The organism is Streptomyces sp. NPDC091279 (genome assembly GCF_044757465.1).
Taxonomy (GTDB): domain Bacteria; phylum Actinomycetota; class Actinomycetes; order Streptomycetales; family Streptomycetaceae; genus Streptomyces.
Window position 1 is genome coordinate 339,094 of sequence record NZ_JBIVVA010000008.1, and the last position, 115,343, is coordinate 454,436.

General features: G+C 71.8%; 87 protein-coding genes, 1 pseudogene and 1 riboswitch (2 of these 89 only partly in view). Of the genes and pseudogenes, 53 read left to right on the forward strand and 35 right to left on the reverse strand.

From position 1 onward, the window contains the following. Window positions 1–380 carry the 3' end of a class II aldolase/adducin family protein gene (locus ACIQOU_RS22170; protein WP_401538504.1) on the forward strand. The gene continues 415 nt to the left of window position 1, outside the view, so the window shows 380 of its 795 coding nt (coding positions 416–795); its start codon lies off the left edge, out of view; the stop codon is at window positions 378–380. Between the two features lie 124 nt (window positions 381–504). Here ACIQOU_RS22170 and ACIQOU_RS22175 read toward each other — a convergent pair whose 3' ends face one another. Then, the gene (locus ACIQOU_RS22175; protein WP_401538505.1) at window positions 505–1,389 is read right to left on the reverse strand and encodes a DUF4429 domain-containing protein; all 885 of its coding nucleotides are present in this window, start codon (window positions 1,387–1,389) and stop codon (window positions 505–507) included. A 732-nt stretch (window positions 1,390–2,121) separates the two neighbouring features. Here ACIQOU_RS22175 and ACIQOU_RS22180 point away from each other — a divergent pair. Further along, window positions 2,122–2,649 carry a DoxX family protein gene (locus ACIQOU_RS22180; protein WP_401538506.1) on the forward strand — a complete coding sequence of 176 codons (528 nt, stop codon included), beginning with the start codon at window positions 2,122–2,124 and terminating at the stop codon, window positions 2,647–2,649. A 264-nt stretch (window positions 2,650–2,913) separates the two neighbouring features. On the opposite strand, the gene ACIQOU_RS22185 is transcribed toward ACIQOU_RS22180, so the two are convergent. Then, window positions 2,914–4,332 (reverse strand): PspC domain-containing protein, encoded by a 1,419-nt coding sequence (locus ACIQOU_RS22185; protein WP_401538507.1) that lies wholly within the window; start codon window positions 4,330–4,332, stop codon window positions 2,914–2,916. A gap of 179 nt (window positions 4,333–4,511) precedes the next feature. Between ACIQOU_RS22185 and ACIQOU_RS22190 the strand changes: the two genes are divergently transcribed. Next, a complete protein-coding gene (locus tag ACIQOU_RS22190; protein ID WP_401538508.1) occupies window positions 4,512–5,801 on the forward strand; it encodes a PspC domain-containing protein in 1,290 nt (429 codons plus the stop codon). Then, entirely contained in the window at window positions 5,798–6,553 is a 756-nt protein-coding gene (locus ACIQOU_RS22195) for a LuxR C-terminal-related transcriptional regulator (protein WP_401538509.1), read from the forward strand. The genes ACIQOU_RS22190 and ACIQOU_RS22195 overlap by 4 nt, the downstream gene beginning before the upstream one ends. A gap of 40 nt (window positions 6,554–6,593) precedes the next feature. Here ACIQOU_RS22195 and ACIQOU_RS22200 read toward each other — a convergent pair whose 3' ends face one another. Beyond that, complete coding sequence (locus ACIQOU_RS22200) at window positions 6,594–7,658, reverse strand: NlpC/P60 family protein (RefSeq protein WP_401538510.1); 1,065 nt, start codon at window positions 7,656–7,658, stop codon at window positions 6,594–6,596. A gap of 412 nt (window positions 7,659–8,070) precedes the next feature. Between ACIQOU_RS22200 and ACIQOU_RS22205 the strand changes: the two genes are divergently transcribed. Next, entirely contained in the window at window positions 8,071–8,424 is a 354-nt protein-coding gene (locus tag ACIQOU_RS22205) for a hypothetical protein (RefSeq protein ID WP_401538511.1), read from the forward strand. Here ACIQOU_RS22205 and ACIQOU_RS22210 read toward each other — a convergent pair. Both ACIQOU_RS22210 and ACIQOU_RS22215 read right to left on the reverse strand, forming a co-directional pair. Then, on the reverse strand, window positions 8,402–9,409 hold the full coding sequence (locus ACIQOU_RS22210) for a tellurite resistance/C4-dicarboxylate transporter family protein (protein ID WP_401538512.1): 1,008 nt from the start codon (window positions 9,407–9,409) through the stop codon (window positions 8,402–8,404). The two genes, ACIQOU_RS22205 and ACIQOU_RS22210, sit on opposite strands and share 23 nt — an antisense overlap. A gap of 188 nt (window positions 9,410–9,597) precedes the next feature. Next, window positions 9,598–10,773 carry an NlpC/P60 family protein gene (locus ACIQOU_RS22215; RefSeq protein WP_401538513.1) on the reverse strand — a complete coding sequence of 392 codons (1,176 nt, stop codon included), beginning with the start codon at window positions 10,771–10,773 and terminating at the stop codon, window positions 9,598–9,600. A gap of 8 nt (window positions 10,774–10,781) precedes the next feature. After that, window positions 10,782–10,938: riboswitch (cyclic di-AMP (ydaO/yuaA leader) on the reverse strand. Window positions 10,939–11,210: 272 nt separating this feature from the next. Here ACIQOU_RS22215 and pcrA point away from each other — a divergent pair. Further along, complete coding sequence (gene pcrA / locus ACIQOU_RS22220; RefSeq protein WP_401538514.1) at window positions 11,211–13,715, forward strand: DNA helicase PcrA; 2,505 nt, start codon at window positions 11,211–11,213, stop codon at window positions 13,713–13,715. 64 nt (window positions 13,716–13,779) lie between these two features. On the opposite strand, the gene ACIQOU_RS22225 is transcribed toward pcrA, so the two are convergent. Continuing rightward, entirely contained in the window at window positions 13,780–15,330 is a 1,551-nt protein-coding gene (locus tag ACIQOU_RS22225) for a M23 family metallopeptidase (protein WP_401538515.1), read from the reverse strand. 407 nt (window positions 15,331–15,737) lie between these two features. After that, window positions 15,738–16,610 (reverse strand): esterase/lipase family protein, encoded by an 873-nt coding sequence (locus ACIQOU_RS22230; RefSeq protein ID WP_401538516.1) that lies wholly within the window; start codon window positions 16,608–16,610, stop codon window positions 15,738–15,740. Between the two features lie 435 nt (window positions 16,611–17,045). On the opposite strand from ACIQOU_RS22230, the gene ACIQOU_RS22235 reads away from it, so the two are divergent. Continuing rightward, window positions 17,046–17,462: a cobalamin B12-binding domain-containing protein gene (locus ACIQOU_RS22235; RefSeq protein WP_401538517.1), complete on the forward strand. Its 417-nt coding sequence runs from the start codon at window positions 17,046–17,048 to the stop codon at window positions 17,460–17,462. An 89-nt stretch (window positions 17,463–17,551) separates the two neighbouring features. Here the strand turns inward: ACIQOU_RS22235 and ACIQOU_RS22240 are convergent, their stop codons facing one another. Both ACIQOU_RS22240 and ACIQOU_RS22245 read right to left on the reverse strand, forming a co-directional pair. Beyond that, the gene (locus tag ACIQOU_RS22240) at window positions 17,552–19,282 is read right to left on the reverse strand and encodes a DUF5691 domain-containing protein (RefSeq protein ID WP_401538518.1); all 1,731 of its coding nucleotides are present in this window, start codon (window positions 19,280–19,282) and stop codon (window positions 17,552–17,554) included. Between the two features lie 367 nt (window positions 19,283–19,649). Then, window positions 19,650–21,005 (reverse strand): SWIM zinc finger family protein, encoded by a 1,356-nt coding sequence (locus ACIQOU_RS22245; protein WP_401538519.1) that lies wholly within the window; start codon window positions 21,003–21,005, stop codon window positions 19,650–19,652. Window positions 21,006–21,136: 131 nt separating this feature from the next. Between ACIQOU_RS22245 and ACIQOU_RS22250 the strand changes: the two genes are divergently transcribed. The 7 genes from ACIQOU_RS22250 to sucD all read left to right on the forward strand — a co-directional run bounded on the left by ACIQOU_RS22250 (window position 21,137) and on the right by sucD (window position 33,643). Beyond that, on the forward strand, window positions 21,137–22,303 hold the full coding sequence (locus tag ACIQOU_RS22250) for an AAA family ATPase (protein WP_401538520.1): 1,167 nt from the start codon (window positions 21,137–21,139) through the stop codon (window positions 22,301–22,303). 148 nt (window positions 22,304–22,451) lie between these two features. Beyond that, a complete protein-coding gene (locus tag ACIQOU_RS22255; protein WP_401538521.1) occupies window positions 22,452–24,965 on the forward strand; it encodes a DUF5682 family protein in 2,514 nt (837 codons plus the stop codon). A 1,936-nt stretch (window positions 24,966–26,901) separates the two neighbouring features. Next, entirely contained in the window at window positions 26,902–28,014 is a 1,113-nt protein-coding gene (locus ACIQOU_RS22260) for a VWA domain-containing protein (protein ID WP_401538522.1), read from the forward strand. Between the two features lie 495 nt (window positions 28,015–28,509). Next, window positions 28,510–30,306, forward strand: a complete 1,797-nt coding sequence (locus ACIQOU_RS22265; RefSeq protein WP_401538523.1) for a hypothetical protein — start codon at window positions 28,510–28,512, stop codon at window positions 30,304–30,306. A 222-nt stretch (window positions 30,307–30,528) separates the two neighbouring features. Next, entirely contained in the window at window positions 30,529–30,816 is a 288-nt protein-coding gene (locus tag ACIQOU_RS22270; protein WP_401538524.1) for a hypothetical protein, read from the forward strand. Window positions 30,817–31,548: 732 nt separating this feature from the next. Continuing rightward, entirely contained in the window at window positions 31,549–32,730 is a 1,182-nt protein-coding gene (gene sucC / locus ACIQOU_RS22275; RefSeq protein WP_401538525.1) for an ADP-forming succinate--CoA ligase subunit beta, read from the forward strand. 28 nt (window positions 32,731–32,758) lie between these two features. Continuing rightward, on the forward strand, window positions 32,759–33,643 hold the full coding sequence (gene sucD / locus ACIQOU_RS22280; protein ID WP_401538526.1) for a succinate--CoA ligase subunit alpha: 885 nt from the start codon (window positions 32,759–32,761) through the stop codon (window positions 33,641–33,643). Between the two features lie 100 nt (window positions 33,644–33,743). On the opposite strand, the gene ACIQOU_RS22285 is transcribed toward sucD, so the two are convergent. Continuing rightward, complete coding sequence (locus ACIQOU_RS22285; RefSeq protein WP_401538527.1) at window positions 33,744–34,715, reverse strand: RNA polymerase sigma factor; 972 nt, start codon at window positions 34,713–34,715, stop codon at window positions 33,744–33,746. Between the two features lie 155 nt (window positions 34,716–34,870). Here ACIQOU_RS22285 and ACIQOU_RS22290 point away from each other — a divergent pair, with 155 nt between their 5' ends. Further along, window positions 34,871–36,550: a DUF6350 family protein gene (locus ACIQOU_RS22290; protein ID WP_401538606.1), complete on the forward strand. Its 1,680-nt coding sequence runs from the start codon at window positions 34,871–34,873 to the stop codon at window positions 36,548–36,550. Between the two features lie 25 nt (window positions 36,551–36,575). On the opposite strand, the gene ACIQOU_RS22295 is transcribed toward ACIQOU_RS22290, so the two are convergent. Continuing rightward, a complete protein-coding gene (locus tag ACIQOU_RS22295) occupies window positions 36,576–37,394 on the reverse strand; it encodes a hypothetical protein (RefSeq protein ID WP_401538528.1) in 819 nt (272 codons plus the stop codon). A gap of 279 nt (window positions 37,395–37,673) precedes the next feature. On the opposite strand from ACIQOU_RS22295, the gene purN reads away from it, so the two are divergent. After that, complete coding sequence (gene purN / locus ACIQOU_RS22300) at window positions 37,674–38,303, forward strand: phosphoribosylglycinamide formyltransferase (RefSeq protein ID WP_401538529.1); 630 nt, start codon at window positions 37,674–37,676, stop codon at window positions 38,301–38,303. Window positions 38,304–38,335: 32 nt separating this feature from the next. Then, window positions 38,336–39,874: a bifunctional phosphoribosylaminoimidazolecarboxamide formyltransferase/IMP cyclohydrolase gene (gene purH, locus ACIQOU_RS22305; RefSeq protein WP_401538607.1), complete on the forward strand. Its 1,539-nt coding sequence runs from the start codon at window positions 38,336–38,338 to the stop codon at window positions 39,872–39,874. A 54-nt stretch (window positions 39,875–39,928) separates the two neighbouring features. On the opposite strand, the gene ACIQOU_RS22310 is transcribed toward purH, so the two are convergent. Next, window positions 39,929–40,333, reverse strand: coding sequence for an ATP-binding protein (locus ACIQOU_RS22310; protein ID WP_401538530.1), 405 nt, complete (start codon window positions 40,331–40,333; stop codon window positions 39,929–39,931). 179 nt (window positions 40,334–40,512) lie between these two features. Between ACIQOU_RS22310 and ACIQOU_RS22315 the strand changes: the two genes are divergently transcribed. Both ACIQOU_RS22315 and ACIQOU_RS22320 read left to right on the forward strand, forming a co-directional pair. Continuing rightward, complete coding sequence (locus tag ACIQOU_RS22315; protein WP_401538531.1) at window positions 40,513–40,962, forward strand: hypothetical protein; 450 nt, start codon at window positions 40,513–40,515, stop codon at window positions 40,960–40,962. Window positions 40,963–40,996: 34 nt separating this feature from the next. Further along, a complete protein-coding gene (locus ACIQOU_RS22320) occupies window positions 40,997–41,626 on the forward strand; it encodes a hypothetical protein (protein WP_401538532.1) in 630 nt (209 codons plus the stop codon). Here ACIQOU_RS22320 and ACIQOU_RS22325 read toward each other — a convergent pair. Next, window positions 41,623–42,195: a hypothetical protein gene (locus tag ACIQOU_RS22325; protein ID WP_401538533.1), complete on the reverse strand. Its 573-nt coding sequence runs from the start codon at window positions 42,193–42,195 to the stop codon at window positions 41,623–41,625. The genes ACIQOU_RS22320 and ACIQOU_RS22325 overlap by 4 nt on opposite strands. 149 nt (window positions 42,196–42,344) lie before the next feature. After that, a complete protein-coding gene (locus ACIQOU_RS22330) occupies window positions 42,345–42,659 on the reverse strand; it encodes an ArsR/SmtB family transcription factor (protein WP_401538534.1) in 315 nt (104 codons plus the stop codon). A gap of 168 nt (window positions 42,660–42,827) precedes the next feature. Between ACIQOU_RS22330 and ACIQOU_RS22335 the strand changes: the two genes are divergently transcribed. After that, the gene (locus ACIQOU_RS22335; RefSeq protein WP_401538535.1) at window positions 42,828–43,679 is read left to right on the forward strand and encodes an ergot alkaloid biosynthesis protein; all 852 of its coding nucleotides are present in this window, start codon (window positions 42,828–42,830) and stop codon (window positions 43,677–43,679) included. Window positions 43,680–43,734: 55 nt separating this feature from the next. Here ACIQOU_RS22335 and ACIQOU_RS22340 read toward each other — a convergent pair whose 3' ends face one another. From ACIQOU_RS22340 to ACIQOU_RS22355, 4 genes are all read right to left on the reverse strand, one after another. Further along, complete coding sequence (locus ACIQOU_RS22340; protein WP_401538536.1) at window positions 43,735–44,379, reverse strand: hypothetical protein; 645 nt, start codon at window positions 44,377–44,379, stop codon at window positions 43,735–43,737. After that, complete coding sequence (locus ACIQOU_RS22345) at window positions 44,369–44,827, reverse strand: hypothetical protein (protein ID WP_401538537.1); 459 nt, start codon at window positions 44,825–44,827, stop codon at window positions 44,369–44,371. Before ACIQOU_RS22345 ends, ACIQOU_RS22340 begins: the two co-directional genes overlap by 11 nt. A gap of 11 nt (window positions 44,828–44,838) precedes the next feature. Continuing rightward, complete coding sequence (locus ACIQOU_RS22350) at window positions 44,839–47,244, reverse strand: glycoside hydrolase domain-containing protein (protein ID WP_401538538.1); 2,406 nt, start codon at window positions 47,242–47,244, stop codon at window positions 44,839–44,841. A 147-nt stretch (window positions 47,245–47,391) separates the two neighbouring features. Continuing rightward, the gene (locus ACIQOU_RS22355; protein ID WP_401538539.1) at window positions 47,392–47,937 is read right to left on the reverse strand and encodes a hypothetical protein; all 546 of its coding nucleotides are present in this window, start codon (window positions 47,935–47,937) and stop codon (window positions 47,392–47,394) included. A 1,254-nt stretch (window positions 47,938–49,191) separates the two neighbouring features. Between ACIQOU_RS22355 and ACIQOU_RS22360 the strand changes: the two genes are divergently transcribed. Next, on the forward strand, window positions 49,192–50,865 hold the full coding sequence (locus tag ACIQOU_RS22360; RefSeq protein WP_401538540.1) for a hypothetical protein: 1,674 nt from the start codon (window positions 49,192–49,194) through the stop codon (window positions 50,863–50,865). Between the two features lie 1,038 nt (window positions 50,866–51,903). Here the strand turns inward: ACIQOU_RS22360 and ACIQOU_RS22365 are convergent. After that, a complete protein-coding gene (locus tag ACIQOU_RS22365; RefSeq protein WP_401538541.1) occupies window positions 51,904–52,632 on the reverse strand; it encodes an RDD family protein in 729 nt (242 codons plus the stop codon). Window positions 52,633–52,883: 251 nt separating this feature from the next. Here ACIQOU_RS22365 and ACIQOU_RS22370 point away from each other — a divergent pair, with 251 nt between their 5' ends. From ACIQOU_RS22370 to ACIQOU_RS22430, 13 genes are all read left to right on the forward strand, one after another. Then, window positions 52,884–53,738 (forward strand): bifunctional methylenetetrahydrofolate dehydrogenase/methenyltetrahydrofolate cyclohydrolase, encoded by an 855-nt coding sequence (locus ACIQOU_RS22370; protein WP_401538542.1) that lies wholly within the window; start codon window positions 52,884–52,886, stop codon window positions 53,736–53,738. Then, window positions 53,728–54,387, forward strand: a complete 660-nt coding sequence (locus ACIQOU_RS22375; RefSeq protein ID WP_401538543.1) for a DUF3017 domain-containing protein — start codon at window positions 53,728–53,730, stop codon at window positions 54,385–54,387. Before ACIQOU_RS22370 ends, ACIQOU_RS22375 begins: the two co-directional genes overlap by 11 nt. A gap of 407 nt (window positions 54,388–54,794) precedes the next feature. Beyond that, window positions 54,795–55,262 carry a helix-turn-helix domain-containing protein gene (locus ACIQOU_RS22380; protein ID WP_401538544.1) on the forward strand — a complete coding sequence of 156 codons (468 nt, stop codon included), beginning with the start codon at window positions 54,795–54,797 and terminating at the stop codon, window positions 55,260–55,262. Between the two features lie 130 nt (window positions 55,263–55,392). Further along, window positions 55,393–57,114, forward strand: a complete 1,722-nt coding sequence (locus tag ACIQOU_RS22385) for a DUF2690 domain-containing protein (protein ID WP_401538545.1) — start codon at window positions 55,393–55,395, stop codon at window positions 57,112–57,114. A 344-nt stretch (window positions 57,115–57,458) separates the two neighbouring features. Further along, on the forward strand, window positions 57,459–58,448 hold the full coding sequence (locus ACIQOU_RS22390) for a malate dehydrogenase (RefSeq protein WP_401538546.1): 990 nt from the start codon (window positions 57,459–57,461) through the stop codon (window positions 58,446–58,448). 265 nt (window positions 58,449–58,713) lie between these two features. Next, entirely contained in the window at window positions 58,714–60,351 is a 1,638-nt protein-coding gene (locus ACIQOU_RS22395) for a hypothetical protein (RefSeq protein WP_401538547.1), read from the forward strand. Further along, window positions 60,341–60,700, forward strand: coding sequence for a hypothetical protein (locus ACIQOU_RS22400; RefSeq protein WP_401538548.1), 360 nt, complete (start codon window positions 60,341–60,343; stop codon window positions 60,698–60,700). Before ACIQOU_RS22395 ends, ACIQOU_RS22400 begins: the two co-directional genes overlap by 11 nt. A gap of 3 nt (window positions 60,701–60,703) precedes the next feature. After that, the gene (locus ACIQOU_RS22405) at window positions 60,704–61,612 is read left to right on the forward strand and encodes a hypothetical protein (RefSeq protein ID WP_401538549.1); all 909 of its coding nucleotides are present in this window, start codon (window positions 60,704–60,706) and stop codon (window positions 61,610–61,612) included. 262 nt (window positions 61,613–61,874) lie between these two features. Further along, window positions 61,875–63,404: an aldehyde dehydrogenase family protein gene (locus ACIQOU_RS22410; protein WP_401538550.1), complete on the forward strand. Its 1,530-nt coding sequence runs from the start codon at window positions 61,875–61,877 to the stop codon at window positions 63,402–63,404. A gap of 67 nt (window positions 63,405–63,471) precedes the next feature. Then, window positions 63,472–65,001 (forward strand): GMC family oxidoreductase, encoded by a 1,530-nt coding sequence (locus ACIQOU_RS22415; RefSeq protein ID WP_401538551.1) that lies wholly within the window; start codon window positions 63,472–63,474, stop codon window positions 64,999–65,001. Next, window positions 65,001–66,116, forward strand: coding sequence for a glycine betaine/L-proline ABC transporter ATP-binding protein (locus ACIQOU_RS22420; RefSeq protein ID WP_401538552.1), 1,116 nt, complete (start codon window positions 65,001–65,003; stop codon window positions 66,114–66,116). Before ACIQOU_RS22415 ends, ACIQOU_RS22420 begins: the two co-directional genes overlap by 1 nt. Continuing rightward, the gene (locus ACIQOU_RS22425; RefSeq protein WP_401538553.1) at window positions 66,116–68,059 is read left to right on the forward strand and encodes an ABC transporter permease; all 1,944 of its coding nucleotides are present in this window, start codon (window positions 66,116–66,118) and stop codon (window positions 68,057–68,059) included. The genes ACIQOU_RS22420 and ACIQOU_RS22425 overlap by 1 nt, the downstream gene beginning before the upstream one ends. 1 nt (window position 68,060) lies before the next feature. Continuing rightward, window positions 68,061–69,023: an ABC transporter substrate-binding protein gene (locus tag ACIQOU_RS22430; RefSeq protein ID WP_401538554.1), complete on the forward strand. Its 963-nt coding sequence runs from the start codon at window positions 68,061–68,063 to the stop codon at window positions 69,021–69,023. 58 nt (window positions 69,024–69,081) lie between these two features. Here the strand turns inward: ACIQOU_RS22430 and ACIQOU_RS22435 are convergent, their stop codons facing one another. After that, complete coding sequence (locus ACIQOU_RS22435; RefSeq protein ID WP_401538555.1) at window positions 69,082–69,627, reverse strand: hypothetical protein; 546 nt, start codon at window positions 69,625–69,627, stop codon at window positions 69,082–69,084. Between the two features lie 184 nt (window positions 69,628–69,811). Continuing rightward, window positions 69,812–71,308, reverse strand: coding sequence for an oligopeptide:H+ symporter (locus tag ACIQOU_RS22440; protein ID WP_401538556.1), 1,497 nt, complete (start codon window positions 71,306–71,308; stop codon window positions 69,812–69,814). Between the two features lie 548 nt (window positions 71,309–71,856). Here ACIQOU_RS22440 and ACIQOU_RS22445 point away from each other — a divergent pair. Beyond that, entirely contained in the window at window positions 71,857–72,534 is a 678-nt protein-coding gene (locus tag ACIQOU_RS22445) for a response regulator transcription factor (protein ID WP_401538557.1), read from the forward strand. 281 nt (window positions 72,535–72,815) lie between these two features. Continuing rightward, the gene (locus ACIQOU_RS22450) at window positions 72,816–74,090 is read left to right on the forward strand and encodes an ATP-binding protein (protein WP_401538558.1); all 1,275 of its coding nucleotides are present in this window, start codon (window positions 72,816–72,818) and stop codon (window positions 74,088–74,090) included. A gap of 22 nt (window positions 74,091–74,112) precedes the next feature. Here the strand turns inward: ACIQOU_RS22450 and ACIQOU_RS22455 are convergent, their stop codons facing one another. Next, on the reverse strand, window positions 74,113–74,640 hold the full coding sequence (locus ACIQOU_RS22455) for a GtrA family protein (RefSeq protein WP_401538559.1): 528 nt from the start codon (window positions 74,638–74,640) through the stop codon (window positions 74,113–74,115). Between the two features lie 218 nt (window positions 74,641–74,858). Here ACIQOU_RS22455 and ACIQOU_RS22460 point away from each other — a divergent pair, with 218 nt between their 5' ends. The 3 genes from ACIQOU_RS22460 (at window position 74,859) to ACIQOU_RS22470 (ending at window position 77,763) form a co-directional block, all read left to right on the forward strand. Further along, the gene (locus tag ACIQOU_RS22460; protein WP_401538560.1) at window positions 74,859–75,998 is read left to right on the forward strand and encodes a 5-(carboxyamino)imidazole ribonucleotide synthase; all 1,140 of its coding nucleotides are present in this window, start codon (window positions 74,859–74,861) and stop codon (window positions 75,996–75,998) included. Window positions 75,999–76,075: 77 nt separating this feature from the next. After that, window positions 76,076–76,576 (forward strand): 5-(carboxyamino)imidazole ribonucleotide mutase, encoded by a 501-nt coding sequence (gene purE, locus ACIQOU_RS22465; RefSeq protein ID WP_401538608.1) that lies wholly within the window; start codon window positions 76,076–76,078, stop codon window positions 76,574–76,576. A 5-nt stretch (window positions 76,577–76,581) separates the two neighbouring features. Then, a complete protein-coding gene (locus tag ACIQOU_RS22470) occupies window positions 76,582–77,763 on the forward strand; it encodes a dipeptidase (protein ID WP_401538561.1) in 1,182 nt (393 codons plus the stop codon). Window positions 77,764–78,579: 816 nt separating this feature from the next. Here ACIQOU_RS22470 and ACIQOU_RS22475 read toward each other — a convergent pair. Then, complete coding sequence (locus ACIQOU_RS22475; protein ID WP_401538562.1) at window positions 78,580–79,923, reverse strand: UDP-glucose dehydrogenase family protein; 1,344 nt, start codon at window positions 79,921–79,923, stop codon at window positions 78,580–78,582. A 201-nt stretch (window positions 79,924–80,124) separates the two neighbouring features. Here ACIQOU_RS22475 and ACIQOU_RS22480 point away from each other — a divergent pair, with 201 nt between their 5' ends. After that, complete coding sequence (locus ACIQOU_RS22480; RefSeq protein WP_401538563.1) at window positions 80,125–81,282, forward strand: acyl-CoA dehydrogenase family protein; 1,158 nt, start codon at window positions 80,125–80,127, stop codon at window positions 81,280–81,282. Window positions 81,283–81,669: 387 nt separating this feature from the next. Here ACIQOU_RS22480 and ACIQOU_RS22485 read toward each other — a convergent pair whose 3' ends face one another. Next, window positions 81,670–82,233: an acyl-CoA thioesterase gene (locus tag ACIQOU_RS22485; RefSeq protein ID WP_401538564.1), complete on the reverse strand. Its 564-nt coding sequence runs from the start codon at window positions 82,231–82,233 to the stop codon at window positions 81,670–81,672. 118 nt (window positions 82,234–82,351) lie between these two features. Here ACIQOU_RS22485 and ACIQOU_RS22490 point away from each other — a divergent pair, with 118 nt between their 5' ends. After that, window positions 82,352–83,647 (forward strand): LCP family protein, encoded by a 1,296-nt coding sequence (locus tag ACIQOU_RS22490; protein ID WP_401538565.1) that lies wholly within the window; start codon window positions 82,352–82,354, stop codon window positions 83,645–83,647. Between the two features lie 44 nt (window positions 83,648–83,691). Here the strand turns inward: ACIQOU_RS22490 and ACIQOU_RS22495 are convergent, their stop codons facing one another. The 6 genes and pseudogenes from ACIQOU_RS22495 to ACIQOU_RS22520 form a co-directional block, all read right to left on the reverse strand. Next, entirely contained in the window at window positions 83,692–85,194 is a 1,503-nt protein-coding gene (locus ACIQOU_RS22495) for an LCP family protein (RefSeq protein ID WP_401538566.1), read from the reverse strand. 187 nt (window positions 85,195–85,381) lie between these two features. Beyond that, window positions 85,382–86,719, reverse strand: coding sequence for an LCP family protein (locus ACIQOU_RS22500; protein ID WP_401538567.1), 1,338 nt, complete (start codon window positions 86,717–86,719; stop codon window positions 85,382–85,384). Window positions 86,720–86,830: 111 nt separating this feature from the next. After that, entirely contained in the window at window positions 86,831–88,495 is a 1,665-nt protein-coding gene (locus ACIQOU_RS22505; protein WP_401538568.1) for an LCP family protein, read from the reverse strand. A 186-nt stretch (window positions 88,496–88,681) separates the two neighbouring features. Continuing rightward, window positions 88,682–90,421, reverse strand: coding sequence for an LCP family protein (locus ACIQOU_RS22510; protein ID WP_401538569.1), 1,740 nt, complete (start codon window positions 90,419–90,421; stop codon window positions 88,682–88,684). A 247-nt stretch (window positions 90,422–90,668) separates the two neighbouring features. Next, window positions 90,669–91,788 (reverse strand): annotated as a pseudogene (locus ACIQOU_RS22515) (LCP family protein). A gap of 317 nt (window positions 91,789–92,105) precedes the next feature. Next, on the reverse strand, window positions 92,106–92,939 hold the full coding sequence (locus ACIQOU_RS22520) for a TIGR03089 family protein (protein ID WP_401538570.1): 834 nt from the start codon (window positions 92,937–92,939) through the stop codon (window positions 92,106–92,108). 127 nt (window positions 92,940–93,066) lie between these two features. Between ACIQOU_RS22520 and ACIQOU_RS22525 the strand changes: the two genes are divergently transcribed. Together ACIQOU_RS22525 and ACIQOU_RS22530 are read left to right on the forward strand one after the other, a co-directional pair. Further along, window positions 93,067–94,632: a peptidoglycan recognition protein gene (locus ACIQOU_RS22525; RefSeq protein WP_401538571.1), complete on the forward strand. Its 1,566-nt coding sequence runs from the start codon at window positions 93,067–93,069 to the stop codon at window positions 94,630–94,632. 90 nt (window positions 94,633–94,722) lie between these two features. Next, window positions 94,723–95,805: a sugar phosphate nucleotidyltransferase gene (locus tag ACIQOU_RS22530; protein WP_401538572.1), complete on the forward strand. Its 1,083-nt coding sequence runs from the start codon at window positions 94,723–94,725 to the stop codon at window positions 95,803–95,805. Between the two features lie 383 nt (window positions 95,806–96,188). Here the strand turns inward: ACIQOU_RS22530 and ACIQOU_RS22535 are convergent, their stop codons facing one another. The 4 genes from ACIQOU_RS22535 to ACIQOU_RS22550 form a co-directional block, all read right to left on the reverse strand. Further along, the gene (locus tag ACIQOU_RS22535) at window positions 96,189–97,190 is read right to left on the reverse strand and encodes a DNA-3-methyladenine glycosylase family protein (protein WP_401538573.1); all 1,002 of its coding nucleotides are present in this window, start codon (window positions 97,188–97,190) and stop codon (window positions 96,189–96,191) included. 129 nt (window positions 97,191–97,319) lie between these two features. After that, window positions 97,320–98,651 (reverse strand): coenzyme F420-0:L-glutamate ligase, encoded by a 1,332-nt coding sequence (locus tag ACIQOU_RS22540; protein ID WP_401538574.1) that lies wholly within the window; start codon window positions 98,649–98,651, stop codon window positions 97,320–97,322. Next, window positions 98,648–99,604, reverse strand: coding sequence for a 2-phospho-L-lactate transferase (gene cofD, locus ACIQOU_RS22545; protein ID WP_401538575.1), 957 nt, complete (start codon window positions 99,602–99,604; stop codon window positions 98,648–98,650). Before cofD ends, ACIQOU_RS22540 begins: the two co-directional genes overlap by 4 nt. Before the next feature lie 79 nt (window positions 99,605–99,683). Then, entirely contained in the window at window positions 99,684–100,202 is a 519-nt protein-coding gene (locus ACIQOU_RS22550; RefSeq protein ID WP_401538576.1) for a cysteine dioxygenase, read from the reverse strand. A gap of 737 nt (window positions 100,203–100,939) precedes the next feature. On the opposite strand from ACIQOU_RS22550, the gene ACIQOU_RS22555 reads away from it, so the two are divergent. The 3 genes from ACIQOU_RS22555 to ACIQOU_RS22565 all read left to right on the forward strand — a co-directional run bounded on the left by ACIQOU_RS22555 (window position 100,940) and on the right by ACIQOU_RS22565 (window position 106,559). Beyond that, entirely contained in the window at window positions 100,940–101,203 is a 264-nt protein-coding gene (locus ACIQOU_RS22555; RefSeq protein ID WP_003975777.1) for a WhiB family transcriptional regulator, read from the forward strand. Window positions 101,204–101,403: 200 nt separating this feature from the next. Further along, window positions 101,404–105,060: a glycosyltransferase gene (locus tag ACIQOU_RS22560; protein ID WP_401538577.1), complete on the forward strand. Its 3,657-nt coding sequence runs from the start codon at window positions 101,404–101,406 to the stop codon at window positions 105,058–105,060. Beyond that, on the forward strand, window positions 105,057–106,559 hold the full coding sequence (locus tag ACIQOU_RS22565) for a DUF5719 family protein (protein ID WP_401538578.1): 1,503 nt from the start codon (window positions 105,057–105,059) through the stop codon (window positions 106,557–106,559). Before ACIQOU_RS22560 ends, ACIQOU_RS22565 begins: the two co-directional genes overlap by 4 nt. A 10-nt stretch (window positions 106,560–106,569) precedes the next feature. Here ACIQOU_RS22565 and ACIQOU_RS22570 read toward each other — a convergent pair whose 3' ends face one another. Next, window positions 106,570–107,010, reverse strand: a complete 441-nt coding sequence (locus ACIQOU_RS22570; protein WP_401538609.1) for a metallopeptidase family protein — start codon at window positions 107,008–107,010, stop codon at window positions 106,570–106,572. 293 nt (window positions 107,011–107,303) lie between these two features. On the opposite strand from ACIQOU_RS22570, the gene ACIQOU_RS22575 reads away from it, so the two are divergent. The 7 genes from ACIQOU_RS22575 to ACIQOU_RS22605 form a co-directional block, all read left to right on the forward strand. Beyond that, window positions 107,304–107,723: a DUF3499 domain-containing protein gene (locus ACIQOU_RS22575; RefSeq protein ID WP_127179674.1), complete on the forward strand. Its 420-nt coding sequence runs from the start codon at window positions 107,304–107,306 to the stop codon at window positions 107,721–107,723. A gap of 284 nt (window positions 107,724–108,007) precedes the next feature. Further along, window positions 108,008–109,624 carry an L-lactate permease gene (locus tag ACIQOU_RS22580; protein WP_401538579.1) on the forward strand — a complete coding sequence of 539 codons (1,617 nt, stop codon included), beginning with the start codon at window positions 108,008–108,010 and terminating at the stop codon, window positions 109,622–109,624. A gap of 140 nt (window positions 109,625–109,764) precedes the next feature. Beyond that, window positions 109,765–111,129: a phosphomannomutase/phosphoglucomutase gene (locus ACIQOU_RS22585; RefSeq protein ID WP_401538580.1), complete on the forward strand. Its 1,365-nt coding sequence runs from the start codon at window positions 109,765–109,767 to the stop codon at window positions 111,127–111,129. A 476-nt stretch (window positions 111,130–111,605) separates the two neighbouring features. Next, window positions 111,606–111,776, forward strand: a complete 171-nt coding sequence (locus tag ACIQOU_RS22590) for a Trm112 family protein (RefSeq protein ID WP_401538581.1) — start codon at window positions 111,606–111,608, stop codon at window positions 111,774–111,776. 76 nt (window positions 111,777–111,852) lie between these two features. Further along, window positions 111,853–112,995, forward strand: coding sequence for an SIS domain-containing protein (locus ACIQOU_RS22595; protein WP_401538582.1), 1,143 nt, complete (start codon window positions 111,853–111,855; stop codon window positions 112,993–112,995). Between the two features lie 86 nt (window positions 112,996–113,081). Beyond that, on the forward strand, window positions 113,082–114,233 hold the full coding sequence (manA, locus tag ACIQOU_RS22600) for a mannose-6-phosphate isomerase, class I (RefSeq protein ID WP_401538583.1): 1,152 nt from the start codon (window positions 113,082–113,084) through the stop codon (window positions 114,231–114,233). A 151-nt stretch (window positions 114,234–114,384) separates the two neighbouring features. Further along, window positions 114,385–115,343, forward strand: partial view of a cation diffusion facilitator family transporter gene (locus ACIQOU_RS22605; protein ID WP_401538584.1) — the 5' portion only. 22 nt of this gene lie beyond the right edge of the window; the window shows 959 of its 981 coding nt (coding positions 1–959); the start codon lies at window positions 114,385–114,387; its stop codon lies beyond the right edge, outside the window.

Here is a 115,343-nt window from a genome sequence, read left to right on the forward strand (position 1 = left end):
TCCTCGACCCCATCACGCAGGAGAGCTGCGCCTTCTACGAGGACCACGCCCTGTACAACGCGTACACCGGCGTCGCCATCGACGCCGACGAAGGGCGGCGGATCGCCACCGCGCTCGGGTCCCGCAAGGCGCTCGTGCTGCGCAACCACGGGCTGCTCACCGTCGGCGACTCCGTCGACGCCGCCGCCTGGTGGTTCCTGTCCATGGAACGTTCCGCGCAGGTCCAGCTCACGGCCAAGGCCGCCGGGCGGCCCCTCCTCATCGACCACAAACTCGCCGTCGCCACCCGGGAACAGCTCGGCGGCGACCTCGTCGGCTGGATCAACTACCAGCCCATCTGGAGAGACGTGAGCCGAAGCGAACCCGACCTGCTCTCTTGAGGGGAGGAGAGGGGAGAGGGGAGGGGGTAGGGGGAAGTGAGAGGAGAGGGGTTAGGGGGAGGGGGTAGAGGGAGAGTGCGCGGGTGGGTGGGTGGTGGAGGGGTTGGGTGCTTCTTCTGGTTTTTTAGAAGTCTCTTAGTACCGCTGCCTTCGTCATCGCGAACTCCTCGTCCGTGAGCACCCCTTCCTTGTGCAGCTCCCCCAACTCCCGCAACCTGCGCAGGAGCAGGTCATGGTGATCGGTCTGTCTCGGCACCGTCGACGCCGGTCTCGTTCCCTCACCCTTGGCCTCGGGCAACCGCGTCGACGGGTGCGGCAACCTCGCCGTCACCGCCGTCGCCACCAGTGCCGTGAGCAGATCCCTGCGTGCGCTGTACCAGAGGTTCAGGGTGAACGGGTCCTTGGCCGGCGGCAGCTTCGAGAACGCCGTCTCCCGGGTCACGAAACGCAGGTAGCCGTCCTCGTGACTGACGTTGGGCAGCCACTCGACCTGGACCAGCTCGGTGAGCGGCACGACCCTCGGGCCTGTCGCCCGCTTGATCCGGTCCGAGGTGTCCGCCCAGTCGATCCGCACGTGCAGTCCGTCGAACGACACCGTGCCGTCCGAGCACCGCACCGACACCGGTACCGGTGGGCCCGCCAACAGGTACGTCGACGTCGGGGCCGTCGGGATCTGGTCCAGCAGCAGGGCCTGGCGGATCTCCTCGGCCATGTACTCGGCCGACCCCGAACGGTCCGTCTCCACCAGTAGGCGGTACGGGTCCGCCCGGTCGGGGAGGCGTCCGCCCGTCGCCTGGAGCAGCGGGTCGGCGCCCTCTCTGAGCCTCAACCGCAGCCGACCTCGCCTGCGTTCGGGCTCGAACGTCACGCCCGCCACCGCTTCCAGAGGTACGGCAACCTCTCCGTACGTCTGTCGGAACAGGGGGACGGAACGGTGCAGGCCCGGTGTGATCCTGATCGTCGTGCCGTCGAAGGCCCAGGTTCCGTCGCGCTGGGTGAGCTCGGCCATGGGGGAATTCTCGCAGCCGGACGCTCACGCTGGGTGTGGGTGTGGGTGTGGGTGTGGGTGTGGGTGTGGGTGCGGGTGTGGGCCTCGGCGTGCGCGCCTGGTGGTGGGTGCCGGGGGTGCCGGGGGTGCCGGGGGTGCCGGGGGTGCCGGGGGGTGTGGGGGTGTCGGGGGGGGGGGGGGGGGGGGGGGGGGGGGGGGGGGGGGGGGGGGGGGGGGGGGGGGGGGGGGGGGGGGGGGGGGCGGGGCGGGGGTGCGGCGAATCCGCCGCCTCTCGGGCCCTTGGGTTGGTTTTTTGGTGGGGTTGGGTGGTGGCTGGCTAAGCGGCGGATTTTCGCCGCACCCCCGCGACCCGCTCCCGTTTCGTCTTCGGCCGACCGCCGGGGGCCATTCCGCGGGGGCCGACCGGAGGGGCGTCGACGGCTGTGTGTCAACGGCGGGGCGTCAATCGCCGTGGTGCTAATGGGTGGGAGCGCCGATAGGGGGAGCGCCAGGGGGGGAGCGCCGAAGGGGTGGAGGGGGCTTGTCTGTGGGGGGCTGCCTGTGGTGGGTGGGGGCTTGGCTGGCGGGGGTGGTGGGGCTTGCTTGTGGGGTGGTGGGGGAGGAGGGAGTGGTGGCTGGCGGGGGTGGTGGGGTGGGTGGTCTCCGGACAAAGTTTGGTGGGGGTGAGCGGGGGTGGTGTTGCTTACGTATCGTTTTTGAGGGGGTCGGTACTGCGGGTGAGAGGCGGCTGTTGTGACGCATGGCATTCGTACGGATTCGGGGTCCCCTTCTTCCGGTGGCGGGCGGGCTGGGGTGCGGGAGATCGCTGCTCGGTACGCGTTGGTTCCGTTGCGGATCTTTCTCGGGGTCACCTTTATTTACGCGGGGTTGGACAAGGTGACGGACAGCGCGTTTCTCAAGGGGTCCGGGGCCGGGTCGATCGGGGAGACCATGCGGGCTGTGCGGGACTCGTCGGCGATTCCCGCGTTGGTGGACCTGGCGCTGAAGAACCCGGTCGGGTTCGGGTACGCCATCGCGTTCGGTGAGGTGGCTGTCGGGATCGGGACGTTGATCGGGCTGCTGGCGCGGCTGGCCGCGTTGGGTGGGGCGTTGATCTCGTTGAGTCTCTGGCTGACGGTGAGTTGGGCCTCCGATCCCTACTACTACGGCAATGACCTCGCCTATTTGATGGCCTGGCTTCCGTTGGTGCTGGCGGGTGCGGCTGTCTTCTCGTTGGACGCCTTGATCAGGGGGCGGCGGGGCGGCGGGAGTTCTCAGTAGCGGGGGTGTCCTTGGTGGCGTCCTTGATGTCCAAGGTGTCCTTGGTGGTCGGTGGGGTTGGGGTGTTGGGGTGAGTGGGGTGGGTGGGTGTTGCGGCGGATGGTTTGTGTGATGGCCGTTGTTGCGCCGGCCAGGCAGAGGCCTCCTATGACGATCGGGATGATCGCGAACCAGGGGGTCTCCCAGAGGCCTCCCGCGTCGCCCACGAAGGTGACACCCGCCAGGGCGAAGGCGAGGCCCGCCACCAGCTTTCCGGGCTGGAACTCATGACGAAGCACGGGCCACCTCCGCCTGGCCGAGGCCTACCTCCAGGGTGAGGTCGAGGGTGCCGGTGCTCTGGTCGGGTCTCAGGGTCACGTTCCTGTGCTTGCCGGGTGCCACGTCCACGTCTCTTCTGTCGTCGCCCGGGAGTTGGATGTCGCCCGCGCCCACGTCGATGGTCAGTTTCAGGGTGGCGTTCTTCGGGGCGATGATCCGCAGTCGGCCCAGGCCCACCGAGGCTCTCGACGTCACCGTCCGGCCCTTGGTCAGGTCGAGGTGGCTCAGATCCAGGGTGCCGACGCCGGTGCCGAGCCCGTAGGCCGAGCGGACGTCGGCCACCGTGGCGGGCTGCCAGGTGGCGCGTATCCAGTGGGCGTCGATGTCCTTGGGGAGCAGGGACACCGTGGCCATCAGGGCCGCCGTGAGCACCGCGAGGAGGACCGAACCGGCGCCGGTGCGGCCCAGGAACGCGCTCACCGCGATGCCCAGACCGAGGACGACCAGGGCACAGGCCAGGCCGGCCTGGAGGCTGGTGGTGAGCGGGTGGCCGTCCCAGGCGGCCCGGGTGCCGACGGCGCCGGCGACGAGCGCGAGCAGGAACACCCAGCCGCCGATCCAGCGGGGGCCGCGCGGCGTCGGTGCCGGGGGGCTCGGGTCGGGGAGGTGGGCGGTGGTGCGCCAGGACGGGGCCAGGCCGACGTCGAGCAGGTCCGTGAGGCCACGGCCGCCGGAACCAGGGCCCCAGAGGTAACCGGTGGCTCCGTGGTGGCCGCCGTCCTTGACGATCGGGTCGCGCCACCAGGACGGATGGATGCCAGGGACCGGCGGGGCCTGGGCCTCCGGCGGGGCGTCCGCGGCGGCCTGCGCGGCCAGCGGATCGGGGTCGGGGGCGCCGCGCTGCCGCGACCAGTACCCCGCGCCCGCGAGAAGAAGGGAGAGGACCACGGCGAACGCCAGCACGTCGCCGTTGCCCAGCATCGACAGGAACACCCCGCAGCCGACCAGCATGAACAGCACCGCGGTCAGTGCCTGGCCGTCGACGCGGCCGGTGAGGAGCTTGCGCAGCTCGTTCTTCTCCTCGCCCTCGTACGGGACGAGGAGCCAGGCGAAGCCGTAGAAGATCAGGCCGAGACCGCCGGTCGCGGAGAGGACCGCGAGGGTGATGCGGAAGATGACCGGGTCCATGTCGCATTGGCGGCCGAGGCCCGAGCAGACGCCCGCGAGCACCTTGTGCCGCTGGTCGCGGCGGAGGGTGGAGGGCGGCTGCGGCGGGTGGGCCGGGGCCGGGTCGGACAGGTGCGACGGGGCTGGGTCGGGCGGGGTGTCCGAGGCGGGCGCGGCCTTCTGCGGTCCGGCGCCCTGGACGGGGCGCGGGCCGGAGGCGGGCTGCGGACCCGTCGTGGCGCGCTCGTGATCTGTCATGGGTCCATGGTGCCGGGCGGGGCGGCTCGGGGGGAGCCGGGATGACCCTGGCCGAACCCTGAGATCGACCCTGAGACGGAACCAGGGAGGTGTTCGACGACACGCCGTCGTGGAGATCAGGGATGTCTCGGGGGTCGACCCTGATGCCCTGCCACGGCCACCGTGTGACCATCGTTGGCATGCCGGAAGCCGCAGCAGCGCCACTCGTCGAACCGCGGTCGCCGCGCAAGCTCTACCGCAGCAGCGACGGTCGTTGGCTCGGTGGGGTGGCGCGGGGACTCGCCGGGCACCTCGGGCTGCCCGTCGCCTGGGTGCGGCTCGTCTTCGTCGGCCTGTTCATGGCGGACGGCCTCGGGGCGTTGGTGTATGCCGCGTTCTGGTTCTTCGTGCCGCTGGGCGTCGGCGGGGTCGGCGAGCAGCGGTCCCTGTCGCTGGTCTCCACCGAGACCTCGCCCGACGGGCGGCGCCGGCTCGTCGCCCGCAGACCGGACAAGGGACAGATCGTCGCCCTGCTCCTCATGGTCGTCGTGGCCATGGTCTTCGTGGGCAGTGTCAATGTGGGCAACGGCGCCAAGGCCTACCTGTGGCCCGTCGTCCTGGTCGGGGCCGGGGTGGCCCTGGTCTGGCGTCAGGCCGACAACGCCCGGCGGGCCCGCTGGGTCGAGGTCGGCCGCCGCAAACGCACCCTGAGTCTGCTGCGCGCGGCCGGCGGTGTCCTGCTCGTCACGGCGGGCGTCAGCGGCGTCTTCGTCCTCCAGGGTTCCGCCGCCCACCTCGGCTCGGTCCTCCAGGCCGCCCTGGCCGTCCTGGTGGGGATCACGCTCCTCGCGGGCCCCTACCTCGTCCGGATGACACAGGACCTGTCCGAGGAACGGCTGATGCGCATCCGTGCCCAGGAGCGCGCCGAGGTCGCCGCCCACGTCCACGACTCCGTGCTTCACACCCTGACCCTGATCCAGCGCAACGCGGAGAGCGCGAGCGAGGTCCGCAGGCTCGCCCGGGCCCAGGAGCGCGACCTGCGCACCTGGCTCTACCGGCCGGAGGGCACCGGCAAGGACGAGGCCGACGAGCCCGCCACCCTCGCCGACGCCGTCCGGGGCAACGCGGCGGAGGTCGAGGACAAGCACGGCGTCCCCATCGAGGTCGTGGTCGTCGGGGACTGCCCGCTCGACGAGCGGATCGCGGCGCAGATGCAGGCCGCGCGCGAAGCGATGGTCAACGCCGCGAAGTACGGTGGCGAAGGCGGTGCCGTCCAGGTCTTCGCCGAGGTGGAGGGGGAGAAGGTCTTCGTGTCGGTCCGCGACCGGGGGCCCGGTTTCGACCTCGGTTCCATACCCGCCGACCGCATGGGCGTCAGAGAATCGATCATCGGCCGGATGGAGCGCAACGGCGGTACGGCGCGGCTGCGCGCGGTGCCGGACGGCGGCACCGAGGTCGAGTTGGAGATGGAGAGAGCGGAGACGTCATGAGCGACCCGACCGAGGAGAACGACACCACGGGAGCGCCCGAGCCGGCCGAGCCGGCCGAGAGCGGCGAGAGCGGCGAGAGCGGGACGAGCGGACGGCATGTGAGGGTGGTCCTCGTCGACGACCACCGGATGTTCCGCACCGGCGTCCAGGCCGAGATCGGCCGGACCGACGAGACCGGCGTCGAGGTCGTCGGCGAGGCGGCCGACGTCGACCAGGCGGTCACGGTCATCACCGCGACCCGCCCCGAAGTGGTCCTGCTCGATGTGCACCTGCCCGGGGGCGGCGGCGTCGAAGTGCTGCGCCGCTGCGCCCCGTTGATGACCGACGCCGAGCAGCCCGTGTGCTTCCTCGCCCTGTCCGTGTCGGACGCGGCGGAGGACGTCATCGGGGTGATCCGGGGCGGCGCCCGGGGCTATGTGACGAAGACGATCACGGGCACCGACCTGATCGACTCGATCTTCCGGGTGCAGGAGGGCGACGCGGTGTTCTCGCCGCGCCTGGCCGGGTTCGTCCTGGACGCCTTCGCCAACACGGACGCGCCCCCGCTCGACGAGGACCTCGACCGGCTCACCCAGCGCGAGCGCGAGGTGCTGCGGCTCATCGCGCGCGGCTACGCCTACAAGGAGATCGCCAAGCAGCTGTACATCTCGGTGAAGACGGTCGAGTCGCATGTCTCGGCGGTGCTGCGGAAGCTCCAGTTGTCCAACCGGCACGAACTGACGCGCTGGGCGACGGCACGACGGCTGGTCTGAGACGCGTGCGCGCCGCCCGTGCGGGTGCCCCGAGGGCCGTTCACGCCACCCGGGTCGCCCCCGCGAACGGCATCTCGTCGACCGGGGCCAGACGGACCGGCGCCGACGGGTTCGGGGCGTGGATCATCCGGCCGTTGCCGACATAGATGCCGACGTGACTGATGCCGGAGTAGAAGAACACCAGGTCGCCGGGGCGGAGTTCGGAGCGTGGGACGCGTCGGCCGGAGCCGATCTGGGCGTAGGTCGTGCGGGGCAGGGAGACTCCGGCCGCGCGGTAGGCGGCCTGGACGAGGCCCGAGCAGTCGAAGGAGTGGGGGCCGGTCGCGCCCCACACATAGGGGCTGCCGAGTTTGGCGTAGGCATAGGCGACGGCTGCGGCGGCACGGGAGCCGGGGGACTTGGCGGCGCCGGACCCGGGCGGCGTCAGGTCGGGGCGGGACTCGGTGGCGGACCGGGAGGCGGTGCTCGTGCCGTGCTCGCCGACCAGGGTGCGGTCGGCGGCGGGGAGTCGGGAGAGCAGGCGGCGGGCGGCGGCCAGTTTCTCGGTGACCGCCTTCTTGCGGGCCTTCAGTTCGGCCTGCCGTGCGGTGAGCGCCTTCAGTTGGAGGCGTGCGTCGCCGCGTAACTCCGCGATCTCCCGCAGCTGTTGGCGGACGACGCCGACGGCCGCGGCCTGCCGGGTGCCCGTGTACGCCATGTACTTGGCGCCGTTCAGGTACTGGTCGGGGTCGCCGGACAGCATGAGCTGGAGCGCCGGGTCGAGGCCGCCGTCGCGGTACTGGGTGGCGGCGATGGAACCGAGGGCGTCGCGGGCCGAGTTGAGCTTCAGCGTCCTGCGCGCGGCCTCGTCCCGCAGTGTGCCCAGCCGCTTCCCGGCGGCGTCCGCCTTCTCCTTCGCGCCGTTGTACTTCTCGGTCGCCGCCTCCGCCTGCCGGTACAGCGTGTCCACCGCCGACCTCACCTGCGCCGGGCTCGGATTCGGCTCGGCGTGTCCGACCCCGTCGAGCGCGGTCACCGTCGCCACGCCCGCGAGGGCGAGGACGAGGGCTGTGCGGGCGGTACCGCCGCTGACCTGGCGCCGACTGGGCTTGCGGTGCGCTGCCACGTGGACTGCACGTCCTCTCGTACGACCGCCGGGAGCGTCCTTCACGCGTCCGGCGGCGGCCCGCACAGGGGGAGCGGGCCGCCGCCGGACTTCCTCGGCGATGGTGGCCGACTGCCGCCCCTGGTCCGGACGGCGGTGGGGAGCCGGTCACCTGGAGGAGGACGCTAGGCCCGCCGATGACAACCAGGTAACGCGATGTGCGCAACTGCCAGAAGTGGGTCGGGAGGTGACCGGAACTGATCGGATCGCGGGCACGGAACGGGCAGATTCACGGGGTGCGTTGACCGAACGGGCAGTTCCGGGGCGAGTCCCGTGCCGGGGTGCTACAGCCGACCCGCAGGCGGGCGGTCGGCGGGGGGGCGGACGGGGCGGTGTCGGGTGGCCCTCGGGCCCCTGATTAGGCTCCGGCCTCATGGACGTACTCATCCATCTCTTCGTCGGCCTGCACATCGTCGGCATCGCCTCGCTGCTCGGCGGCTTCCTCACGCAACTGAAGGCGATGGGCCGGGGCACCGCGCGTTTCGTGCCCGCCATGCTGCACGGCGCGCTGACGATGCTGGTCACCGGCGCGCTCCTGGTCGGCCTCAACCAGGCCGACGACCACCACGTCAACACCCTCAAGATCGGTGTGAAGCTGGCCCTGCTCATCGTGATCCTGGGCCTCGTCTACGTGAAGCGCGACGACGAGAAGGTCGACAAGAACCTGTTCGGCCTGGTGGGCCTGCTCACCACGGTGAACATCTTCATCGCCGTGCTGTGGACCTGATCCCCGCCCGGCCGCCCGCACAGCGGCGCGCCGCACCCACGGCGACGGCGAGCCACCCCGCCACCGCGATCCACAGCAGCACCTGCCCCGGCCCCCTGAGCCACGGGAGGCGCGCGGCGGACCCGACGGCCAGCGTGGCCGCCGCCGTCATGCCCAGCGGGAACACGGTCGCCCAGCGGAGCACGTCGTAGCGCGGCCGGGGGCGGACCGCCTCCGCGACGGCGAGAACGACGTACCAGGCGCCGGCGAGCACCAGCAGCGCGACGGTGACCGCGCGCAGGACGCCGCGATCGTCGTCGTTCCACAGGTGGAGGCGTGTGTCGTCGGCGGCGAGCAGGGTCGAGCCGGCCAGCGCGGAGATGGCGAGCGCGCCGCCCGCCACCCACTGGTCACCGGCGCCCTCGAACAGTTGTCGTAGGTCGAAACAGGCCAGCGCGACGCAGTAGAGGACCAGGCCGCCCCAGAACAGCACCAGAGCGGTGTACGCGAGCCACGCCGCCGTCTGCGCCCCGGCGAGCGTGCCGGACAGCGCGGCGAGCCCCTGCGTCGCCACGCAGGCCAGGAACACCCCGCCGGACATCCCGCGCCGCCGCCAGTGCCGTACGACGTCGATCAGCAGCGCCGGCCACAGGGCGGCGGCCAGCGCCAGCAGCGCGTCGGCGAGGAGATGCCGGCCCAGGTCGGAGAAGCGGGTGCCGAGAACGGCGGTCGCCGCGACGGCCGTCAGGGCCCCCGGCACCCGGGCCGCCGCCATCCATCGCGCCCGGTCCCACAGCAGCCCCGTGACGAAGCGCGCGGCCAGCACCAGCCACGCCCCGCACGCGAGCACCAGGGCGATCAGCGACAGCACCTCGTGCCCCGTCAGCCGCAGCCCCACCGACAGGATGCCCGTCGCCAGCACGGCGGCCCCGGCCTCCGGCGAACGGCGTGCCCACCACGCGCGCGGGGAGAGGGAGCCGGACGCGGGACCGTGAGGGGCGGACATGGGCCGATGCTAGGGAGCACCCGGCGCGGCGGTCGCGGGGCACGCGCGGGCGGGCGGAAACGGTCGCGCAGGGCGGCGCGGGCGCACGGACACGGGCCGGGCATATGCCAAAACGGCCGTACGCGTGCGTGCCGCGACGGCGGGTGCCGTCGATGCCTACGCGCGCGTGCGGCCGGGTCGGTGTCGGCTCAGGCCGGGCGGACCACGCTGTGGATGATCGACTCGCCGCCGTAGTAGACGGACTCCTCGCGGACGTACGCGCCCGGCTTCGGGGCGTGGATCATCATGCCGTTGCCGATGTAGAGGCCCACGTGGGTGACGTCGTCGTAGAAGAAGATCAGGTCACCGGGGCGGGCGTCGGCGAGGGGGACGGTCGTTCCGGCGTTCACCTGGTCGTAGGTGGTGCGCGGGAGGGTGACGCCCGCGGCCTTCCAGGCGGCCTGCGTGAGGCCGGAGCAGTCGTAGGAGCCGGGTCCGGTGGCACCCCAGACATACGGCTTGCCGACCTGCGCGCGGGCGAACGCAAGCGCTTTCCCCGCCTTGACGGAGTACGCGTCGCCCGAGGCGGAGGAGGAGGAAGAGGCGGAAGGGGACGACGAGGCGGACGAGGATGACGAGGACGACGAGTCAGGGGTGTCCTGTCGGGCCGCCTGCTCCGCCTTCTGCTGCTTCGCGAGTTCGGCGGCCTTCTCGGCGGCGGCCTCCTGCTTCTTCCGCTCGATCTCCGCGAGCCGCGCCTTCTCCTCGGCGGTCAGCTTCGACAGCATCGCGCGCGCGGCGGAGAGTTTCTGCTGCACGGTGGCCTTGGCCGTGTGCAGGTCGCTCTGGGTCTCGGTGAGCGTCTCAAGGCTCCGGGTGGCCTCCTGGCGCTTCTTCATGGTCGCCGACTGCTCGGTGACGTAGTCGTCGACCGCGCCCTTCTGGCGGGAGGTCAGACGGCTCATCAGCTGGGTCTGGTCGAAGTAGTCCTGCGGCGTGTCGGAGAGCAGGAAGGTCGCCGTGTCCGGCGTCGAGGCCCCGGAACGGTACTGGGCCGCGGCGAAGGAACCCAGCTCCTCCCGCGCGGAGTTGAGCTTCTGGGTGCGCCGGGCGACGTCGTCGAGGAGCGTGTCGACGCGCTTGCGCTGCTTGGTGGTCCGCTCCTTGGCCGCGTTGTACTTCTCGGTCGCCGACTCGGCCTGCCGGTACAGGTCGTCGACCTTCTTCTCGACCTCCTCCAGGCTCGGCTTGCCGTCGGGGGCGGGGGCGGCGTCGGCCGTCTGGGACAGCAGGGCGACGGAGGTCAGGGCGGCCGTGGCGAGGGCGGGGGTGCGGATGCCTGCTGCGCGTGCTCCCGAGGGGCGCGACTTGCGGTGCGACGCCAAGAGTGGCGACTCCTTCCCATATCCGCCTACCGAGTCGGCTGTCGGGTTCGGGCGCGTGCTTCGGAAGGGTTGCCCTACGGTGCCCGTCCCGCGAGGGGAGGGCGGACCGATTCACCCCGGGATCGGTGTGGGTCCCCGGCTCCGGATGCGCGGCGGCGGCCCGGACTCGGCGGCGGCCGCGCGGCCCGGCGACGTTCGCCGGAGAGGGTCGTGCGGCCTTGCCGGAACGGTAGCCAACTCGTGTGGCCTCTGTGAAGGTTGATGGCCGATATGCCCGATACGTTTTCGTGACCTCGGGAAGGTGTGCGGGGGTCGGTCGCCGCACGTGAACGCCTGGTCACGGGCGGTCGCGGGTGGCGTGGCCGGACGTCCGTGCGCGGTGGATGTTCTCAGGGCGGGGGCGGGCTGTCAGTGGGGCCGCCTAGACTCGGAGAGCGATGAGCAGCCTCTTTGACGACAGCTTCCTGGCGAACCTCCAGACCCCCCGCGGGCACGACGAGGAACCCCCGCCACCACCCGAGGACGAGCACGCCCCGGAGTCGATTCCGGACGACCTGTTCGGCGGGAAGTTCGACGCGCCCCCGGACCGCGACACCCACTACCGCGACGGCGCCCCGCGTCCGGTCCTGGACGCCGCAGCCCTGGTCGACGGGTTGAACGACAACCAGAAGAAGGCCGTCGTCCACGCCGGGACCCCGCTGCTCATCGTGGCCGGAGCCGGTTCCGGCAAGACCCGGGTGCTCACCCACCGCATCGCCTACCTCCTGGCCGAGCGGAACGCGCACCCGGGCCAGATCCTCGCGATCACCTTCACCAACAAGGCCGCCGGTGAGATGAAGGAGCGCGTCGAGCAGCTCGTCGGACCGCGCGCGAACGCCATGTGGGTGATGACGTTCCACAGCGCGTGCGTGCGCATCCTGCGCCGGGAGAGCAAGAAGCTCGGCTTCACCTCGTCGTTCTCGATCTACGACGCCGCCGACTCCAAGCGCCTGATGGCCCTGGTCTGCCGCGACCTGGACCTGGACCCCAAGCGCTACCCGCCGAAGTCGTTCAGCGCCAAGATCTCCAACCTGAAGAACGAGCTGATCGACGAGGAGGACTTCGCCGCGCAGGCCGCCGACGGTTTCGAGAAGACCCTCGCGCAGGCCTACGCCATGTACCAGTCACGGCTGCGCGAGGCGAACGCCCTCGACTTCGACGACCTGATCATGACGACGGTCAACCTGCTGCGCGCCTTCCCCGACGTCGCCGAGCACTACCGCCGCCGTTTCCGGCACGTCCTCGTCGACGAGTACCAGGACACCAACCACGCCCAGTACGCGCTCGTGCGTGAGCTGGTCGGCAGCGCCGAGCGGCCCCTCGACGTGCCGCCGGTCCCGCTCGCCGAGCACGAACTGCCGCCCGCCGAACTGTGCGTCGTCGGCGACGCCGACCAGTCGATCTACGCCTTCCGGGGCGCGACGATCCGCAACATCCTCCAGTTCGAGGAGGACTACCCGGACGCGACGACGATCCTCCTGGAGCAGAACTACCGCTCCACCCAGACGATCCTCACCGCCGCCAACGCCGTCATCGAGCGCAACGAGTCCCGCCGCCCCAAGAACCTGTGGACCAACGCCGGTGCGGGCGCCCGCATCACCGGGTACGTCGCCGACACCGAGCACGACGAGGCGCAGTTCGTCGCCGAGGAGATAGACCGCCTCACCGACGCGGGCGACGCCAAGGCCGGGGACGTCGCCGTCTTCTACCGGACGAACGCCCAGTCGCGGGTCTTCGAGGAGATCTTCATCCGCGTCGGCCTGCCCTACAAGGTCGTCGGCGGCGTCCGCTTCTACGAGCGCAAGGAGGTCCGGGACGTCCTGGCCTACCTGCGGGTCCTCGCCAACCCGGAGGACTCCGTCCCGCTGCGCCGGATTCTGAACGTCCCCAAGCGCGGCATCGGCGACCGCGCGGAGGCGATGATCGACGCCCTCGCGCAGCGCGAGAAGATCAGCTTCCCGCAGGCGCTGCGCCGCGTCGACGAGGCGTACGGCATGGCGGCGCGCTCCACCAACGCCGTGCGGCGGTTCAACACGCTGATGGAGGACCTCCGCACGATCGTCGAGTCCGGCGCCGGACCGGCGACGGTCCTGGAGGCGATCCTCGAACGCACCGGCTACCTCGCCGAGTTGCAGAACTCCACCGACCCGCAGGACGAGACCCGCATCGAGAACCTCCAGGAACTCGCCGCCGTCGCCCTGGAGTTCGAGCAGGAGAGCGGCGAGGCCGAGAGCGACACGCCCGTCGGACTCGCCGCCTTCCTGGAGCGCGTCGCCCTGGTCGCCGACTCCGACCAGATCCCCGACGACGACGAGGACGGCTCCGGAGTCATCACCCTGATGACCCTGCACACCGCCAAGGGCCTGGAATTCCCGGTGGTGTTCCTCACCGGCATGGAGGACGGCGTCTTCCCGCACATGCGCGCCCTCGGCCAGGCCAAGGAGCTGGAGGAGGAACGGCGCCTCGCCTACGTCGGCATCACGCGCGCGCGGGAACGGCTCTACCTCACGCGCGCGTCCCTGCGCAGCGCGTGGGGGCAGCCGTCGTACAACCCGCCCTCCCGTTTCCTGGAGGAGATCCCGGCCCAGCACGTCGACTGGAAGCGCACCGGCGCCAAGGCGTCGGCGCCCGCGGGACCGGTGTCGGGGGTCGCGGCCTCGCTGTCGTCGTCCCGCTCGCGCTCCTCGGCGTCGGGCGCGTCCGGGTTCGCCACCCGCAGGTCGGCGGCGGAGAAGCCGGTGGTCGCGCTGGCCGTCGGCGACCGGGTGACGCACGACCAGTTCGGGCTCGGCACGGTCGTCGGCGTGAAGGGCACGGGCGGCAACGCGGAGGCGACGGTCGACTTCGGGGACGTCAAGCCGAAGCGGCTGCTGCTGCGGTACGCGCCGGTCGAGAAGCTGTAGTTGACGGAAAACGGCTCGTCCCTACGGGTGAGGGCGAGCTGTTCCGGCCGGTCGAGCGGGGGCGCTACGTCGGGTCGAGGCCGTGGCTGCGCAGCCACGGGAGCGGGTCGATGGCGGAGCCACCGGCGGGCCGGACCTCGAAGTGCAGGTGCGGGCCGGTCGAGTTGCCGGAGTTGCCGGAGTACGCGATCGGGTCGCCGGCCTTGACCGTCGTTCCGGAGGCGACGCGGTAGCTGGAGAGGTGGCAGTACCAGGTCTCCGTGCCGTCCTTCGCGGTCACGATCATCATGTTGCCGTAGGCGCTGTTCCACTGGGTGCGCGCGGTGCCGTCGGTCGCGGCCATCACCGAGGTGCCGTAGGAGACGGGGAAGTCGATGCCGGTGTGCACGGACATCCAGTTGACGCCGGCCTGGCCGAAATAGGCGCTCAGGCCGCGCTGGGCGACGGGGAGCGCGTACTTGGGGCGCAGCCGTTCCTTGCGGGCGGCCTCGGCGGCGGCCTTCTTCTGCTCGGCGGCCTGCTCGGCCTTGAGGTCGATGCGCTCCTGCGTCCGGCTGGCCCGGTCACGGAAGTCGTCGGCACCGTCGGAGAGGCTCCGGAGCTGGTTGTCCAGCTTGTTGTTGGCGGCGGACGGCTTCACGGGGTGCGCGTCCGACGCCGTCGCCGTCGTCGACGTATCGCTGTCGCCGGAGAACGTGCCCACGGACGTGGCGGCGATGCCCGCGACGCCCATCACGCACGCCGACGGCACGGCGATCGTCAGCAGCGCGGACCGCTTGGGCGGCGGGCGGCGGCGCGAACGGGACGCGGCACGCGAGGCCGCGCGACCGCCCGGCACCGGGGTGACCTCCTCCTGGTCGCCCAGGAGGCCCACGGACGGGAACGCGCCGGGGTCGGCCGACTCGCCGCCGTCCGCGCCGGGTTCGTCGTAGGAGGCGTAGCCGAACGGGTCGGCCTGCGCGAACTCACCGGTCCCGTCGTGCTGTTCGACCTGTTCGAAAACGGCGGTGGCCTGCGCGTCGTGCTCATCGGGCGCCGAACCGTCGGAGTTCCACCCGGTGGCGTCGTACGCGCCGGTGTCGAAGGCCTGCGTGCCCCATTCCCACTGCTGGGTCTGGTCGGCCGGGCCGCCGGAGGCGTCGGGCTGGAGCCAGGCGGGCGCGTCCCACTGGCCGGAGGTCTCGGCACCGCCCGTCTGGAGCCAGGTGGGCGTCTCCCACTGGCCGGAGACGTCGGAGCCGCCCGTCTGCGGCGGGATCGCGGACAACTGCTGGTCGGCGGACCAGGACGTCGTCTCGTACCCGCCGGTGTCGTAACCGGCGTGCTGCGGGGCCGCGTACGGGTCGTGGTTCAGGATCTGCTGGCCGCCCGTGCTCCAGGCGGAGGCGTCGTAGCCGCCGGTGGCGTCGCCGGGGAGGTTCCCGAAGAGGGGGTCGGCGGCGAAGGTCGCGGTGCCCTGGCCGTCGGTGGGGAAGGCGCCGGTGTCGTAGCCGCCGTACGAGGTGAGGTCGCCGTGCTGGGCTTCCTGGGTGCCGTACGGCGCGTGGTGCGCCTGGTGGTCGGCGTCGGAAGCCGGGGTCGGGGTCAGAGTCCCCGACGGGTGACGGTCGTTCACCAACTTCTCTTTCGCCTCGACAACAGGGGCTGCCAGAGCAGTGCGGCGACTGTACCCGGCGGTATACGGGCGCGACAATCTTTCGCAGGTTTCGCGCGCGCGGGAACCGGGCAATCGGCTGCCTTTCGGCGGACTGCGGGCACGGCTTTGGCCCTGCGTTCGGGGCCCGTTCGAGGTGGAGGGGCCGGTCGGGCGGGGTGGCCGAGCCGGCGGGCGCCACCTGGACGGTGGGGCGTGACTGGTGTGGCGTCGGGCGCGCCGGACGGACTCCTCCAGGGGCGCGCGGACGGCGGGGCGAGGTCGGCGAGGGCCTCGGTGGCGGGGGTGGGGGCCAGGCGGAGGTGCGGGTGGAGGGCCGGGGGAGGTGCGGGTGGAGGGTTGGGCGGAGGCGCGGGGTGGGGGTGGGGTCAGGCCACTGTCAGGCCGTTCGTCCGGGTGGTGAGGCCGGTTTGCGTCTCGGGCTCGTCGAGGGTCTGGCGTATGCGGGTGGCGACCGCCGGGTGCACCGGGAGGGCGAGGTGGCCGACGCCGGTCACCTGGATGTTCTGCGCGAGCAGGTCGGGATGGTCGACGCAGGCCGTCTCCGGCGGGTCCATGAGGTGGTCCAGGTCGCTCCAGAAGCTGACGAACCGGGTGCGGCAGCCGGGCGCGGGCCGGGCCAGTTCCGCCAGCACCTCCGAGCCGGGGCGCATCTGGCGCACGATCGGGTGCGCGTTCATCAGCGGCACCACCCGGGTGCCGGAGTGCGGGGTGCCCAGGGTCACCAACGTCCGCACGCGCACGTCGCCACCGAGGCACTGCGCGTAGTAACGGGCGATCAGGCCGCCGAGGCTGTGGCCGACGACGTCCACCTGACGGCTGCCGGTCCGCTCGCAGATCTCCTCGATGTGCCGCCCCAGCAACTCCGCCGCCGCGCGGATGTCGCAGGTCAACGGCGAGTAGTTCAGCGACGTGACCTGCTGGCGGCCGTGCTGGGCGAGGCTGCGGCGCAGCAGGACGAAGACCGAACGGTTGTCGATGAAGCCGTGCAGGAGAACGACCGGGGGTTTCGCCGTCGTCGGCAACTGGGCCGTGCCGTCGGGCAACGGCGCCGGGGCCGGGGTCTCGGCCGGGCCGCGCTCCGGGGCGATGCCCGAGGGATAGAGGAGGAGATGCCCCGCGAGGATCGCCAACTCCAGGGCCGTCGCCTTCAACAGGGCCACGGAGAGCCCCGCCACGCTGTCCGGCAGCAGCTTCTGACAGAGGGGGAGCGCGGGCGTCAACACCCGGGTCACCTTCATGGCCGACCTCCTGTCGGCACCCCCGAGGACAACCCTGTCCCCCGTGTGCCCTCGGGGGAGCCGGTGACCTGGCGGTGACCTCCGAGTTGCCGGTGACCTCTGCGCGGTGCGGTGGTGTCGGCGGTTCCCGTGGTGCCGGTGGCTCCCCTGCGCCGCCGTTCCCTCCGTGGCGTCGGTGTCCCACCCGCTGGTGCCGCGGTGTGACCCCGGTGCCGCCGAGACTCGGAACGGAGCGCTGCGAACATGTCCCTCTGTGTGATTTCCCCCTCGGTCTCCGTCGCGAAACTGCCGGTTGAGGGATGCTGTGGATAACGTTCGTTCACTTCTCCGCACGCCGAGGTGCGGGCGTCCGCGCGAGCGGTGCGCGGCCCGTGTGCTGGGTGGGTAGGAGTCGGTACGGATGGACCAGGACGTCGTCGCTTCATGGAGGCAGTGATGGGTGTGGCAACCGGCCCGATCCGCGTGGTGGTGGCCAAACCGGGGCTCGACGGCCACGATCGCGGGGCGAAAGTGATCGCGCGGGCGTTGCGGGACGCCGGTATGGAGGTCATCTACACCGGGCTTCATCAGACGCCCGAGCAGATCGTCGACACCGCGATCCAGGAGGACGCGGACGCGATCGGGCTGTCCATTCTCTCCGGGGCGCACAACACACTGTTCGGGGCGGTGATCGATCTGCTCAAGGAACGGGACGCGGCGGACATCCTGGTGTTCGGGGGCGGGATCATTCCGGAGGCGGACATCGCTCCGCTGAAGGAGAAGGGCGTCGCGGAGATCTTCACGCCGGGGGCGACCATGGGGGAGGTCGTGGAGTGGGTGCGGGTGAATGTGCGGCAGCCTGCGGGGGCGTAACGGGGGTGAGCTCGCCCCCGCCGCCCCTTCCCGTTCCCTTGGCTGGCACCGGGGGCTGCGGCCCCCAGACCCCCGCTTCGGCCTGACCCTCAAACTCCCCCAGAGGGGGGACCCCCAGACGGGCTGAGTAGTTCCTCCAGCATCGTTCCTCTCAATCTGAGTGTCGTCACGAGTCGTTGGAAGGCCTCCGACCAGTAGTCGGCTGCTCCTGGGGAGGCGTCTTGCGGGGTGTCCGGGGTGGTGAGGAGGGCGTTGAGGCGGGGGGCCTCTTCGGGGGAGAGGCAGCGTTCGGCCAGGCCCATGACGCCGCTGAAGCTCCAGGGATAACTGCCCGCGTCCCTCGCGATGTCGAGGGCGTCGACGACCGCGCGGCCCAGCGGCGGTGACCAGGGCACCGAGCAGACGCCGAGGAGCTGGAACGCCTCGGACAGGCCGTGGGCCGCGATGAAACCGGCGACCCAGTCGGCCCGTTCGGTCGCGTCCAGGGTGCTCAGCAGCTTGGCGCGTTCGGCGAGGGAGACGGCGCCGGGGCCGCCCGCCTCGGGAGCGGACGGGGGACCGAGCAACGCCCGCGCCCAGCCGGGGTCCGCCTGGCGGACGGCGGCACGGCACCACGCGGCGTGCAGTTCGCCCTGCCAGTCGTCCGTCACCGGGAGGGCGACGATGGCCTCGGGACCGCGTCCGCCGAGTCGGCCGGGCCAGGTGCCGAGCGGCGCCGCCTCCACCAACTGGCCCAGCCACCAGGACCGTTCGCCCCGTCCGGCCGGGGCCTTGGGTGCCACGCCGTCGCGTTCCATGCCCGCGTCGCACTCGTGCGGGGCCTCGACCGTGATCGTCGGGGTGTCCCGTGTGCGGTCCAGGGCCACGCAGGCACCCGCGCGCAGGGCCATGCGTCCCGCCAGCGCCGAGTCCGGGAGAGCGGACAGCAACTCGGCGGCCGTGGCCCGGACGTTGCGGCTGCGGTCGGACAACGCCTGTTCCAGGAAGGGTTCGTCCTCGGGGGCGAGGCCGGTGCGCAGGGAGTCCAGGAACATCAGGCGGTCCTCCGCCCGTTCCGTCGGCCAGGTCGCGGCGAGCAGGTCGCGTGCGGCGGCCGGAGCGTGGGTCCGCAGGGTGGCGAGGAGGGTGACGCGCTCCGTGAACAGGCCCTCCTTCCACAGGTGTTGGACCTGATCGCCGTCCACCGGCGCCGGCAGGGCCGACCCGCTGCCCGGTGCCGCCCTCAGAGCGAACCGCCAGTCCGGGTTCAGCCTCGCCAGCCACAGCGCGCGCGGGCCCGCGAACGTCAGTGCCGCCGGGCGCAGATCCGTCCTGCCCCGGGCCGCGTCCAGGAGCGCGGGGAGGCACTGGGGCGGCGGCGCGTAGCCGTGGGCGTTGGCCGCCGCCAGCCACTGCGGGAGCAGCTCCATCAGGTCCGGTGCGCTTCCTCTGCGGCCGCCTCCGCCGGTGCCGGGGCGGTCGGCCAGGAGCAACGCCAGTCTGTGGGCGGCGGGTTCGGGTAGGGGTGGACGGGGGTCCTCGGGGGCGGGGGTGGGGCGTCGGGGGGCGCGGGCGGGGCGGAGTCCGGCTCGACGCCGGACGGTTTCCAGGGCTGCGGCGTCCAGTAGCGCGACTGGGGCGTGCCGGCGCGCTGTTGCCGTCGCCGTTGTGAGTGCCCTGAGCGGGCGTCGGTCTGTGCCGAGTAGGGCTGTTGTGACGAGGTCTTCCCAGTCGGGGGGCTCGGGGGGCCTGGGTGGGGGCGGTGACTTGGGCGGGGCCGGTGGGGTCGGCAGGGCCGGTGGGATCGGCGGGGCCGGTGGGGTGGATGTGCTGTCGTTCATGCGGGTTCTTTCTGGGGAGTTCCGGGATGGTCCTGGGAGTTCAGTGGCGTTGCGGGGTGGGGGTGGGGGGTTGGGGTGCGTTGCGGGGTGCGGGCCGGTGGGGGTTTGTCGCGCAGTTCCCCGCGCCCCTGAAAAACAGCGTCCCTTCGTTGTCGGGGTGCGGGCCGGTGGGGGCTGGTCGCGCAGTTCCCCGCGCCCCTTAAGGGCGGCGTCTGCTCGTTGTCGGGTGCGGGGTGGTGGGGGTTCTTGCGCTCGCGCGGTGGAGCCGCATGGTGATGCAGCCCCGCGCCCCTTAAGGGCGGCGTTGTCGTGTGCGGAGTTTCGGTGTGGTCGGGGGCCGCTTGGGTGGGTGGTGTGGGTGGGGTGGTTAGTGGAGTTGGATTGGGGGGTTTGGAGGGGTTGGCCAGGCTGTCAAGGGGGTGAAGCCTTGGGGGCCGTACTCGCCGAAGACCTTGATCGGGGCGCCGCCCGAGAGGGCGACCAGGCGCCAGAGGCCGGGGCGGGAACGGGCGGCCGGGGTGAGGGGCAGGGCGTTGTCCTCGTCGGCGTCCGCGAGGTGCCAGGTGTCGCCGTCCGGGGTCGGGATCACCCGGTCCAGGGTGACCGGGACGGACTCCAGCCAGGGATCGTCGCGCAGGGCCGCCCCGTAACGGGCCGCCGCTGTCGCCGTCGTCACCCCGGGCGGCCGGGTCGACGTCGGGGACGGGGGCGCGAACTGTCTGCCGAGCGCCCCTCGTAGCTGCCCCGTGCCCGGATACGCGGCCACCTCCGCGTCCGACGCCAGCCCCACCGGCAACGCCACCTCCGGGGCGCGGCCCGCCGCACCGTAGGAGAGGAGCAGCACCGTACGGCCCGTGCCGGCGCCGTACAGCCAGATCCGGCGGGTCGTCAGACGGGCGTCCGCCGTGTCGTACTGGGCGAGGACCAGCCAGTCGTCCCGCACCGGCGGACCCTCGGCCGACGTGGGCAGGCCGACCCGGGAACGGACCGTCGCCGCCAGCCTCTCCGGCAGGTCCGCCCGCCGCTGCCAGCCCCGGTCGAGCAGGTGGAGCAGCGCGCACTCCTCCAGCAGCCGCACCGGCCAACCCGGGCCGGACGCCGGTATCGCCCCCAACTCCCTTACCCGCGACGCCAGTCCGGGCGCCTGCGCGTCGACCATGCGGGCCGCCGTCTCCTCCCATGGCCCGTATCCGGCCTGCTCGGCACCGGCCAGCCCGCCGCGCACCAGATCGGCCAGCCGCTGCTCCAACTCCGCCGTCCCCGCGCTGATCCGCTCGGCCCGGCGCTCCGCCCGTCGCCGCGCCGCCTCCGGATCGGCCGCCCCGGACCCGGCCCCCGACGCCGCGTCAGCCCCCTTCCCCTCGGCCCGTTTCCGTCTCCCCGCCACCCACTCCCGCGCCCAGTCCGGCGGCTGCCCGACCGGCACCGCGTCCTCCCCGCCCGCCCAGAGCAGCAGCAGCCCGAGCGCGTGCTTGCACGGGAACTTCCGGCTCGGACAACTGCACGTGAACGCCGGTCCCGCCGCGTCCGCGAGATCCACGGCCGTCCGGTACGGCTTGCCGCCGCTGCCCTGGCACAGCCCCCACACCGCCCCCTCGTCACCCCTGCCCGCCCCGGACCACGGCCCGGCCGCACCGAGTTTGCTCCCCGCCTTGCGTGACGGGGCGTCAGGCGCCAGTGCCAGCACCTGATCCGCCGTCCAGCGCACCCCCTGCTGAGTCATGACATCGAAGGTAGACGCCCCCACTGACAATCGGCCCTGCGAGTACGTTTGTGCAGGTCAGAGCGATTGTCAGTGGCATGGTGCACGGTGGTGTCAGATCCGAACCGGCCGAGCTGGAGGGGGCCTCAGCCATGCCTGTGTCCACAGAACCGACATCCGCGACGACATCCGCAGAACCCGGTGGGAACGGCTCCGCGCCCGCGGGGAACACGGACAGTTCCGGGGCGCTGCGCCCGCACGCCGAGGACGCCTTCGCCGGTGAACTGGCCGCGCTGGCCGCCCAGGACGACCGGCCGCGCCCGGTCCGCTGGAAGCTGTCGCCGTGGGCCGTGGCGACGTACCTGCTCGGCGGCACCCTGCCGGACGGCACCGTGATCACGCCGAAGTACATCGGCCCGCGCCGCATCGTCGAGGTCGCCGTCACCACGCTCGCCACGGACCGCGCCCTGCTCCTGCTCGGCGTGCCCGGCACCGCCAAGACCTGGGTCTCCGAACACCTCGCGGCAGCGGTCAGCGGCGACTCGACCCTCCTCGTCCAGGGCACCGCCGGCACCCCGGAGGAGGCGATCCGTTACGGGTGGAACTACGCCCGGCTGCTCGCCCACGGCCCCAGCCGCGACGCCCTCGTGCCCAGCCCGGTCATGCGGGCCATGGCCGACGGGATGACCGCGCGGGTCGAGGAGTTGACCCGCATCCCGGCCGACGTGCAGGACTCGCTCATCACGATCCTCTCCGAGAAGACGCTGCCGATACCGGAGTTGGGCCAGGAGACGCAGGCGGTCCGCGGCTTCAACCTCATCGCCACGGCCAACGACCGCGACCGCGGCGTCAACGACCTCTCCAGCGCGCTGCGCCGCCGTTTCAACACGGTCGTGCTGCCGTTGCCGGAGAGCGTCGAGGCCGAGGTCGACATCGTCGCGCGCCGCGTCGACCAGCTCGGCCGCTCGCTCGACCTGCCGCGCGTGCCCGACGGCGTCGACGAGATCCGCCGCGTCGTGACCGTCTTCCGCGAACTGCGCGACGGGATCACGTCCGACGGCCGCACAAAGCTGAAGTCGCCCAGCGGCACGTTGTCGACCGCCGAGGCGATCTCCGTGGTCACGGGCGGCCTGGCGCTGGCCGCGCACTTCGGTGACGGCGTGCTGCGGGCCGGGGACGTCGCCGCGGGCATCCTCGGCGCCGTCGTCCGCGACCCGGCGGCCGACCGGGTCGTCTGGCAGGAGTACCTGGAGACGGTCGTCCGCGAGCGCGACGGCTGGACCGACTTCTACCGAGCCTGCCGAGAGGCGAGCGCGTGACCGGAAAGGGGGCCAGAAGTGGGGCCGGGGGCGGGGGGGAGAAGTGGGCTCGGGGCCGGTGACGGTGCCCGTATCGGGAGCGGGCTCGGGCTTGGGCTTGGGCTCGGGCTCGGGAGGAGTGCGGACGGTGAGGGGGGAGGTGACGGGCGTGGCGGGGACTGACGAGGGTGCGGGCGGGTGGCCGTTGCTGCTCGGGGTGCGTCATCACGGGCCCGGTTCGGCGCGGGCGGTGCGGGCGGCCCTGGACGCGGCCGCACCCCGGGTCGTGCTCATCGAGGGGCCGCCCGAGGCGGACGCGCTGATTCCGCTGGCCGCCGATCCGGACATGCGCCCGCCGGTCGCGCTCCTCGCCCACGCGGTCGACGAACCCGGGTGCTCGGCGTTCTGGCCGTTCGCGGAGTTCTCCCCGGAGTGGGTCGCGCTCCGCTGGGCTCTGGAGCACGACGTTCCGGTTCGCTTCATCGACCTGCCCGCGACTCACAAGCTGGCCTGGCAGAAGGCCGAGGAGGCGGATGGGGAGGAAGGGGTGGAAGGGGTGGAAGAGGAGGCGGGGGCTTCGGGTGGCGGGTTCGACCCCGGGTCGGACGGTGGGGCGGGCACTGTGCCGGAGGGGGGTGCTGACGTTCGGGTTGATCCTCTGGGTGTTCTGGCGGACGCGGCTGGTTATGACGACGCCGAGCGGTGGTGGGAGGACGTCGTCGAGCACCGGGGTGCGGGGGACGCGGACGTGTTCGCTCCGTTTCTGGTGCTGGAGGAGGCCATGGGGGCGCTGCGGGAGGTGTACGGGAGCGGCGGGCATGAGCGGGATCTCGTGCGCGAGGCGTATATGCGGCTCCAAGTGCGGGCTGCGGGAAGGGAGTTCGGGGAGGCGGGCGTGGCTGTCGTGTGCGGGGCGTGGCATGTGCCCGCGTTGCGGTGGCGGGTGGCGGTCGGGGCCGACCGGGCGGCGTTGAAGGGGCTGCCGAAGATCAAGGCCGAGTTGACGTGGGTGCCGTGGACGCATCGGCGGCTGGCGCGGGCCAGTGGATACGGGGCGGGGATCACCTCGCCGGGTTGGTACGCGCACCTGTTCGGCGCGCCGGACCGGCCCGTCGAACGGTGGCTGACCAAGGTCGCCGGGCTGTTGCGGGACGAGGGCCGGATCGTGTCGTCGGTGCATGTCATCGAGGCGGTGCGGCTGGCGGAGACGCTCGCGGCGATGCGGGGACGTCCGTTGCCGGGGCTCGACGAGACGACCGATGCCGTGCGTGCGGTGCTGTGCGACGGGTCGGACGTGCCGTTGGCCCTGGTGCGGGACCGGCTGGTCGTCGGGGACGTGCTGGGGGAGGTACCGGAGGGGGCGCCGGCGGTGCCGTTGCAGCGGGACCTGGCCCGGACGCAACGCCGGTTGCGGTTCAGGCCCGAGGCGGTGGAACGGGAGGTGGAACTGGACCTGCGCAAGGAGACCGACGCCGGACGCGGCAGGTTGCTGCACCGGCTGCGGCTGCTCGGCGTCGACTGGGGTGAGCCGACCGCCTCGCGGGGCAGCACCGGCACCTTCCGGGAGACCTGGCGGCTGTGCTGGGAACCGGAGTTGGCGGTGCGGGTCGCCGAGGCCGGGGTGTGGGGCACGACGGTGCTCGGCGCCGCCACGGCCAAGGCGGAGGCCGACGCGGTCACCGCACCCGACCTCGCCGGCGTCACCGGCCTGGCCGAACGCTGCCTGCTGGCCGAACTGCCGGACGCGTTGCCCGTGGTGATGCGGGCCCTCACCGACCGCGCCGCGCTGGACACCGACGTCGGTCACCTCGCCGGGGCGTTGCCCGCGCTGGTCCGTTCGCTGCGCTACGGGGATGTGCGGGGCACCGACACCGGGGCGTTGGCGGGGGTCGCCGCGGGTCTCGCCGAACGGATCTTCGTCGGCCTGCCCCCGGCCTGCGCCGCCCTCGACGCCGACGCGGCCGACGAGATGCGCCGCCACGTGGACGCCGTGCACGGCGCGGTGGGCCTGCTGGGCGACACGGAAGCGACGGAAGCGACGGAAGCGATGGAAGGAGAGGAGGCACCCGGGGCGGGACTGCGGGTGCGGTGGCGCGGGGTGCTGCGGGTGCTGTCCGCGCGGGACACCGTGCCCGGGGTGATCCGGGGGCGGGCGGTGCGACTGCTGCTGGACGAGGGGGAGTTGGCGGGGGAGGAGGCGGCACGGCTGATGGGGCTCGTGCTGTCGCCGGGGACCGCGCCCGCCGACGCCGCCGCCTGGATCGAGGGGTTCGTCGGCGGCGGCTCGGGCGGCGGGATGCTCCTCGTGCACGACGAGAGGTTGCTCGGTCTGGTCGACACGTGGCTGACGTCGGTGCCGACGGAGGCGTTCACGGACGTTCTGCCGTTGCTGCGGCGCACGTTCTCCGCGTACGAACCCGGCGTCCGGCGCACCCTCGGCGAACTGGTCCGGCGCGGCCCCGCCCACCCCGACCGCACCCCCACCGGCCACGGCACCCCGGGTTTCGCCCCCGACCTCGACACCGAACGCGCGAACGCGGTACTGCCGATACTGCGGCTGCTGCTGGGGCTGACGGAAGAGACACCGGCCGGGGTCCAGCCGGCCAGGGGCCAGCCGCCCGAGGACCGGTGGGCGGGGAGCCAGTCGCCGGCAGGCCAGCGAGCCGGGGAGCAACTGGCCTGAGCCCGCCAGGCTGGGGAGCGGCTGGCCTGAGCCCGACCGGCCTGAGCCCGACACGCCGGGAAGCAGCAGGCCTCAGCCCAGCAGGCCTGAGCCCGTCAGGCCGGGGAGCGGCTGGCCTGAGCCCGACCGGCCTGAGCCCGACACGCCGGGAAGCAGCAGGCCTCGGCCCAGCAGGCCTGAGCCCGTCAGGCCGGGGTTCGGCAGGACTGGGTCAACCGGCCGGGAGTAGCTGACGGGTTCCGGTGAGTTGGGGAGCAGCTGGCCTGAGTGCGGCGGGCCGGGGAGCAGTTGGCCTGGGGTTGAACGGCACGGGGCCAGCTGGCCTGAGCTTGATCGGCTGGGGGTCAGTGGGGGCGGGTCAGTTGGTGGGGCTCGGCGGGCCGGGGAGTTGCTGGGCCTGGGGCCGGCTGAGCGGGTTCAGCTGACCTGAGCGTGATCGGCCAGTGGGTCGGGTCAGTTGGTGGGCCCGGCGGGCCAGGGATCAGCAGGCCTGAGTTCAGCCGACCGGGACGCAGCCGGGCCTGGAACCAACCGGTCGGGGACCAGCCGACCTGAGTCCAATTGGCTGGAGTCCGGCCGGTCGGGAGCCCAGCGGGCGGGTCCCAGCTGGCCGGGAAACAGCAGGCCAGGGGCCAACCGGCTGGGGACCAACAAGTCGCGGGCCAGTCAGCGGGGGGCCAGCGAGCCGGAGTCCAACAGGCCAGAGCCAGGCCTGCCGGAAACGCAGCGGGCCCGAGAGCAGTCGGCTGGAGAACGACCGACCGGAGACGGGCTGACGGGAGCGCCGTCGGTCGTGGAAGAGCCGACAGGCAGGAAGGGAGCTGGGCCCAGCTGCACTGACGGGAGGGGGTGAGGGGAGGTGGGCTGGCCCAACGGGGTCTGTTCGGAGGGGAGTTGGAAGGGGGAGGACTGGCCCCTTGCGAGTCCGTTGAGGGGAGTCGGTGAGAGGGGGGAGTTGGTCCAACAGGGGCTGTTCGAGGGTGAGTTGGCAGGGGGGCTGGCCTCACGTGAGTCCGCCGAGGGGGAGTCGACATGAGGAGGGCTGGCATGAGGGCGGTCGGTCGGAAGGGGGCTGGTGGAAGGGAGCTGGCTGACGGAGGGGAGTCGGTTGGCGAGGAGCTGGCTGGAGGTGAGTTGGCCCAACGTGAGCTGTCCGGAAGGGGGGTGGTCCAACAGGAGCTGATCGAGGGCGAGTTGGCGGGAGGAGAGCTTGCCCCACGTGAGTCCGCCGAGGGGGAGTCGACGGGAGGGAGGGCTGACATGAGGGCGGTCGGTCGGAAGGGGAGTTGGCAGTGCGGGGGCTGGTCCGACGCGCGCTGGTTGAAGGGGAGTTGGCCGAAGGAGGGGAGCTGGCTGGAGGAGGCGAGCCGGTTGACGAGGGGCTGGCTGGAGGTGGGTTGGCCGGAGGAGACGGGATGCCGATGGCGGGCGATGACGGTGACCTGGTGGGGGTGGGGATATGACAGCGGCTGGGGGTGGAGACATGGCAGCGGTGCCGAAGGAACCGGGCAGGCCGGGGGCATCGGGCGGACCGGGTGCACTGGGCGGGTCGAGCGGACCGAGCGGGTCGAGTGGTGCGGGTGCGCCAGGTGGGCCGTGCGGAGTGCGCGGGTCGGGTACATCGGGTGGATCAGGCGGGCCGAGCGGAGTCCATGCGCCGGGCGGACCAGGCAGGCCGGGGGCATCGGGCGGACCGGGTGCGCCGAGCGGACCGAGCGGGTCGGGTACATCGGGTGGATCGGGTGGGCCGAGCGGGGTCGGTGCGTCGGACGGGTCGAGTCGGTCTGGGGTGCCGGGTGGGTCGAGTCGGTCTGGGGTGGCCGGTGGGTCGGGCTGGGGGAGTGGGCGAGGTGGCCCGCATGTCCCGGGTGGGGCCGGTAGCGCGGGGGGTGAGCCAAGTGGCGGTGAGGAAACCGACGTTGCTGCGCGGGAGCGGTTGCGGCGGTGGCGGTTGGTGCTCGGTGGGGGTGCGGGTGACGGCACCGGGTGTGTGCTGGGCGGGCGGGACGCCGCGATGGACGGGGCGTTGGCGGCGTTGTACGGGAAGGGGGACAAGGGACGTTCCGCGGGGCTCGGGGCGTCGGCGCCGTCCGTGGCGCGTTGGCTCGGGGACATCCGGACGTACTTCCCCACCTCCGTCGTTCAGGTGATGCAGCGCGACGCCATCGACCGGCTCGGGCTGGCCACGCTGCTCCTGGAGCCGGAGATGCTGGAGGCGGTGGAGGCCGACGTACACCTCGTCGGCACGCTGCTCTCCCTCAACAAGGTGATGCCGGAGACCACGAAGGAGACGGCGCGGGCGGTCGTGCGCAAGGTCGTCGAGGACCTGGAGAAGCGGCTCGCCGGGCGCACCCGGGCCACCCTCACCGGCGCCCTCGACCGCAGCGCCCGCGTCAGCCGGCCGCGCCACCACGACATCGACTGGAACCGCACCGTCGCGGCCAACCTCAAGCACTACCTGCCCACGTACCGAACGATCGTGCCGGAGCGGCTCATCGGGTACGGGCGGGCCACGCAGTCCTCCAAGAAAGAGGTCGTCCTCTGTATCGATCAGTCGGGATCAATGGCGGCGTCGGTTGTGTACGCCTCGGTGTTCGGAGCAGTGCTGGCTTCCATGACGACGATATCCACGCGACTCGTCGTCTTCGACACATCAGTTGTTGACCTGACGGACCAACTGGACGATCCCGTCGACGTCCTGTTCGGCACCCAACTGGGCGGCGGGACGGACATCAACCGGGCCCTCGCCTACTGCCAGTCGCAGATCACCCGGCCCGCCGACACCGTCGTCGTGCTGATCAGCGACCTCTACGAGGGCGGCATCCGGGACGAGATGCTCAAGCGGGTGGCGGCGATGAAGGCGTCGGGCGTGCAGTTCGTGGCGCTGCTCGCGCTGTCGGACGAGGGGGCGCCGGCGTACGACCGGGAACACGCCGCCGCACTGGCCGCCCTCGGGGCACCGGCGTTCGCCTGCACCCCCGATCTGTTCCCGGAGGTGATGGCGGCGGCGATCGAGAAACGGCCGTTGCCCATGCCGGACACCGTGTAACCGGACGCCGGCCCAGAAGGACGCCGGTAAGCCGGTCAAGAAAGGGCGCCGGTCAGAAGGGCGCCGTCAAGAAGGGGCACCGGTCAAGAAGGGCGCCGTCAAGAAGGGCGCCGGGTAAGCCGGGCGAGAAGAACGCCGGTCCCGAAGAACGCCGGCCCCGAAGTCCGAACGGCCCCCGGAAAGCAGGCGACTTGTCGACCTGCCGACCGGGGGAACGGCCGCAAAACGGACATGACTACCCACAGGTAACGGAGGGCTTGCGCAACCTCGGGAGGGCCGTGCGAGGCTGACCCCGATCCCGGTCCGATCTCCACCCGGATCACCCCCTATCTCCACCCTCAGCTCCGGCTGTCTCCACCTCCCGTCTCCACCTCCCGTCTCCACCCACCCCGTCTCCGCTCCCTCGATTCCGCCTCCCCTCTCCGCCTCCTCGACTTCGCGTCGAATCCCGCCTCGACCCCACTCCGTTCCGCCGTACCGGAGGATCTGCCCGCCGTGACCTCGCCAGCCTCGTTGTGCGGTGCCGTTGTGCGCGTGCTGCGTGCGGCGGCCGGGCGGCGTGTGGTGGAGGTCGCGCTGCTGGTGGGCGGGTTGTTCGCGTTCGGGTTCCTCTGCGGGGAGCAGGCGCACGCGGCGGACGGGGTGGGCGGGGTGGGCGGCGCCCGGTCGACGATGAGGGGCACAGTCACCAGCCCGACCGCACCCCTCACGCACCTCACCTCACAGCTGGCCCGACACTCCACGCGCCGCACCGCGCCGCTGGTCCGACAGCCCGGGCACCTCACCGCGCCGCTGACCCAGTACCCCACGCACCTCACCTCACCGCTGCTCCAGCACCTCACCCACCTCACCTCGCCCCCGACCAGGCACCCCGCGCACCCGGCGCACCCCACCAACCCCTCACCCCGGCCGACCGGTCACGCCACCCAACTCGCCCGGCACCCAGCCCAGTTGGCCGACCACCAGGCACCCAAGCCCCCGCGCCACCCGGCGCCCTCGAACCCCGGCACCCGGAGCCCCGGCGCCTCGAACCCCGGCACCCCGAGTCAGGGCACCCGGAGCCACCGCACCCCGGACCCCGGCACCCCGGACCCCGGCACCCCGAGCCACCGCGCCCCGCATCCCCGCACCGGCCACGCCCCCCGACCAGTCAGCGACCACCTGATCGCACCGGTCGGAGAAGTGGTCGACACGGTCACCGGCGTCCTGGGCCAAGTAACGGCGAGGACAACGCCGTTGACCACCCGCCCCTCCAGGCCGACCGAGCCCACCTCGCGGCCACGGCCGACCTCACCGGAACTCCCCGCCCGGCCGACCCCGTCGAGCTTCCCGGCCTCGCCGGAACTCCCTGCCCGGCCGACCCCGTCGAGTCTCCCGGCCTCGCCGAAGCTCCCTGCCCGGCCGACCCCGTCGAGCTTCCCGGCCTCACCGGAACTCCCCGCCCGGCCGATCTCGCCGAGCTTCCCCGCCTCGCCGAAGCTCCCCGCCCGGCCGACCCCGCCGGCACTCCCCACCTCACCGGAACTCCCCGAGCTGCCGACCCCGTCGACCCTCCCCGCCACCCCGAAGCCCCCCGCCCCGCAGACCCGCCCCACCCTGCCGAAACTCCCCAACCTCCCGGCCCTGCCCAGCCTCCCCGGCGTTTCTACCCTCCCGGCCCTGCCGAAGTTGCCCACCTTCCCCGGCGTCCCCACCCTCCCTACCTTCCCCGGCGTCCCCACGCTCCCGGTGCTGCCCGCCTTCCCCTCGGGTTCGTTTCCGGGGGCGGCGGACGTGCCGTCGTTCCCGACGGTGCCCGGTGTTCCGGAGGAACCGAGCCTCCCCGGGCTGCCCGACCTCCCGGTGCTGCCCGGGGTGTCGGTCGTCCCCGGTGGGACGGTGCCCGTGGCGCAGCCCGGCGATGACGGGGGCGCGTCGGCCGACGGGGACGGGAACCCGGCGACGGGCGGGGCGGCGACCCTCACCCCGGCCCGGTACGTGAGCGGCGTGGCGTTCGGCCCCGTTTTCGTGGACGGCGGGCATCACGTGCACCGGGGTGTGCACAAGGGCGGACGGCGGACCGGAGTTGTCGGGCGGGCGCCGGTTCGGCAGGCGCCGGGTGGGGAGCCCGACGGGGCGCTGGTCAGTCACTCCGCCGTCGACGGCGGCGGCTCCCGGCATCAGCACGGCGACGCGTGTGCCGTCGTCCTCCACCACCAGGCGCCGCTGCCGCTCGTGCGGGGCGCTTCCGCGCGGGAGTGCGCGGCCGAGATCCAGGACCGGTACCGGGACATTCCCGTTTCGCCCGCTTAGGTCCGGCGCCCCCCGCCGTTGACCTGCCGCGCGGGGGCGGCACAGGTCTGCCCAACCGTCCGAAGCCCCGCTGTACTTCCGCATCTCCGCGCGATCTCGTGCGGGACCGCCGACCGGTCCCCTCGGGGTCCCTCGCGGTCGGAGCCCCTTCGCGGGACCCCTGCGGGTACAGCCGCCGGACGGAAACCGAAGCCTTTTGCGATCCAAGGATCTGACGCACGCATGTACGAGTACTTCCGCACGACTGCTGCCACCGCCGCCGCTGCCACCGCTGCCGCTGCTGCCACCAAGTCCGCCGGGCACGTGCTGCGCGGCCCGTCCGCCGCGCCCGGCAGGGCCAGGGGAACCGCCGCCGCCCAGGTCATCCTGGGTGCGCGGGCCGCCCGCGCCGCCCGCGCCAAGGCCGTCGCCACCACCGGCACCGCGACCGCAGCGGGTCCTGCCACCACCGCCGGCCCACACCACGGCCTCGGCGCCCTCCCCGCGGACGCGCACGGCACCCGCGCGTGATCACGACGACCACCGGCCCCGCAACGGCAACCGGCCCCGCAACGGCAACCGCCGGTTCGGGCCACGGCCCAGGCCACCGCCCCGTCCCCGCCGTTCCCCCCATGGACGGCCACCGCACCCGCGGCTGAGCCCCCTCCCCACTCACCACCACCCCCCTTCACCACCACCCCCCACCCCCTGCTCCGCGAGTCACCGTTGTTTCCGGGCGGGCGAAATCCGTCGGGTCGTTCGGGCGGCGGGTCGCGGATGTGGACGGGTGGTCCCCATTGGGGTGGGGACCACCCGTTCCGAGCCCTTCGGGGCAGAACAAAAAGGGCCTCACCGGGTCAACCCCACCCGGTGAGGCCCTCCTTTCTTCCGCCCTCCCCTCGGCCGCCTCTTCGCACTCCCCGGCGTCCGGGACGAGCCCCTCTTCCGGGCTCCCCGGCGCCCGGAATGCGCCCCTCCCCAGCCCTCCCCGGCACCCCGCATGGCCCCCTCACCCGGCCTCCCCCGTGTCCGGGAGCGGCACGGCGTGCCATGGGGGGCGGCATCATGTGACAGGTATCACCGCTCACATGTGACCAGCGATTTAGAAGCCCCCTGCAAGCAGGGATAACCTGCGAGGCGGACATGCCGCGCCCTCGGACACCGTGAGCGCTTCCCCTGTGACCCATGCGGACGTCACGTTGCCCTTCGCGGCACGCCCACGCATCCAACGAACCGCGAGATCACTGATAGGGACGGAAGCGCGTGGACCTGTTCGAGTACCAGGCGAGGGACCTCTTCGCCAAGCACGATGTACCGGTGCTGGCCGGTGAAGTCATCGACACGCCCGAGGCGGCGCGCGCGATCACCGAGCGCCTGGGCGGCAAGTCCGTCGTCAAGGCGCAGGTGAAGGTCGGTGGTCGCGGCAAGGCCGGTGGCGTCAAGCTGGCCGCCTCCGCGGACGAGGCCGTCGCCCGGGCGACGGACATCCTCGGCATGGACATCAAGGGCCACACGGTCCACAAGGTGATGATCGCCGAGACCGCTCCGGAGATCGTCGAGGAGTACTACGTCTCCTTCCTCCTCGACCGTGCCAACCGCACGTTCCTCTCCATCGCCTCCGTCGAGGGCGGCATGGAGATCGAGGAGGTGGCGGCCACCCGACCGGAGGCCGTCGCCAAGACCCCGATCGACGCCATCGACGGCGTGGACGAGGCCAAGGCCCGCGAGATCGTCGCGGCGGCCAAGTTCCCGGCCGAGGTCGCGGACAAGGTCGCCAACGTCCTCGTCAAGCTGTGGGACACCTTCATCAAGTCGGACGCCCTCCTCGTCGAGGTCAACCCGCTCGCGAAGGTCGCCTCCGGTGACGTTCTCGCGCTCGACGGCAAGGTGTCGCTGGACGAGAACGCCGAGTTCCGTCACCCCGAGTACGAAGAGCTGCACGACAAGGACGCGGCCAACCCTCTGGAGGCCGCGGCCAAGGAGAAGGGCCTCAACTACGTCAAGCTCGACGGCGAGGTCGGCATCATCGGCAACGGCGCGGGTCTCGTCATGAGCACCCTGGACGTCGTCGCGTACGCCGGTGAGAACCACGGTGGCGTCAAGCCCGCCAACTTCCTGGACATCGGCGGTGGCGCCTCCGCCCAGGTCATGGCGAACGGCCTGGAGATCATCCTCGGCGACCCGGACGTCAAGTCCGTCTTCGTCAACGTCTTCGGCGGCATCACCGCCTGCGACGAGGTCGCCAACGGCATCGTCCAGGCGCTGAAGCTCCTGGAGGACCGCGGCGAGAAGGTCGAGAAGCCGCTCGTCGTCCGTCTCGACGGCAACAACGCCGAGCTGGGCCGCAAGATCCTCACCGACGCCGCCCACCCGCTGGTGCAGCGCGTCGACACCATGGACGGCGCGGCTGCCAAGGCTGCCGAGCTGGCCCACGCCGCCAAGTAAGCACTCAGGACGAGGACACCAACACACCATGGCTATCTGGCTCAACGAGGACAGCAAGGTCATCGTCCAGGGCATGACCGGCGCCACCGGGCAGAAGCACACCAAGCTGATGCTGGCGGACGGCACCAAGGTCGTCGGCGGCGTGAACCCGCGCAAGGCCGGTACCTCCGTCGACTTCGACGGCACCGAGGTACCCGTGTTCGGCACGGTCGCCGAGGCGATCAAGGAGACCGGGGCCAACGTCACGGTCATCTTCGTGCCGGAGAAGTTCACGAAGGACGCCGTCGTCGAGGCCATCGACGCCGAGATCCCGCTGGCCGTCGTGATCACCGAGGGCATCGCCGTGCACGACTCGGCGTCGTTCTGGGCGCACGCCGGCAAGAAGGGCAACAAGACCCGCATCATCGGCCCGAACTGCCCCGGCATCATCACGCCGGGCCAGTCGAACGTCGGCATCATCCCGGGCGACATCACGAAGCCGGGCCGCATCGGCCTGGTCTCGAAGTCCGGCACGCTGACCTACCAGATGATGTATGAGCTGCGTGACATCGGCTTCTCGACGGCCGTCGGCATCGGTGGCGACCCGATCATCGGCACCACGCACATCGACGCGCTCGCCGCCTTCGAGGCCGACCCCGACACCGAGCTGATCGTCATGATCGGTGAGATCGGTGGTGACGCCGAGGAGCGGGCTGCGGCCTACATCAAGGAGAACGTGACGAAGCCGGTCGTCGGCTACGTCGCGGGCTTCACGGCGCCCGAGGGCAAGACCATGGGCCACGCCGGCGCCATCGTCTCCGGCTCCTCCGGCACCGCGCAGGCCAAGCAGGAGGCCCTGGAGGCCGCCGGCGTCAAGGTCGGCAAGACCCCGACCGAGACCGCGAAGCTGGCCCGCGAGATCCTCGCCGGCTGACCTCGCGTCACCCAGGCACCCACCCGGAGCAGTTCCGGGCACCGATGGGCCCGACCCCGCACAGGGGTCGGGCCCATCGGCCTGTCCGGCCACCCGTGTCCTACTCGGCTGCCGGAATGAGCCGTTCCGGGCCGGTGGCCGCCGCGCCGCGCAGTTTGGCACGCAACTCCCGTTCCGTGTCCGACAACGGGCCCTGGGCCACCCGGGCGGGCACGCCGCGCACCTCGGTGCCCGGCGCGACCGGCGGCTCGTAGTGGGTGGGGGCGGTGCGCAGGGTGAGCGTGGTCGTGCCGATCAGCGCCGCCGTGAACGCGATCGCCGCCCGGGTCCGCAAGCGTGCCCGCCGTTCGCTGCCGTACCGCACGGACGGCGGCCGGGCCGCGCGCAGCCGTTCCGTCGACGCCGACGCGGCCAGCCGTTGGTGCAGGACGCGCGGGTCGGCCAGCTCCGGCACCCGGGCGGCGATCTTCGCGCGGGCGTGCAGCAGCCGACCGGCGGCCGCGGGCGTGCTCGCCTCGGTCTCCGCCGCCGTCTCCGGCAGGTCGAGGCCGACGCCGTCGTAGAGGAGGACGGTGCGGCGGTAGGGGGCGGGGAGTTTGAGGAGGGCGCCGAGCAGGGCGCGGGCCGAGGGGTCGGCCGGGGGCGGTTCGGGGGAGCGGTATCGGGGGCGGAACCGGTGCCAGGGGGAGAGGGCGTACTCGTAGGCCGACGCCCGCACCCAGCCGGCCGGGTCGCGGTCGACGGCCACCTCGGGCCAGCGTTCCCAGGCCCGCTGGAAGGCCTGCTCCACCGCCTCCCGGGCCAGATCACGCCGCCCGGTCAGCAGATACGCCTGCCGGACGAGGGCCGGTGCGCAGAACGCGTACAGCGCGTCGAACGCCTGAGCGGGCGTCAGGGCGGCGGCGGTCCCGGCGTCGGCGTCGGCGAGGGGGGACGCGGCCCCGGCGTCGGGGGGCGCCTCCCGGGTGACACCGGCCCGCTCGGCCACCTGATCCTGGGTCAGCGACCCGGCCCCGCGCAGGCGTCGGCGTTCCTCGGGAGGGGGGAGAGGGGAGCGAGGGCTCTGTGTCACAGGGCACCCTTTCGTACGAAAAAGTACATAACCATATATTGAGCGACACTACGGGGCTTCGCCTGTTACGGCGGGAAAGCGCGTGTCGTTGGGAGCATGGCGAGGTGACCCTGTTGACCGCTCGTCGCCCCTCGTTGTCGTCCCTGCTCACCCGGATGCTCGACCGCAGGCCCGGCCTGGGCACCGGCCTCCTGAACGGCGCGCTCGCCGCCGTGCTCGGACTCGGCGGCTGCACGGTGCTGGTGATGGTGCTGTGGGTCAGTTCGCCCTACCCCGACAACGGGCCCAGCGGCGCCCTGCACGCCGCCGCCGCGCTCTGGCTGCTGGCGCACGGCGCCGAACTCATCCGCACCGACACCCTCTCCGGCACCCCCGCCCCGGTCGCCCTCACCCCGCTGCTGCTGCTCGCGCTCCCGGTCTGGCTGGTGCACCGCGCCGCCCGCGACACCGCCGACCGCTCCGGCGAGGAGGACGACACCCGCCAGGACATCGGGGGGCGAACGGCGTGGGAGGGCGTCGTCACCGGTTACCTCGCCGTCGGCCTGATGGCCGCGCTCTACGCGTCCGGCGGCGAGTTGCGGCCCGCGTGGGTGTGGACGGTGCTGTGGGTGCCGTCGGTCGTCGCGGGGGCGGCGGCGGTGGGCGTGTGGACGGCACGCGGTCGCCCGCACGACGCGGCGGACGTCCTGCTGATCCGCCTCCCGCCCCGGGTCCGCCGCCATGTCATCGGCGTCGAGGCGCAGGCCCGGCTGGGCGTGGCGGCGCGGGCGACGGGCGCCGGTGCGGCGGTCCTGGTCGGCGGCGGCGCCCTGCTGCTCGCGGCGTCCCTGGTGTGGCACGGCGGCGCCGCGCGCGGTGCGTTCGTCGAACTGACGGATGGCTGGTCGGGCCGGTTCGCGGTGCTGCTGCTGTGCCTGACGCTGCTGCCCAACGCGGCGATCTGGGCGGCGTGTTACGGCCTCGGCCCCGGGTTCGTCCTCGGCGCGGGCCATGTGGTGAGCCCGCTGACCTCGACGTCGGCGACGCTGCTCCCGCCGTTCCCGCTCCTCGCGGCCGTGCCGGGACCGGGCGGCGAGGGTTCCCTGCACTGGGCCACCGCGCTGCTCCCGCTGGCGGCCGGGGTGACGGTCGGTCACTTCGTGGCCCGCGTCGCCGTCGACGGCACCTGGACCTACCGCCGGACGGCGGGGACGACCGGGATCGCCGCCCTGATGTGCGGGGTGGTCGCGGCGGGGGCGGCGATCGCGGCGGGCGGCCGCCTCGGCGTCGCCGCGCTCGCCGACTTCGGCCCGCTGTGGTGGCAGACGGGGCCGACGGCGACGGTGTGGGTGCTGCTGACGGGCGTCCCGGTCGCCGTCACGACCCGAGCCTGGCGCGGCCTTGCCCAGAAGCGACGCCCCGTCCCGACGACCCCGACGAAGCCCGGCTCCCCGAACACCGGTTCCCCGAGCGCCGGTTCCCGGCCGGGGGCGCGACTCGGCGGACTCGCGCAGCGGGCCAACGGCACCGGAGCCGGTCGGCGTGGCGAGGTCGCCGGGACCGTCCAGCCGGGCGGCGCCGGGAACGGGGCCGACCAGGCGGCCGACGTCGGCAACGGCACCGGGCGCAAGGGCCGTTGGCTGCGGGGGGCGGCGGCCGTGCCCCGGGGCTGGTTCGGGAGGCGGCGGGCCGCTGCGGACGCGGCGCCCAGAACCGTCGTTCCCGGTCCTGATGTGCCCTACGACCAGGACAGCGTCGCCGGACTGCTGCGGGATCAGAACGGCGGCGCGGGTGACGGCGGGCCGTTCGAGCCGTACGACCTGCTGCCGGCCGAGCCGCCGGAGCGGACACCCTGACGGCGGGTCGGCGAGGACGCGCCCCTCAGTCCTGCGTGGCCAGGAAGCTGCGGAGTTCCTTCGGGAGGAAGTGGGTGCAGGACTGTTTGGCCTGGTTGGTGAGGGCGTCGGTGGTGCAGCTGTAGTAGTCCTTGTAGACCAGTTGGGCCGCGAAGGCGCCCGCGACCAGGATCAGCGCCAGGGACGAGACGACCAGGCCGCTGACGGCCGCCGTGGTCTGCGGACGGGAGGTGTCCGTGCCGGGCTTGGCCTTCGTCTGGGACTTGGCGCGCAGCGCGCTGACGCCCCAGTAGAGGGAGAGCGCGGCCAGCAGCAGCGCCACCGAAGGCCAGCTGAACAGGGCGAAGAAGAACGCCCACATGCCGCTCAGCAGCGAGTAACGGGCCCGGCGCTGGATCGGGTCCGCGGGGTCCCAGCGGGAGGGCGGGGTGGGCCGGGAACCACCAGGTCCGCTCGGCCCGTCGGGACCCTCGGGGCCCTGCGGGGGAGGGCCGGGGCGGTCGCCGAAGTTGCCCGAGGAGCGGCCGGGCTGACGGTCGCTCCACTGGCTGCCCCAGGGCGAACGAGCGCCGTCGTCACCCGGAGTGTCCGAGCCGGAGCCGGAGTGGGTGTGGGAGTCGTCCTCGCTCGCCGGGCGGCGCGGCTGCCAGGGGCGGTCCGGGGCGCCCTCCGGCGGCGGCGCGAACGGATTGTCGTCCTGCGTCGCACCGCTCTGCTCGTCCCCGGACGGCTTGCCCGAGGTCGCGTCGGCAGCGGAGGAGCGCCGGTCGCGCAGCAGCACGCCGGACCGCTCCCCTCCCGGCAGCGGAGGGAGCGTGAAGAGTCGCAGGCTGCGGTCCGGCATCAAGTGAGCGTCTTCCCCTGGGTGGACTTCGGTGGACGTCGGCGTGAGCGTCACCCTGGTAACGCTCCGCACACCGGCCGCGTTCCCGAGCCCGCTCCGCGCACTCCAGGCAGACGCTACCTTCCGGCCACGCCCCCGTCCCATGGGGGCTGTCCGGTGTGCCGGTATCGTTGCTGCCGGTCGGGCGCTTCGTAGACTTCCCCGTATCCCGGGCGGCGAAGCATTCGTACGACTGTACAAACCGGCCGTACAGACGCTCCCCCGAGAAAGGGTCCCGCCGTGGCCGCCAAGCCTGTGGCCCAGCGCCTCGTCGTGCTGGTCTCCGGATCAGGCACCAACCTCCAGGCGCTGCTCGACGAGATCGACCGCACCGGCGTCGAGGCCTACGGCGCCGAGGTCGTCGCCGTCGGAGCCGACCGCGACGGCATCGAGGGGCTCGCGCGGGCCGAACGGGCCGGGCTGCCGACCTTCGTGTGCAAGGTGAAGGATCACGCGAGCCGGGACGAGTGGGACCGCGCGCTCGCCGAGACCGTCGCCTCCTACGCGCCTGACCTCGTGATCTCCGCCGGGTTCATGAAGATCGTCGGCAAGGAGTTCCTGGCCCGGTTCGGCGGCCGGTGCGTGAACACGCACCCGGCGCTGCTGCCGAGTTTCCCGGGCGCGCACGGAGTGCGGGACGCGCTGGCGTACGGCGCCCGGGTCACCGGCTGCACCGTCCACTTCGTCGACGACGGCGTCGACACCGGCCCGATCATCGCCCAGGGCGTGGTCGAGATCCGGGACGAGGACGACGAGAGCGCGCTGCACGAGCGCATCAAGGACGTCGAGCGAAGGCTGCTCGTCGAGGTCGTGGGGCGGCTCGCCCGCAACGGCTATCGCATTGAGGGACGAAAGGTAGTTATCCAGTGACCGTCACCGCCGAGAGCAACGCCAAGCGGGCCATGCGCCGGGCGCTCGTCAGCGTCTATGACAAGACGGGCCTCGAAGACCTCGCGCGCGGGCTGCACGCGGCCGGTGTCGAGCTGGTGTCGACCGGCTCCACCGCCTCGAAGATCGCCGCCGCGGGCGTCCCCGTCACCAAGGTCGAGGAGCTGACCGGCTTCCCCGAGTGCCTGGACGGCCGGGTCAAGACCCTGCACCCCAAGGTGCACGCCGGTATCCTCGCCGACCTGCGTCTGGACAGCCACCGCGAGCAGCTCGCCGAGCTGGGCGTCGAGCCGTTCGACCTGGTCGTCGTCAACCTCTACCCGTTCCGGGAGACGGTCGCCTCGGGGGCGTCGCCGGACGAGTGCGTCGAGCAGATCGACATCGGTGGCCCCTCGATGGTGCGCGCCGCCGCCAAGAACCACCCCTCGGTCGCCGTCGTCACCAGCCCCGCCCGGTACGCCGACGTCCTCGCGGCCGTGCAGGACGGCGGGTTCGACCTCGCCACCCGCAAGCGGCTCGCCTCGGAGGCGTTCCAGCACACGGCGGCCTACGACGTCGCGGTGGCGGGCTGGTTCGCGGCGGAGTACGCGCCCGTCGACGAGTCGCCGTTCCCGGAGTTCTTCGGCACGACGCTGGAGCGCAAGAGCACCCTGCGCTACGGCGAGAACCCGCACCAGCCGGCCGCGCTCTACGTCGACGGCACCGGCGCCGGGCTCGCCGAGGCGGAGCAGCTGCACGGCAAGGAGATGTCGTTCAACAACTACACGGACACGGACGCCGCCCGCCGTGCCGCGTACGACCACGAGGCGCCCTGCGTCGCGATCATCAAGCACGCCAACCCGTGCGGCATCGCGATCGGCGCGGACGTCGCCGAGGCGCACCGCAAGGCGCACGCGTGCGACCCGCTGTCCGCGTTCGGTGGCGTGATCGCCGTCAACCGGCCGGTCAGCAAGGAGCTGGCGGAGCAGGTCGCGGAGATCTTCACCGAGGTCATCGTCGCCCCCGACTACGAAGAGGGCGCCCTTGAGGCCCTCGCCAGGAAGAAGAACATCCGCGTCCTGAAGGCACCGGCGGCGCCCACCCAGCCCGCCGAGGTCAAGCCCATCGACGGCGGCGCCCTCCTCCAGGTCACCGACCGCCTCCAGGCCGACGGCGACGACCCGGCCCACTGGACCCTGGCCACCGGCGAGGCGCTCGGCGCCGACGAGCTTGCGGAACTGGCGTTCGCCTGGCGGGCCTGCCGGGCCGTCAAGTCCAACGCCATCCTGCTCGCCAAGGGCGGCGCCTCGGTCGGCGTCGGCATGGGCCAGGTCAACCGCGTCGACTCCGCGAAGCTCGCCGTCGAGCGGGCCGGCGCGGAGCGGGCCCGGGGCGCCTACGCGGCGTCCGACGCGTTCTTCCCGTTCCCCGACGGCCTGGAGATCCTCACCGAGGCCGGCGTCAAGGCCGTGGTCCAGCCCGGCGGTTCGGTCCGCGACGACCAGGTCGTCGAGGCGGCGAAGAAGGCGGGCGTGACGATGTACTTCACGGGCACGCGCCACTTCTTCCACTGACCCCTCGCACACCCGCTCCGTGAAACGGCCCGCCGGACATCCCGGCGGGCCGTTTCATGTCAACGACTCGTCGGCGTACGGACTTCGCGGAAACGCGCACCACACGGTCTTCCCCGCCGTCCCCGGCCCGCCGTCCGGTTCCTGCTGAACGCCCCAGCGCAGGGCGAGGGCGTCGAGGAGGAGCCCCCGCCCGTTCTCGTCGTCGGGACAGGACTCGCGCACGATGAGCCAGCCGTAGGGTTCCGGGTCGGTGACGGCGAGGCGGGTGCACTCACCGGCCTGCGTCACCCGCACGGTCACCGGCGTCCCCTCGCCCAGGTGCCGGATGACGTTCGACAGCAACTCACTGACGCAGAGCTGGACTTCGGGGCACGGCACGCCGAGGTGCTCGCGCACGGTCCGGCGCACCTCCGGCACCGCCTTGGGGACGGCGAGGAGTTCCAGGACGAGCGCCCTCACCGGCGGGCCGCCTCGCGGAGGGCGGCGGCGAGGGCTCCGGCGCGGGTTCCTCCTCCCGGCCGCCGGTGCTGCCGTGCGAGGCAGTGTCCAAAGGTGCACTGTCGTCCGAACTGTGCGCTTACGTAGGGTGGTTCATATCGTCGGAACCACACGTCAACGGGGGAATCCACGTGAAGAAGATGGCTACCGCAACGTTGTGCGCGGCTCTGCTCATGGGTGCCGCGGTGCCCGCGAGCGCGGCCGAGCGGGCTCCTCGTGCCGAAGCCGGTGTCTATGCCAGCAACGGTGACTACGTCCACGTGTCGTCGACCAAGCCCGCGACGGCCTCCGCGCACGGATGGTGGTTCAAGGTCAAGGGCCCCGGTTCCAAGGCCAAGGTGACCATCTGGCTCCAGACCAGGAAGAAGGGCACCTCGAAGTGGCACACGGTCGCCAAGGGGGCGAAGACCGTCAAGCCGAGCAAGAAGCTCAACAAGGCTCCCAGCACCTGGCGGGCCAACGCCCGCAAGACGTGCGCCAACCGCCAGGTACGTGAATGGCGCAGCGTCATCGACGTTGACATCATTGGCGTCGCCGACTCCCCGGAGAAGGCTGTGACCAAGGTCCGCCAGGTCAAGTGCGGGGTGTGACCGAATCCGTCTGATCTGGCGATCGGAGTCGACGTTGACGCCTTCCTCCTCCCTCTACAGCACCCGCATCCAGAACCAGGTGGTCCACCTGGTCCTGCGTCAGTGGTCCCTTCCGGTGCACGGGAGCACCTGTATGCGGGGAGTGCTCCCACCGCAGGGCGGGGACGAAGCCGTCTGTGTAGCCGTCGGCAGGAAGGACGCGTGTGCGCCGGACCTGAACGTCTACGAAGTCCCCCTGATCCAGGACGAGATCGTCATCGACGCCGACGAAGTCGTCGGGATCGTGCGGGTCGCCCAGACCGCGGACCCCTTCTACCGGACCTTCTACCGCGACGACGAAGGCGACCTGACGCAGATGCCGTCCCTGGTCCTTGACCTCCTCGACATCCGAGGAGACCGGAGACCGGCCGCCTCGGCCCCGGAGGCGACGCCCTCGGCGGACGACCGGGTCCTTCTGGTCGGGGTCCTCCCGCTGGCGCCCGGACGGCATCGGCTCTACTGGTCGTCCGGCGACTGGCCCGGAATCATCGCCTCGGACGTCGAGAACTCCGGCAGCCCCGAAGCCCTGCGAACGGTCGCCGCCCGCGCCCTGCCCGACGCCCACCGCGCGCAGCCTTCGAAAGACCCCTACTGCTGGAGGATCGCCCCGCTGCTGGCGTCCTAGGCCCTCCTGCCCGGCGGCCGCTCACGCCGCAGACGCGGCGCCGGGCACCCGCTTCGGCGTTGTCGTCCCTCGCCGACCCAACCGGCGCGACCTCGCTGACGGTCAGGGTCTCGGGGTGAGTGGTCCCGTTCCGGGCCGCGCCTGCGGGATCTGTGCCGCCCGGCGAGGAGCAGGGCCGAGCAGCCGACGGCGCAGGCCAGCCCGGCGTACAGCAGGGGGGCGGCCCAGAACGGCGCCGCTTCGGTGTCGTGCCCGTCGGCCCAGTGGCAGGTGAGGGACGGGGGGAAGCTGTCCACGTCCACCGAGGTGAGGCGGGAGTCGCGCAGGGTGTCCAGGTACACGCCGTCGCCGGTCGGGCTCGCGCAGGTGCCGAGGGGGTCGGTGAAGGCGAGCCCGTAGACGGTTCCGGCCCCGTAGGCGGCGAGCGCCGCCGCGCCACCGACCACGGCCCAGCGGGCCGACCGCGAGGGCTTCCTCCGCTTCACCCACGACGCGTACGGGAGCACCCCGAGGACGAACGCCAGGAGCGTGACCACGGGCGGACCGAAGAACGCGAAGAGGGACACCATGCACCGGGACGCTACTTCGCGCATGGTGTGGGGGTACGGCAGGGGGCGGCCCGCGTGGGCTGTGGCCGGTAAGGGGTGCGTCCATGATGGCCGGTACGGGCCGGACAGGTCCCTAGGTCCCTGGGCGCCAGCTCCTGAGTACGGCGGTGCTAGCTCCTGAGTACGGCGTCGAGCAGGCCGGGGAAGCGTGCCTGCATGTCCTCGCGGCGCACGGTGACGATCCGTCTGCGGCCTTCCGCGACGGTTCTGATCAGGCCCGCTTCTCTCAGGACGCGGTAGTGGTGGGAGATCGTCGGGTTGCTCAGCCCGAGGGCCACCTTCTCGGCCACGGCCGCGCAGTCGACGGGCCCCGCGCTGCGGTACATCTCGGTCATCAGCGCGCGCCTGCCGGGTTCGGTGAGCGCGCCGAGCACGACGGTGAGATCGAAGGAGTCGACCGTGGGCTCGGGCAGGGTGCGCGGCATTCGTCGCCTCCTCATCGTTTGACGCTCATCGAATCGTAGCCTACGGTCTCGTTCCATGATGATTCGACAAGCATCAAACGACATGGCGGCGGCGCGGCGTGCCGTCCTTGGCGTCACCGCCCTCACCGTCGGCGCGTTCGTGCCGGGTATGTCCGAGGGGGCGGTCCGATGACCGGCGTCCTGGTGACCGGCGGCACCGGGAACACCGGTGGTGAGCTGGTGAGGCTGCTGCGCGGCCGAGGCGTGCCGGTCCGGGTGGGCAGTCGCACCCCGGCCGCCGACGACCCGGACGCGGTCCGCTTCGACTGGGCCGACCCGGCCACCCACCCCGCTGCTCTGGCCGGGCAGGACCGGGTCTTCGTGGTGCCGCCGGGGCGGAGCCTGGACCCGATGCCGACGGTCGGGCCGTTCCTGGCCCGGGCGCGGCGCCTCGGCGTGCGCAAGGTCGTGCTCCTCGGCTCCGCCATCCCCCTCGCCCCCACGGCGCTGGAACTGGCCGACCAGGTCCGTGCCCTGCCCGGCGGGGTCGTGCTGCGCCCGTCCGGGTTCATGCAGAACTTCCTGAGCCCGCACCCGCTGGGCGAGGGAATCCGGCGGGACGGCGAGGTCCGTACCGCCGCCGGTGACGGTCGGCTGGGGTGGATCGACGCGCGGGACATCGCCGCGGCCGCCGCGACCCTGCTGGCCGATCTCGACGCCGTCCCGGGTGATCGGCGTGACTATCTGCTCACCGGCCCGCAATCGCTGAGCCACCAGGAGGCGGCGGAGATCATCACCGCCGGCACCGGACGGCAGGTCAGGGTGGCCCACGTGAGCGTGGACCAGCAGGCGGCCGACCGGCGGGCCGCGGGCATCCCGGCCGGGTTCGCCGCGATCCTCGCGGCCGCCGACGCGAGCGTCAGGACCGGCCGGCAGAACGAACTCAGCACCGCGGTACTCGACCTGACCGGCCACCCACCCCACACCTTCACCCAGTTCGTCCGGGACCACGCACCCCACTGGACGACGCGGGGGGCGTGAGCGCGGGGGCGCCGATACCGGCCGGGGTGTTCGGCAACGGCCTGATGACAGGTGACTACTGGAAGCGGGCGGCAGTACGACGCCTGGCAGGGGCGAAGGCGTCGATCGACCCGGCGCCCTCACCCGGGGTGTCGTTCCACCCTCGAATGCGGGTGGCCAGACGCTTCAAGCGGGCGTCTCCGGGCTGGACGTCGATGTGGAAGTGGGACTGCTTCACCGGCTTCAGGTCACCGCCCCAGGTGACGAGGCCCTCGCAGTCGGCCAGGATGTCCGCGATGACGACCCGTTCGGCCTCGCCCATGCCGGTGTCCTTGATGTCGGCGCCGAGCGGGTAGTGCAGCGGACGGACGGCGAGGGCGGTGCCCGACAGATGGTTCGACTCGAACGGGGCACCGATCATCCGATCGGTGGCGTGTCCGTGGAGGTCGCCGGTCCTGAGCATGTCGATCTCGTACGCGAACCGGCGGGCCACATGCAGCAGTACCGTCGCCGCGTCACCCGGCGCCAAGGAGACCTCGACGCCGGTGCCCTCCACCCGGTACGTCGTGGTGTGGTCAAGAACGGGCCAGCCGTTCGCGGACCGGGGCTGTTTCCAGGCGTGTTGGCCGGAAGCGGCTGCGGCCTGCGCGGGTCCTGCGGATGTCAGGGCGAGTGCCGCGCCGGCTCCTATGCCGATGCCGAGCGCCTGTCTACGCGTCAAGCTTGTGGTCACGAGGAGCCCTTCTGAACGGGTGACGATCGATGAGGAGCAGGGCTGAGCAGACGACGAAGCAGGCCAGTCCCGTGTACAGCAGGGGCGGGGCCCAGAACGGCACCGCTTCGGTGCTGTCGCCGCCGGCCCAGTGGCAGGTGATGGACGGGGGGAAGCTGTCCACGTCCACCGAGGTGAGGCGGTAGTCGCGCAGGGTGTCCATGTACACGCCGTCGCCGGTCCGGTCCGCGCAGGTGTCGAGGGGGTTGGTGAAGGCGAGCCCGTAGACGGTCGCGGCCCCGTAGGCGGCGAGCGCCACCGCGGCACCGACCACGGCCCAACGAGCCGGCGTCGAGGGCTTCCTCCGCTTCACCCACAACGCGTACGGGAGTACCCCGAGGACGAAGAGCAGGAGCGTGACCACGGGTGGGCCGAAGAACGTGAAGAGAGACACCATGCGCCCGGACGTTACTTCGAGCCGAGGAACCGTTGCTGGTTCGCCCGGTACTCGGCCCGCCGGAGGGTCTCCGTGGAGGCGTGCTGCACCAGGTTGTCGCCGAACGCGTTGCACCAGTCGTCGAGTTGGCCGCTGGGGAGATTGTGCGGCATCAACGTGACCGACCCGCCGAACTTCTGGATCAGGAAGGCGCGGCCACTGGTCAGGATCGCTCCGTCCGTGGTGGCGGGGGTGTCGGTCAGGATCTTCTTCGCCTGGGCGGCCGCCTCGCTGATGGTGCCGCCGAACCGCTGTGTCACATAGTCCCGGAACCGGGTCAGACCGCCGTTGCCCTGGTAGTGGTCGTGGACGGCCTCGACGATGGTCTTGCCGCCGCGCACGGCCTGGGCGATGAGATAGCCGTCGGCGTCCTCGACGAGGTCGGTGAATCCGAACGTGGACTTGACGCCGATCTTGCCCATCTTGTCGTTGATGTAGGTCACGCCGGAGGCGTAGAAGTCGTGGTCGCGCCGCCATTCGCCGTACAGGGTCATCAGGTCGCCACCCCAGCCGGCGACATCGCCGAGGCTGATGTCTCCCTTGGGATTGGGCTTGACGTACTGGCCGTTCGCCGTGGCCATCATGTGCTCCGGTCCGAGATATTGGCCGGTGAACGGGTCCTTGAATTCGTCCCAGATGGTCATGTTGTGGTCGTTGGCATACGAGACGAAGCCGGTGTCCACTTTCCCGATCATGCCCCGCCAGGTGAAGTCGTCGTAGGTGGCGCTACGGATGTACTCCATGACGAGTTGGTTCGGGTCGCCCTTGCCGTAGGTCTTGGCCAGTTCGTACAGCGACTCGATGTAGTTGACGAAGTAATCCGCCGGCTGCGTCGGCTTGTTGACGCTGTTCTGGCCGGGGTCGGCGCCGACGCGATGAGCGTCACGGTCCAGCCAGAACGTATCCGTTCCGTCGGTGACCTGGTATTCCTTGATCTGGTTGAACGACCAGTTCGACGGCAGCGGATAACCCAGGTTGCCGGAGAATCCCCAGGACATTCCCGAGACGAAGGAAAAGCGCGCATAGGTCTCCTTGGTGACCTGGGCGCACACGTTCCGGGACCCGTACACGCCGTGCACATACCGCTTCCCCCGGCTCCCGAGGCCCGACGCGACGCCCCGGAAGTACTCCAGGATCTGCGGCATGTCACCGTCGGTGGCGTCGTAGTCGACGGCGAAGTAGATGACCGTGCCCCGGTTGAACCCGAAATGCTCGGCCTGGTCGTGGGCCTTCTGCGCGTGCGCGACCCCGTTGCCCCAGTTGTACTCCGACAGGGACCGGCCGTTGTCCTGGAAGATCGGGAACACGCTCAAGCCGCCCCCGAAGATATTGGCGAGTTCGCCTTCTTCGAGCATTTTCGAGCCGCCGCCGGCGGAAGCCTCGTTGAGGTATCTGCCGACGTACCGGTAGCCGTCGCTGTACATCCTCTTCGCCCGGGACGGGGTGATGGTGTAAGCGGTGTCGGAGGCGTTGACCGGTCGGTCCGGGTCCCCCATCGACACCAGAAGCTGAGCCCATGTCGCGTAGTCGCCCTTGCCGGTGACGGAAAGCTCCGAGAACCGCTGAAAGACGCTGACGAACGTGGTCAGATTACTGTCGAACGTGCTCTTGAGGACCGTGTTCGTCTCGAAAAGGTCACCGTCCGCATTGACGGTGACGATCGGCTGGTTGAAGACGCACGCGGCGGTGAACAACTGGACGAAGATCCCGGAAGATCCCTGGGAGACGATGGCCTTGGATTTGATGCCGGCCTGCGTTCCGGCGCCGAAGTTGCCGGTGGCGTCCGCTTCGGCGATTCCGATCTCCAGCTGGATGGCCTTCATCAGGTTCTGCTGGACGTTACGGGAGTAGTGCCCGTCGGCGGGGCCTATGTCGACCGTCTTCTTCGTCCAGTAACGCCCGTTGATCCACTGCTGGATGGAGCGGACCTCGTCCGAGCCGCCGGCCGTGACCACATAGGCGTCCATGTTCAGGAGGGCTTTGAACACCTTCGCCTGGAGCGTGCCGCTCTGGGAGAGGCCCATGTCGTCCTGCATGTGCTTGACGGCCAGGGCGATGTCCGGATCGTAATAGCCGGTATCGGAGTAACCCCCGGTGTAGCCCTTGCAGAACAGGCCATGTCGGATGATCTTGATGATGTTGGTGTTCTGCGCCCAGCCGCTGCCCAGCTCGCCGAGCGCGGCGAGTTTGGTGACGGTGCCGTCACCAAAATTCGCGACCACGGGGCTGATGCCGAGTTCCTTCTGTAGCCCCATGGTGAGGGCGTACATGGTGGACCAGCCGGTGTTGCCGTCTTCCGGACACGTCTGGTAACCGGGCACAGCGGCATAGGTCGCATTGACCCACTTCTGTGCTTCGAGGACTTTCGCGTCGGCCATGCCGGAGCTCCTGAACTGCTTGACGGATGAGAACGGGAGGTGGACTGCCCCGGCTGTTCTCAGGCGGGGCAGTCCGACCTTCAACGCCGAACTGGCTCTACCGGGGGCGCCCCCCGGGGACACGGACGCGGAATCGGTGACGTGGGGTCAGTCGCAGGTGGCGACGTGCGTCTGGCGATCGATGATGGCCACGTCGCCCTCCCACATCAGCGCGTTCACCACGGCGCAGGCGGGCTGGAAGGAGCTGGCGCTGCTCTCGTACTTGACCGGACCCGCATATTCCGAGAAGGAGCCTTCGTCGACCTGGCACGTGGTCCAGCACAGTTTCAGCTTCATGTGCTTCTTGACCCCGATGTTGTTGTCGAAGACGGCACATGCCCCGTCCGTCCCGCCCGTCACGTACTTGGTGTAGGTGAACAGGGTTCCGAACCGACGGGAATCCGGAAGGACTTCCGCATACGCCAGCTTGTATCCGCTTCCGCACAGCAGGGCGGTGGCCTGTACCGCTGCGGGATCGGCCGCCGCGAGGGCACGTGTCTGCGGATCGCTCGCCCCGCTCGGCGAGAACTCCACTTGAGTTCCGGTGACCTTCTCAGGAACCGTCTTCGCGTTGTGCGCCAAGGCTTGTGGAGCTGCCACGACCGAAGAGATCAAAGCCGTGGACAGGGAAAGGACAGATACCCATTTGCGCATGCTGGTGATCCCCCGTTGTGAAGGCACAAGGGGACCCGGCCCGTGACAATCACGTGCCTGTGTAGCCCCCGTTGTGCTGAACGCTCAATGGCCCACTCCCGTCCTGCCCGGACGAGACGGGTAGACAGTTCCCCAACTGGACCGGGAGCAGGCGGTCACTCTAGCCACACAGTCAGCAGCAGCCGCAAGAGTATAGGAGTGCGCATGGCGGAAAAGCGATGTGCGTCAGCGCGCAAACGGAATCATCTCTTGCGTAGATGCCACATGTATTTGTTGGAGAAGCGGAGCCGGAATGACAGTACCGGCCATGGCGGAAATGCGCCTCGCTGTGGCAGCCAGGAAACGAGAAGCAGACCGACCGCTGGGCGGAGTTGCCGCCGTCGCGCCGTCTCATGGCCGGTACTCCCGGTGGCGCGACAAGCCCCGTACAGTGCGGTCTGCGCGGAGGGCATGTGCTGTTGCCGACCGCCAACGGGGAACGGGGATCACGGGGATGCTCTCGGGGCTGACGTCATGTCACGCGCCCGCGCTCGACGGGCGCCGGTTCGGCATGCTTACGTCAGCTCCGTCCACCGGCGGCGGACTCCGCGCACCCGGCATCACGCCCCACGGTAGGACACCGCACCATGCGCTTGCGCGCCTTCATGACGCCGGCGGTTCTGATACGTCGCCGTCGGCAGGAAGGACGCGTGTGCTCCGGACCTGAACGTCTACGAAGTCCCCCTGATCCAGGACGAGATCGTCATCGACGCCGACGAAGTCGTCGGGATCGTGCGGGTCGCCCAGACCTCGGACCCCCGGCCCGACGCCCGCCACACGCAGCCTTCGAAAGACCCCTACTGCTGGAGGACCGCCCCGCTGCTGGCGTCCTAGGCCCCCCTGTCCGGCCTGCCCGGCGGCCGCTCATGCCGCAGACGCGGCGCCCGGCACGCGCTTCGGCGTTGTCGTCCCTCGCCGACCCGACCGGCGCGACCTCGCTGACGGTCAGGGTCTCGGGGTGAGTGGTCCTGTTCCGCATCACGGTCTCCGGGTGAGTGGTCCCGTTCCGTGTGCTGCACGGTGGCTGCCGTGTACCGGAGGGTTGCCCTCCTCCGTGCGGAAACGCCCGTCGCCTTCCCGTTTCGGACAGTACCGGGCTAATTCGCGCCGGTGAGGGCGGATTGGGGGTTCTTGGGGTGGGCGGCGGACGACGCTGGGGGACCGGGCCGGGCCCGTGGGGGCCGACGCCCGTAGTGGACATAGGGGGTTCCAACGATGGCTTCGCTGAGCTACGAGATCCTCACCGACCCGGCGCCGCTCCAGGTGTCCGGGGCGGGACCGGACGAACAGTCCGTGGGCACGGTCTACCTCGTCATCTCCAACCCGACCACCACTCTGGTGCCCTGGTACTCCATCGAGGTACGGGTGCCCTGGGGCAACGAGGCCGGTGACCTGACCCTCGATCCGCGGGACATCGACGCGCGGGTGGAGAAGGACTACGACCTGAAGTACGGGGACACGCCCAGGTCCCGTTGGGACGAGATGGCCGGTGTCCTCACCCTCTCCGCCCCGCTCGGCGGACGTTTCAGCGCGGGCGACTCCATGGTCGTCGTCCTCGACAACTTCCCCGTCTCCGACAAGGAGGGCCTCGTCCTGCTGTCGGTCGAGGAGACCTCGGGCCGGGACGAGGACATGCGGGACCACCCCCTCACCCTGAGCCTCCTCAAGCAGGCGCCCAAGGTCCCGCGCAACTTCCGCCCCGACCCGGCCCTGGTGGACACCGGCGCGAACGTCGTCCTGCGCTGGGACGGACCCGCCACCCTGACCTACGAGATCCAGCACCCGGACGGCACCAGGGAACTCGTCGCGCCCGGCACGGGACCCGGCTGGGAGTGGTCGCCGAGCCCCGACGGCGCGCCGCAGCGGGACGCGACCTACACCCTGATAGCCACCAGCAACGGCGGCCGCCAGCCCGGGTACTTCCTCACCACCTCCGTCGCGCTGCGCCGCCCCGAGTTCGAGAGCGTCACCGCCACCGACGGGCTCTACACCCCGTGGGTCGAGGGCACCACGGACCGGGGGCGCGTCGTCCTGTCCGCGCGCGGAGCCGAGATCCGCGACGCCTCCGGAGCGCCGGGCGTCGTCGCGGCCGCAGAGGCCGAGGTCGACGGCGTCCGCACCACCTGGATACGCGGCCGGAGCAGCGACGCGGGGTGGGTCGAGTTCCCGGCGACCGGCGTGAACGTCTTCCAGGGGCCCGGCGACCGCCGGTTGGGCACCGTCACCGCCGACCGCGCGGATCTGAACGGCGTCCACACCACGTGGGTGCGCGGCGTGGGCGGCGACGCCGGATGGATCGAGTTCCCCGCCTCCGGAATGAACGTCTTCCAGGGCACCGGCGACCGCCAGTGGGGCACTGTCGCCGCTGACGAGGCGGATCTGAACGGCGTCCACACCAAGTGGGTGCGGGGCCGGGGCGGCGATGCGGGGTGGGTGGAGTTCCCGGCCTCTGGGATGAACGTGTTCCAGGGCGCCGGTGACCGCCAGTGGGGCACCCTCGCCGCCGACAAGGCCGACCTCAACAGCCTCGCCACCGGGCAGGCCCAGGTGAAGGAACGCCTCGCCCTCCAGGGCGACTTGGACGTCGCCGGGAACGTCGTCGTCGGCGGCGACCTCACCGTCAACGGGGACTTGAGGCCGATGCGGAACCTGGAGGTCGCCGGGGCGGTCGTCGCCGCCGACCTGACGGCCAGGGGCAAGTTGACCACCGACCACGAGAACGGGTCGCTGATCGTCCACGGGCAGTCGGTCTTCCACGGCAAGGTCAACGCCAACCAGCACCTGTCGGTCCGCAACGAAGGCGTCGGCTGGATCATGCACACCAACGACGGCCAGATCGCCGTCCAGGGCAACTTGCGGGTCCACGGGGCGTTCCGCTCCGACAGCTGAGGGCACGGTGACCGGCGGTCGGCGGTCGGCGGTCGGCGGTCGGCCTTCGGCCACGGGCCACTGTCGCGCGCAGACTGCGGGCCAACGGCTGTTGACGTGGGGCCGCTGGCCAACGGATGTTGGCCTACGCGTGTTGGCCCAGGCCTGTTGGCCTACAGCCGCATGCCTACAGCCGTTGGCCTACGCCCGTTGGCCCGCCCGTGCCGCCTACGGTCGTTGGCCCACGCCTGTCGGCCTACGCCAGTTGGCCTACAGCCGTTGGCCTGCGCCTGTGGGCCTACCGCCGTTTGCCTACGAGCGTTGGCTCGCGGCCGATGGCCAACGCCTTTGACCCACGGGTCGTTGACCCGCGCGTGTTGGCCCACGGCTGTTGCCCACGCTCGTTGGCCCACGCCCGTTGGCCCGCCCGTGTCGCCCACGGTCGTTGGCCCACGCCTGTTGACCCACGCCCGTTGGCGCGTAGCTGTTGGCCTACGCCAGTTGGCCTACAGCCGTTGGCCTGCGCCTGTGGGCCTACCGCCGTTTGCCTACGTCCGTTGGCCCGCAGCCGATGGCCAACGCCGGTTGACCCGCGCGTGTTGGCCTACAGCTGTTTGCCCACGGCTGTTGCCCACGCTCGTTGGCCCACGCCCGTTGGCCCGCCCGTGTCGCCCACGGTCGTTGGCCCACGCCTGTTGGCCCACGCCCGTTGACCTACAGCCGTTTGCCCGCGCCCGTTGGCCTACCGCCGTTTGCCTACGCCTGTTGACTCGGGGCCGATACCCCACGCCTGTTGGCCTACGCCCGTTGACCCGGGCCCTCGACCCACAGTCGTTGCCCCACGCCCCTCGGCCCACAGCCGTTGGCCCACGCCCGTTGGCCCCCAGCCGTTGCCCCACAACCGTCGGCGGCCCGCAACCGTCGGCGGCCAGTCACCGTCGGCCGGCCAGTCACCGTCGGCCGGTCAGCCACCGTCGGCGGCCAGCCGACGCGCGAAGGCCGTGCCGCCCTTGGGAGGGGGCACGGCCCTTGGTGTGCGCCGGGGCGAAGAGCGGGAGGTCAGTTCTGGATGACCATCGTGCTCGCCGCCTTGTCGTGCCAGCCCTGCTGACGACCCGACTTGTCCCAGAACGGGGACAGATAGACGAGCAGCTGGCCGATACCGCAGGCGATGCTGCCCACCATCGGGATGATCCAGCGGACGAACGCCGAGCCCAGGCCGGGCTTCTGGCCGGTGTCGGCCTTCACCACGCGCAGGCCCAGGGCGAGCTTGCCGACGGTCGCGCCCACCAGGCCGGTCATCAGCCACTCGTAGAGGAGGCTGGCGATGCCCAGCACGCCGAGCACCGCGCCGAGCCGGGCGGCGACGTCCGAGCTGGCGTTGGTCAGGCAGGTCTGGTAGTCGACCGCGGACGGGTCGCAGTCCGAGGCGGAGGTGGCCGAACCGGCCACCCCCACGACGCTGAAGAAGACGTAGATGATGCCGAGGATCAGGCCGTCGATCACGCGGGCGCCGAGGCGCCGGCCCATCGAGCCGACCTGGGGGCCGCCACCGGGGTGCCCCGGCTGCTGCGGGTAACCGGGCTGCTGGGGATAGCCGTAGCCCTGCTGCGGCGGCACGCCCTGCGGGGCCTGCGGGTAGCCGTAGGGCTGCTGCTGGGGCTGACCGTAGCCCTGCTGCTGCGGAGGCTGTTGGCCGTACCCCGGCTGCTGCGGCGGCTGCTGGCCGTAGCCGGGCTGCTGAGGCTGGCCGGGCTCATAGGGGTTCTGGGGCGAGCCGAAACTCATGGCTGGAATTCCTCCGTTGTACTGCGGGGACGTCGCAGGGCGCGCGGAGGAACGTCATCAAACGAGCGGTTTGCCCCCCAACACGGACCGCGATGCTGCGCCGTTCATCGTCTTAGGTGACAAAGGCCTTGTCCAGCCGGATTCGGCAGCGTTGTGCAAGTGCAACCAAGGCGATCTTGGCCGGATACCCGCTGTCCGTGCCGGGGCCCCGGATTGGAACCCGGAGGCGGTCATCCGCGAGGATGGACCCCATGACCGCCCAGATTCTCGATGGCAAGGCCACCGCAGCCGCGATCAAGTCCGATCTGACCGTCCGCGTGGCGGCCCTGAAGGAGAAGGGCGTCACGCCCGGCCTCGGCACGATCCTGGTCGGTGACGACCCCGGCAGCCAGAAGTACGTCGCCGGCAAGCACCGCGACTGCGCCCAGGTCGGCATCGCCTCCCTCCAGCGTGAACTGCCCGCCACCGCCACCCAGGAGGAGATCGAGGCCGCCGTCCGCGAGCTGAACGACGACCCGACCTGCACCGGCTACATCGTCCAGCTCCCGCTGCCCAAGGGCATCGACGAGAACCGCATCCTGGAGCTGATGGACCCGGACAAGGACGCGGACGGCCTGCACCCGATGAACCTCGGCCGCCTCGTGCTGAACGAACCGGCCCCGCTGCCCTGCACCCCCAACGGCGTGCTGACCCTGCTGCGCGCGCACGGCGTCGAGATCAACGGCGCCGAGGTCGTCGTCGTCGGCCGCGGTGTCACCATCGGGCGCCCCATGCCGCTGCTGCTCACCCGGCGCAGCGAGAACGCCACCGTCACCCAGTGCCACACCGGCACCCGGGACCTCGCCGCCCACCTCAAGGGCGCGGACATCATCGTGGCCGCCGCCGGTTCCGCGCACCTGATCCGGCCCGAGGACGTCAAGCCGGGCGCCGCCGTTCTCGACGTCGGCGTCTCCCGCAGCGCCGAGGGCAAGATCGTGGGCGACGTCCACCCCGGGGTCGCCGAGGTGGCCGGCTGGATCTCCCCGAACCCCGGCGGCGTCGGCCCGATGACCCGCGCCCAGCTGCTCGTCAACGTGGTCGAGGCGGCGGAGCGCAGTGTCGGCTGAGCCCCGCGACCCCGGGCACAACGGCGTCGCCCCGGCCGTTCCCCCGGCCCCCGAGGAACCGGCGGCGGCGACGGCGCGTGAGGCGACCGGCGACGACCCGGCGGCCGACGGGACCGCTGCGGCCCATGGGACCGGGACCGCTTCGGTCAACGGGACCGGGACCGCCAAAGCCGACGGGACCGGGACCGGCAAGGTCAACGGGGCCGTGCGGGAGTCGGCCGGGGGCGAGGCGGAAGCGTCCGGCGCGCCCCGGCGGCGTACCGGGCGGTTCCCGCGGTTCACCCGGGACACCGCACGGCCCGAGGGCGGCGGCCGGGCCGCTCCGGGTGACGCCCCCGCACCCGCCCGGCAGTGGCCGATTCTCGCCGTGCTCGGCGTGACCGCGCTCGGCCTGCTGCTGACCGCGCTCGACGTGTTCCGCGTCGGCATCCTGCTGATCGGCGTCGCCCTGCTGGCCGGCGGGGTGCTGCGCTGGGTGCTGCCGGGCGTCGGCATGCTCGCCGTCCGTTCCCGGTTCACGGACATCTGCACCTACGGCGCGCTGGGCGGGGCGATCGTGCTGCTCGCGCTGATGGCCCAGCCGGACCCGTGGGTCCAGATCCCGTTCCTCAAGGACACCCTGCACTTCACCGTCGGCAGCGGTGGGTGACCGGGGCCGACCCCGCGAGACGGCGGCCCGACCCCTCCCCCGAGAACGGATCGGGCCGCCGCCCCGCAGCGACTCTCGGCCATGATGGACGTGCAGCTCAACGGCTGTCGGCACGCTGTGGCGCGGCCGTGACCGTTCCGGCACGGTAGGGGAGGCATGGTCGATTCCGGCCAGGTCCGTTTTCGGGAACCATCCGACACCCGCCGTTCGTCACTCGCACCGACCGGACCACACGACCGGTCGGCGTGACCGGTCGGCGTGACCGGGCCGCGTGACCGGTCGGCATGGCCGGACGCACGAAGAGTCCACGCCCGAAGAGTCAGCAGAGCCAGCAGAGTCAGCAGAGCCCGAAGAGCCAGCAGAGCCCGAAGAGTCAGCAGAGCGCGAAGAGACCGTGGAGGTGAGCGATGGGGGTCTGGCAGCCGCTGCCGGACACGTTGCCCCCGGAGGTACGGAACTTCGTGGAGCAGCTGCGGATCGTGAAGGACCGGACGGGGCTCAGCCTCGTCGCGCTCGGCGCCAGGACGGCGTACAGCAAGTCCTCCTGGCACCGCTACCTCAACGCCACCCAGCCCCCGCCCCGGCAGGCCGTCAACGCCCTGTGCCGGATCGCCGGGTTGACCCGCCCGGACGCCGAACGCCTCGGCGTCCGCTGGGAGTTGGCCGTCCAGGCCTGGCCCCGCCCGGCGAACCTGCCCGCGAAACCGGCCGACGGCACCGGCTACGAGGACGATCCCACGCTCCCGTGGTGGGACACCCCGCCCGACCACGCCGACCCCGAAGTCGCCCCGGGCCGCCCGCTGTTGCGCTACGCCGTCGCGCTGCTGGGCGCCCTGCTGGTGCTGGCGGTCGTCGGCGTCGCCGTCCACGCGTGACGTGCGTCGCCGTCCGGGGAGCTGAGATCCTTCTCGGGTGCACCTCGTCGACGCGCCGCGACGGCACACGGCACGAGGTCACGCACGGGAACCGACAGCACCGACCGGGGGGAAGAGGAGGGGGGAGGCTATGCCTCGTTGGAAGGCCTTGCCGGACGAACTCGATCCGCAGGTAAAGGAGTTCGCGAGCCAGTTGCGTCGGCTCGTGGACCAGGGCGGGCTGAGCATCGCGGCGGTGGCCGACCGCACGGGCTACAGCAAGACGTCCTGGGAGCGGTATCTCGACGGGCGGCTGCTGGCACCCAAGGGCGCGATCGTGGCGTTGGCCGAGGCCACCGGCACCAACCCGGTCCATCTGGCGACGATGTGGGAGCTGGCCGAACGGGCGTGGAGCCGTTCGGAGATGCGCCACGACCTGACGATGGAGGCCAGCCGGATCTCCCAGGCGCGGGCCGCGCTCGGGGAGTTCGGGGAGGTCGGCACACCGTCCGCCGCCGACGCCAGGAACGACAAGCCCCGCAAGGGCGGCAGCGGAACGGCGCTCAGGGCCGGGGTCGCGGGACCGGCCGGTGTCTTCCCCCGGGTCCCCGCTCAGCCCGACGCGGCCGAGACGACCGTGCTCCCCCCGACGGACGCGGCGCCCAAGGCCCCCAAGCCCCCGGCACCGGCCACGACCGACGCGGCGGCGACGACGGTCCTCCCGGCAACCGGCGCTGCGGAGACCACCGTTCTCCCTGCGACGGCCGCCGCCGAGACGGCCGTTCTCCCGGCGACCGGCGCTGCCGAGACGACGGTCCTCCCGGCGACCGGCGCTGCCGAGACGACGGTGCTCCCGTCAACCGGCGCTGCGGAGACCACCGTTCTGCCTGCGACGGCCGCCGCCGAGACCACCGTTCTCCCTGCGACGGACGCGACGGACGCCAAGGACCCTGCCCGCCCGGCGCGCCCCTCGTGGCCCTCGGCGGCGTCGGGCCCCTCGGGTCCCTCGGGCGCTCCCCAACCGGCCGACGCCGAACCGGAGTCGAAGCCGGCCGTCACCGACAGTGCCCCCAACTCCTGGGGTCTGGCCGGGTACAAGGGCCCGTCGCCCACCTCGGGCAGGGGACTGCGCACCGGCGCGGGCACCGGCACCGGGGTGAACGGGACTACGGGGGGCGGCGTTTCGGGCGCGGGGCCCGCGTGGCCGCCGACGCCGAACGCCACCGCACCCCGAGCGGCGAACGCCACCGCACCCCGGGGGCCGGGCACCCCCGCACCCCGGACGCCGGGCAGTGGGACGCAGACGCCCTGGCCCCCGGCGCCGTCGTACGGCGGGGCCGGGGTGCAGGCGCCGCCGCCGGTCGTCGGTCCCGGCGGTGGGGCCGGGAAGCGGCGGGCGACGATGTTCCTCGCCGGGCTCGTCGGGGTGCTCGTCGTCATCGCGGGCGTGTTCTATCTGACCGACGGCGGCCAGGACGGGACGGCCGACGCGGCCGCCTCGCCGTCGCCCAGCGTGCGCACCGACCTGCCGGCCGGGGTGAAGTGCGCCGGGGCCGACTGCACCGGCAAGGACGCGGAGACGATGGGCTGCACCGCCGACGCGACGACCGTGACGACCGCGAAGTCGGCCGTCGTCGGCCCGGTCACCGTCGAGGTCCGCTACAGCAGCGTCTGCGAGGCCGCGTGGGGGCGCATCACGCAGGGGTCGCCCGGGGACAAGGTGGAGGTCACGGCCGGGAAGACGAAGGAGTCGGACGCGCTCAGCGTGAGCGGTGACACGATCGCCTACACGCCGATGGTGCACGTGAAGGACGCGGGCGAGGCCGTCGCGTGCGCCACCCTGGCGGCCGGACAGCGGGGCTGCACCCCGTAAGGCGGCCCACGCGGTCGGGCCGCCGTCGCGAAAAAACTTCCGTCGGCCCCTGCATGGACGCGGCCCGCCCGGGCATCCGGACGGTACCCCCACGGGAGCACCGGTGAACCGGTCCCCGGCGAGCGGGCCGCCCGTCCCACCTCTCCCGACCGGGCGGCCCGCCCTCTCCCGTGGGCCTCGTTGCGGCCCGGGGTGGCCTGTGGGCGGGGCCACACGGACCCGGACAACCGGGGGGTGCGGGATGCGCGATAGCCTGGCCGACGCAATCTCTCTTGATACCAAGAGATCGATCATCTGTACGTCCCACCGGACGAACCCCGCCAGCTGTCCTAACGGAGAACGCCATGACCCGCACTCCCGTGAACGTCACCGTCACCGGCGCTGCCGGCCAGATCGGTTACGCCCTCCTCTTCCGCATCGCCTCCGGCCAGCTGCTCGGCGCGGACGTGCCGGTCAAGCTGCGCCTGTTGGAGATCACCCCGGCGCTCAAGGCCGCCGAGGGCACGGCGATGGAACTGGACGACAGTGCGTTCCCGCTGCTCCAGGGCATCGAGATCAGCGACGACCCGAACGTCGCGTTCGACGGCGCCAACGTCGCCCTCCTCGTCGGCGCCCGCCCGCGCACCAAGGGCATGGAGCGCGGTGACCTCCTGGAGGCCAACGGCGGCATCTTCAAGCCCCAGGGCAAGGCCATCAACGACCACGCGGCCGACGACATCAAGGTCCTCGTCGTGGGCAACCCGGCCAACACCAACGCGCTCATCGCGCAGGCCGCCGCCCCGGACGTACCGGCCGAGCGGTTCACCGCGATGACCCGCCTCGACCACAACCGCGCGCTGACCCAGCTCGCGAAGAAGACGGGCGTCACCGTCGCCGACATCAAGCGGCTGACGATCTGGGGCAACCACTCGGCCACCCAGTACCCGGACATCTTCCACGCCACGGTCGCGGGCAAGAACGCCGCCGAGGTCGTCGGTGACGAGAAGTGGCTGGCCGACGAGTTCATCCCGACCGTCGCCAAGCGCGGTGCCGCGATCATCGAGGCGCGGGGCGCGTCCTCGGCCGCCTCCGCCGCCAACGCCGCCATCGACCACGTCCACACCTGGGTCAACGGCACCGCCGACGGCGACTGGACCTCCATGGGCATCCCGTCCGACGGCTCCTACGGCGTGCCGGAGGGGCTCATCTCGTCCTTCCCCGTCACCACCAAGGACGGCGCCTACGAGATCGTCCAGGGTCTCGACATCAACGCGTTCTCCCGCGCCCGCATCGACGCCTCGGTGCAGGAGCTGGCGGAGGAGCGCGACGCCGTGCGCGGCCTGGGCCTCATCTGACCGACGCGGTCGACGACAGCCCCCACGGGCCCCGTCCCGGAGCGATCCGGGCCGGGGCCCGTGCCCGTTGCCGGGCCCGCCACCGGGCCCACCCACCGGGCCACTTGGTGCCGCCGTTACCGCTGGTGCCGCCGTGACCGCTCAACTGCCCTGCGAAGTTCACCCGTTCGGGATATCCCCTTCGTCTCCACCGCCCCCGCCCCTATGCTGATGGTTTGTCAACTCACGTCTTGACAAAGGGCTTTCCACGCATCGGGGGATCAGCGTGAGCACCGCTTTCGTGCCGCACCAGCCGACCGCGCCCGCACCCACGGGAGCCACCCCGCCGCACGCCAGCGAGGCGACCCGGCTGCTCTGCGCGGGCACCTATCTCGACGTCGGCTACCGCGACCGCGTCATCGAGGAACTGCACCTCAACGAAGAGCGGATCGTGGCCCCCTCCCTCGGCTTCGACGCGGCCCGCGTCCTGGCCCACGCCCTGCGCGCCCGGCGCCTCGAACTGCGCTGGGCCGCCGCGGTCGTCGCGCTGTGGCTCGCGGGCCTGCTGGTCACCGGGGGCCTGTTCGCCGCCTACCTGGTGCCGGGTCTGCTGCTCGGCCTGGCCCGCCGAGTACGCGGAACGGCGGCCCGACCGCCGGTGCACCGCTGGTACCCGGCGCTTCAACTCCGTTGGACCGCCTGGCTCTTGATGTCGTTCTTCCTGGTGGGGAACCTCGTCGCCGCGTTCGGGGCGTTCGGCTCGCTCGGGGACGTCGCCGTGGGGGCGTGGCAGGCCTGGTTCAGCCTGCTCGCGCTGGCCCTGGTGGCGGTGTGCGGGTACGCCCAGAGCGACCAGCTCCACCAGGCGCTCGCCGCCGAACTCTCCCCGCAGCGCTTCCCGGACGCCGCGAACGACCCCGCCGAGCTGACCGTGGGCCCGCGCGTCCAGCGGCTCAGCCGGCGCATCCGGCTGGAACAGCACGCGCCCCTGATCATGTACAACGAGGCCCACCCGTTCTGCGGAGCCGGATTCACCTACGACACCTGGGTGCTCGCGGTGGAGCTGAAGCCGGACGGGGAGAAGGGCGAGGACGGCCCGCCGATCAGCAACCGGGTGGTCCTGGAGAAGGTCCGCGCCCTGGTCGAGCAGTTGCGGGCCCCCACGTCCGCGGGCTCCGGTGCCCGGGACCGGCTGCGCTGGCTGGAGATCGACGAGTGCGTGTTCCTGCCCGTGGAGGGCCTCCTCACCCGCGACCAGGCGCCCTACCAGGACTTCGAGGAGCACCGGGCGCGAGCCGTCGAGGAGGGCGCCGAGAAGCGCCGCCACTTCCTGCGCATCCGGGTCGGCGGCTGGGACGAGGAGCTGGTCGTCACCGTCTTCGTGCGCATCCACACGCAGGGCCGCATGCTCATGCTGGAGATCGCCCCGCATGTGCTGGCGCCGGTGCGGGCGGAGTTCAGGGACGCCGACCGCACCGCGCACCGGTTCCGGCACAACAGCACGTTCGGCAAGGCGGTCGCCGCCCTCGCTCTCGTCCCGGCCTCCGCGTTCCGCTCGCTGGGCCTGCTCGCCCGGGGTGCCGGTCACCGGGGCCGGGCGCTGACCGGCGGCCACCCGGGCGCCCTGCCCGAAGGGCCGGGGCTGTCCGTGCGTGAGCTGGCCACGGACGGCACCCTCTCGCGCTTCCAGGCCATGGACATCGACCGCTATCTCAAGACCGTCCAGGACCGGGTCGCAGGCGGCGTGCGGGCCGCGCTCGCCGCCTGCGGATACGAGACCGGCGAGTTCGTCCAGAAGATCGTCAACATCAGCAACGGCGACGTGAACATCGGCACCGTCGAGGGCAGCACCTTCGCGGTCGGCACCGGCGCGTCCGCCACCAGCGTGTCCGACAAGCAGGGGGGCGACAGCCATGGCCGATGACGAGCCGAGGGTCAGTTTCGGGAACGTCCACAACAGCACGTTCGCCGTCGGGAACCAGTCCCGCGCCGAGAGCCACGCCCACTACGCGACGCCCCCGGCACCGGACCCGGAGACCGAGGAACTCCTCGCGGCCGTACGGGAGTTGCGGGCCGCCCTGGCCGGGGTGCGGGGCACCGGGGAGACGACGGCCCTCGCCGTGGCGCTCGACGAGACGGAGGTGGAGATCGCCGCCACCGGACAGGCGAGCCCCACCCGTCGCGAACGCCTGCGCGACCTGCTCGCCGACTCCCAGTCCCTGGTCACCTTCCTCACCTCGGCCGGTGCGCTGGCCGCGCTCCTCGGACGGTGACCCGTGAGCGGGGGCGCACGGCACTGGAACGAGGACACGCAACGCTGGGAGACGGGCACGGCCCCGGCCTCCGCACCCACCCCACCGCCACCGGCCCGGCCTGACCCGGACTCCCGGGCGCCGTCCGCCGTGCAGTGGGACGACGGCGGCTGGCGTCGGCCCGAGCAGCCGACGGCGGCACCGGGGCGGGGGCCCGACCGGCGGCTGGTGTGGTCCGCCGTGGTCGGCGCGGCCGTGGCCGGGGTGACCGTGAGCCTGGTGCTGACGTTCGTGGTCGGCCAGGACGACGGCCGCGACGAGGGCAACGGGGCCGGCGCCTCGACGACCGCCTCCTCGACGTCCCCGGACACGGTGACCGGCACCACCGGCACGCGCACGCCGTCCCCGTACCCGACCCCCACCCCGACGCCGTCGTCCCTCTCCGCGCCGCCCGCCGGATTCTCGGTGCGCGACGACGACGAGGGGTTCCGGATCGCCGTTCCGGACACCTGGACGCGGTCCTCGGTGGCGTCCCAGTACGGGATGGCGGTGGTCAACTACCGCAGCCCCGACAGCGAGCGCCGGTTGCAGATCTACCAGGTGTCGGAGGCCTCGCCGCGAGCGTCGTTCGACACGTTCCTGTCGGCAAAGACCACCAAGCCGGACGGGTTCCGGAAACTGGACCTGCGGGTGGTGGCGGGCGGCGGCTATCTGCTGGAGTACCTCGCCGACCGGATCAAGGGCGAGCCGGACGTCGGCACCTGGCACATGGCCGACCAGCGGTTCTACGGCGCCGACGCCAAGGTGTACGACATCACGTCCTACGGGCCCGACTCCGACGGCCGCGACGACGAACTCCGGTACCTGACCGTGGCGTCGCACTGGTTCTGCCCGCCGGACACCACCTGCGACACGGTCGCCGCGCCGCAGTGAGGTGACCGTCCCCTTTTCGGCCTCGGCCCCCTGACACAGGTCAGCGGGGCGAGGCCGACCTGTTTCTGTGGCCCGGGTCACCCTGCACGGCACCCTCGCGCGACCTATTCGCCCCTTTATGGGCGCAATTTCAGTGACGCGGGGCACTTTCCGGGGGGAATTGCGCATGCAACCGGAGGTCGGGGGCAGGTGGGAACGGTCCCGAGGGGTGACATCGGCGTGACTCAGGGGCACCGAACAGGAACGGAAGGCAGCACCGATCATGGCCGACAGAGCGGAAACCCACGAGTTGGACGCCCAGGCGACCCTTCACATAGCGGGGGAGTGGCGCGACGCCGTCTCCGGCGCCACGCGCGAGATCCTCGACCCCGCCGACGGCCTGCCCTTCGCCGTCGTCGCGGAGGGCGACGAGAAGGACACCGACCTGGCCGTCGAGGCCGCCCGGCACGCCTTCGATCACGGCCCGTGGCCGCACACCCCCACCGCCGAGCGCGCCGACCTGCTGCACCGGGTCGCCGACCTGCTCGTGCGCGACCGCGAACGGCTCGGTGAACTGGAGGCCCGGGACGCGGGCAAGACCGTCGAGGAAGGCCGCGTCGACATCGACTGCGTCGCCGACGCCTTCCGCTACTACGCCCGGCTCGTCGCCGCCGAGGCCCCCGGCCGGGTCGTCGACGCCGGTTCGCCCGACGTGCACAGCGTCGTCGTGCACGAACCCGTCGGCGTCTGCGCGCTGATCACGCCGTGGAACTACCCGCTGCTGCAAGCCAGTTGGAAGATCGCCCCGGCGCTCGCGGCCGGCAACACCTTCGTCGTCAAGCCCAGCGAGATCACCCCGCTCACCACGGTCGCCCTGCTCGACCTGCTCGTCGAGGCCGGACTGCCGGCCGGGGTCGCGGGCCTGGTCACCGGCCCCGGACACACCGTCGGCGCCCGCCTCGCCGAACACCCCGACGTCGACCTGGTCTCCTTCACCGGCGGCCTGATCAGCGGCACCAAGGTCGCCCAGGCCGCCGCCCCCACCGTCAAGAAGGTCGCCCTCGAACTCGGCGGCAAGAACCCCAACGTCGTCTTCGCGGACGCCTGCGCCACCGACGACGGCTTCGACACCGCCGTCGACCAGGCCCTCAACGCCGCCTTCATGCACAGCGGCCAGGTCTGCTCGGCCGGCGCCCGGCTCATCATCGAGGAGTCCGTGAGCGAGCGGTTCGTCACCGAACTCGCCCGCCGCGCCGCGAAGATCCGCCTCGGCCGGGGCAGCGCCGACGGCGTCGAGTGCGGCCCGCTCGTCTCCGAGCAGCAGCGCGCCAAGGTCGAGATGTATGTGGCGTCGGCCCTGGCGGAGGGCGCGGTGCTGCGCAGCGGCGGACGGCGCCCCGAGCCCACCGCGGACCGGCCCGCCACCGGCTACTTCTACGAGCCGACCGTGCTGGACGGCTGCCACCGCGAGATGCGGGTGGTGCGCGAGGAGGTCTTCGGCCCGGTCGTCACCGTCGAGACCTTCCGCACCGAGGACGAGGCCGTCACCCTCGCCAACGACACCGAGTACGGGCTCGCGGGCGGCGTCTGGACCACCGACGCGGGCCGCGCCCGCCGGGTCGCCGGGCGACTGCGCCACGGCACCGTGTGGATCAACGACTTCCACCCCTATCTGCCGCAGGCGGAGTGGGGCGGCTTCGGCAAGAGCGGCGTCGGCCGCGAACTGGGCCCGGCCGGGCTCGCCGAGTACCGCGAGACCAAGCACATCTACCAGAACCTGGCGCCGCAGCCGGTCCGCTGGTTCGCCGGCTGACCCTCGCCCCCGCCCCCTCACCCGGGCCTCCCCTCTGGACGTACCGCACCCCCTGGAGCACCACCCCATGCCCGAGAACAACCTGATCTACGACTACGTCGTCATCGGCGGCGGCACGGCGGGCTCCGTCATCGCCTCCCGCCTCACCGAGAACCCCGATGTCACCGTCGCCGTCATCGAGGGCGGCCCGAGCGACGTCGGCCGCGACGACGTCCTCACCCTGCGCCGCTGGATGGGTCTGCTCGGCGGGGACCTCGACTACGACTACCCGACGACCGAGCAGCCACGCGGCAACTCGCACATCCGGCACAGCCGGGCCCGCGTCCTGGGCGGCTGCTCCTCGCACAACACCCTGATCGCGTTCAAGCCACTGCCGTCCGACTGGGACGAGTGGGAGGAGGCCGGGGCCAGGGGGTGGGGCTCGGTGTCGATGGAGGCGTACTTCCCGCGCCTGAAGAACAACATCGTCCCGGTCGACGAGAAGGACCGCAACGCCATCGCCCGGGACTTCGTGGACGCCGCGCAGACCACACTGGGCGTCCCGCGCGTCGAGGGCTTCAACAAGAAGCCGTTCAACGACGGCGTCGGCTTCTTCGACCTCGCCTACCACCCCGAGAACAACAAGCGCTCCTCCGCCTCGGTCGCCTACCTCCACCCGGTGATGGACGAGCGCCCCAACCTGACGATCCTGCTGGAGACCTGGGCGTACCAGCTGGAGCTGGACGGCACCCGTGCCGACGGCGTCCACGTGCGCACGAAGGACGGCGAGGAACAGCTCATACGGGCCCGCAACGAGGTCCTGCTGTGCGCCGGAGCCGTCGACTCCCCCCGGCTGCTGCTGCACTCCGGCATCGGCCCCAAGGCCGATCTGGAGGCGCTCGGCATCCCGGTCGCCGTCGACCTGCCCGGCGTCGGCGAGAACCTCCTCGACCACCCGGAGTCGGTGATCGTCTGGGAGACCAATGGACCCCTCCCGGAGAACTCGGCGATGGACTCCGACGCGGGTCTGTTCGTGCGCCGCGACCCCGAACACCAGGGCCCCGACCTGATGTTCCACTTCTACCAGATCCCGTTCACGGACAATCCGGAGCGCCTCGGCTACCAGCGCCCGGAGTTCGGCGTCTCGATGACCCCGAACATCCCCAAGCCGAAGAGCCGCGGCCGCCTCTACCTGACCAGCGCCGACCCGGCCGTCAAGCCCGCCCTCGACTTCCGGTACTTCACCGACGAGGACGACTACGACGGCCGGACGCTCGTCGACGGCATCCGCATCGCCCGCGAGATCGCCAAGTCCCAGCCGCTCGCCGGGTGGCTCAAGCGCGAGGTCGCGCCGGGCCCCGAGATCCTCGGCGACGCCGAGCTGAGCGAGTACGCCCGCAAGGTCGCGCACACCGTCTACCACCCGGCGGGCACCTGCCGGATGGGCGCCGCCGACGACGAATTCGCCGTCGTCGACCCACAGTTGCGCATCCGGGGCCTGGACGGCATCCGGATCGCCGACGCTTCCGTTTTCCCGACCATGCCCGCGGTCAACCCGATGATCGGGGTGCTGATGGTCGGCGAGCGGGCCGTAGACCTGATCGGAGGCGGTGCGTGATGAGCACGAACACCGACCTGAACACGCACACCGACCTGACCACGCACACCGGCACGGACACCCCCGCCGGTGCCGACCAGCCCGTCTTCTCCGTCCAGGGGCTGTGGAAGGTGTTCGGCGCCAAGTCCGAACAGGTTCCGGCCGACCCCGAGCTGGCCGCGCTGAACCCGGCCGAGCTGCGCGCCCGCACCGGCTGCACGGCCGCTGTCCGGGACGTCTCCTTCGACGTCCGCAAGGGCGAGGTCTTCGTCGTCATGGGGCTGTCCGGCTCCGGCAAGTCGACCCTGGTGCGCTGTCTGACCCGGCTGATCGAACCGACCTCCGGGACCATCGCCATCGACGGCGAGGACGTCCGCGCGATGGACAAGTCCCGGCTGCGGGAACTGCGCCGGCACCGCGCCGCCATGGTCTTCCAGCACTTCGGCCTCCTCCCGCACCGCACGGTCCTCGACAACGTCGCCTACGGCCTGGAGATCCAGGGCGTCGGCAAGGCCGAGCGCCGGGCACGGGCCAAGGAGGTCGTCGCCAAGGTCGGCCTTGAGGGCATGGAACACCGCCGCCCGAGCCAGCTCTCCGGCGGCCAGCGCCAGCGCGTCGGCCTCGCCCGCGCCCTCGCCGTCGACCCCCAGGTCCTGCTGTTCGACGAGCCGTTCAGCGCGCTCGACCCGCTGATCCGGCGGGACATGCAGGAGGAGGTCGTCCGGCTGCACCGCGAGGAGGGCCGCACGATGGTCTTCATCACGCACGACCTCAGCGAGGCCCTCAAGCTCGGTGACCGCATCGCCCTGATGCGCGACGGCCGCGTGGTCCAGCTCGGCACCCCCGAGGAGATCGTCGCGACCCCGGCCGACGACTACGTCCGTGAGTTCGTCCGGGACGTGCCGCGCGAGCAGGTCCTCACCGTGCGCACCGCGATGCGCCCCGGCGGCTGCGGCGCCGCCGACCACCCCGCCGCCCTCGCCCCGAACGCCGTCGTCGCCGACGCCATCCAGGTCGTCGCCCGGCGCGGCAAGGCCGCCTGCGTCGTCGAGAACGGCCACTGTGTCGGCGTCGTCGACCACGCCCGGCTCCTGGCCGTGGTGGCCGGGACGGAGCTGGTCGAGGAGGCCGTCTGATGGCCACGCTGACCAACTCCGTGCCGCGCCTCGCCCTGCCCGGCGTCCTCAAGAGCCGCACGGCGCACAAGCTGCTGCTCCTCGCGCTGGCCGCCGCCGTCCTGGTGCCGCTCGCCAACGCCCGCTGGGCCAGCGGCAGTTGGCCGCACGCGCTGACCGTCGACCTGACCGCGCCGCTCACCTCGGTGAGTGACTGGATCATCGACAACCGCGACAGCCACCCGCTGTTCCTCTACTTCTTCGGCTACCTCAGCAACGGCGTCACCCTCGCCGTCCGCGCCGTCTACCTGCTGCTCCTCGGCGTGGGCTGGGCCGGGGTCACCGCGCTCGGCGCCCTGATCGCCTGGCGGGTGGCCGGCCTCCGGCTCGCCCTGGGCTCGGCCGCCGGGTTCCTGGCGTGCGGGCTGCTCGGCATGTGGGTGCCGACCATGCAGACGCTGGCGCTGATGGTCGTCGCCGTTCTCGCGTCGGTCGTCGTGGGCGTCCTGCTCGGCCTCGCCGCCGGGCTCTCCGACCGGCTCGACCGCGCGCTGCGGCCGCTCCTGGACACCATGCAGGTGCTGCCCGCCTTCGCCTACCTGCTCCCCGTCGTGCTGGTGTTCGGCATCGGCGTCCCGGCCGCCGTCCTCGCCACCGTCGTCTACGCGGCCCCGCCGATGGCCCGCCTCACGGCGCTCGGCCTGCGCGGCGCCGACAAGGAGGTCCTGGAGGCCGTCGAGTCGCTCGGCTCGACCGCCCGGCAGCGGCTGCTGACCGCCCGTATCCCGCTGGCCCGCAAGGAACTCCTGCTCGGCCTCAACCAGTCGATCATGATGGCCCTCTCGATGGCCGTCATCGCCTCCGTGATCGGCGGCGGCGGCCTCGGTGACCGCGTCTACCAGGCGCTGGCCTCCGTCGACGTCGGCGCGGCCCTCGCGGCCGGCATCCCGATCGTGCTGCTCGCGGTCGTCCTGGACCGGGTCACCGGCGCGGCGGGCGAGTCCACCGGGGACCGTCCCGGCGGCCGGGCGGCCTGGGCCTACGCACTGGCCGCCGCCGCCGTCATCGCGGTGGCGGGACACCTCGCGAACCTCCTGAACTGGCCGGACAGCTGGACCCTGGAGATCGCCGCGCCCGTCAACCGCGCCGTCGACTGGATGACCGCCCACCTCTACTCGGGCGTGCCCGTCGTGGGCGGCACCGCCGACTGGGCCGGACACTTCACCACCTGGGTCCTCGACCCGGTCCGCGACGGCCTGCAATGGCTGCCCTGGTGGTCGCTGCTGCTGATCGTCGCCGCGCTGGCCTGGGTGATCGGCACCTGGCGCACCGCGCTGACGGCCGTGCTCGCGATGGCCGCGATCGGCGTCCTCGGCCTGTGGCAGCCGTCCCTGGACACGCTCTCCCAGGTCCTGGCGGCCGTCGCGGTCACCCTGGTCCTCGGCGTGACCACGGGCATCGCGGCAGCCCGCAGCGACCGTGTGGAACGCCTGCTCCGCCCCGTCCTGGACGTCTTCCAGACGATGCCGCAGTTCGTGTACCTGATCCCGGTGGTGGCGCTGTTCGGGGTGGGCCGCGCACCGGCGGTCGCCGCCGCCGTCGTCTACGCGCTGCCCGCCGTCGTCCGCATCACCGCGCAGGGCCTGCGCGGCGTCGACCCGGCCGCCCTGGAGTCCTCCCGGTCCCTCGGCGCGACCCCCTGGCAGCAGCTGCGCCAGGTCCAACTCCCGCTCGCCCGGCGCTCGTTGCTGCTCGCCGTCAACCAGGGCGTGGTCCTGGTCCTCGCCGTCGTCATCATCGGCGGCCTGGTCGGTGGCGGCGCGCTCGGCTACGACGTCGTCTTCGGCCTCGCCCAGGGCGACCTGGCGACGGGGCTGGTCGCGGGCGCCGCGATCGTCTGCCTCGGCCTGATGCTCGACCGGGTGACCCAGCCGACCGAACGCCGTACGAAGAAGGGAGCGTGACATGAAGATCCGCACGACGACGACCGTGGCCGCTGGTTCGGCCCTGCTCCTGCTCACGCTGACCGGCTGCGGCGCGGCCGACATGACCAAGCAGGCGTCCCCGTTCGCCAACGCGGGCGGCACCAAGTCCGTGACCCTGTCCGTGCAGTCGTGGGTGGGCGCCCAGTCCAACGTGGCCGTCGCCCAGTACCTCCTGGAGCACGAACTCGGCTACCACGTCGACACCGTCCAGGTCGACGAGGTGCCCGCCTGGGACGCGCTCAGCCAGGGCCGCGTCGACGCCATCCTGGAGGACTGGGGCCACCCCGAGCAGGAGAAGCGGTACGTCGACGACAAGAAGACGATCACCGACGGCGGCGGCCTGGGCGTGACCGGCCACATCGGCTGGTACGTCCCGACGTACTTGGTGAAACAGCACCCGGACATCACCAACTGGAAGAACCTCAACAAGTACTCCTCCCTGTTCCGCACCCCGGAGAGCGGCGGCAAGGGCCAGCTGATGGACGGTTCGCCGTCCTACGTCACCAATGACAAGGCGCTGGTGAAGAACCTGAACCTGGACTACCAGGTGGTGTTCGCCGGGTCCGAGGCCGCGCAGATCACGCAGATGAAGCAGTTCGCCAAGGAGAAGAAGCCCTTCCTGACCTACTGGTACGCCCCCCAGTGGCTCTTCAAGAAGGTCCCGATGACGGAGGTGAAGCTCCCCGCCTACAAGGAGGGCTGCGACGCGGACACCGCGAAGATCACCTGCGGCTACCCGCACACTCCGCTGAAGAAGTACCTCAACACCGACTTCGCGAAGAACGGCGGCCAGGCCGCGGCCTTCCTCAAGAAGTTCAACTGGACCACCGCCGACCAGAACGAGGTCTCCCTCCTCATAGCCGACAAAAAACTCACCCCCGACCAGGCAGCAGAACAATGGGTGGAGAACCACAAACCAACCTGGAAGAAGTGGCTCTCATGAGCTGAGGGGCGAGCGCGACACGGGCTCGCCCAACCGACCAGACCGGGCCAGGGCCCGCCTACCCGTGGAAGTCGAAGCGCCAGGTCTGGCGTTGGTCGGTGCGGCGGTAGGGGCGCAGGGCCGTGCGGGGCGGGTAGAGCATCAACAGGCTGAGGTCCAGGGCGAGTTCGGAGCCGCCGACCGGGCCGCCCGGGACGACCACGTGGAAGGCGGACGGTTCGGCGCCGGGGCGCAGGGCCCAGGCCTTGGGCATGTCCCCGGCGACGATCAGCTGGTTGGCCCTGGGCTTGTCCTCGTAGCCGATGTAGGTGCCGTGCCGGACGTTCTTGAGGGTGACCGTGCCGTCGGAACGTGCCTGGACCTGCCACTCCTGCACGCCGGGCAGCCCCACGGACGGCAGGAGAACGACGTGTTCCCGGCCGCCCTCCAGGCTGAGGAACTGGTCATGCGGTCTGGTGAGGGCGTAGATGCCCGGGCGCAGGGGCGCCACGAGAGCGGCGGGGCGCCGGCCGGCTGCCGTCGCCGTTCCCGAGGTGAAGAGAACGGCGGCACCTGCGGCCGCTGCGCTGCCGAGTACGTGACGTCGGCTCAGAGGTTCCGTCATGGGGGGATTGTGTAGGCGTCCGGGATGCTCTGGGTGGAACAGGATGAGCATGTCGCCCTGTTGGGTGACGGGGGATGTCGGCGGCGGCGTCAGCCCATGTGGTGGCCAAGGGGGGGGACATGGCAGAAGGGCCCCGTCGCACCTGGTAGTGCGGTGGGGCCCTTCTGTTTGGGGGTGGGGTTGGTCAGCGGACGTCGCCCATGAGGTCTCGGACTCGCTTGCGGTACATCCAGATCGCCGCGCCCGCTGCGACCGCCAGGACTGCTTCCAGGGCGACCACGCCGGTCTTGTTGAGGTCGACTCCGGCGATGGAGACCAGGCCCGTCGTGGCGTCGCCCGCCGTCACCGCCAGGAACCAGACGCCCATCATCTGGGAGGCGTACTTGGCCGGGGCCATCTTGGTGGTGACCGAGAGGCCGACCGGGGACAGGAGCAGTTCGCCGACCGTCTGGACGAAGTAGATCGCCACCAGCCACAGCGCCGCCGCCTTGTGTCCGCCGCCCGCGATCGCCAGCGGGGCCAGGAACAGGAAGAACGACAGACCGACCAGGATCAGGCCCAGCGCGAACTTCGCCGCCGTGCTCGGTTCCTTGCCGCGCCGCGCGAGCGCCAGCCACACGGACGCGACGACCGGCGCGAGCGCCATGATCATGACCGGGTTGACCGACTGGTACCAGGAGACCGGGAAGTGCCAGCCGAAGACCGAGTTCTCGGCGGAGGAGTCCGCGAAGATGGACAGCGTCGAGCCGCCCTGGTCGTAGATCATCCAGAACACGGCCGCGGCCACGAAGAACCAGATGTACGCCGACATCTGCGACTGCTCGGCCCGGTCGAGGGACCGGTCCCGCTTGATGCGGCCGAGGACGATCACCGGGATGACCAGACCGGCGGCGATGATCGGCACCATCACCCAGTTCAGCGTGTAGTGGCCGGAGAAGCCGACGGCCGCGTAGAAGACGACGGCGACCAGGGCCCACAGCGCGGACTTGCGCAGCGTCGACGCCTTCTCGGCCGCGCTCATCGGCGTCGGCACGGCGTTCGAACGCGGGCTCAGGTGCCGCCCGCCCAGCAGGAACTGCCCGAGCCCCAGCGCCATGCCGACCGCGGCCAGCGCGAAGCCCAGATGCCAGTTCACGTTCTCGCCGACCGTGCCGATCACCAGCGGGGCGACGAACGCGCCGACGTTGATCCCGATGTAGAAGACGGTGAAACCGCCGTCCCGGCGCGGGTCCTCGGGGCCGTCGTAGAGGTGGCCGACCATCGTCGAGATGTTGGCCTTCAGCAGCCCCGAGCCGATCGCCACCAGGCCGAGGCCCAGATAGAACGTGCCCGCGAACGGCAGCGCCAGCGTCAGATGGCCGAGCATGATGACCCCGCCGGCCACCGCGACCGTCCTGCGCGGCCCGAGGAGACGGTCCGCGACCCAGCCGCCGGGCAGGGCGAGCAGGTACACCAGGGACACGTACACCGAGTAGATCGCGGTCGCGGTGGCCGCGTTCAGGTGCAGGCCGCCCGGGGCGACCAGATACAGCGGGAGCAGGGCCCTCATGCCGTAGTAGGAGAAACGCTCCCACATCTCGGTCATGAAGAGAGTGGCCAGTCCGCGGGGGTGGCCGAAGAAGGTCTTCTCGGAACCGGGGGTGCCCGGAGTCGCCGAGTCCTTCGTCAGGCTGGACGCCATGTCGTTCCTTGCTGGTCGGGACGCGCTCGCGCGAGCGGGACGCGCCCGGTGGGGGAGCCGGTGGGGGGAGGCCGGCACCGGCGGGGCCGAGCCGTCCACCCCACGCCCTCGGGGTGCCCGCCCCGGGTCTCGGAGCGGTGGCCGACTGCCGCCGGGAGCCACGCCCGCGCCGCGGAGATCACCGCGGAGGGCCCGGCCACAGGTCGTTCGTCAGGTCTACATCAGGTGGTGCGGGGGGTCGTTCGAAACAGGCCTTCCGTGCGCGTCGGCGGGTACCGTCCGCACACAAAAGAGACCTTCAGCGTCAAATCGGCGCCAAAGGTCCCTGTCGTACTACAGGCGTCCGAACACCATACGGCAGGACACAGCCGGATATGAAAGGACTTGAGACCCGAATCACAGGCAACGGCGGAACCGTGGGCCTCATTCCAAGGCTCTCCCTTCGAACGTATCCCACAGACGCAGGTTCCTCCCGGTACGCCCAAAGGTAAGAACCGCTGATGCCGATCACACCCCTGCACGTGTCACCGGCGGTCTACCATCACCTCATGACCCGTGTACTGCTCGCCGAGGACGACGCGTCCATCTCGGAGCCGCTGGCCCGCGCCCTGCGCCGGGAAGGTTACGAGGTCGAGGTGCGTGAGGACGGACCCACCGCGCTCGACGCCGGAATCCAGGGCGGCATCGACCTGGTCGTACTGGACCTCGGGCTGCCCGGCATGGACGGCCTCGAAGTGGCCCGTCGACTGCGCGCCGAAGGCCATGCCGTTCCCATCCTCATCCTGACCGCTCGCGCCGACGAGGTGGACACCGTCGTCGGTCTCGACGCGGGCGCCGACGACTATGTGACCAAGCCCTTCCGGCTCGCCGAACTGCTCGCCCGGGTGCGGGCGTTGCTGCGGCGCGGGGCTGCCGAAGCGGCGCAGCCGCCTGCCACGCACGGGGTGCGGATCGACGTCGAGTCGCATCGGGCGTGGATGGGGGACGAGGAGCTTCAGCTCACCGCGAAAGAGTTCGATCTGCTGCGGGTTCTGGTGCGGGACGCGGGGCGGGTGGTCACTCGGGACCAGCTGATGCGCGAGGTGTGGGACACGACGTGGTGGTCCTCCACGAAGACGTTGGACATGCATATCTCCTGGCTGCGCAAGAAGTTGGGGGACGACGCCGCCAATCCGCGGTACATCGCCACAGTGCGTGGGGTCGGGTTCCGGTTCGAGAAGAGCTGAGCGGTGCCCCCGGGCTCGGGTGGACGGTTGCGCCCACTGCCTGGGGGCTTTCTGCCGGTGGGCGGGTGCGGGCTCGTCGTGGCTTGTCGTGGCTTGTCGCGCCCACGTGGCGGAGCCGCACATCGACACAGCCCCGCGCCCCTGCTGAAGGCGGCTGCGCCGCCCTGTGAAGCGCGGGCCCTGGCCGGGCGCGGGGCGGTCACGCCCGTGCGGTGAAGCTCGCTCGAAAACACGGGAATGCCCCGAAGGTCTCTTCAACTTGGCTGTCCCCGGAGGGGTTTGTGCGTCGTCGTCTTATTCAGTCCACTCTTGCCGTGGTGCTCGTGGTGATCGCTGTGTTCGGCGTGTCCCTGGTGATCGTGGAGACGCGGACCATCAGTACGAGTGCTCAGGAGAGGGTGAGTTCCGAGGCGCAGCGGCTGGCCAGCATCGTGGACAGCCGGCTGATCGGGGCCGGCGCCGTGAACGCGCGGATACTGCGGACCCAGGTCACCGGGGACCGTTTCGCCATCGTCAAGCTGCCGGGGCAGCCCGCGTTCGAGGTCGGGAAGAAGCCCGACGGCGAGGTCATCCGGGGAAGCGCCACCGGCGAGGAGGGCGAGACCGTCGTCGTCGAGGAACCGCGTTCCTCGGTGACCCGCGAGGTCGGCCGGACCCTGCTGATCATCGGGCTGGTCGCGCTGCTCGCGGTCGTCGCCGCCGTCCTGCTCGCCATCCGGCAGGCCAACCGGCTCTCCGCCCCCCTCACCGACCTCGCCGAGACCGCCGAACGCCTCGGCTCCGGCGACCCGCGCCCCCGCCACAAGCGGTACGGCGTGCCCGAGCTGGACCGGGTCGCCGACGTCCTCGACTCCTCCGCCGAGCGCATCGCCCGCATGCTCACCGCCGAACGACGCCTCGCCGCCGACGCCTCCCACCAGCTGCGCACGCCGCTCACCGCGCTGTCGATGCGGCTGGAGGAGATCACCCTCACCGACGACCCGGACACCGTGAAGGAGGAGGCGAACGTCGCGCTCACGCAGGTCGAGCGGCTCACCGACGTCGTCGAGCGGCTGCTCACCAACTCCCGTGACCCGCGCACCGGTTCCGCCGTCACCTTCGACCTCGACGAGGTCATCCAGCAGCAGCTCGCCGAGTGGCGCCCCGCCTACCGGGGGGTGGGCCGGGCCATCGTCAGCTCCGGCAAACGGCACCTCCAGGCGGTCGGCACGCCCGGCGCCGTCGCTCAGGTGCTGGCCGCGCTGATCGAGAACTCCCTCATGCACGGCGGCGGCACCGTCGCCCTGCGCACCCGCGTCACCGGCAACCAGGCCGTCATCGAGGTCACCGACGAGGGTCCCGGCGTCCCGGCCGACCTCGGCGCCCGCATCTTCGAGCGCACCATCAGCGGCCGCAACTCCACCGGCATCGGTCTCGCCGTCGCCCGTGACCTCGCGGAGGCCGACGGGGGACGCCTGGAGATGCTCCAGGTCAAGCCGCCGGTCTTCGGTCTCTTCCTGTCCCGCACGCCCCTCAAGCTGCCCCCGGCGAACGAGGACTCCACCACCGTTCGCTGAGGAACGCGACGGAGGGGAGGGCTCAGCCGACCTTGTGGGCCGTGGGGCGGGGTCGCTGCTGCGGCGGGGCCGGGTCCGGCTGGTCCGGCGCCAGGAACGATTCCGCGTCTGCCGCGGGCTCGGTGGCGGGCAGGGCGCGGAAGACCCAGGAGCGGTAGGACCAGAACCGGAACAGCGTCGCCACCCCGATGCCGAGGAACTTGAAGACGTTGCTCTGGAGCGGGGTGTCCCAGCCGAGGCCGTAGGTCGCGGCGTAGAGCACGCCGTTCTCGATGACCAGGCCGACCGCGCTGAACAGCAGGAACAGGGTCAGTTCCCGGGTCCGGCCGCCCTTGTCGCGGTCACGGTAGGTGAAGTACCGGAACCCGATGTAGTTGCAGGCGATCGACACGACCGTCGCGATGATGCTGGCCCGGACCACCGGCAGGGTGGTGAGGTGCCGCACCAGGTTGAAGACGACGAGATTGACCAGGAGGCCGATACCGCCGACCGCGCCGAATTTGGCGGCCTCGCGCACCAGCCGTGTGAACCCCGAGGAACCTCGTCCCATGCTCGTGCAGGCCCCCGTCCGGGTCGATTCGTCAACACAGCCATGCTAACCACCCCCCTCCATGAACGCCCGCCTCTGCGCTCACGGCTTGGGCACAGCTTGGGAAGAACGGTGGAAGGTGCGGGGAAAGGGCAGGTAAGAGGCGGTTCGGTGAGGTCGGGAGCGGTCCGCCGACGGCCGGAAAACGTCGCCGTCGGCGCGGCCGATACCCTAGGGGCGTGACGTTCCCGGTAGTCGGCATGGTCGGCGGGGGGCAGCTCGCTCGTATGACACACGAGGCGGGCATCCCGCTCGGCATCAGGTTCAAGCTCCTCAGTGACACTCCCCAGGATTCCGCGGCGCAGGTCGTCGGTGATGTCGTCGTCGGCGACTACCGCGACCTCGACACGCTGCGTGCGTTCGCGCAGGGCTGTGACGTGATCACCTTCGATCACGAACACGTCCCCACCGAGCACCTGCGGGCCCTGGAGGCGGACGGCATCCCCGTCCGCCCCGGCCCGGACGCGCTCGTGCACGCCCAGGACAAGGGCGTCATGCGCGCGCGGCTCACACAGATCGGGGTGCCCTGCCCGCGGCACCGCATCGTGAGCGACGCGGCGGACGTGGCCGCCTTCGCGGCGGAGGGCGACGGTTTCCCCGTCGTCCTCAAGACCGTGCGCGGCGGCTACGACGGCAAGGGGGTGTGGGTCGTCGACGACGAGACCGAGGCCGCCGAGCCGTTCCGGGCCGGGGTGCCCGTCCTCGCCGAGGAGAAGGTCGACTACGTCCGCGAGCTGGCCGCCAACGTCGTGCGCTCCCCGCACGGGCAGGCCGTCGCCTACCCCGTCGTCGAGTCCCGGCAGGTCGACGGCGTCTGCGACACCGTCATCGCCCCCGCGCCCGGCCTCGACGAGACCCTCGCCCTCAAGGCCGAGGAACTGGCGCTGCGGATCGCCAAGGAACTCGACGTCGTCGGACACCTCGCCGTCGAGCTGTTCCAGACCCGCGACGGTCGCATCCTCGTCAACGAACTCGCGATGCGCCCCCACAACTCCGGCCACTGGTCGATGGACGGCGCGATCACCTCGCAGTTCGCCAACCACGTCCGCGCCGTCCTCGACCTGCCGCTCGGCGACCCGCGCCCCCGCGCGCCCTGGACGGTCATGGTCAACGTCCTCGGCGGCGACTTCCCCGACATGTACTCCGCGTACCTGCACTGCATGGCCCGCGACCCCCAGCTCAAGATCCACATGTACGGCAAGGACGTGAAACCCGGCCGCAAGGTGGGCCACGTCAACACCTACGGCGACGACCTGGACGACGTGCTGGAGCGCGCCCGCCACGCTGCCGGTTACCTGAGAGGCACGATCACCGAATGAGCCCCGCCCGCCCGTCGCCCGACCACCACCCCGCAACGAGCGCCGACGCGCGCCCCTTCCCCCTGGTGGGCATCGTCATGGGGTCGGACTCCGACTGGCCCGTCATGGAGGCCGCCGCTCAGGCGCTGGACGAGTTCGAGATCGGCTACGAGGTCGACGTCGTCTCCGCGCACCGGATGCCGCGCGAGATGGTCGGCTACGGCGAGCACGCGGCCGAACGCGGCCTCAAGGTGATCATCGCCGGCGCGGGCGGCGCCGCCCACCTGCCCGGCATGCTCGCCTCCGTCACCCCGCTGCCCGTCATCGGCGTGCCCGTCCCGCTGAAGTACCTCGACGGCATGGACTCCCTGCTGTCGATCGTGCAGATGCCGGCCGGCGTCCCCGTCGCCACCGTCTCCGTCGCCGGTGCCCGCAACGCCGGGCTGCTCGCCGCCCGCATCCTCGCCACCCACGACGAGGAACTCCAGCACCGGATGCGCGACTTCCAGCAGGAACTGAACGACCAGGCCACCGAGAAGGGCAAGCGCCTGCGCGCCAAGGTCGAGGGCGGCCGCGGCGGCTTCGGATTCGGGAAGTGACGGCGATGACCTCGCGCGAACAGGCCCGCGAGCTGCTGCGCGAGTTCCCGGTCGTCGACGGCCACAACGACCTGCCCTGGGCGCTGCGCGAGCAGGTCGCCTACGACCTCGACGCCCGGGACATCGCCACCCCGCAGGACGCCCACCTCCACACCGACCTGCTGCGGCTGCGGGCCGGCGGGGTCGGCGCCCAGTACTGGTCGGTGTACGTCCGCTCCGACCTGCCCGACCCGGTGCCCGCGACGCTGGAGCAGATCGACTGCGTGCGTGAGCTGATCGCCCGCTACCCGGCCGACCTGCGCGCCGCGCTCACCGCCGCCGACATGGAGGCCGCGCGGGCCGAGGGGCGCATCGCGTCGCTGATGGGCGCGGAGGGCGGTCACTCGATCGGCGAGTCCCTCGGCGTCCTGCGCGGGCTGTACGCCCTCGGCGTCCGCTACATGACCCTCACCCACAACGACAACGTCTCCTGGGCCGACTCCGCCACCGACGAGCCCAAGGTCGGCGGCCTCTCGCCGTTCGGCCACGAGGTCGTCCGCGAGATGAACCGGCTCGGCATGCTCGTCGACCTCTCGCATGTCGCGGCGACGACGATGAGGGCGGCGCTGGACACGTCGGTCGCGCCGGTGATCTTCTCGCACTCGTCGTCCCGCGCGGTCTGCGATCATCCGCGCAACATCCCTGACGACGTGCTGGAACGGCTGCCCGCCAACGGTGGCATGGCCATGGTCACCTTCGTGCCGAAGTTCGTCCTCCAGGCCGCCGTGGACTGGACGGCCGCCGCCGACGACAACATCCGTGCGCACGGGATGACGGCGTTCTCCGCCACGCCGGAGGCGATGGCCGTGCACCGGGCGTTCGAGGAACGGCACCCTCGTCCCGTCGCCACGGTCAGCACCGTCGCCGATCACCTCGACCACATGCGCGAGGTCGCGGGCGTCGATCACCTCGGCATCGGTGGGGACTTCGACGGCACGCCCTTCACCCCGGCCGGCCTCGACGACGTCTCCGGCTACCCGAACCTCATCGCCGAACTCCTCGACCGGGGCTGGTCCCGTGCCGACCTCGCCAAGCTCACCTGGCACAACGCGCTCCGCGTCCTGGACGCGGCGGAATCCGTATCCCGAGACGTAAGCGCAACCCGAGGCCCGTCCCACGCAACGCCACAACAACCCACCCTCACCTGACCCCTCCGCCCCGCCGGGGACAGACCACGCAGTTCCCCGCGCCCCCAGAAACAGGGCCTACGGCCACTGCACCCACCCCTGGTCATCTGCGGCCGGGTGGGGGCTGGTCGCGCAGTTCCCCGCGCCCCCAGAAGCAGGGCCTGCGGCCACTGCACCTATCCCGGTCACCTGCGGCCCGGCGGGGGCTGGCCGCGCAGTTCCCCGCGCCCCTGGGTGGGTGGGGGTGGGCGTGTGGGGTTGGTGCGCCCGTCTTCGGGGCGGCACTTCTCAGCACCGAGCCGGGCAGGCCTTTCAGGGGCGCGGGGAACTGCGCGCCAAGCCCCCACCGGCCCGCAGGTACGGGACTCCCTCGGCCACCCCGGCTTGTGGCTTTTAGGGGCGCGGGGAACTGCGCGCCAAGCCCCCACCGGCCCGCAGGTACGAGACTCCCTCGGCCACCCCCCCCCTCGGGGGCGCGGGGAACTGCGCGATCAGCCCCCACCGGGCCGCAGGTGGGAGACCCCCCTACGCCCCCCGCGTGGCCGGTCGGCAGAGGCAGAACGGGGCAGCCTCACGCTGGTCCAGTCCCGGGGTGCTCGATGCAGGTGTGCGGCGCCCGAGCGAAGATGCGCCGCTACCGAGCGAAGTAGCCGCCCGCCACAGCCGCGAGCCCCTCCCCACCGCTCCACGTCAAGTGACGTGCGCGACACCGTCGTTGGGGCAGGAGTTGGGCCGTCGTCCGGCGCGCGGGCGGCATCTGGGGCAGAATTGTGCACAGACGCCGGTTCGGCCGACTGAGCCTCGGCCGAACCGGCGTCGCCCGGCCGAGGGGGCGGGTCAGGCCGTCGGGCGGCCCATCGCGCGGTACGTCCAGCCGGCCTTGCGCCACACCTGCGGGTCCAGGGCGTTGCGCCCGTCCAGGATCACCCGGGCCGCCGCCACCGACCCCAGCGCCTCCGGGTCCAGCTCACGGAACTCCCGCCACTCCGTCAGATGCAGCACGACATCGGCGCCCCGTACCGCCTCCAGCGCGCTGTCCGCGTAGCCGAGGGTCGGGAAGAGACGGCGGGCGTTGGCCATGCCCTTCGGGTCGTACACCGTCACCTGGCCGCCCTGGAGGTGTATCTGCCCGGCGACGTTCAGCGCGGGGGAGTCCCGGACGTCGTCGGAGTCGGGCTTGAACGCGGCACCGAGCACCGCGACCCGGCGCCCCAGGAACGAACCGCCGCCCAGCGCCTGCCGGGCCAGCTCCACCATCTGACCGCGCTGACGCATGTTGATCGAGTCGATCTCGCGCAGGAACGTCAGCGCCTGGTCCGCGCCCAGTTCGCCCGCGCGGGCCATGAACGCCCGGATGTCCTTGGGCAGACAGCCGCCGCCGAAGCCGATGCCGGCCCGCAGGAACTTCCGGCCGATCCGGTCGTCGTACCCGATCGCCTCGGCCAGCTTGGCGACATCGCCGCCGGCCGCCTCGCACACCTCGGCCATCGCGTTGATGAAGGAGATCTTCGTGGCGAGGAAGGAGTTCGCGGAGGTCTTCACCAGCTCGGCGGTCGGGAAGTCCGTCACCACGAACGGCGTCCCGGCCGCGATCGGCGTCGCGTACACCTGCCGCAGCTGCCGCTCGGCCCGCTCGCTGCGCACGCCGGTCACGATCCGGTCCGGGTGCAGGGTGTCCTGGACGGCGAAGCCCTCGCGCAGGAACTCCGGGTTCCAGGCCAGCTCCGCGTCCTCGCCGACCGGCGCGTGCGCGGCGAGGTAGGAGGCGAGCCGGTCCGCCGAACCGACCGGCACCGTCGACTTGCCGACGACCAGCGCGGGCCGGGTCAGATGCGGGGCGAGGGAGGCGATCGCGGAGTCCACGTACGCCATGTCGGCCGCGTACTCGCCGTGCCGCTGCGGCGTGTTGACGCACACGAAGTGCACGTCGCCGAAGTCGGCCACCTCGGCGAAGTCCATGGTGAACCGCAGCCGCCCGCTGGAGCCCTCGATGCCGGCGACATGCCTGCGCAGCAGGTCCTCAAGTCCCGGCTCGTACATCGGGACCTCACCGCGCCGGAGCATGTCGATCTTCTCCGGCACGATGTCGAGCCCCAGGACCTCGAAGCCCAGCTCGGCCATGGCGGCGGCGTGCGTGGTGCCGAGATAGCCGGTGCCGATCACGGTGATCTTGAGGCTCATCGATGCTCCAGACGGGTACGTCGGCTGCTGCGGTGCCCGAGCATATCGGGGCGTGGGAACGGCTCTCGACGGGCACTTTTCCCGCTGTCGCGTAGCTCACGTACCACTCCCGTGAGCCGCCCTCTAAAATTTGAGTTACTTAACGGTAATTAGCAACGTGTCACCCCTCTCTTCACCATCGTCCTTGGAGCGTGAGAGACCTTGGCCGGATCGGCTGACTTCGACCTGTACCGCCCGTCCGAGGAGCACGACATGCTCCGCGACGCCGTCCGCGCGCTGGCGGAGGCGAAGATCGCGCCGTTCGCCGCGGCGGTGGACGAGGAGGCGCGTTTCCCGCGGGAGGCGCACGACGCCCTGGTGGCGAACGACCTGCACGCCGTGCACGTCCCCGAGGAGTACGGCGGCGGTGGCGCGGACGCGCTGGCCACGGTCATCGTCATCGAGGAGGTGGCCCGCGTCTGCGCCAGCTCCTCGCTGATCCCGGCGGTGAACAAGCTGGGCTCGCTGCCGGTCATCCTCTCCGGCTCCGAGGAGCTGAAGAAGCGCTATCTCGCGCCGCTGGCCAAGGGCGAGGGCATGTTCTCGTACTGCCTCTCCGAGCCCGACGCGGGGTCCGACGCGGCCGGCATGAAGACCAAGGCGGTCCGCGACGGCGACCACTACGTCCTCAACGGCGTGAAGCGCTGGATCACCAACGCGGGCGAGAGCCAGTACTACACGGTGATGGCGGTCACCGACCCGGCCAAGCGCTCCAAGGGCATCTCGGCGTTCGTCGTCGAGAAGTCGGACGAGGGCGTCTCCTTCGGCGCCCCCGAGAAGAAGCTCGGCATCAAGGGCTCCCCGACCCGCGAGGTCTACCTCGACAACGTCCGTATCCCCGCCGACCGCCTGATCGGCGCCGAGGGCACCGGATTCGCCACCGCGATGAAGACCCTGGACCACACCCGCATCACCATCGCCGCCCAGGCCCTCGGCATCGCCCAGGGCGCCCTCGACTACGCCAAGGGCTATGTCCAGGAACGCAAGCAGTTCGGCAAGCCGATCGCGGACTTCCAGGGCATCCAGTTCATGCTCGCCGACATGTCGATGAAGATCTCGGCGGCCCGCGCCCTCACCTACCAGGCCGCGGCGGCCTCCCAACGCGTCGACGCCGACCTCACCTACCTCGGAGCCGCGGCCAAGTGCTTCGCCTCGGACACGGCGATGGACGTCACCACCGACGCGGTCCAACTCCTCGGCGGCTACGGCTACACCCGCGACTACCCGGTGGAACGCATGATGCGCGACGCCAAAATCACCCAGATCTACGAGGGCACCAACCAGGTCCAAAGAATCGTCATGGCCCGAAACCTCCCGTAACCCCAAAACGGCCAACGCCCAGTGGAGCCGCACCATCAATACGCGGCTCCACAAAGCCGCCTTCTTGGGGGCGCGGGGCTGTATCGATCTGCGGCTCCGCCGCGCAGGCGCGCCCAGCCACGACGGCGCCGCACAGGCCCGACAACCGAACCCGGCACCCCCTGGTGCCCCCACGGCGCCGCACTCGCAACGAAAACCCGGGGCACCTGTCAACGCCCGCCCGGCAACGCCGTGTCTTAAGGGGCGCGGGGAACTGCGCGACCAGCCCCCACGGCGCCGCACAGGCCCGACAACCGAACCCGGCACCCCCTAATGCCCCCACGGCGCCGCACAGGCCCGACAACCGAACCCGGCACCCCAGGTGCCCCCCTGAACGCGTCGCCGATCTCATCGCCCCCCATCCAACCCCTCAGCAACCCTCCGCTCCCGCAACTCCAAGATCGCCCGCCGCCTGCCAAGGCGATGCGTACGCCGAATCTGCGCCTCCTGATACCGCCGCTCATCCCGCTCGGTCTCCGGAATCACCGCCGGCACAGGCCGAGGCCGCCCCTCCGCGTCCACGGCGGTGAAGACGAGATACGCGGAGCCGACCTGCGTCGCGGGCGTCGACTCGTTCCACCGTTCCGCGAGGACGCGAACCCCGACCTCCATGGAGGTCCGCCCCGTCCAGTTGACCTGGGCCATCACATGGACGAGGTCGCCGACCCTGACCGGCTCCAGGAACGCCATCTCGTCCATGGATGCGGTCACGGCGGGCCCGCCACTGTGCCGCCCGGCAACCGCGCCCGCCGCGTCGTCGACGAGCTTCATGATCACGCCCCCATGCACCGTCCCGAGCAGGTTCGTGTCCCCGTTGCCCATGATGTGACTGAGCGTGGTCCGGGACGCGGAGGTGGGCTTGCCGGGGATCTCCGGAGTGCCCCGGTCCGCGCCGGAGGCCTGATCTGTCATGGCCTCCACCTTATGCCGAACGGACATCCGGGGACTTTGTGTCGGCTTGGCAACAGCAGTGCCCTGATTTTCCGACGACCCTTGTAATGGCCCCGGGCGCTGCCTGCACACTGAGGCCATGAGTGATTGGCCCGAGGCAAGGTCCGACCGGAACCGCCGGAACAACCAGTACGGCGGCGGCAACGCGAACGCACAGCCGGAAGGCGCCCGCGTGATGCGCCAGGTACGCCGGCCCGCCTCGGGCGGCCAGGGCGGCGGCCCCCGCCCCACCGCACCGCCCTACGGCGGCGGAGTCCCGCAGCAGCAGGGGTACGTCGACGGCCAGGGGCACGGGAACACCGGCTACGACGACGGCTACAACACCGGCCACGTCTACGGCAGGCCCGGCGGCCACGGCCCCGGCGGCCCGGGTGGCCCGGCAGGACAGGGCCCCCGCCCGAACTGGCGTCGGCGCATCAAGTGGACGGCGATCACCCTCGTCACCGTGCTGGTCGTGACGACCGTCGGCACCTACTTCTGGGCCGACTCCAAGCTGCACCGCGACGTCGACCTCTCGAAGGTCATCGACCGCCCGGAGACCGGCGCCGGCACCAACTACCTGATCGTCGGCTCCGACAGCCGCGCGGGCCTGTCCGCCGAGGACAAGAAGAAGCTGCACACCGGGTCCGCCGAGGGCAAGCGCACCGACTCGATGATGATCCTGCACGTCGGAAGCAACGGCGACACCCTCGTCTCGCTGCCCCGTGACTCGGACGTCGAGATCCCGACCTACCAGGGCGCGGAGTCGGGCAAGACCTACCAGGGCACCGGCCGCCACACCAAGCTGAACGCGGCCTACGCCGAGGACGGCCCGACCCTCCTGGTCCGCACGATCGAGTTCAACACCGGCCTGCACATCGACCACTACGTGGAGATCGGCTTCGCCGGATTCGCGAACATCGTGGACGCGGTCGGCGGCGTCGACATCAAGATCGACCAGGCCTTCAAGGACAAGTACTCGGGCGCCGACTTCAAGGCGGGCGAGCAGACCCTCAACGGCGACCAGGCCCTCGCGTTCGTCCGCACCCGGCACGCGTTCGCCGCCTCCGACCTCCAGCGCACCAAGAACCAGCAGAAGTTCCTCTCCGCGCTGGCCCACCAGGTGGCGACCCCGTCGACGGTCCTGAACCCGTTCAAGCTGTACCCGACGATGAGCGCGGGCCTGGACTCGCTGACCGTCGACAAGGACATGTCGCTGTGGGACCTGGCGTCGATGTTCTGGGCGATGAAGGGCGTCAGCGGCGGCGACGGCACCTCCATGAACATGCCGATCTCCGGCTCCACCGGCGGCAACCTCGTCTGGGACAAGACCAAGGTCAAGACGCTGGTGAACGAACTGAACAACGACGAGAAGGTCACCGTCTCCAGCGAGTGACCGGCAGCGGGCGACCGACAGGCCCCGGCGGGTGACCGCCGGGGTCAGGCCTGCTTCCCGCACACCACCCGGTCACCGGTCGCCACCCCGAACTCACCGTCGTACGCCTCCTGGGCCCGCACCTTGCGCACCGGCCGGGCATCGGAACCGGCGGTCACCTTCAGGGTCGGGCCAAGGCCCGTGACCTGGCGCAGTTCGCTGCCGGGCAGCGCGGCCGCCAGCGACTTGGCGGACCGGTCCCAGCGCGGGTCGTAGGAGACGACCGTCCGCTCGACGGGCCGGCCGGGGGCGTCGGTCGGGGCGCCGGTGGTGCGGAACCCGGTCGCGGCCAGCTCCGCGTCCAGCCGCTTGCCGACCCCCTTGGTTCCGGTGCCGTTCTCCACCTGGACCTGGATGTCGCGGGGCGCCACCTCCACCGTCGTCACCTTGCTCGGCGGGCGGTGCACGGCGAGCGGCCGGTCCTCGCGCAGCGCCTGGAAGAGCTTGTCGGCCTTGGCGGTGTCCCACTTCAGGGTCGAGCCGATGCCCTTGACCTCGTACGCCATCTGCCCGATCGGCACGGTCGTGAACTCCGACGACGACGGCGAGAAGTTCCGCATCGCCCGCCCCAGATCGAGGAGTTGGTCGGTCCCGAAGCCCTGGTCGGCGCGGACCGAGCCGAGCACCGCCCGCGTCACGTCCCGGAACTTCAACGGGTTCAGCAGCACCCCCGAGGAGGTCGCCCGCTCGATCAGCGCGGCCAGGAAACGCTGCTGACGTTTCATCCGCCCGAGGTCCGAGGCGCCGTCGACATGCCGGGACCTGACGTACTGGAGCGCCTGGCCGCCCCCCAACGTGTGCGTGCCGGCCGGCAGATCGAGGCCGGTGTAGGAGTCCTTGAGGGGCTCGCTGGTGCAGATCCGGACGCCGCCGAGGACGTCGACGGTCCGCATGAAACTGGTGAAGTCGACCTCCAGATAGTGGTCGATCTTCACATGCGTCATGTCCTCGACCGTGCGCACGGTGAGGTTGGGGCCGCCCTCCGCGTACGCCGCGTTGATCTTGAGGGGGTGGCCCTTGTGCCGTTGCCCCGTCGTCTCGTCGGTGTGCGCGGGTGTCATCGCGTAGGAGTCGCGCGGCAGGCTCACCACGCTGGCCCGCTCCCGGTCCGCCGAGATGTGCACCATCATGATCGTGTCGGTGCAGTGGCAGGGCGCCCCGCCGAGCCGGTACTCCTGCCGCTCCCGCTCGCTGATCCGGTCGCGGCCGTCGGTGCCGACCAGCAGGACGTTCATGCCGTGCCCGGCGCTGGGGCGGTTCTTCATGTCCTTGAAGGGGTCGACCCGGGCGATGTCCGCGTCCAGGCTGGTGACGACCGCGTGTCCGATCCCGGCCGAGGCGAGCACGACGACGGAGAGCGCCGTCACCGCCCGCACGGCCCAGCGCGGCCGACCGCGCGGGGGCAGGGGACGCGGCGCCCGCGGCCGGGGCGGGCGGGGCGGCGCGGGCGGCTGCTGCGGGCGGCGCTGCGGGCGGGCCGGAGCGGCGGACCGAGGCGGCGTGGGCAAGGGGACACCTCCGGGCGACGGCCGAACGGGGAAGCCGTGAGCACCGTAGGCCCATACGATCTGCGGACCGCCGCACCCGCCCCCGTGGCGCGCACCCGTGTCCCCCGTTCGCGGTAACGTGACCGCCGCCGAACGCCCGCGCCGGGATGCGCTCCCCCTCGGCCTCTGCGACCATGCCCGCCCCGGGCTACCAGGTGTAGCCGGGGTTGACGTGCATGCACTGCGTGGCGTCGGACCCGTTGATGGCCTCGGCGGAGTCGGGCGTGGTGTCGTCGTCCCCGGCGGAAGCGGACGCCGAGGGTGACACCGGTACCGAGGCCGAGGGCGAGGCCGGAGCGGAAGGGGTGAGGGGCGTCGCCGACACGGTCGTCGGGGCGCTCTTCGGGTCCTTGCCGTCGAGGGCGATGTCCTCGCGGACGAGGCGGAAGAGCTGGTCGGCGTCGTGGGGGCGGGGGACGACACGGCCGCTGGCGGTCGTCGAGTACTCCCAGGGCATCGTCGTCATCGTGATGCGCTCGGTCGGGACCTTCCGCAGCTCCTCGCTCAGGGCGTACAGCTGGGCGACCGTGCCGAGACCGTCGTCGACCGTGAGGGCCTGGGTCGCGGTCTCGGCGAGGGTGCGCAGCTTGCCCGGGTTGCTGAGGGTGGCGTTGGCGCGCAACTCGCGGACCATGGCGTTCATGTACTGGTGCTGGGCCTTGGCGCGGGCGATGTCGGTGTTGTCCTCGAAGCCGTACCGGGTGCGCAGCCACTGGAGGGCCTGCACGCCCTTGACCGACGTGGTGCCCTCGGGGAGCTTCAGGCCGGAGCCGTGGCCGTCGGCGGACAGGGAGTGGATGTTGGCGTCCACGCAGACCGGGACGCCACCGACCGCGTCGGCCATCGACACCACCCCGGCGAAGTCGATCATCATGAAGTGGTCGATGTGGACGCCGGTGAGCTTCTCCCAGGTCGCCACCGTGCAGCCGGGACCGCCCCGGCCCAGGGAGTCGTTGGTGATGGTGCGGGTGAGCGCCGGGTAGACGGTGCCGGTGTCGGGGTCCGTGCACTCGGGGATGTCGACGAGGGTGTCGCGCGGCATGCTCACCGCCGACATGTTGGTGCGGTCCGCCGACAGGTGCAGCAGCATCTGCACATCGGCGCGCGGGGTGGTGTTGTACGTGTCGCGGGCACCGCCGAGTTTCTGGTTCTCCGCGGAGTTCCGCGCGTCGGACCCGATCAGCAGGATGTTCAACGGCGTCTGCCCGGCCGCGTTCGCCGTGACCGCGACGGCCCGGTCCCGGTGGGCGCCGATGTTCAGGGCGTCCTTGCGGATATTGCCGTTGAGATGCCGGTAGTAGAGGTAACCGGCGCCCGCCGAGCCGGATATCACCACCGCCAGCACCAGCGCCGACCAGCGCAACGCCCGCCGCCGACGCCGTCTGCCGCCCTCACCGGCGTCGTCGGACGACCGGCCCGCGTCCGACGGCGTCCCGTCGCCTCGCGGTGACGACGTGTCCTCGACCGCGGAAACCTCACCACGCACCGTCTGCGTCAACTCCGTGCCTCCCACCCCTGCGCCCGACTTGGCTCTCCCGTGCCAAGTCAGACGCACGAACCCCCCGAGGGGTTACCTGCGGATCAGGTAACGATGAGGTCAGAACCGGTAGGGCGCGTAGACGTCCATGCACTGCTTCGCGTCCGAGCCGTTGATGGCGTCCGCGTTGTCCGGAAGGTCACCGGCCTTCGGCGCGGACTCCTTCGGATACGCCGCCCCCGTACGCCAGTCGGCGCCGACGACGACGGTGACGGCGGAGACGTCCGTGGACCGCTTCACCGAGGAGAGCGGGATGCCGAGGGCCTCGGCGACCCGCTGGGCGTCACCCTCCAGCTCGGCGCTCGGGTAGCGCACCATGGTCTTCTCCTCGGTGAGCCCGGCGGTGCTGTCCTTCCCGGCCCGCGTGAACCCCTTGCCCACCAGCTCCTGCGCGATGGTGCCCGCGCGCCCGGTGACCGGGGCGAGCGACGCGGACCCGGTGGCGTTCTGCACGACGACCCCGATCGAACCGTCGTCCGCCGACGGCTCCTTCGACGCCTTCGCGGGCGCCGCCGACTGCTTCCCGCTCGTGGCCGTCCCCTGGTCGTCGAAGGGGACGTCGTCGCGGAGCATCGTCCACATCTTCTCGGCGCGGTCCCCGTCGGGCAGCAGATGGTCGTCGTCCTGCGGGTCGGCGACGGCCGGCATGGTCGTCATCGTGATGCGGTTCGTCGGCACGGTCTTGAGCTGCGTGCCGAGGTCGTACAGCTTCTTCACGGTGCCGATCTCCGAGGAGACCTTCAACGACTTCGTCGCCGCCTCCGCCAGGTCCATCAGCCGGCCCGAGTCGGTGAAGACGTTCTGCGCCTTGAGGATGCGGATCATCGAGTTGAGGTACATGTGCTGGGCGCGGGCCCGCAACGGGTCGCTGCCCCACGCGTGCCGGGTGCGCAGCCACTGCAACGCCTGCTCGCCCTTGACCTTCTTGGTGCCCGCCGTGAGCTTGAGGCCCGAACCGCCGGGCACGCCGGGCAGCGGGCGGTCCCACACGTTCTGGTTGACGCAGACGTCGACGCCGCCGATCGCGTCGGCCATCGACACCACCCCGGCGAAGTCGATCGTCATCCAGTGGTCGACATAGACGCCGGTGAGGTTCTCCCAGGTGGCGAGCGTGCACCCGGCGCCGCCCCGGGCCAGCGACTCGTTGATGATGCCGTTGGTCGCGGGATAAGTGTGGCCGGTGTCGGGGTCCTCGCACTGCGGTATGTCGACCCGGGTGTCGCGCGGGATGCTCACCACGGAGGCGCTGGTGCGGTCGGCGGAGAGATGGATCAGCATCTGCACATCGCCCAGCGGCGGGTTGCCCCGGCTCGCCTTGGAACCGCCGAGCCGGACATTGGCGTCGGAGTTCCGGCTGTCCGACCCGATCAGCAGAATGTTCAACGGCGTCTGCCCGGCCGCGTTCGCCCCGGCGCGGTGCGCCTTGGAGTCGCCGCTGCTGCGCTCGCCCTTCTGGATGTTGCCGTTGAGGTGCTCGTAGTAGAGGTACCCGGCCCCCGAGGTGGCCAGGATCAGCGCGGCCAGGCCGGTCGCCGACAGCCGCAGCACCCGGCGCCCGCGCCGAGGCCCGGCGCCGAGCGAACCGCCGCCCGCCGCACCGCCGTTGGGTGTGGGAACGGCGGTGCCCTTGGCCGTGCGGTCCCAGCGGCCGTCCGCCGCTCTGCCGGCCTTCCGGCCCCGGGCCTGCTGGCGCGCCCCGTCCCCGCGGACTCCGTTCGCTGCCATGTCACCGTCCTCCCCGTAAGCCGCCCCGGCGGCGCCCGGAGGGCGGCGGGACGGAAGGCATGCCGAGCGGCCACGCCGTTGCATGGATGAAAAACCTGCCGTGTGTCATGTCAGACGTACGGCAGGCCTTCGGGGATCACTGCGCAACCATTTCTTGGCAGACGACTTCGGGCGGTGTCCGGAGCGCTACTTCGCGCACTCGACCTTGTCCGCCGTGGTCTTCTCGACATCCGGGGCCTTGGTCGGCGCGGTGAGGGATTCCCCGGCGCCCTGGAAGTCCTTGCCGAGGGTGAGTGTCATCGCGGGCAGGCCCTGGGAGTTGGTGACGCTCTTGCCGGGCTTCATCGCGGAACCGGACAGACCCATCACGTCGGCCAGCTTGCGCGCCTGGTCGGCCTGGTCGGGGGCGTACTCCAGGGTCGTCTTGGCCAGCTCGGCGGGGGCGTTGCCGGCGTTCTCCGACTTGGTGATGTCCTCGTCGTTCTGGAGCCAGCTCAGGGTCTCCTGGGCGCTGCCCGCCTCGGCACCGCCGTTGAGGATGCGGACCCGGACCTCGGAGGCGGCGGACTTGGTCCCCTTGAGCTTGGCTGCCTGCGCGTCGCTCTTGGCCTTGGCCTGCTGCTTCTTGACGGCGGAGAAGGAGACGTCGTTCTGGATCGCCTTGAAGACCTCCGGCGCGGACGCCGCGAGCACCACCGTCGCCTTGACCTTCTCCGCCGGGTTGTCGATCACCGGGACCGTCGTGAACGTCAGGTTCTTGACGTTCAGCTTGCCCAACTCCAGGCCCAGGTCCTTGAGTTTGCTGATGTCGTCGAGCTGGGAGTCGACGGTGAGCGCCTTGGTGCCCGCCTCCGCCAACTTGATCATCTTGGTCGGGTCGGTGAGCGTGTCGTTCGACTTCAGCTTCCGCATCAGCGCGCTGAGGAACTGCTGCTGCAACGCGATCCGGCTCAGGTCGCCGCCGAACCCGACCGAGTGCCGGGTGCGCACGAAGGCGAGGGCGTTCTCGCCGGAGATGTGCTGCATCCCCTTCTTCAGGTTGAGGTGCGAGTCGGCGTCGTTGATGTCCTTGCCGAGGCACACGTCGACCCCGCCGACCGCCGACGTCAGCGTCTTGACGGCGTTGAAGTCGGCGACCATGAAGTTGTCCGGCGTGACGCCGGTCAGCTCCTCGACCGTGCGCATGGTGCAGCTCGGGGTGCGGTCGTCCTGGCCGAGGCTGGTGTTGAAACGGACGTCGCTGTCGCCCGGGATGACCTTCGTGGAGCCGTCGGCCTGTGTGGTCGGGCAGTCCGGGACGTCCACGATCAGGTCGCGCGGGATGCTCAACGCGGTCGCGTTCGAACGGTCCTTGGAGACATGCAGCAGGATCGTGGTGTCCGCGTGGCCGACGCTGCCGGAGTCGCCGTAGCCCTCGTTGCCGGAGCCGGTGCGCTTGTCGGTGCCGATCAGCAGGATGTTGATGGCCTTGTCCTTGCTGAAGCCACCGGTGCCCGCGCCGTCGTCGGAGACGGCCGTGATGTTGTCGTTGAGGTGCTCGATGTAGAGGTAGCCGCCGACGGCCGCGACCACCAGGACCAGCGCCATGGAACCGCCGGTCCACAGCAGGACCTTCTTCGCCTTCGACTTCTTCGCCGGACGCCGGCCCCGCCGGTTCGACACCTCCGCCGGTGGCGCCCCGCCCCGCCGACGCGGTGAGGGAACGTCACGGCCCGTCGCCCGCCCGGGACTTGAGGCCCGCCCCGCGCTCGCCGACCGCCCGGCCGCGTCACCCTTGGCGCGCGAAGCGGACCGACGTGGTCCGGGGACCGGTGACTGCGGAGTGGAGGGAGTCAGTCGCAGTTCGTATTCACCGGTGTTCGGGTTGAGTACCCACTGGTCTGCGGGGTCGATGTTGTCCGCCCGCCCACGGCCTTGCGCGTCCACGGTTTACCGAATCCTCCGTCTGGGCCACGCGGCGCCTTCCCCTTCATCGGCGCTCGGATCGTCTCGGTGTCGCAGTGCTCGACCCGAGAAGGGACCCAAGCGGCCGGGTGCACCGGATCGGCTCACAGTATCCGGCCAGTTCGGCGCGGAGCGACGCCGGTGGGAAATTAGTCAGCCCTACAACTGGGCAATCCACCCATTTCCTTGGACTTTTTCCCGGCGAGTCTTCACCGACTTGGCGATCGCTTTACTTACAGGAGTCCTCGGCGGCGGTGTTCCCGCGAAAAGTAGGCGCGGCCGAAACGCGGGAAGAGGCCCCACCCCCCGCCTCCCCCTCCCGCTTCCCGTCACTCTCCCCACCCGAGTCATCACCGTCCGATTTCATATCCGAATCCGGATCGGACTTCTCGGAGGATTCCGCAATGCCCTGTGGCGCTTTCTTCGCGACGGTCACCGGGGCGTCCCGGCGCAACTGCTCGAACGGCTTCCGCGCCTCGGACTCCATGAGTTGGTCACGGTTGGAGTCGTAGCGGTACGACTCCCTCGGGACGGTCAGGAACTGCACCTGTTCGGTGGGGATGTCGCGCAGGCCCCGGACGAGTGCGTACAACCCACGCAGATGCGCCAGCCCCGGATCGTGGTGAGCGACGAGGTCGCCGCGTCCAGCACCGGGTACAGCTTCACCGGGTTGAACAGCGCACCGTTGCTCTGCGCCTTGGTCACCAACGCGCCCAGGAACCGCTGTTGGCGCTCCATCCGGTCGGTGTCGCTGCCATCGCCGAGCGACGTGCGGGCGCGCACGTACCCGAGCGCCTGCTCGCCGGTCAACGTCACCTTCCCCGCCGGCAGCCGCAGCCTGGCGGCCTTGTCGTGGATCGGCTCGGACAGACAGAGCCGGACGCCGTCTCCTTGAAGCCGTGGAAGTCGACGACCACATGATGGTCGACCCGCACGCCCGTCAGCTTCTCGACGGTCCGGATCGTGCACGCCGAGCCGCCGCGCTGAAAGGCATGGTTGAACATCGAGAACATCGAGAACACCGAGTCGGCGGTAGTCCCGTCGCCCCGCCGGCAGGCAGGCACGTCCACCATGAGATCCCGCGGCAACGACACCGCGGTGGCCCGCTGCCGCCCCGCCGACAGATGCAGCAGGATCGTGGTGTCCGACCGCTCGGTCCCGGAGTCCCGCCCGTACCGCCCGTTGCCGTCCCCGGAACGCGAGTCCGACCCGATCAGCAGAACGTTCTGAGCCCCCTTGACCAGCGCCCCGGGCCGCTCTTCCTCATACCGAGCCAACTCCCGACCGGCCACCTCATCAGCGCCGATGTTCCCATCCAGCGTCAAACAAACCCCCCACCCCAAACCCACCGAGACCGCCGCCGCCGGGCAAGCGCGGAGATGCTGGGCTGGGCGGGTGAGGGGGCGCGGGGAGGGGCGTTGGGCGAGGGGGCGGGCGGGGCCTTGTGGAGGGGCGCGGGGGTCACGCAGGCGTTTTTAGGGGCGCGGGGAACTGCGCGCCCAGCCCCCACGGCCCCGCACCCGGCATGCAACCGTCACCACCCGAGCGGGGCGCCCGCAGCAGCGCGGGGCTCATGCCGGAGGTCGTCGGGGCCACGCCGCTGTTTTTTAGGGGCGCGGGGAACTGCGCGCCCAGCCCCCACCGCCCCGCACCCGACATACGACCGTCACCGCCGCACAACAGAAACCCGCTCACTCCCCACCCGAGTGGCCAACGCCCCCTCACTCAACAACTCAAGGTGCCGACACAACACCACAGACCCCCCACCGACCAGCGGCGTATACAACCCCACCGCCAACCCGTCCCACGTGTCATACCCGAGCCCCGACAAAACCCGAGCCCCCACTCCAGAACCCCCCACTCCAGAACCCTCCGCCCCTGCTCCCGTTCCGGACACGGAGTCAGAACCCCCCGCCCGCGCCCGCGCCCCCGTCCCGGACGCGGAGTCAGAACCGCCCGCCAGCGAAACCACCTCACCCCCGGTGAACTCCCGCCCGCCCACGACCAACGCCACCTCCCCGGGATCGACCGGCGAGAACGGCGCGAACCGATCCCCCTGCCCCGGCACCTCGACGGCATAGTCGACAAACCCGTCGGGAACCTGCGGGAACCGCCCACCGAGCGGCCGCAGCGCAAGAGCGACCCGCTCCCCCCGGCACGCCCGCGCCGCCTCCAACGTGTCAGGCCCACTGACGACGACATCGGCCGCCGCAGGATTCCCGCCGACATCGGCCACCGCCCCCACCGACGCGCACGCGAGCAACCACACCGCCGTCTGCCAGTGCGCGGGCAGCAACACGGCGACCCGGTCACCGGGCTCGACGGCAAGGTCCCCCTGGAGAAGGTTCGCGGTCTTGGCCACCCAATTGGCGAAGGTGGCCACGGACAATTCCACGCGCTCGCCGGTGGCGTCGTCGTAGAAGGTCACCAGGGGACGTCCGGGGTCCGCGCCAAGCGCGGAACGCAGCAGGTCGGCAGGGGTGCGATCGGTGGCGTTCACCCACGCAAGGGTACGCGCCGCGAGGCCCGCGCACCGGGCCGCGGGCCACCGGTTCGGGGGAACGGACCCGACGCCCCGTCAATTCCCGTATGGACATATATGTCTGACTCTGTTCAAGATCAGGGGCATGCGTGGACTCCTTGCTTCCTCGATCGGCGTCACCTGCGCGGTCGCCCTGGCCCTTCCGCTGACCCCGCCCGCGACCGCGGCACCCGCGACGAGAACGGCCCTCACCGCACCCGCGACGAGAACGGCGCCCGCGCCGAGCACGCCCCCGGCGTCGAGCGGACCGCCCACCACGCGAGCGGTGGACCCACCCGAACTACCCGGCAGCACCCAGTCCCTCCCCCTGACCCCGCTCACCAGGGACCGCGACCGCACCACGGACCGCGACCGCACCACCGGAAGTGACCGCACCCTCGCCCCCACCGCCGACCAGGGCGTGACCCGCCGCGAGGTGGCCCACTTCTCGATGGTCGGCGTGGTCTGGGACGACCAGGACGCCACCCTGCACGGCCGGGTCCAGGTCCGCGCCCGCGCGACGAACACCGGCGTCTGGTCCGGCTGGCAGGACCTGGAGACGCACAACGACGATGCACCCGACCCCAGTTCGACCGAACACACGTCGGACCAGGTCCGAGGCGCGACGGCCCCGCTGTGGGTCGGCGACTCCAACGCCGTCGAGGCCCGCGTCCGCGCCGACCGCACCGACCGCACGGAGGAGACGGCCCGCGGCACCCGCACCGTCGAGACCGCGACCCCCCTCCCCCCGGGCCTGCACCTGGAACTGATCGACCCGGGCAAGGCCCCGCCCACCCCGCCCCTTTCGGACGCCCGCGCGGCCCCCGCACCGCAAGCGGCCCAACCGGCACGACCGGCACGACCGGCCGAGTCGGCGGAATCGAGGGGGTCAACCGAATCGACGGGGTCGGTCGAGTCGGCGGAGGCGACGCAGACCGCCGTGGCCAACGCGGACCTGGCCCTGCCGGGCGCCACCGAGATCGCGGCCCTCACCCACGCGGAGACGGAACGCGAACTGCTGACCCTGCGCGGCAAGCAGTTGACGGACGCCCAGCGGGTGAAGCCGTACATCGGCGACCGCCCCCGCATCGTCACCCGGCGCGGCTGGGGCGCGGACGAACGGCTGCGCGAACGCCGGTTCGTGTACACGGGGAAGGTCAAGGCGGCGTTCGTGCACCATTCGGCGACCGGCAACGGATACACCTGCGCGCAGTCGCCGTCCGTCATCCGGGGCATCTACCGCTACCACGTCAAGAGCCTGCGCTGGCGCGACATCGGCTACAACTTCCTGATCGACAAGTGCGGCAGCATCTACGAGGGCCGGGCCGGGGGAGTGGCGAAGGCGGTCCTCGGCGCCCACACCCTGGGCTTCAACACGAACAGCATGGGCATCGCCGTTCTCGGAAGTTTCGGCACCGCCAAACCGTCCGCCGCCGCGTTGAAGGCGATCTCCCGGCTCACGGCGTGGAAACTCGGTCTCTACGGCGCCAATCCGCGTGGAAAGACATATCTCAAGTCCGGCGGTGGCAATCTCTACCGAAAAGGAAAGAACGTACGACTCAACGTGATCTCCGGGCACCGTGACGGCTTCGCCACCGAGTGCCCCGGCCGGCAGCTCTACGGCAAACTCGGCACCACCCGCGCAACGGCGGCCCGCTACCAGGGCCGCTGACGGCCGGACCGGACCCGGGGGTCGCCTGCTGCATACACTGGCCGGTCGAAAGACAGTTCGGCCGGTCCCGTCAGGAAGCAGAGACGACAGGTGACAGAAGCGATCCTCCTGGTCGGTGGCAAGGGCACCCGGCTGCGCCCGCTGACGGTGCACACCCCCAAGCCCATGGTCCGCGCGGCCGGGGTGCCGTTCCTCACGCACCAGCTGGCGAGGGCGAGAGCGGCGGGCGTCGAGCACATCGTCCTCGCCACCTCGTACCTCGCCGAGGTGTTCGAACCGCACTTCGGCGACGGCTCCTCGCTCGGCCTGCACCTTGAGTACGTCACGGAGGAGGAACCCCTCGGCACCGGCGGCGCCATCCGCAACGTGGCCTCCCGCCTGCACTCGGGCCCCGACGACCCGGTCCTGATCTTCAACGGCGACATCCTCACCGGCCTCGACATCCGACGGCTCGTCGACACCCACGAGTCGACCGGCGCGGATGTGTCGCTGCACCTGACGAAGGTGACGGACCCGCGCGCGTACGGCCTGGTCCCGACGGACGAGACGGGCCGGGTCCTGGCCTTCCTGGAGAAGCCGCAGACGCCGCAGGAGATCGTCACCGACCAGATCAACGCGGGCGCGTACGTGTTCCGCAGATCGGTGATCGACACGATCCCGACCGGCCGCCCGGTCTCGGTGGAACGGGAGACCTTCCCCGGCCTCCTCGCCGCGGGCGCCCACCTCCAGGGCATGGTCGACTCGACGTACTGGCTCGACCTGGGCACCCCGGCCGCGTTCGTGCGGGGCTCGGCGGACCTGGTCCTGGGCCGGGCGCCGTCCCCTGCGGTCCCCGGCCGCTGCGGCGACCGCCTCGTCCTGCCGACGGCCACGGTGGCCCCCGACGCGAAACTGACCGGCGGCACGGTGGTCGGCGAGGGCGCGTTCGTGGCCGAGGGCGCCCGCGTCTTCGGCTCGACGATCCTCCCCGGCGCCGTCATCGGCCCCGGCGCCGTCGTCACCGACTCCCTCATCGGCACCCGCGCCCGAGTCGGCCAACGTTCCATCCTCACCAACACCGTCATCGGTGACGACGCCATCATCGGCGACGACAACGAACTCCGAGAAGGAATGCGCGTCTGGTGCAACGCCCAGATCCCCCCGGGAGCGGTCAGATTCTCCTCGGATCAGTAGCCCACGGCACTAGCCAGCGGGGGCTCCCTCTGGGGGAGCCCGAAGCCCTGACCTTTTGGAGCCCCGGTGAGGGCACTTCCAGCCCGTCCGGCGCTTGAGGACGAGGCCGTCCAGGCCGAAAGGGGGGTCCGGGGGCGCAGCCCCCGGGTCTTGTACCCGAGCCCATCGACGCAGGCCAGCCGCTCCAGCCTGTCCGGCGCTTGAGGACGAGGCCGTCCAGGCCGAAGGGGGGTCTGGGGGCACAGCCCCCAGGGTCCTGTACCCAGCCAGGCAACGCAGGCCACCAAAAACAGCCCGTCCGGCGTTTGAGGACGAGGCCCGTTCAGGGCCGAAGGGGGGTCTGGGGGCACCGCCCCCAGAGGGCCGGGCTCACCGGGCCGCCCTCACAACGCCCCGATGTCCCACCGCCGCATACGCGGCGCCCGCCTCCCCACCCCCGCCCCACCGACCATCACCAACCGAGCCACCCGATGCCGCTGCCCGGCATAAGGCTCAAGCAACTCCAACATCACCGCATCATCCGCGTCCCGGTCCCCCGCAAGCGCCCACCCCACGATCCCCGGCAGATGCAGATCCCCCACGGTCACGGCATCAGCCGCCCCATGACTGCGCTGCACGGTCTCCGCAGACGTCCAGGGCCCGATCCCCGGCACGACCTCCCACCGCGCCCGAGCGTCCTCGGAGTCCATCCGCACCGCTTCCTCAAGCCGGGAGGCGACCCGCACGGCCCGCAGGATCGTGGACGCCCGCTTGTCGTCGACGCCGGCCCGGTGCCATTCCCAGGAGGGGATCAACGCCCAGCTCCGAGGCGCCGGCATGACCCACATCCGCCCGCCCGCCGCAGGCCCGGGCGCCGGTTCCCCGAACTTCCGTACGAGCAACCGCCACGCCCGATACGCCTCGTCGGTGGTGACCTTCTGTTCAAGGACGGACGGGATCAACGACTCCAGCACGAGCCCGGTCCGCGTCAGCCGCAACCCGGGATGCCGATGCCAGGCATGCGCCACGACCCGATGCCGGGGCACGAAGGCACCGGGATCGTCGCAGCCCCCGAGCAGCTCGGGGAGTTGATCGAGCAGCCACTCCCGCCCGGCCCCCCAGGCCTCGCCGCGCACGACACCCTCACCGGCGGCGACGGTGACACGCAGGGTGCCGGGCCCGGCGGGCGTCAGACTGGCCCGCCACACGGCCCCGTCTGGCGTGGCCCGGAAGGTGGGATCACCGGGCCCGCGCCGCAACGGCCCGAGCACCAGCCCCAGATCGACCGGCCCCTCCGGCACCACGGTCCGCACCCGCCCCGCGAGGTCCCCGCCCTGCCGGGGCACACCGGCAGCCCCGCCGCGCACGGACGTACGGGCGGCCCGAGGAGCGAATCGACCAGCCACAAGAAAACCTCAAGATCAAAAACGATGCCCCGACGGACACCGCCATCAAGGCCGAAGCCCCCGACGTCCCCGCACTCCCCCTACACCCCACACCACCTCAGCCCACGCCACATCACCCCACCGTAGACCTCACCGCACCACGACAAACCCCCCACCGTCCCGCTCGGCCCGGGGCCGGGGCTCCTCCGCCGCGTGCCCCACGGCCACCGCCCCCATCGGGTCCCAGTTCCCCGGCAGCTCCAGCACCTCGCGCACCACGTCCCGGCAGAACATCGTCGACGACACCCACGCCGACCCCAACTGCTCACCGGCGAGCGCGACGAGGAAGTTCTGCACACCGGCACCGGTGGCGACGACGAACATCTCGCGCTCGGCCGCGTCCCGCCGTGGGTCGCCGTAGTGGTGCGCGCCGTCGGCGACGAGGCACGGCACGACCAGGTAGGGCGCGTTGCGCAGCACGTCACCGCGCCGGACCCGGCGGGCGATGGACTCCTCGGACTTGCCGTCGCGTCGCAGATCGGAAATCCAGGCGTCCCGCATCGCGTCGAGCAGCCGCGTCCGTGCCGCCTCGGACTCCAGCAGCACGAACCGCCACGGCGTGGTGTGGTGCGGCGCGGGCGCGGTGACGGCCGCGTCGACCGCCCGCCGTACCGCCCCGGGATCGACGGGCGCGTCCGTGAACGCCCGCACCGTCCGCCGTTGCGTCACCGCCTGCCGCACGGCCTCCGAGGTGCCGAGCCGGAACATGTCGCCCCGCGCGTCACGCACCAGGGCCCGGGTGCCCTCGCCGTGGTCCTCGGCGACGACGTGCGCCAGCCCGCGCACCACGGCGACGGGCAGCCCGGCGGCCTTGCCCTTGACGAGGTCACCGGCGGCGGCCAGTTCGTCGGCGGTCGCCACGATCGTCGCGACGAGCGGATTGCCGTACGCGTCCGTGCCGCCGCGCAGATCGTCCAGGACACGCACCCCGGCGGCGCCGATGGCGACATCGGTGAGCCCCGAGCGCCACGGCCGCCCGAACGTGTCGGTCACCACGACACCCACGTCGACACCGAGGGCGTCGCGCAGTCCCGCGCGGATCACGCGCGCGGAGGCGTCGGGGTCGACGGGCAGCAACAGCACCGTTCCGACGGGGGTGTTGGAGGCGTCGACCCCGGCCGCGGCCATGACCAGGCCCTGCCGGTTCTCGACGATCCGCAGCGTCCCGCGCCGCGCGACGACCCGGACGGTCTCGGCGTCGATCGCGGCCTCCCGGTCGGCGGCCTCGACGATCCGGCCCTCCGCCTTGGACACGATCTTCGACGTGACGAGCACGACGTCGCCGTCGGCCAGCCCCGGCTCGGCGGCGGCGATCATCTTCGCGAGGTCGTCGCCCGCGCGGACCTCGGGCAGTCCGCCCACCGCCCACACCCGGAACGCGCCCGGTCCGTCCCCCGCGCTCCAGCCGCTCACGTCGGTCACGCCCGTACCTCCTCGGCCAGCTCCAGCGCCGCCCGTGCCATCTCGGCCGTCGCGTCGAGATCGGTCATCATCAGCGGAACGGCGCGACAGCGGACACCGGCCGCCTCGACCCGGTCGACCACGCCCGCGTCCACCGTGTCGACGAGCCAGCCGTCGAGCAGTCCCGAGCCGTAGTGCTCGGCGACCGCGGCGGCCGTCGACTCCACGCCGACCGCGGCGAGCACCTTGTCGGCCATCCCGCGCACGGGCGCGTCCCCGACGATGGGGGAGAGGCCGACCACCGGCACCCCGGCGTCCGCGATCGCCTCACGCACCCCCGGCACCGCGAGGATCGTGCCGATGGACACGACCGGGTTGGACGGCGGGAACAGCACGACGTCCGCCGCGGCGATCGCCTCCAGGACCCCCGGCGCGGGCTTGGCCTGCTCGGCCCCGACCGGCACCACGGCCTCGGCCGGGACGGACGCCCGCAGCCGCACCCAGTACTCCTGGAAGTGGACGGCCTTGCGCTCCCCGTCGACATCGACGGCCACGTGGGTCTCCACGCGGTCGTCGGTCATCGGGATGAGCTTCACGCCCGGCTGCCAGCGGTCGCACAGCGCCTCGGTGACCGCGCTGAGCGGAAAGCCCGCCGCGATCATCTGCGTCCGCACGATGTGCGTGGCGAAGTCCCGGTCGCCGAGCCCGAACCAGCTCGGCCCGGCGCCGTACGCGGCCAGCTCCTCCTTGAGATGGAACGTCTCCTCGGCCCGCCCCCAGCCCTGCTCCTCGTTGATGCCGCCGCCGAGCGTGTACATCACCGTGTCGAGATCCGGGCAGACCTTCAGCCCGAAGAGGTGAATGTCGTCCCCGGTGTTGCCGATGACGGTGATGTCCGCGTCCGGCACGGCCCGCTTCAGACCGCGCAGGAACCGGGCACCGCCGATACCCCCTGCCAGAACCACAATGCGCATGGGAGAAGTCTCGCAGGCGGGTCTGACAACGCGTCCGGCAGTCGCGGATCGGGCCCGCCGGATCAGCCGGTCTCCTGGCTCAGGCGGTCACCGGACGGGCCTCGGAACGCGGCTCGGTCCTGGCCTCGCAGTGCGGGGCGGTGTGCATCGGCATCTCGGTGAGCCCCGGGTAATAGATGTGCAGGCTGACGGCGGGTTCCAGCGCGTCGTTGACGACCTCGTGCACATATCCGGGCGCGAACACCCGCTGCGCGCCCGCCCCCCACGCGCGCGTGCCGCGCTCCGTGCGCTCGGTGAGGGTGCCCTCCAGGACCGTCAGCACCCCGGACGACCGGCCGTGGTCGTGCGGCCCGCTGCCCTGCCCCGGCACCCAGGACAGCAGCCACACCTCGTAGCCGGGCCCGGTGCGCAGCCGGTGGTACCAGCGCGTCGTCGCGTCGTAGCGCACCAGATGCGCCCACTGGGAGCGGTCGGCGGCGAGGGAACGGGCCAGGCCGACGAACTCGGCGACGGTCACCGGGTGCTCGCGCGGGGGCTGCAACAGGTGCGGCACTTCGAGGATGTCGCCGGCGATCTGGAGGTCGTTGTCGCTGTTCATGGGGGTGGTGAGGGTCCTCGGCGAGAGTGGGGCTGGCTGGGATCACATACCGTCCGCCCGGGTCGCGGGCGGGAGAGGCGGGCCCTGGATGGGGCGGGTGGGGAGCAGCAGCCGAGTCGGGGTGGACTCAGAGGCGGCCGGAGCGCGGGTGGCTCAACAGCCGGAACGGCAACAACAGCTACAGCGAGGGCGAGCAGCACCGTGGGACCCGGCGGGGCGGGTCGAGGTGAGTGCCAAGTTCGCGAGCATGCCCACTAGGACAGCGGCTCACACCTCCACTGTCAACTCGACGCCCGAAATGTGGGACATGGTTCACCTCTTCCGGTTCTCCTGAAAGATGAAAGGTTTGCTCGCGCGGCGGCCGGGACACATGGCGCACAACCGGGCGCGCAACCCTCGCCGCGGTACTTGTGATCCGACGGTGATCCGGTGCGCTTCGAGGGGTGCGCGGGAACGGGATCGCGACCCTGGGCGTCCTCCTCTTTGCAAGGCTCCGCACGCGCGCTGCGCGGAGCCCGCATGGAGGGGTGGCCCTGGAGGGCCTTCTCCGTGTGTCAAGGTTTATGCCGATTTGAACACTTACCGCATGGCCTTGGTTCCGCAGAGTGAATAAGGGGCTCAATAGCAGATCTCAGCTTGACTCGCCCGGATCAGCACACTTGTAATTTCACTCGTGTCGTTCAGCCGGAACAGGTGACGGCTGCATCACGGGGACGCGAAACAGACGAGGGGCGCACATGACCGAGCTGGTGCAGCAACTGCTGGTCGACGACGCGGACGAGGAGCTCGGCTGGCAGGAGCGCGCACTGTGCGCCCAGACCGACCCCGAGTCCTTCTTCCCCGAGAAGGGCGGCTCGACCCGCGAGGCCAAGAAGGTCTGCCTCGCCTGTGAAGTCCGCTCCGAATGTCTTGAATACGCCCTCGCCAACGACGAACGCTTCGGCATCTGGGGCGGCTTGTCCGAGCGCGAGCGGCGCCGCCTCAAGAAGGCCGCCGTCTGACCAGGACAGCGCGAACAAGGCCGCGCGAAACAGCGCAGAACAGCACGGACAGCACGGCAACGGCCCGTCACCAGTGAGTTATCCACAGGCGGCGGGCCGCCGTCATGCCCAGCCGATAGTGTGGGCGCTCGTCCGAGACTCGCCGCCCTCAGCGGGCGCGGGAGTCCACCGCAGTCCATCGAACCGGGGCCCGTACCTCGATGTCCGTGCACAGCCATACGGCAGCCCAACACGACGCTGCCACTCCTGAGTTCCCGCGCCATGTGGTGACGGCGGTACTCGTCGCCCACGACGGCGCCCGCTGGCTGCCCGACGCGCTCGCCGGGCTGCTCGGCCAGGAACGCCCGGTCCAGTTCGCCGTCGCCGCCGACACCGGCAGCGCGGACGCCTCCGCCCAGCTCGTCACCGAGGCCCTCGGCGCCGACCACGTCCTGCACCTCGCCCGGCGCACCGGCTTCGGCCAGGCCGTCGAGGAGGCCAGCCGCACCGCGCCGCTCCTCACCCCGGACGAACTGCCGTACCTGAAACGCCCCAGCGGCTGGGACCCCGTCACGCGCACGTGGCGCGACGACGCCTACGACCTGCCCGACCTGCCGCACGGCGAACCGATCCAGTGGCTGTGGCTGCTGCACGACGACTGCGCCCCCGAACCGGACGCGCTCGCCCAGCTGCTGCGCGTCGTCGACAACGAACTGGAGCTGGGCCGCGACGACGTGGCGGTCGTCGGCCCCAAGCTCCGCGGCTGGTACGACCGCAGGCAGCTCCTGGAGGTCGGCGTCTCCATCGCCCACTCCGGCCGCCGCTGGACCGGCCTCGACCGCCGTGAGCAGGATCAGGGCCAGCACGACCACGTCCGCACCGTGCTGTCCGTGTCCACCGCCGGCATGCTGATCCGCCGCGACGTCTTCGAGCAGCTCGGCGGATTCGACCGCCGCCTCCCGCTCATGCGCGACGACGTCGACCTGTGCTGGCGCGCCCACACGGCAGGCCACCGCGTCCTCATCGCCCCCGAGGCGGTCGTCCGGCACGCCGAGGCCGCCTCCCGCGAACGCCGCGCCGTCGACTGCGTGGGCCGCACCGCCGCATCGCCGCACAAGGTCGACAAGGCGGGCGCCGCCTACACCCTCCTCGTCAACACCCGTACCGCCGTACTCCCCTGGGTGCTGCTGCGCCTCGTCCTCGGCACCGTCCTGCGCACCGTCGCCTACGTCGTCGGCAAGGTCCCGGGCCAGGCCCTCGACGAGATCCGCGGCCTCCTCGGCACCCTGCTGCGCCCCGAGCGGATCATCGCCGGACGGCGCGGCCGGGGCACCCCGCAGATCGACAAGGAAGAGCTGCGCGCGCTCTTCCCGCCGCCCGGCGCGACCATCCGCGCCACCATCGAACAGGCCGCGGGCAGTCTGGCCGACACCTCCGACCCCGAGATCACCTCCGGTGCGGGGCGCCACGGCGGCGGCATCGAGTCGGGCCCCGGCGGCGACGACGCGGACTTCCTGGAGATCGAGCAGTTCGCCCGCGTCAAGCGCATCGCGCGCAAGCCCGGCCCGATGCTCTTCCTGGTGCTGCTGCTGGTCTCGCTGGCCGCCTGCCGCGCCCTGCTCGGCTCCGGCGCGCTCGCGGGCGGCGCCCTGCTGCCCGCCCCGGCCGACGCCTCCGAGCTGTGGTCGCACTACCTCGACGCCTGGCACCCGGTGGGCGCAGGCGGCATCCCCGCGGCGCCGCCCTACCTCGCGATCGTCGCGACCCTCGCGTCCCTGCTGCTCGGCTCGACCGGCCTCGCGCTCACCGTCCTGCTGGTCTGCTCGGTGCCGTTGGCGGGCCTCAGCGCGTACTTCGCCTCCCGCCCGCTCGTCGAGTCACGGCTCCTGCGCGCGTGGGCGGCCGTCGGCTACGCCTTCCTCCCGGCCGCGACCGGCGCCCTGGCGGGCGGCAGGCTCGGCACCGCCGTGCTGGCCGTGCTGCTGCCGCTGATGGCCCGCGCGGGCGTCGCCGCCAGCGGCCTCACCCACGCCTCCGGCGCACGCGGCAGCTGGCGCGCCACCTGGGCGTACGCCCTGCTGCTGACCGTCACCACGGCGTTCACGCCGATCGTGTGGCCCCTCGCCCTGGTGCTCGGCGTCGCCGTCCTGGCCGTACGCCGCACCGAACTCACCGCCTACAGCCCGCGCTTCCTGGCCCAGTTCGGCACCCCCCTGCTGGTCCTGGCGCCCTGGTCGCTGACCCTGCTGCCGTTCGGCTTCTTCAAGGAAGCGGGCCTGGACTACGGGCCCTCGGCCGCCTCCGCCCTCGACCTGCTCGGCGCGAGCCCCGGCGGCCCCGGCACGGTCAGCGGGCTGATGCTCATCGGCATCGTCCTGGCCGCGCTGGCCGCCCTGCTGCGCTCCGAGCGGCAGTTCGGGATCTGGGCGTCCTGGCTGGTCGCCCTGGTGGGCCTGGTCTTCGCGGTGCTGTCCAACGGCTCGACCTGGGCCGGACCCGCCACCCTCGTCTACGGCCTCGCCCTGCTGGCCGCCGCCGTCCTGGGCGCCGACGGGGCCCGCGCGCGGGTCGCAGAGCAGAGCTTCGGCTGGCGCCAGCCGGTGGCCGCGCTGATCGCCTTCGCGGCCGCCGCGGGCCCGCTGCTCATCGCCGCCGGCTGGATGATCCGCGGCGCCGACGGCCCCGTCGAACGCCGCGACCCCGTCCAGGTGCCCGCGTTCGTCGCCGAGGAGAGCGGCACCAGCGACCAGGCCCGCACCCTGGTGCTCGACAGCGACTCCACCGCGCGCGTGGCCTACACCCTGGTCCGCGGCTCCGGCGCCCGCCTCGGCGACGCCGACATGGCCGCCACCGACGGCACCAACGGCGTCCTCAGCAAGGTCGTCGCCAACCTGGTCGCCGGTTCCGGCGCCGACCAGTCCGCGCAGCTCGGCAAGTTCGCCGTCCGCTACGTCCTCGTCCACAAGGGCGCCCCGCACGAGGTCACGCGCGTGCTGGACGCCACGCCCGGCCTGTCCCGGCTCAGCCAGCAGGGCGGCAGCGCCCTCTGGCAGGTCAATCAGGAGGTGGCCCGCGCCACCATCACCTCGGGCAAGGCGGCCGCGGTGACCGTCGCCGCCGGGCCCGTCGACATCCACACGAAGATCCCGGCCGGGGCCGACGGCCGGGTGCTGCGCCTCGCCGACACCGCCGCCGAGGGCTGGAGCGCCACCCTGGACGGCAAGCCGCTCACCGCGACCACGGTCGACGGCTGGGCGCAGGGCTTCCGACTGCCCGCCTCCGGCGGCCGGTTGGACGTCACCTACGACACCCCGCTCACGCACACCGCGTGGCTGTGCGCGCAGGGTCTGCTCGCCGTCACCCTGGTCATCCTCGCCCTGCCCGGGCGCCGGCGCGTCGTCGACGACGACCTTCCGGAGGAGGAGGTCGTCCCGGCCCAGGCCGAGGCCGGCGAGGGCCGTCGTGCCCGTCGGCTGCGCGCCCAGGCGGAGGAGGCCGAACCGGCCGAGGCGGGCGTCCCCGAGGAGTTCCCGTCTCCTCCCGCGCAGGAGCCCCCGGCGCCGATCCCGCAGCAGCAGTCCTACGACGAGTGGGACCAGAACCAGAACCAGTACGCGGGCGCCGAGTACGGCTACGGCGACCAGCAGTACCCGAACGCCCCGCAGTACCCGGCGGGCGGCTACGACCAGACGTACCAGGCGGACCCCTACCAGGGCGGCCAGTACGACCCGTACGCCTACGACGCCACCCAGGGCACGTACGGGCAGCAGCAGCCGTACGACCCGTCGTACCAGCAGCAGGGCTACGACCCCCACTACGACCCGGCGCAGCACCCCCACCCGAACGCCCCTGAGCGCCCCGACGGGAGTCAGCAGTGAACCGCACCACCCTGTCCCTGCTCGCCGGCATGGCGGCGCTCGCCGCGGTCACCGGCTTCGCCTCGATGTCCGAACCGGCCGCCGCCGGGAAGGACACCGCCCAGGCCGCCGCCGTGCTGCCGGTGGAACGCACCAGCCTGCTCTGCCCGGCGCCCAGCACCTCGGACATCGCCGACACGGCGTACACGTCGTACACGCCCGTCACGAAGGGCACCCGGAGCACGGGCACGGCCGAACTGTCCGCCGCCACCGAGCAGTCGGCGGACGGCAAGAGCGGCAGCGACAAGGGCGCCAAGAAGAAGACCGAGAAGCCCGTCCTCACGCCCAAGGAACCCGGCACCCCCGTCACCGGCGACACCTCGGGCAGCGACGCGCCCGCGCTGGTGGGCACCGCCGACGGCAGGTTCGCGCCGGGCTGGACGGTGCAGGAGACCACCGAGGTCGCCGCGGGCGCAGGACGCGGCCTCCAGGGCGTCAACTGCACCGCTCCGGACACCGAGTTCTGGTTCCCGGGCGCCAGCACGGACGCCGACCGCACCGACTACGTCCACCTCACCAACCCCGACGACTCCGCCGCCGTCGTGGACATCGAGCTGTACGGCAAGGACGGCGCGATCCCGTCGACGGTCGGCGAGGACATCACCGTCCCGGCGCACGCCAGCGAGCCGATCCTGCTGTCCACGCTCACCGACGAGAAGCAGCCCGATCTCACGGTCCGGGTGAACGTCCGCAGCGGGCGCGTCGGCGCGTCCGTGCAGGCACTGGACGACAAGATCGGCGGCGACTGGCTGGCCGCCTCCACCGAACCGGCGGGCAGCCTGGTGCTGCCGGGCATCCCCAAGGACGCCACCGCGGTCCGGCTGATCGCCTTCACGCCGGGCGGGACGGACGCCGACCTCAATGTGCGGCTCGCCTCGCCGTCCGGGCTGATCACGCCCGCCGGCAGCGAGACGCTGCACGTCAAGGCGGGCATGACGTCCGCGCTCGACCTCGGTGACGTCACGCGCGGCGAGGCCGGTTCCCTGGTGCTGACACCGAGCGACCAGTCCGTGCCGGTGGTCGCCGCGCTGAGAGTCGTGCGCGGCAAGGGCTCCGACCAGGAGACGGCGTTCATCCCGGCCACCGCCCCGGTCGGCACGCGCGCGACGGTCGCCGACAACACCTCGAAGGGCTCCACCCTGTCGATCACCGCGCCCGGCAAGACCGCCGAGGTCAAGGTGACCGCGTCGGCCGGCAGCGACGGCGGCACGGCGGTGTCCAAGACGTTCACGATCAAGGGCGGCACCACCCAGAACGTCGCCGCGCCCGTGCCGAACGGCGGCAAGGGCACATACGCGCTGACGGTCGAGCCGGTCTCCGGCGGCCCGGTCTACGCGGCCCGCACCCTGGCGGCGACGGAGGAGGGGGTCCCGGGCTTCACCATCCAGACCCTCCCGGGCGACCGGGGCATGGTGTCGGTGCCGCACGCCGAACAGGACCTGTCGGTGCTCCAGCAGTGACGAGGGCGGGTCAGTCCTCGCCGTAGCGCGGGTCGACCGTCTCCGGGGTCAGCCCGAGGAGTTCGGCGACCTGCTCGACGACGATCTCGTGGACGAGGGCGGCCCGTTCGTCGCGTCCCTTGGTGCGGATCTCCACGGGCCGCCGGTACACGACCACGCGCGCGGGCTGCTTGTCGTGCGCGGCGACCGTGCCGCCCAACGGCACCGCCTCGTCGTCCCACGTGCCGTCGACGCGCGGCACCTCCAGCACCAGGAAGTCGATGTCGGCGAGCTGCGGCCAGCGCCGCTCCAGACGCTCCACCGAGTCCTGCACCAGGTCCGCGAACGCGTCGGAGCGGCTCGCCGCGAGCGGCACCTGGGGCGGCGCGATCGGCCCGCGCATGCCCCGCCCGTGGCGGTCACGACGGCGGGGTCCTGGGCCTGCGGCACGGGGCGGTACGGGGCTGTCCATCACCGCTGAAGCGTAGTCCCCGCCGGGCCCGGCCGCCCGGCCCGACGCGGCATCACAGCCACCGCCCGGCCCCCGCCCACGGGCTGTCACCAGGAGATCATTTCAGCCAAGGTCGGGCTCGAATGCGCACCCTCTCGGACCGCCGATCAGGAGACAATTGGTGCGTTTGTACCGAGTGTTGATCAAGTCCGGGTTCACGTGACAGGGTGTCAGTCACCGTCCGCGCAGGTCAACGAGGTGTGCCGAAAGGGACGTGTGGGGCGTTTCACAACACGACACGGTGGAGTGACCTGGTGGAGAGTCGTCGCGGCCCGTTCAAGAGTGCGGTACCGTCCAACGTCGTGAGCCCTGTACGTCGCTGTTCGCGCACCGCTTGCGGCCGTCCCGCCGTAGCGACGCTGACGTACGTCTACGCCGACTCGACCGCGGTCCTCGGCCCCCTCGCGACCTACGCCGAACCCCACTGCTACGACCTGTGCGCCGAGCACTCCGAGCGCCTCACCGCGCCGCGTGGCTGGGAGGTCGTCCGGCTCCTCGACAGTTCGGCTCCGGCCCGCCCGAGCGGTGACGACCTGGAGGCGCTGGCCAACGCGGTCCGCGAGGCGGCCCGCCCCCAGGAGCGCCGCGCGCAGGCCGGCGGGGCCCGTGGGGCGGACCCGATGGAGGTCGCGCGCCGCGGTCATCTGCGGGTCCTGCGCTCCCCGGACAACTGACGGCCGTCGCGCCCGACACCTGCTGAACGGTTTCCTCCCGGCGCCCCCGGTGCGCCGTCCGACGTTCCCCTGAACTCCCGCACGCGTGCGTGCTCAGCCGTTCGCGCATGCGTCCTTACGCGTGCGCGTGCTGTTCGGCCCTGTGCGCCCAACGACCGGGCGATGCACGCTCGTTGATCGCCGACGCACACCCATTGACGCAATCTTGTCGCGGACACGACGATTCCCTGAGCGGAATGGAGAAACCGCTTTCCGCATCACGGAACCGGACCGGAGGCGCGCCCTTGTACGTCCAGCACCTGGAACCCGTCGCCGACTCGCTGGGCCTGTCCGCCCTCGTCGCCACCCTGCCCCTGGTGATCGTCCTGGTCCTGCTCGGCGGTCTGCGGGTGAAAGCCCATCTCGCGGGCCTCAGCGGCCTTCTCGCGGCCGTTCTCGTCGCCTGGCTCGCCTACCGCATGCCCCTGGACCAGACCCTCTCCAGCGCCGCCCAGGGCGCCGCCTTCGGCCTCTTCCCCATCCTGTGGATCGTCGTCAACGCCCTGTGGGTGTACCGGATGACCGTCCGCACCCGGCACTTCGACATCCTGCGCCGCTCCTTCGGGCGCCTCTCCGACGACCCGCGCATCCAGGCCCTCGTCGTCGCCTTCTGCTTCGGCGCCCTCCTGGAGGCCCTCGCCGGATTCGGCGCCCCGGTCGCGATCTGCTCGGTCATGCTCGTCGCCCTCGGCTTCGACCCGGTCCGCGCGGCCGTCGTCGCCCTGGTCGCCAACACCGCGCCGGTCGCCTTCGGCGCCATGGGCACCCCGGTCGTCACGCTCGCCCAGGTCACCGGGGTGCCGTTGGACACCGTGGCCTCCGTGGTGGGCCGTCAGACCCCGCTGCTCGCCGTGCTGGTGCCGCTGGTCCTGGTCGGCCTCGTCGACGGGCGGCGCGGACTGCGCGAGACCTGGATGCCCGCCCTGGTGTGCGGACTCGCCTTCGGCGCGGCCCAGTTCGCCGCCTCCAACCACCTCTCCGTGCAACTCGCCGACATCGTCGCCTCCTTGGCGGGCGCCGCAGCCCTGGTCGCCGTCGCGCACGCACGCGTACCGGCCGCCGAGGCGGTCCGGGCGTCCGTGCTCACCGGTGCGCGCAGCGAGGAACTCGACGCGGCCGACCCACGCCCCGAAGTCCTGCGCGCCTACGCCCCGTACGCGCTCATCGTGGTGATCTTCTCGATCGCCCAGATCCCGGCCCTCAAGGAATGGCTCGCGCGGGCCACCCGGACCGTCGACTGGCCCTTCCTCGACGTCGCCGGCCCCGACGGCCGACCCGTCGGCGGCAACGTCTTCAGCTGGCCGATCGTGTCGACCGGCGGCACCCTCGTGCTGATCGCCGGCGTGGGCACGGCGCTCGTGCTGCGCGTGCACGCACGCGTGGCGGTCACGGAATGGCTCGCCACCGTCCGCGAGTTGAGGTTCGCGATCCTCACTGTGACCTCCGTGCTCGCCCTCGCCTATGTCATGAACCTCTCCGGACAGGCCGCGACGATCGGCTCCTTCGTGGCCGCGGCCGGCGCCGGACTCGCCTTCCTGTCACCGGTGCTCGGCTGGTTCGGGGTGGCCGTCACCGGCTCCGACACGTCCGCCAACGCGCTGTTCGGAGCCCTCCAGGTGACCGCCGCCCGCGAGTCCGGCCTGTCGCCCGCGCTCCTGGCCGCCGCCAACAGTTCGGGCGGTGTCCTCGGCAAGATGATCTCCCCGCAGAACCTCACCATCGCCTGCGCCGCCGTCGGCCTCGCCGGACGCGAGGGCGATGTGCTGCGCAAGGTGCTGCCGTGGAGCCTGGGCCTGCTGCTGATCATGTGCCTGATCGTGGTCGGCCAGAGCTCACCGGTCCTGGACTGGATGCTGCCCTGATTCCCGTCGCCCTCTTACCTTGCCCCTCATCACTGCTCCGACCTGGGGCGAGGCGGCGGGCACACCCGGCGTCCGGACACCGCGCGGCCATCCGGGACGGGTAGTTTGAGGCGACCGACAGGACTTCAGGAAGGCTGGCCGTGGCTGCTGATCTCACGCAGATCGTCAAGGCGTACGACGTGCGCGGAGTCGTCCCCGACCAGTGGGACGAGCCGCTCGCCGAGCTGTTCGGGGCCGCCTTCGCCCGGGTGACCGGCGCCGCCGCCATTGTCACCGGCCACGACATGCGCCCCTCCTCGCCCGGCCTTTCGCGTGCCTTCGCGCGCGGGGCGGCCGCACTCGGCGTCGACGTGACCGAGATCGGCCTCTGCTCCACCGACCAGCTCTACTACGCCTCCGGCGCGCTGGACCTGCCCGGCGCCATGTTCACCGCCTCGCACAACCCGGCCCAGTACAACGGCATCAAGATGTGCCGCGCGGGCGCGACCCCGGTCGGCCAGGACACCGGCCTCACCGAGATCCGCGAACTCGCCGAGCAGTGGAGCGAGTCGGGCGCCCCCGAACCCGCCGCGACCCCGGGAACCCTCAGCGGGCGCGAGACGTTGGAGGATTACGCGGCCCACCTCCGCTCGCTCGTGGACCTGACCTCCATCCGCCCCCTGAAGGTCGTGGTCGACGCGGGCAACGGCATGGGCGGCCACACGGTCCCCACGGTCCTCGCGGGGCTCCCGCTGACCGTGGTCCCGATGTACTTCGAGCTGGACGGCACCTTCCCCCACCACGAGGCCAACCCCCTCGACCCGGCCAACATCGTCGACCTCCAGGCCCGCGTCCGCGCGGAGGGCGCCGACCTCGGCCTCGCGTTCGACGGCGACGCGGACCGCTGCTTCGTCGTCGACGAACACGGCGACCCCGTCTCCCCGTCCGTGATCACCGCCCTCGTCGCCGCCCGTGAACTCGCCCGCAACGGCGGCCATGGCGTGATCATCCACAACCTGATCACGTCCTGGTCGGTCCCCGAGGTGGTGAAGGAGCACGGCGGCACCCCGGTCCGCACCCGCGTCGGCCACTCCTTCATCAAGGCCGAGATGGCCCGCGCGGGCGCGATCTTCGGCGGCGAGCACTCCGCGCACTACTACTTCAAGGACTTCTGGAACGCCGACACGGGCATGCTCGCCGCCCTGCACGTCCTCGCGGCCCTCGGCGGTCAGGACGGCCCGCTCTCGCGCCTCGTCGCCGCCTACGACCGCTACGTCGGCTCCGGCGAGATCAACTCCACCGTCGACGACCAGACCGGCCGCCTCGCCGCGATCAAGGCCGCCTACCAGGGCGCCGACGGCATCACCCTCGACGAACTCGACGGCCTCACCGTCACCGCCGCCGACTGGTGGTTCAACGTCCGCCCCTCCAACACCGAACCGCTGCTGCGCCTGAACGCCGAGGCACGGGACGAGGCCACGATGGCCAAGATCCGCGACGAGGCACTGGCCCTGATCCGAGGCTGACCCCGAGCCCGCCACCCCGGGCGGCGACCGGCGCGAGCTGCTCGGGCGACGAACAGGGAACGCCGTTCGATGAGGGCACCGGGACCGAGCCCTATGAAGGGCGCCCGGACCGACGTTCGAGCGACGAGCCCTGATCGACGTCAAAAGAAGACGACGACGTCCGAGCGGCGGACCGTGAACGGCATCAAAAGAGGACGCCAGGAACGCCGTTCGAAGCGCGGATCGTGAAACGGCCTCCAAAGAAGAGGCCGACACCCATGCGAACGGAGTGTCGGCAACGACGGCCGGGCGGGCGGCCCGCAGATGCCGCACCGCCCGCCAGGGTGCCGTACCGGGGACGTGCCGCCGCCCCCCACCGGCCCTGAACAGGCGCTGACCTTGGGACGCCGGACGGGTCGACGCCGCCGGCCAGGACCGGGCGTTGCCACGGCGGTACCCTGACCAGGCACATCCGCCCCGCTCCGAAGGGAAACCCCATGCCGCTCGAAGCCGGCCTCCTGGAGATCCTCGCCTGCCCGGCGTGTCACGCTCCCCTCACGGAGGAGGACACCGAGCTGATCTGCACCGGCCAGGACTGCGGCCTCGCCTACCCCGTCCGCGACGACATCCCCGTCCTCCTCGTCGACGAGGCCCGCCGCCCGGCATAACGGCGCGACGGCACCCGCCAGGTACCTCGCCCCGCACGACCCGCCCCGCCCGCCCGGCGCCCGGAGGCTGCCGCTCATGCTCGACGAATCGCTGCTCGACAACCCCGACGCCCTCTCGGCCGCCGACCGCCGCGCCCTGCTGCGCGGCGCCGCCGAAGCAGGCGCCCGGGTCCGCACCGCCGCACGGAACGCCGTCGAGGCCGGCATCCCCGACCTCACACCGGAAGGCCGCCCCCGCGCCGTCCTGATCGCGGGCCCCGGCGCCGCCGCCACCTGCGTCGCCGACCTCCTCGGCACCCTCGCCGGCGCCGGCAGCCCCGTCACCCGCCTCGCCCCCACCGGCGTCGCCCCCGCAGCGGGCGCCCTGCGCTGGGAACTGCCCGGCTGGGCCGGCTCCGTCGACCTGCTCCTGATCGCCACCCCGGACGGCTCCGAACCCGGCCTGTCCCTCCTCGCCGACGCCGCCTACCGGCGCGGCTGCACGGTCGTCGCCGTGGCCCCGGCCCGCACCCCGCTCAGCGAGTCCGTCGCGGGCGCCCACGGCCTCTTCGTACCGATGGCGACGGCCCCCTACGACCAGGAGAACGGCGCGAACGGCACCGAGGTCGCCGCGTCCGCCCCCGGCGTCCTGTGGGCGCTGCTCACCCCGCTGCTCGCCCTCCTGGACCGCACCGGCGTGCTCAGCGCCCCGCCGGACGCCCTGGAGAAGGTCGCCGACCGCCTCGACCAGGTCGCCGAACGCTGCGGCCCGGCCATCGCCACCTACAGCAACCCCGCCAAGACGCTCGCCTCCGAACTCGCCGAAGCCCTGCCGGTGGTCTGGACCGAGGGCGTCTCCGCGGGCCCGGCAGGCCGCCGTTTCGCCGCCTCCCTCGCCGAACTCTCCGGTACCCCCGCCGTCGTCGCCGAACTCCCCGAAGCGCTCGTCGCCCACAGCACCCTGCTGGCCGGCCGACTCGCCGCCGGAGCCGACCCCGACGACTTCTTCCGCGACCGCGTGGAGGAGGCACCCGCGCTGCACGCACGCGTGGTGCTGCTCCGCGACCGCCCCACCGGCGGCCTCACCGCCGCCCCCGCCGCCCGTGACCTGGCCCTCAGCCACGACACGCCGATCAGCGAACTGGAACCCGAAGCGGGCGGCGAACTGGAGACCCTCGCCGAACTGATCGCCATCACGGATTTCGCCGCCGTTTACCTGGCGCTCGTCTCCGGGGCCTGATCTTGACGCCGACGCCCTGACCGCCGTGGCAACGGCCCAGCGCGTCCCCGCAGCACCCCGCACCGAGAACGGCAGAGAGAACCACCATGGACCGCCTCGACAACACCGTCCGCCCCTACGCCTGGGGTTCCACCACCGCCATCCCGCACCTCCTCGGCGTCGAACCGAGCGGTGAACCACAGGCGGAGATGTGGCTCGGCGCCCACCCCGGCGCCCCCTCACGCACCGCGCGCGGCACCCTCGTCGAGGTGATCGACGCCGACCCGGAGCACGAACTCGGCCCGGCCGCCGTCGCCAAGTTCGGCCCCCGCCTGCCCTTCCTGCTCAAGCTCCTCGCCGCCGGCGCCCCGCTCTCCCTCCAGGTCCACCCCGACCTCGCCCAGGCGCAGGAGGGCTACGACGACGAGGAGCGCCGCGGCATCCCCGTCGACGCCCCGCACCGCAACTACAAGGACGCCAACCACAAGCCCGAACTCATCTGCGCGCTCACCGAGTTCGACGGCCTGTGCGGCTTCCGCGACCCGGCCGAGTCCGCCGACCTCCTGGCAGGCCTCGGCGTCGACTCCCTCAAGCCCTACGTCGACCTGCTGCGCGCCCACCCCGAGGACGCGGCGCTGCGCGAGGTCCTCACCGCGATCCTCACCGCCGACCCCGAGGCGATGCGCCACACGGTCACCGAGACCGCCCTCGCCTGCGCCCACCTCGGCGGCGCCTACGCCCCCTACGCCGACATCGCCCAGCACTACCCGGGCGACCCCGGCGTCATCGCCGCGCTGCTCCTCAACCACGTCCGGCTCCAGCCCGGCGAGGCCCTCTTCCTCGGCGCGGGCATCCCGCACGCGTACCTGAACGGTCTCGGCGTCGAGATCATGGCCAACTCCGACAACGTCCTGCGCTGCGGCCTCACCCCCAAGCACGTCGACGTCCCCGAACTCCTGCGCATCGTCCGCTTCGAGGCCGCCGACGCGGGCGTCCTGCGCCCCGAGGCCGCACCGGACGGCGAGGAGGTCTACGAGACGCCGATCGACGAGTTCCGGCTCTCCCGCTACGTCCTCCCCGAGAACGGCCCCGTCCGCGACCTCACCCGGGCCACCCCGCAGATCCTGCTCTGCACCCAGGGCACGGTCCTGGCCGGCGAGGACGAACTGACGCCCGGCCGCTCGGTGTTCGTCCCGGCGGGGGAGAAGGCCGAGGTGTCCGGCACGGGGACGATCTTCCGGGCCACCGTCGTCGTCTGATCGGTTTGTCGCACCGGGCCTGTGGACACCCGACGCACCACGGCCCGGCGGGACTGCAAGAATGGCCCACCGGCAAAGGCCGGGCAAAACCCCAGCGCGGGCAGAAGACCTGGCCGACGGGCGTACGAAAGTGAAGGGACAACGCGGACACATGAGCGCGTCAGGCGGCACCAAGGCGATCGTGGCGGCACTCGGCGCCAACCTCGCGATCGCGGTATCGAAGTTCGTGGCGTTCGCCTTCAGCGGCTCGTCGTCCATGCTCGCCGAGGGCGTCCACTCACTGGCCGACTCCGGCAACCAGTTCCTGCTCCTGATCGGCGGCAAGAAGGCCCAGCGCGAGGCGACCCCGCAGCACCCGTTCGGCTACGGCCGCGAGCGCTACATCTACGCCTTCCTCGTCTCCATCGTCCTCTTCACCGTCGGCGGCATGTTCGCCATCTACGAGGGCTACGAGAAGATCCTCCACCCGCACGACATCGAGCACTGGTACTGGCCGGTGGGCGTCCTCTTCTTCGCGATCGTGGCCGAGGGCTTCTCCTTCCGCACGGCCATCAAGGAGTCGAACGAACTGCGGGGCAAGCTCTCCTGGTCCCAGTTCATCCGCCGCGCCAAGGCCCCCGAACTGCCCGTCGTCCTCCTGGAGGACTTCGGCGCCCTCATCGGCCTGGTCCTCGCCCTCGGCGGCGTCGGCCTCGCCCTGCTCACCGGCAACGGCATCTGGGACGGCATCGGCACCGTCCTCATCGGTGTCCTCCTCGTGATGATCGCCCTCGTCCTCGCCGCCGAGACCAAGTCCCTGCTCCTGGGCGAGGCCGCCGGCATCGACGACGTCAAGAAGATCGAGGCCGCCGTCGTCGACGGCGACACCGTCACCGGCCTCATCCACATGCGCACCCTCCACCTCGGCCCCGAGGAACTCCTGGTCGCCGCCAAGATCGCCGTCCAGCACGACGACACCGCCGCCGAGGTCGCCGCCGCCATCAACGCCGCCGAGGCCCGCATCCGCGACGCCGTCCCGATCGCCCGCGTCATCTACCTCGAACCGGACATCTACAGCGAGGCCGAGGCCGCCAAGGGCGCCGACCGGGAGGCCACCCCCGGCGGCCCGGC

What these genes read in the sequence shown, in the direction of transcription:
- ACIQOU_RS22175 (WP_401538505.1), bottom strand. Translation starts at nt 1,389, where the DNA reads ATGGCCGAGCTCACCCAGCGCGACGGAACCTGGGCCTTCGACGGCACG.
- ACIQOU_RS22185 (WP_401538507.1), bottom strand. Translation starts at nt 4,332, where the DNA reads ATGACAGATCACGAGCGCGCCACGACGGGTCCGCAGCCCGCCTCCGGC.
- ACIQOU_RS22190 (WP_401538508.1), top strand. Translation starts at nt 4,512, where the DNA reads ATGCCGGAAGCCGCAGCAGCGCCACTCGTCGAACCGCGGTCGCCGCGC.
- ACIQOU_RS22195 (WP_401538509.1), top strand. Translation starts at nt 5,798, where the DNA reads ATGAGCGACCCGACCGAGGAGAACGACACCACGGGAGCGCCCGAGCCG.
- ACIQOU_RS22205 (WP_401538511.1), top strand. Translation starts at nt 8,071, where the DNA reads ATGGACGTACTCATCCATCTCTTCGTCGGCCTGCACATCGTCGGCATC.
- ACIQOU_RS22210 (WP_401538512.1), bottom strand. Translation starts at nt 9,409, where the DNA reads ATGTCCGCCCCTCACGGTCCCGCGTCCGGCTCCCTCTCCCCGCGCGCG.
- pcrA (WP_401538514.1), top strand. Translation starts at nt 11,211, where the DNA reads ATGAGCAGCCTCTTTGACGACAGCTTCCTGGCGAACCTCCAGACCCCC.
- ACIQOU_RS22230 (WP_401538516.1), bottom strand. Translation starts at nt 16,610, where the DNA reads ATGAAGGTGACCCGGGTGTTGACGCCCGCGCTCCCCCTCTGTCAGAAG.
- ACIQOU_RS22235 (WP_401538517.1), top strand. Translation starts at nt 17,046, where the DNA reads ATGGGTGTGGCAACCGGCCCGATCCGCGTGGTGGTGGCCAAACCGGGG.
- ACIQOU_RS22240 (WP_401538518.1), bottom strand. Translation starts at nt 19,282, where the DNA reads ATGAACGACAGCACATCCACCCCACCGGCCCCGCCGATCCCACCGGCC.
- ACIQOU_RS22245 (WP_401538519.1), bottom strand. Translation starts at nt 21,005, where the DNA reads ATGACTCAGCAGGGGGTGCGCTGGACGGCGGATCAGGTGCTGGCACTG.
- ACIQOU_RS22250 (WP_401538520.1), top strand. Translation starts at nt 21,137, where the DNA reads ATGCCTGTGTCCACAGAACCGACATCCGCGACGACATCCGCAGAACCC.
- ACIQOU_RS22270 (WP_401538524.1), top strand. Translation starts at nt 30,529, where the DNA reads ATGTACGAGTACTTCCGCACGACTGCTGCCACCGCCGCCGCTGCCACC.
- sucD (WP_401538526.1), top strand. Translation starts at nt 32,759, where the DNA reads ATGGCTATCTGGCTCAACGAGGACAGCAAGGTCATCGTCCAGGGCATG.
- ACIQOU_RS22290 (WP_401538606.1), top strand. Translation starts at nt 34,871, where the DNA reads ATGCTCGACCGCAGGCCCGGCCTGGGCACCGGCCTCCTGAACGGCGCG.
- ACIQOU_RS22295 (WP_401538528.1), bottom strand. Translation starts at nt 37,394, where the DNA reads ATGCCGGACCGCAGCCTGCGACTCTTCACGCTCCCTCCGCTGCCGGGA.
- purH (WP_401538607.1), top strand. Translation starts at nt 38,336, where the DNA reads ATGCGCCGGGCGCTCGTCAGCGTCTATGACAAGACGGGCCTCGAAGAC.
- ACIQOU_RS22315 (WP_401538531.1), top strand. Translation starts at nt 40,513, where the DNA reads ATGGCTACCGCAACGTTGTGCGCGGCTCTGCTCATGGGTGCCGCGGTG.
- ACIQOU_RS22325 (WP_401538533.1), bottom strand. Translation starts at nt 42,195, where the DNA reads ATGGTGTCCCTCTTCGCGTTCTTCGGTCCGCCCGTGGTCACGCTCCTG.
- ACIQOU_RS22330 (WP_401538534.1), bottom strand. Translation starts at nt 42,659, where the DNA reads ATGCCGCGCACCCTGCCCGAGCCCACGGTCGACTCCTTCGATCTCACC.
- ACIQOU_RS22335 (WP_401538535.1), top strand. Translation starts at nt 42,828, where the DNA reads ATGACCGGCGTCCTGGTGACCGGCGGCACCGGGAACACCGGTGGTGAG.
- ACIQOU_RS22345 (WP_401538537.1), bottom strand. Translation starts at nt 44,827, where the DNA reads ATGGTGTCTCTCTTCACGTTCTTCGGCCCACCCGTGGTCACGCTCCTG.
- ACIQOU_RS22350 (WP_401538538.1), bottom strand. Translation starts at nt 47,244, where the DNA reads ATGGCCGACGCGAAAGTCCTCGAAGCACAGAAGTGGGTCAATGCGACC.
- ACIQOU_RS22355 (WP_401538539.1), bottom strand. Translation starts at nt 47,937, where the DNA reads ATGCGCAAATGGGTATCTGTCCTTTCCCTGTCCACGGCTTTGATCTCT.
- ACIQOU_RS22360 (WP_401538540.1), top strand. Translation starts at nt 49,192, where the DNA reads ATGGCTTCGCTGAGCTACGAGATCCTCACCGACCCGGCGCCGCTCCAG.
- ACIQOU_RS22365 (WP_401538541.1), bottom strand. Translation starts at nt 52,632, where the DNA reads ATGAGTTTCGGCTCGCCCCAGAACCCCTATGAGCCCGGCCAGCCTCAG.
- ACIQOU_RS22370 (WP_401538542.1), top strand. Translation starts at nt 52,884, where the DNA reads ATGACCGCCCAGATTCTCGATGGCAAGGCCACCGCAGCCGCGATCAAG.
- ACIQOU_RS22380 (WP_401538544.1), top strand. Translation starts at nt 54,795, where the DNA reads ATGGGGGTCTGGCAGCCGCTGCCGGACACGTTGCCCCCGGAGGTACGG.
- ACIQOU_RS22385 (WP_401538545.1), top strand. Translation starts at nt 55,393, where the DNA reads ATGCCTCGTTGGAAGGCCTTGCCGGACGAACTCGATCCGCAGGTAAAG.
- ACIQOU_RS22390 (WP_401538546.1), top strand. Translation starts at nt 57,459, where the DNA reads ATGACCCGCACTCCCGTGAACGTCACCGTCACCGGCGCTGCCGGCCAG.
- ACIQOU_RS22400 (WP_401538548.1), top strand. Translation starts at nt 60,341, where the DNA reads ATGGCCGATGACGAGCCGAGGGTCAGTTTCGGGAACGTCCACAACAGC.
- ACIQOU_RS22410 (WP_401538550.1), top strand. Translation starts at nt 61,875, where the DNA reads ATGGCCGACAGAGCGGAAACCCACGAGTTGGACGCCCAGGCGACCCTT.
- ACIQOU_RS22415 (WP_401538551.1), top strand. Translation starts at nt 63,472, where the DNA reads ATGCCCGAGAACAACCTGATCTACGACTACGTCGTCATCGGCGGCGGC.
- ACIQOU_RS22420 (WP_401538552.1), top strand. Translation starts at nt 65,001, where the DNA reads ATGAGCACGAACACCGACCTGAACACGCACACCGACCTGACCACGCAC.
- ACIQOU_RS22425 (WP_401538553.1), top strand. Translation starts at nt 66,116, where the DNA reads ATGGCCACGCTGACCAACTCCGTGCCGCGCCTCGCCCTGCCCGGCGTC.
- ACIQOU_RS22430 (WP_401538554.1), top strand. Translation starts at nt 68,061, where the DNA reads ATGAAGATCCGCACGACGACGACCGTGGCCGCTGGTTCGGCCCTGCTC.
- ACIQOU_RS22435 (WP_401538555.1), bottom strand. Translation starts at nt 69,627, where the DNA reads ATGACGGAACCTCTGAGCCGACGTCACGTACTCGGCAGCGCAGCGGCC.
- ACIQOU_RS22440 (WP_401538556.1), bottom strand. Translation starts at nt 71,308, where the DNA reads ATGGCGTCCAGCCTGACGAAGGACTCGGCGACTCCGGGCACCCCCGGT.
- ACIQOU_RS22445 (WP_401538557.1), top strand. Translation starts at nt 71,857, where the DNA reads ATGACCCGTGTACTGCTCGCCGAGGACGACGCGTCCATCTCGGAGCCG.
- ACIQOU_RS22455 (WP_401538559.1), bottom strand. Translation starts at nt 74,640, where the DNA reads ATGGGACGAGGTTCCTCGGGGTTCACACGGCTGGTGCGCGAGGCCGCC.
- purE (WP_401538608.1), top strand. Translation starts at nt 76,076, where the DNA reads ATGGGGTCGGACTCCGACTGGCCCGTCATGGAGGCCGCCGCTCAGGCG.
- ACIQOU_RS22470 (WP_401538561.1), top strand. Translation starts at nt 76,582, where the DNA reads ATGACCTCGCGCGAACAGGCCCGCGAGCTGCTGCGCGAGTTCCCGGTC.
- ACIQOU_RS22475 (WP_401538562.1), bottom strand. Translation starts at nt 79,923, where the DNA reads ATGAGCCTCAAGATCACCGTGATCGGCACCGGCTATCTCGGCACCACG.
- ACIQOU_RS22485 (WP_401538564.1), bottom strand. Translation starts at nt 82,233, where the DNA reads ATGACAGATCAGGCCTCCGGCGCGGACCGGGGCACTCCGGAGATCCCC.
- ACIQOU_RS22490 (WP_401538565.1), top strand. Translation starts at nt 82,352, where the DNA reads ATGAGTGATTGGCCCGAGGCAAGGTCCGACCGGAACCGCCGGAACAAC.
- ACIQOU_RS22505 (WP_401538568.1), bottom strand. Translation starts at nt 88,495, where the DNA reads ATGGCAGCGAACGGAGTCCGCGGGGACGGGGCGCGCCAGCAGGCCCGG.
- ACIQOU_RS22525 (WP_401538571.1), top strand. Translation starts at nt 93,067, where the DNA reads ATGCGTGGACTCCTTGCTTCCTCGATCGGCGTCACCTGCGCGGTCGCC.
- cofD (WP_401538575.1), bottom strand. Translation starts at nt 99,604, where the DNA reads ATGCGCATTGTGGTTCTGGCAGGGGGTATCGGCGGTGCCCGGTTCCTG.
- ACIQOU_RS22550 (WP_401538576.1), bottom strand. Translation starts at nt 100,202, where the DNA reads ATGAACAGCGACAACGACCTCCAGATCGCCGGCGACATCCTCGAAGTG.
- ACIQOU_RS22555 (WP_003975777.1), top strand. Translation starts at nt 100,940, where the DNA reads ATGACCGAGCTGGTGCAGCAACTGCTGGTCGACGACGCGGACGAGGAG.
- ACIQOU_RS22560 (WP_401538577.1), top strand. Translation starts at nt 101,404, where the DNA reads ATGTCCGTGCACAGCCATACGGCAGCCCAACACGACGCTGCCACTCCT.
- ACIQOU_RS22570 (WP_401538609.1), bottom strand. Translation starts at nt 107,010, where the DNA reads ATGGACAGCCCCGTACCGCCCCGTGCCGCAGGCCCAGGACCCCGCCGT.
- ACIQOU_RS22590 (WP_401538581.1), top strand. Translation starts at nt 111,606, where the DNA reads ATGCCGCTCGAAGCCGGCCTCCTGGAGATCCTCGCCTGCCCGGCGTGT.
- ACIQOU_RS22595 (WP_401538582.1), top strand. Translation starts at nt 111,853, where the DNA reads ATGCTCGACGAATCGCTGCTCGACAACCCCGACGCCCTCTCGGCCGCC.
- manA (WP_401538583.1), top strand. Translation starts at nt 113,082, where the DNA reads ATGGACCGCCTCGACAACACCGTCCGCCCCTACGCCTGGGGTTCCACC.